The sequence below is a fragment of the Bacillus sp. SJ-10 genome, assembly GCF_002843505.1.
Classification (GTDB): domain Bacteria; phylum Bacillota; class Bacilli; order Bacillales; family Bacillaceae; genus Bacillus; species Bacillus velezensis.
This window is the reverse complement of record NZ_CP025258.1, coordinates 2,702,322-2,817,664: the sequence shown is the minus strand read 5'-3', so window position 1 is coordinate 2,817,664 and position 115,343 is coordinate 2,702,322. Positions and strand designations below refer to the sequence as shown.

The following is a 115,343-nucleotide window of genomic DNA, read 5'->3' as shown; positions in this document are numbered from 1 at the left end:
TGCTGCATCCCCCGTAACGGACAAAGAAACGGACGTGGTCGCCTGTTTCCAGATCGAGCTCTTCTTTGTACCAATCCAGCGCGCCTTTCGTTACTTTCATGTTCATCCGGAACACTCCCTTTTTGTTTCTCATATAAAGAAATTATCTCTATTATAAACGCATATGGCATTTTGATGTCAAAATTGAAGTTTCATCAAAACCATTTGATCTTCGGTTCTGTTTTGTTTATAATCCGTTTGATGTTTGCCCTGTGTCTGTAGATAACAAACGCGGTCAAGAGCGTCACTACGATTAATAAATAAGGGTCTTTTACAAACAGACAGTAAATAATCGTATAAATCCCTGTTAACATTGAAGACAGAGAAACAAATTTCGTAAGGAATAAAAATACGAAAAATACTGCAACCATCGTAACGAATAACAGCGGAGCATAAAACAGCAGGACGCCCCCTGATGTGGCTACGGCTTTGCCTCCCTTAAACTTTGCGAACACGGGGAATACATGGCCGATTACTGCTGCCACCCCTGCGAGAAGAGGATGAATGGGGACGTGCAGTAAATATGGGAGCGCCGCGGCCAAGGTGCCTTTTAAAATATCGGCTGCGATGACGACAGATCCCGCTTTAACGCCAAGCGTGCGAAAAGCATTTGTGGCGCCCAAATTGCCGCTTCCGTGTTCTCTAATATCGATCCCTTTCGCAAGTTTGCCTACGATTAAACCTGACGGGATGCTGCCTATTACATAGGCCAAAATAATCAATAAAGCAATCAACATCTACATTTCTCCTTTTCAATGTCCCTTCACTCTATTTTAACACGAGTTGTTACCGTCTGATGACAAGTTTTTTGAGAATTAAGCTGACAAAGCGCTTTTTTTGATTCCGGCGAAGCGGTCATGTACAATATATCAAAAGGAGATGGTAAAGATGCAAAATCCTTCAAAGTCAGAGATTAAAGAAATTCTGGACCGGAGCAAACGGATCGCAGTCGTCGGGCTGTCAGACCGTCCCGACCGGACTTCTTACATGGTTTCCAAAGCGATGCAGGATGAAGGGTATGAAATTATTCCCGTCAATCCAACGATTGATGAGGCGCTTGGCGTTAAAGCCGTCGCTTCATTAAAAGACGTGGAAGGACCAATTGATATCGTGAATGTGTTCAGACGCTCTGAGCAGCTTCCCGGCGTCGCTGAAGAATTTTTACAGACGGACGCTCCCGTTTTTTGGGCGCAGCAGGGTCTTGCAAATGAAGAAGCGTATCGCATGATTACAGACAAAGGACGGACGGCTGTTATGGATTTATGTATAAAAGTCGCCCGCGCTGTTATAAAATAGGAACAAAAAAGGCAAAAATCCTTGGCAAATCAGGGGTTTTTGCTTTTTTATTGAAAGAATACTCTTTGCGTATGATGATGAAACAGATACAATAAAGCATGAACAGCTTTTTTAGAAACCCCTTTATACAGGGGTTTACAGTCTGTTTGCGATGGCCGGCATAAAGCTATATAATAGAAAGCGAACTCATGTTCTTATCCGCCGAAAAGGGCACCAAAAAGATGAAAAGCCGTTCGAATGTATGTCTTGCGGCCTAAAAAACGAGCCATTCGCTTAAATATGTTGCGAAATCAAGCATATTGGTTATAATTGTGAGTCCGAGGAGAATTGGACCGAAGCTTGCGCATACTGAAAAACAAAGACATGAAAACATTTAAAAAAGAGAATGATTAAGAGCAGGTTTTTTGAAAGGGGTTTGTACGTTTGGCTAGAAAACAGCAATTTGATTACAACGAAGATGCCATACAGGTGCTTGAAGGCCTGGAAGCCGTCAGAAAACGACCGGGAATGTACATCGGTTCGACGGACGCACGCGGCCTGCACCATCTGGTATATGAGATCGTCGACAATTCCGTCGATGAAGTTCTTGCCGGCTACGGAGATCATATTATCGTAACGATACATAAGGACAACAGCATCTCCGTACAGGACAGAGGACGCGGAATGCCGACCGGGATGCATAAGCTCGGAAAGCCGACGCCGGAAGTTATTTTCACCGTGCTGCATGCCGGGGGGAAATTCGGACAGGGCGGCTATAAAACAAGCGGAGGTCTGCATGGTGTCGGCGCATCTGTCGTAAACGCGTTATCGGAGTGGCTGACAGTTACTATTGAGCGTGACGGATATGTTTATAAACAGCGGTTTGAAAACGGCGGCAAGCCCGTGACTTCACTTGAAAAAATCGGAACGACCAAAAAAACGGGAACGCTTACCCATTTTAAACCTGATCCGTCAATGTTCAGCGCAACGGTTTATAATTTTGACACGCTGTCAGAACGTCTGCGCGAATCAGCTTTCTTGTTAAAAGGTTTGAAAATAGAATTAATTGATGAACGGAACGGCGTAAAAGAAGTATTTTATTATGAGAACGGAATTGAAGCATTTGTCGCTTATTTAAACGAGGAAAAAGACGCTTTATGCGAAGTGGTTTCCTTTGAAGGCGAGCATCATGACATTGAAGTCGATTTCGCGTTTCAGTTTAATGACGGGTATTCAGAAAATATGCTGTCATTCGTTAATAACGTCAGAACAAAGGACGGCGGCACCCACGAATCAGGAGCCAAAACGGCAATGACAAGAGCGTTTAACGAGTATGCGCGAAAGGTTGCCCTTTTAAAAGAGAAAGACAAGAACCTTGAAGGCGCCGATATCAGGGAAGGTTTGTCCGCAATCATTTCCGTGCGTATCCCGGAGGAACTGCTGCAATTTGAAGGCCAGACGAAAGGGAAGCTTGGCACAAGTGAGGCGAGATCAGCCGCGGATGCCGTCATTTCCGAGAATCTTGCTTATTTCTTGGAAGAAAACCGCGATACGGCGACCCTGCTTGTCAAAAAAGCGATTAAAGCAAGCCAGGCCCGTGAATCGGCCCGTAAAGCGAGAGAAGAAGCGAGAAGCGGCAAAAAGCGAAAAAAATCAGAAGCGACGCTGAGCGGAAAACTCACACCCGCCGGTTCCAGAAATCCGGCGAAGAATGAATTGTATCTGGTGGAGGGAGACTCTGCGGGAGGTTCTGCAAAACAGGGAAGAGACCGGAAATTCCAAGCCGTGCTGCCCCTTCGCGGAAAGGTCATCAACACAGAGAAAGCAAAGCTTGCAGACATCTTCAAAAATGAAGAAATCAATACGATTATTCATGCGATCGGAGGCGGTGTCGGCGCAGATTTTGATATAGACGACATCAACTATGACAAGATCATCATCATGACGGACGCGGATACCGACGGCGCGCACATTCAAGTCTTGCTGTTAACGTTTTTCTACCGCTATATGAAACCTTTAATCGAGCACGGAAAAGTCTTCATCGCCCTTCCGCCTCTTTACAAAGTGAGCAAAGGGAGCGGTAAGAAAGAGATTATTGAATATGCCTGGTCCGACGAAGAAATGGACGGCGTTTTAAAGAAAGTCGGCAAAGGGTATACCATCCAGCGCTATAAAGGTCTGGGAGAAATGAACGCAGACCAGCTCTGGGAAACGACGATGAATCCCGAATCGCGAACTCTCGTCAGAGTCAAGATCGACGATGCGGCACGGGTAGAGCGCCGCGTAACGACATTAATGGGAGACAAAGTAGAACCGAGAAGAAAATGGATTGAAAAGAATGTTGCCTTCGGATTAGATGAGGAAAGCAATATTTTAGAAAATGAAAACTTGTCGGTCGCTGAGGAGGTTTAATAGTGGCACAGCCAGAATTATTTCATGATTTACCGTTAGAAGAAGTAATCGGCGACCGTTTCGGACGCTACAGTAAATACATTATTCAAGACAGGGCGCTGCCCGACGCTCGTGACGGTTTAAAGCCGGTGCAGCGGAGAATTTTATACGCCATGCACGCAGACGGAAATACATTCGATAAAAATTTCCGTAAAGCGGCGAAAACGGTCGGAAACGTTATCGGTAATTATCATCCGCACGGTGACAGCTCCGTTTATGAAGCGATGGTGCGGATGAGCCAGGATTGGAAAGTGCGGAATGTGCTGATTGAGATGCACGGCAACAATGGAAGCATTGACGGTGATCCGCCGGCTGCCATGCGTTATACGGAAGCGAGATTATCTTCTATCGCGTCAGAGCTTTTGCGTGATATTGATAAAAATACGGTTGAATTCGTTCCGAACTTTGATGACACTAGTAAAGAACCGGTTGTTTTGCCCGCCATGTTCCCTAACTTGCTTGTCAACGGATCAACCGGGATTTCAGCGGGCTATGCGACTGATATTCCCCCTCATCATCTGGGTGAGGTCATTGATGCCGTCATTAAACGGATTGAATCTCCGGATTGCACCGTCGATGACTTGATGCAGGTGATTAAAGGGCCTGACTTTCCGACAGGAGGCATTATTCAAGGAGTCGACGGCATTCGGAAGGCTTATGAAACCGGGAAAGGCAAAATTATTATCCGCGGCAAGGCTGAAGTGGAATCCGTAAGAGGCGGACGGGAGCAGATCGTCATTACAGAAATTCCGTTTGAAGTAAACAAAGCCAATCTCGTAAAGAAAATGGACGAATACCGCATAGACAAAAAAGTCGAAGGCATTTCTGAAGTCCGGGATGAAACTGACCGCACGGGGCTTCGGGTGGTCGTTGAGTTAAAGAAAGAAGCCGATGCAAAAGGCATCCTGAATTTCTTATATAAAAACACTGATCTGCAGACAACATATAACTTTAATATGGTCGCCATACATAACCGCCGGCCGATGCTGATGAGTCTTACAGCCATCATGGATGCGTATATTTCCCACCAGAAGGAAGTAGTGACAAACCGCTCCGTCTTTGAATTGCAAAAAGCAAAAGAGCGGCATCACATCGTTGAAGGACTGATGAAGGCACTGTCTGTGTTAGATGAGGTCATAGCGGTCATCCGGGCAAGCAGCGACAAGAAAGATGCGAAACAAAACTTAATGTCTAAATTCGCATTTACGGAGCCGCAGGCTGAAGCGATCGTATCCTTGCAGCTGTATCGTCTGACAAACACGGATATTACGGCGCTAAAAGAGGAAGCGGAAGAGCTCAGCAAGAAAATTCAGGAGCTCGAAGCCATTTTAAGTCATGATAAAAAGCTGTTAAAAGTCATTACAAGCAGCCTGAAAAAATTGAAAAAGACCTATGCTGACAGCAGACGGTCTGTCATTGAAGAAAAGATTGAGGAAATTAAAATCAATCTTGAAGTCATGGTAGCCTCTGAGGACGTATATGTGACAGTCACAAAAGACGGCTATGTAAAACGAACAAGCCAGCGGTCATTTGCCGCTTCTAACGGTCAGGATTTCGGTATGAAGGATACTGACAGGCTGATTCACCAATTTGAAATGAATACAACGGATGTTCTCCTGCTCTTTACCAATAAGGGAAGCTATGTTTATTGTCCGGTTCACCAGCTTCCTGATATCAGGTGGAAAGACATGGGGCAGCACGTAACGAACATCATCACGATTGACCGTGATGAAACCATCGTGAAAGCTATACCGGTAAAAGAGTTTGATCCATCTTCATATTTATTGTTTATGACGAAAAACGGCATGGTGAAAAGAACTGAAATGACGCATTACAAAGCGCAGCGTTACTCGAAAGCGCTTGTTGCCCTTAACCTTAAAGGGGACGACGAGCTGATTGATGTTCATGTCACAGACGGCGGCAGCCAGCTGTTTATCGCCACCCGCCTCGGGTACGGTTTATGGTTCGGTGAAGATGAAGTAAATGTAGTCGGTGCCCGTGCGGCCGGCGTAAAGGGTATAAATTTAAAAGACGGTGATACCGTCGTATCAGGACAAATCCTGCATGAGACAGATTCGCTTATCCTTGTCACACAGCGGGGAGCAATCAAGCGGATGAACCTATCTGAATTCGAAAAAACATCCAGAGCGAAGCGCGGCGTCATCATGCTGCGTGAGCTTAAAAAGAACCCGCATCGCACAGTCGGCGTATTCGCATGCGCTTTGGCCGACATGATCGCTGCGGAAACAGAAAAAGGCGAGAGAATCGAAATCGCCGTGAAGTCCTTGCGGGCGAATGACCGATACAGCAACGGTTCCTTCTTTACCGATGAAGCTGAGACAGGGCCGGTAACAGATGTATGGCGTATCCCCGCGTCTGATGTTTAAGTTTAAGAGTAAAAATAAAATAAAAAAAACCTCCGCTCATTGAGCGGAGGTTTTACTATTTAGCTTTCGTGGCTGCCGAATAAGTCAGTGATAGCGTGAATGACTTCGATTCCCTGCCATACAAATAAATTCAATGCAGTGAATGAAAACAACCCTAAAATCACCATTCGTAAGATAAACAACATGTTTAACAACCTCCTCATTTTATGTTACATAGATAGGCGATGTTGAACATGAAGCTCATCGAAATACGAGGACTGATAAAATTTAGCGATTAAAAAGCTTTTCTTTCGCTGTCTTCTCCGGGAAGCGGGGCGTCTCCTGTCTGATATCACGATCAGTGAGACAGAAGCGGCAAAAAGCGCCGTCAAGATATATGAGCCCGTCAGCGATTTTTTCTCATCATCAGCATTTTGGCCGGCCTTCATTTCGTGCATTTCCTGCTGGTCGGCTACCGCTTTAAAATGATGAGCAGTATCAAACGCATGGGGAATGGAGAGCAAATGAAAGCTTGCAATCGCTAAAAATAAAATAGAAGCTTTTAAAAACAAGATTTTTTTCAAATGTTCTCCCCCCCTTCATAAGTCTGAATATTTTTATTATAATACCCTAATTTAAATGTAAAGTAAACATATTTATTAAATTTAAAAAATTATTATCCTGGTTAAGTATATACCATTCCATCCATCTTTTCATCTCTTTTATCTTAAAGACCTATTTGTTATGATATGCACGCATTCCTTATGACGTGACAACATTTTTCGGGCTGTAAGATAAAAAACGGGGCATGACAGCAAAAGACGTGATGAAGAAACCGAAACATTTTCTTAAAAAAACTTCTCAACCACGGTCGTTGTGATATAATAATACTCGTTGTGTTAAAAGATCTAACATATGCAGCAAAAATGACAGTAAAAGATACGTAAAAGGGAGGTTAAACATGGAGGCTTTCATCAGTGAAATCATAAATGTTCCAAATGATTTTATTTGGAAGTATCTTGTTTATATTTTAGTCGGGATCGGTTTGTACTTTACGTTCCGTTTTCGCTTTATTCAATTCCAATACTTTATAGAAATGTTTAGAATCGTCGGGGAGAAGCCGCAAGGAAATAAAGGAGTGTCTTCAATGCAGGCATTCTTTATCTCAGCCGCTTCTCGTGTCGGAACCGGAAACTTGACCGGCGTCGCGCTGGCGATTGCAACAGGCGGTCCCGGCGCAGTATTTTGGATGTGGATCGTAGCGATTGTCGGTATGGCTTCCAGCTTTGTGGAAAGCACCTTGGCGCAGCTGTATAAAGTGCGTTCCGGTGACGAATTCCGCGGCGGTCCGGCATATTACATGGCAAAGGGACTGGGCGCCCGCTGGCTCGGTATTTTATTCGCCGTATTGATTACCGTTTCTTTCGGACTTATCTTTAACGCCGTGCAGTCAAATACGATTTCTGTCGCGTTTGACGAAGCATTCCATGTGAATAAAACAGTTATCGCAATCATTTTAGCTGTATTAACGGCTTTCATTATATTCGGCGGTCTGAAACGTGTTGTTTCCGTCTCGCAATTAATCGTTCCGGTCATGGCGGGTATGTATATTCTGATCGCGCTGTATGTCGTGATTGTAAATATTACAGCGGTACCTGAGCTGTTTGTTACGATTGTGAAAAATGCGTTCGGTCTTGAACAGATCGTCGGCGGAAGCTTAGGAAGCATCATTATTATCGGTGCGCAGCGCGGCCTGTTTTCAAACGAAGCGGGTATGGGAAGCGCGCCGAATGCCGCAGCGGCTGCACATGTGTCGCATCCGGCTAAGCAGGGATTAATTCAGACGCTCGGCGTATTTTTTGATACATTTATCGTTTGTACATCGACTGCCTTTATCATTTTATTGTACAGCTTTACGCCTAAAGGAGACGGCATTCAAGTGACGCAAGCCGCACTGCAGCACCACCTCGGCGGATGGGCGCCGACATTTATTGCGATTGCGATGTTTTTATTCGCATTCAGTTCTGTCGTCGGCAACTATTACTATGGTGAAACGAATATTGAATTTATTAAAACAAGCAAAACATGGCTTAATATTTACCGCGTATTCGTCGTAGTGATGGTGGTATACGGATGTTTGGCTGACTTCCAGATCGTCTGGGACATGGCAAACTTGTTTATGGGACTCTTGGCTCTCATTAACTTAGTGGCAATCTTATTGCTGAGTAATGTAGCCTACAAGATCTATAAGGATTATGCCGCTCAGCGCAAAAAAGGTCTTGATCCTGTATTCAAGGCCGAGAATACGCCGGAGCTCAAGCATATTGAAACATGGGCGGAAGAAGAAGGTACAAGCCCCGAACGTAAGACTGCTAACTAAGGAAACATGCATACAATTTTCAAAAAACCCCTTACATTTTGTTGTGAGGGGTTTTTTTATGTGAAAAACCAGGTTATTTTTGCCGAAAACAGATTTTTTTGAATTTGTTGTATTTTTCTCTTGTGTGTGTAAGGGCTTTCATATAAAGTTTAACTAAACCGGTTTACCAAACCGATTTAGTCTTAAAGGAAAGGAGTATTAATGTGGCTTCTGATTATGGCATTTTTACGATCGGTGATGCGATGATCACCTTAAATCCCGCAAGCACAGGGCCTTTGCGTTTTGTTACCCATTTTGAACGAAAAGCAGGAGGAGCTGAACTGAATTTTGCGATTGCATGCGCCAGATTGAATCTGCACTCAAAGTGGGTCAGCAGGCTGGGGAAGGATGAGTTCGGCAGAGTGATTTATCAGTTTGCCAAAGGAGAAGGAATTGATGTGACTGACGTCTCCTATGTTGAAGGCTTTCCTACATCTTTAAATGTCAAAGAGATCAGAAATGACGGTTCAGGCAAGACGTTTTATTACCGTTTCAATTCACCAATTCTGACTCTTGCACCGGAAGATATAACAGAGAATATGTTTGCCGGCATTCACATCGTTCATCTTACCGGCGTGTTCCTCGCGCTTGATAAGAAAAACCTTGAAATTGCTGAAAGGGTGCTTTCCATCGCCAAAGCAAGGGGGATTCCCGTATCTTTTGATCCGAATATCAGGCTGAAGCTGTGGACGATTGAGGAGGCGCGTGCGGCATTTCATCAAATCTTTCCGCATACTGATATTCTTCTGGCGGGCCGGGACGAAATGAAACAGCTGACAGGTCTAGGGGAAAATGAGGCATTAGCCCGGTTTGCAGAGACCTATTCAATCAGTCAGCTTGTCATAAAAGACGGTGAAGCAGGTTCTGCGCTGTATCATGATCATAAGTGGGTTCACAAAGAGGCTTTCCCGGTTGCGCCTGTTGACACGGTAGGAGCGGGTGACGGCTTTAATGCCGGTTACCTGTACAGTTATCTGCATGGTTTTGAACCGGAAAAACGTCTGGAGTTTGCCAATGCGGTCGGTGCGCTCGTCACCACAGTTTCCGGTGACAATGAAGGGCTTCCCTATCTAGAAGAGGTTCTGTCATTTGTAAACAAAGAGACTGTGATTGAACGTTAGCAAGCACAACTTAAAAAGCGGGTGAGAAAATGAAAGCGGTTCTAGTACGGAAAGCATTTGATCTGGTGGTGACGGAATGTGAGAAACCGTCTGTTGTCCACGCGGATGATGTTCTTGTCAAGGTGAAGCGGGTCGGAATTTGCGGATCAGATTTGCATATTTATCATGGGACAAATCCGTTAGCGTCCCTGCCGAGAGTAATCGGTCATGAAGTCACAGGGGAAGTCGCAAAGACCGGTTCTCTTGTCCGGCGTTTCAAGCCGGGTGACCGGGTAGTGATTGAACCGATATCTTATTGCGGAACATGCTATGCCTGCCGGAAAGGACGTCCGAACGTCTGCAAAGCGCTTTCGGTGTTCGGCGTTCATGAAGATGGCGGGATGCGGGAATATATCGTGCTTCCGGAAAAGCAGCTGCATGCCGTTTCGCCCGATCTGCCCTGGGAGGAAGCGGTCATGGCAGAACCATATACGATCGGCGCCCAGGCCGTTTGGAGAGGCGGAGTCGAGAAGGAAGATACCGTTTTGATTCAGGGGGCGGGGCCGATCGGAATCTGCATATTAAAAATGGCAAAGCTCAAAGGCGCTTCCGTCATGATAACCGACTTGAATGATGAACGCTTGGCATTCGCTGAAAAAAACGGTGCGGACGTTACCGTCAACGCGCAAAAAGAAGATCCCGTTTTGCGGGTGAACGAATGGACAAAAAATGAAGGCGCCAATGCCGTCATTGATGCCGTCTGTCTCCCCTCAACGTTTGAAACGTCTATTGACGCGGTGTCTCCGGCCGGTCATGTGGTTGTGCTTGGTTTTGATGAGAGGACTGCCGGCATTTCTCAGCTTCCGATCACAAAAAAGGAAGTCACGATAACCGGTTCAAGATTGCAGACGAATCAGTTTCCGTACATTACAGACTTACTGAATAAAGGCCTGTTAACGCACGGCGGTCTTATTACACATACATTTTCAGCAGATGACGTCCATCAAGCATTTCAGTTGATCGAACAGCACCCGGGCAAGGTGGGAAAAGCAATCATTACGTTTGATTAAAGGAGGAGCGAGAATGCTGCCTAAGTACGTTATTTACGAAAAACTTCTGCATGCACAAGTGGTGGCTGTCATAAGGGGACAAAACAGCCAAGAGGCGCTTGAAGTTTCAAGAGCGGCCATTTCAGGAGGTATCAGCGCCATTGAGCTTACATACACAACTCCTGAAGTGGAAGATGTCTTTAAGGAACTCCGGCATCAAGATATTCTTCTTGGAGCCGGCTCTGTAATGGATACAGAAACGGCGAGACACGCCATTTTATCAGGCGCCTCATTTATCGTCAGCTCTCATTTTGTAAAAGAGATAGCATCTCTATGCAACCAGTACAGCGTACCGTATCTTCCGGGATGCATGAGCGTGTCTGATATGGCTTTGGCGCTCGAAGCCGGATGTGATGTGGTAAAGCTGTTCCCCGCTAATTCGTTTGACCCTTCATTTATCAAGTCGGTCAACGGTCCTCTGCCGAATGTCCGCATTATGCCGACCGGGGGTATCTCATTAAACAGCATGAATGACTGGCTCTCTGCCGGAGCGGTCGCGGTGGGTGTGGGAAGCGACTTGACAAAAGCATATCAAAAGGGCGGCTATGAAGCTGCCGTATCCCTCAGCAAAGAATACGTCTGCCGAAAACACGAATATACGGGGGTGTAACATGAATATCACGTTTCGCTGGTATGGCCAAGGTAATGATACGGTGACTCTTGAACATGTCAGACAAATTCCCGGGGTCAAAGGCATCGTCTGGGCTCTTCACCAGAAGCCCGCGGGCGAAGTATGGGAAAAGGAGGACATTGAAGCGGAAGTCAGATTCATTCAATCCTATGGGTTTCATGCAGAGGTCGTGGAAAGCGTGAATGTTCATGAAGCCATTAAACTCGGTCATGAAGAACGCGGACAATATATTGAGCACTATAAACAGACCATTCGCAATCTGTCCGAATTCGGTGTGAAAGTCATCTGTTACAATTTCATGCCGATATTTGACTGGACGCGTACCGATATGTTCCGCGCGCTGGAGGATGGGTCAACCGCACTGTTTTTTGAAAAAGCGAAAGTGGAAAGTCTATCTCCGGAGGAACTGATCCGCACGGTTGAAGAATCTTCTGATTTGACGCTTCCCGGGTGGGAGCCGGAGAAAATGGCCCGGATCAAGGAACTGTTTGAGGCCTATCAAACGGTTGATGAAAAACAGCTTTGGGCCAATCTTGAGTTCTTTTTACATGAAATTCTTCCTGTAGCGGAGGAACACGGCATTCAAATGGCCATTCATCCGGATGATCCGCCCTGGTCAATTTTTGGCCTGCCCCGTATTATCACCGGTGAGAAAAGCTACGAAAAGCTGCGAGAGATTTCAGATTCACCCGCCAATTGTATTACGTTATGCACGGGTTCGATGGGAGCGGATCCCGCCAATGATATGGTGAAGATCGCCAAACACTATGCGGGAGCTGCGCCGTTTGCCCATATACGAAATGTGAAAATCTGCGATAACGGTGATTTTACGGAAACTTCGCATCTTACCAGTGATGGGTCCATTGATATTACCGGTGTGGTAAAAGAATTGCACGGCCAAGACTATAAAGGATATGTACGGCCTGATCACGGCCGTCATATCTGGGGCGAACAATGCGGCCGGGTTATGGTTTATATGATCGTGCCTTAGGAATTATGTACTTGAACGGACTGTGGGATGCGTTCTCGTCTCATGAGAAAGGGGTGAAGAGATGAGACCGATTCATGAACGTTTATCAGGAAGAACCGCTGTCATAACAGGCGGGAGCGGTGTTCTCTGTTCAGCAATGGCAAAGGAGCTTTCACGGCAGGGGATGAAAATTGCGATCGTCAGCCGGAATGCTGATAAAGCAGAGCGTGCGGCGGGCGAGATTGCTGACGCTGGAGGAACCGCGGTTTCTGTACCGGCTGATGTTTCAGCCCGTGATTCGCTCGAAAAGGCAAAAGACGAGATTATCAGCCGGTTCGGTTCTGTCAATCTTTTAATTAACGGAGCCGGGGGAAATCACCCTGATGCGATCACTGCCAGTGAGACGTATGAAGAGGATGAGCAGGGCACATCATTTTTTGATATGGACGAAACGGGGTTTTCCAGCGTTTTTTCAACCAACTTTACCGGTGCATTTCTGGCATCGCAAGTGTTTGGAAAAGACCTTTTGAAGGCGGAATGTCCCGCGATTATTAATATTTCTTCTATGAGTGCGTATACACCGATGACAAAGGTGCCTGCCTACAGCGCGGCCAAGGCGGCGATTCAGAATTTTACGATGTGGATGGCTGTTCATTTCGCAAAAAAAGGGATGCGGGTGAATGCCATCGCTCCGGGTTTCTTTTTGACAGCGCAAAACCGTGAGTTGTTATTACAGGAAGATGGAAGTCTGACAGACCGATCCAATAAGATTATGGCACATACACCGATGAAACGTTTCGGGAAACCGGAAGACCTTCTGGGAACGCTCCTGTGGCTTTCGGATGATTCATGCTCAGGCTTTGTCACAGGGGTCACCGTTCCCGTCGACGGAGGTTTTATGGCTTATTCCGGAGTGTGACAGAATCCATGTCCCTGTCAGATTGTAAACTATTTACTTCTGACTTATACTAGTGAAAAATGAAGACAGACGGGGATGAGTCTATGAAAACCATTACAATTTCTGATGTGGCGAAATATGCAAACGTATCTAAAAGCACCGTATCTCAATTTTTAAATCAGCGCTATGACTATATGAGCGAGAAAACGAAACAAAAAATAGAAGCGGCCATTCAAGAGCTGAACTATCAGCCGAATTTCGTCGCCCGCAGCTTAAAACAGAAATCAACATTTACAGTAGGTGTGGTGGTGGCTAATATTCTTCACACCTTTTCCACTCAGGTCATCAGGGCGGTGGAAGACTATTTTCATGAACAAGGATTTCATATTATTGTCTGCAATGCGGATGATGAACCGGAAAAAGAAAAGAAATATATTGAAATGCTGCGGGCCAAGCAGGTGGACGGAATTATTATTTTTCCGACGGGCGAAAATCTCTCTTTATATGAAAAGATGAAACGCGATACGTTTCCGGTCGTGTTTATGGACAGAACCATTGAAGAACTCGGGATTCCGACAGTGATGCTTGATAATCATCATGCAGCCGGTCTTGCCGTTGACCGGTTTATCGAAAGCGGCATAAAGAGAATCGCGATTATTACGACGTCCATTATTCGGGAAATCAGTCCGAGGGTAGAAAGGATTGAAGGGTATAAGAAGGCGCTTGACCGCCACGGAATGATAGTGCGGAACGAATATATCAAAACAGCCGATGCGGCTGATATTTCCAATGTTTTGTCAGAGCTGTTCTCACTTGAAGAGCCTCCGAAAGCGATATTGGCGGCAAACGATATCGTTCTTGTTGAGGTGCTGAAGTATATGAAGGAGCATGATATGACAATTCCGGATAAGGCAGCCGTCATCGGAATTGATGAAGTTCCTTTTGCGGGTTTTTTTACTCCTCCGATTACGACGATCGTTCAGCCTGCGGCAGAAATGGCGCGAAAAGCGGGAAGCCTTCTTCTTCGCCAGATACAAGAAAAAGATGGCGGTGAAAAACGGATTCACCGCTATAAACCGGCGCTGCTCGCAAGGCAATCCGGATAACCGGTTTCATTGCATAAACCGGTTTACTCCGGCAATTTTAATATCTGAATATTATGAAATAAGAGGGAGGGATTTTATGTTCTCAAAGGATAGATTCCCTATTATTCTTCTTTTATTTTCAGCCGGGGTGATTAACTATTTAGACCGCTCAGCGCTGTCTATTGCAGCGCCGTTCATACAGCAGGATCTCACATTGTCGGCAACCCAAATGGGGCTGATTTTCAGCAGTTTCTCTGTCGGATACGCTGTGTTTAACTTTCTCGGCGGTGTTGCATCTGACCGGTACGGGGCTAAATTGACATTGTGTACGGCGATGATCGTTTGGTCTCTTTTCAGCGGAGCGGTTGCGCTTGCTTTCGGATTTGTAAGTCTTTTGATTATCCGTGTTTTATTCGGTATGGGGGAGGGGCCGCTGTCGGCTGCCATAAGCAAAATGGTCAACAATTGGTTTCCTCCGTCTCAGCGCGCCACGGTCATCGGCCTGACAAACAGCGGAACGCCGCTCGGCGGAGCGATCTCCGGCCCGATTGTCGGGATGATTGCTGTGGCGTTCAGCTGGAAAGTTTCCTTTGTCCTGATCATGATCATCGGTTTAGTCTGGGCGCTCATCTGGTTTAAATTTGTCAAAGAACGGCCGGCGCCGACGGAAGACGCCCCGGCAATGAAAGCAGCGATTCAATCGCATGAGCAGCATATCCCGATGACCTTTTATTTGAAACAAAAAACGGTTCTCTTCACGGCTTTTGCCTTTTTCGCCTACAACTACATTTTATTTTTCTTCTTAACATGGTTTCCGAGCTATCTGGTGAAAGAACGCGGTTTAAGTGTTGAATTTATGAGCGTGGTGACTGTTATTCCCTGGATTCTTGGATTTATCGGTTTGGCGGCAGGCGGAATGATTTCTGATTATGTATTCAAAAAAACCGCCGGAAAAGGGGTTTTGTTCTCACGGAAAGTCATTCTTGTCACTTGTCTGTTCGCTTCCGCTGTACTGATCGGATTTGCCGGACTTGTTACCACTACCGTAAGTGCCGTTATTCTCGTTGCTTTATCAGTCTTCTTTTTATATATAACGGGCTCTATCTATTGGGCGGTCATTCATGATGTGGTTGATCAAAGGAATGTCGGGTCAGTCGGCGGCTTTATGCATTTTCTTGCAAACACGGCCGGTATTATCGGGCCTGCTTTAACCGGCTTTATCGCGGACAAAAGCGGATCATTCTCGGGGGCGTTTTTGCTTGCAGGCGGATTAGCCGTTTTGGCCTCGGCTGCGGTAATCCGTTTCGTGCGTCCGATTATCATTCAAACCGCTTCTGAAGATAAAAAAGACACGATACCTTATTCATAAGTCATCAAAGTCACTGAGGCTGTCCTGCCGATAACGGGATGGCCTTTTCGTTCTGCCGCTTGATCTGTTCCTATGATAATATAGGAATTGTTTACAAAAGAAGGGAAGAGGAGGGGGCATGAAACAGAAGCCGATATATGTCGAAATCTATATTGCATCTGATATAGAAACGCTTTGGGAATATACGCAAACCCCGCATCTTCATAAGGAATGGGATCTGCGTTTTTCTGACATTACATATCTTCATAGGCTGCCAGATGAACCGCAGAGATTTCTATATGAAACACGAATCGGTTTTGGGCTGAAGGTATGCGGCACGGGCGAATCAATAGGTGACATAAGGCCTCGCTCGTCAGAAAGAGTGTCTTCGCTCGCTTTTGCCTCTGATCATCCGCTGTCACTTATAAAAGAAGGCAGGGGCTACTGGAAGTATATAGAGCGGGATAACGGACAAACCGCATTTTTGACTCAATATCAATATGAAACGGCCCGCGGTCTGCCGGGAAGTTGGATAGACCGGTTTTTATTTCGTCCTCTGCTAAGCTGGGCTACCGCATGGAGCTTTGATGCGTTGCGGCTTTGGATAGAACAAAACAGACATCCGAAGATATCAGTCCGTTTCGGGTTTGTCTATGTCTGTATGTGTCTCGTATTCAGTATGTATTGGTTTTTTCAAGGCTTTCATGATGGCTGTGCCGATGCAGAGATCGTGAGGGGAGCGCTGGAGACAGGGTTAGGGGTATTATGGCTGCTTCCCATGCGGAGAAAGTGGCTGATTCACACCGGGCAGTCAGTCTTCTTTTGTGTAACGGCACTGCTATATTCCGGCGGCGGATTCGTGATCTCATTAGGAGTGCTTACGATAGCCGGCATGATTCTTAAGCTCAAGCTGCCGAGCGCCTGGCATACAAAGCGAAAGAGAGAAGTGAAATGACGGATTCAATGTATGAAAAAACGATTACTCATTATCAATCACTGCACCCGATGCTGCAGAAACGGTACAGATTTGACGGATCACGCACGTTTTGCGGAGAAGGCGTTATGTCAGAAATAAAGGGAGGTTCTTTTCTTGTCAGAATGCTTTTAAAGACAGGTGTTTTTTTCAGATGTTTTTTCTCAGAGAGGGGAAACGATATCCCTTTCACTATCGAAAACAAAAACAGGCAAAATGGCGTGGAATGGAATCGTACCTTTTTCTTTAAAGGCAAAACGCGTTTTTTTGATGCGGTCATGGAATATGATGAGCGGGAAAACAGAATTCTTGATTACTTCGGCAAACCCCGCATCCTACTGTCTGAACTGCATTTAGAAGCGTCTTCAGAAGGAGGGCTTGTTATTACATCCGGAAGGCAGTGGCTCCTGATAGGCGGAAAGAAAATCCCGCTTCCGGCATGGCTGTGCGGCAGTTCAACCGTTTATGAGGCTTATGATGAGGAAATGAATAGCTTCAGCATAAAGGTTCATGTGAAAAATCGGATACTCGGCACGCTTTTCTCTTACCGGGGGACTTTCCGGGAAACAGAGGGAGAAACATGCTGAAGCGTCATCTCATGGTAAGCGTGATTTGCTTTTTGGGATTTGCGGCGGCTGAAGCTCCGCATATATCAGCTGCTGAGACGTTTGTTTTATTTTCCGTACTTTTTTTCGTTCCTGCTGTATTCGATTTTGCTTTTCGGCCGTCAAAGACCTTAGAGAATGTGTTGTTACGGAGTTATCCTGTTGCCGCTTTATGTGCGGTGCTTGCGCTTGTCACAGACTTCAGTTTTTTTGCCGTTGTGTGGCTCATTTATACGTTTGGGCTGGCACTGTATGCTGTCCGGCGGCTGATGAAAACAAATATTCACAGAACAGAAGAGATGTCTGTTATGGCGGGTTTCATTTATTTGGCCGGGGGCGGATTCTGGTTCTTCGCATATGTCCTTGAGATTCCCGTCATGAATTTCGGCCCGCTTATCGTTCTGCTGACGGCGGTGCACTTTCACTATTCCGCTTTTCTCATTCCGATCTTTAACGGATTGCTCGGCAGGATCATACGGGAGAAACGCGAACTTTACCGGTGGAGCACGGTCATTATTTTGATTTCGCCGATCCTTATTGCCTTGGGGATTACATTTTCAAAGACACTTGATGTGATTGCTGTCGCTCTGTATCTGGCGGGTCTGTATGTAAATGCATATCTCGTCTTTAAGGCGCCGTTTGTTACGAAAACAGGCAGGATCTTGATCAGGAGTTCTTCGGCTGTGTTAATGATCACAATTGCTTTTTCTTTGATATATTCGTACGGTGTCTACCGCGAGGAGGCAACGCTCACGATCAGCCAGATGATTTGGATTCACGGGGCCGTCAATGCATTCGGCGTTATCCTGCCGGCTTTGGCGGGGTGGAGGTTGGAAAATCCGAGACCGTTTGATGAGGGCAGTGATAGAACGTTCAGCCGTATTTACGGGAAGAGAACGATAGGCAAAGAATTTTTGACTGATATTCATGCAGCAAATGACATCCATTATACCGGCCTTCTGAATCAGATGAGAGAACTGCATTCTGAAGACTTTTCAATTGAAAAACTGGCGCCGGCCGTTATTTCCTTTTATGAAGAGACAATTGATTATGACATCATGGCAAAAGTGACGTGGAGCAGATGGTTTCGTCCGTTCGCGCGCGTGTACGAGCCGTTCAGCAGAAGAGCGGGGCAGATTCACCTGTCCATGAATCCGGATTGGTATATTATGCACAGTGATATCATAGGCGTTGACTCTGACAAAGACGGCAGAAAAAATGTCCGTGCGTGGATCAGAACAAATGAAAAGCAGGAAACCGTTTTTACTGCGCTGTATTCAGCGTACAGGGCAAAAGGGGAAGGATACATGAATATATCTCTCCCGCTGCCGTACGGCCAAATGACGGGCATTTTAAAACCTTATGCGCGTAAGCAGAATCTTGTTTTGACAAGCAGACGGCGAAAAAGCGGAGCGGGTGATGAAGGGATTTATCTGCAGACGAAATGGGGGGCGTGTCATCTTCCGCTGGCAGAGACATTTCTTATTTCAGCCCAGAGCGAAACAAGCCTGAAGGCCGTTCATCATATGTGGCTGTTCGGACTGAAATTTTTAACTGTGCATTATCGGATCACTCATGCTTCCGCAGGTAACCGAAGCAAATAACAAGCTGCAGAGCCGTCTGTTCATCAGGCGGCTTTTTCTCATCTACATGGGTTATATTCACCATTTTATTTGCGAGCTTTTTTGCGGCAGATGACACGAAAGGAGTCATGCGCTGGATCTCATTTATTCTCGTGTTAGCTCAGCTGTCAGGGATGGGCATGAGCGGTTATGTTGTCAGTGAATGAGGATGGGACGCAGCCTCGGTCTTGCCAGTCTTTGCCTGTCTTTCATGATTCGCGAAATGAAAACGACCGCAAAGATACCTGTTACATTGAGCGGTATGGTGAAGGCAGCCGGGCATATGTCCTTGCTGAAAATCTCGTTTTTATCCATTTTAGCCCATGACATGATTTTTACGAAAATGTTTGGCTTCACAACGGCATATGCGCTGCGTATAGGTGTCAGTGAGAAAGAAATCAGCTTGTTGTATGTGGGGATCGGATAAAATTCATGACAATATATGTATTTTTAGTGAAAATAAGTATCCTATCTACAAAATATGACAAATTCCCTTTGTACAAGATGGTAAAATCAGATTACCTGCTAAGTGAGAAAGCAGCAGGCAATAAATCATAAGGGGGCAATATTAATGTTAAAAAGTAAAATTAAAAAAATAGCCGGTGCGGCTGTAATTGCTGGAGCATTATTAGTTTCTGTGTCGCCAGCAAAAGCAGAAACTCTTCCGGGATTGATCTGGGTCATGGACAAATATACTGACGCTTTTAAATTCGACATGTTTATTAAAAACGGAAATGAAAAATGGGTTTATGTTTACACAAGATTATCCGATGGCAAAGTTGATGTGGAAGAAGTAAAGTGTGAAACAATTTATAAAGATCGATGCTATGTAAAGCAGTAAGAAATAAATACAAATCGTAATACATCCTATTTTTTTAATTCTGTCTCACCAACTAAGTATACTTAAGATAACGAGACAGAATTTTCATTAAAGATTTAACTTCCTAGAATATATATTATGTAAACTAGATAAAATGAAATTCATATCCAATAATCTATCTTCATCATTTTAATACCAAAACCTCTACCTCCTCAATAAATTAAATTGGTCATAGAGGTTTTTGAATTAATGAGCTACCATGAGGACGAAACTGAAAATCTATTCTTTCTCTTTAAATTATATTCACCCATAATAGATTAACATGGATAAAAATAAACCGAACCTGCAGAAATCTTTGAATTAATCATAAAATCTTTGTTCTCTAAAGCTTTTTTAATTTGGTCTTTTTTATAAGGAATATGAATAGTTGGTACCTTTAGCATAGAGTCTTTAAAAACAGGGACTCGACTCCATAAATTCACCACTTCTGATCTGAAAACCTTTGTAGTGCAGTCGATGATGTCACTCTTTTCGGAAAGTTCAGGGTATACAACGATAACTGGTAGCCCCTTCACATTAATACCGTAATCAATTTCTTCTCGCAAAGCTTTGCTGTTTTCAGTATGCTTACTTAAAAAAAAGATTATATTTTTTGATTGATCTAATCTTTTTCTTAATCTTGGCTTTAATGTTTTCTCCCAATCACTACCGTCCCGTACATTGTATGTTTTATCGTGGGAGTCATTAAATGGGTAGTTATTATCTTTTCCTTTCCATGCTCTTAACATGTTATACGACACAAAATCCTTGGTTGCATTAGCCCCTAAACTACTTTCACTAAACGGTTCACTGACATAGAAAGCAGCATAATTTCCATTCCTATAACCCATTCTTCTCAAACTCCTTTAACTTATAAAAATTGATCTTCTTGTGATCATTTTTGTACAAAAGAATTGTAACTTTGGCTGGTTCTCTAAACTTTACTTTACTGATCTGAAATGTCCACAACATTATATGTAATAGTTCATTGACTCCAACATCAGAATCCACATGTCTTGTTATTCCAGAACCTAATAAGGGGATAAACACTTCTTTGCTTGCATGTAATGTATTGATTTCATTCCATACATTAAGCATGCAGCTTGCATATTCATTTAGTTTTAATTGGGCACGATTTTCCCTATCAAACTTCGAAAAAGCAACTAGAAAAAAATCCATATCTTTAAAGACTGATCCCAAGCTGTAACGTGTTGTTTTTCCTCCAAAAGGTCTTTCAACATTTTTTTCTTCAATTTTAAGTTTTACGTCATCTTTAATTTTCTGATCCAACTCAGTGATATCTTGATGTGAATAATAACGCTTTATATATTGACCATTTAATGTTTCGCGGGCGATTATTACGTCATCTACTTGAGTGTCAAAATACTCATTAAATGCAATGACTTTATAATTATTTCTTGGCACTTCAAAAATATCACCTTTTTTAATTTCAACTTCGGAACCATTGAGATTAAGAGTGATATTATTCATAAAAAGTAGTCTAATGAATTGAACAATTATTATGACTAGCGACAACCCTACTAATATAAGTAAAATAATTAATCTACAACGAGCATCCAAGTCTAGAAATGAAATGAATGTACTCACACTAGTTGGAATAGTCAGAATTATACTCAGAGCCCACCTTCTAAATGTCTTATCTCTTATTAATTCTTTAAACTTCCACATAAAACCTCCAATGTTAGTATTGCGATCACTACCTATTATATTCATATTTTCAATTTATTACAATGAAAATATGAATATAGAACCATGACATAAATCTTGTGTAATGATTATGTCTTATCTAATAATGAAGAGCGCCTTTGACTAGGCCCTCTTCATTATTAGATTTAAATTGAACATCTGTTCAGTGAATCATATCTACTCCTGGGCTTTCTTGAGATTGCTAACAACATTTGTACAGGCCCATATACTGTTTCAGAGTTTCATCCGCCACGTAAACCTCCTTGTATTGCTGTTAAGATGATAAAAGCGGACATCGTTGCTGATGTCCGCCTAAAGCTTAACTAATTGGGTTCTGTTCCCCAAATCAGTTTTCCTTGATGATATAATGTGATTTTTTTCGTTGTTTTAAACGTATTTGATTGGAAAAAGGAATAATCGCCGCTTTGTGCATAATTGCTCCAGTCATCATTGTGAAGACGAAGCTGAATATTCCCTGTGCTTGCTCCCGGTGACAGCGTTCCTGTTTTAAACCCCAGTTCCAGATAGGTATCTGCACCTTGCTTAGGTTTATGCAGCGTCACAAATTTGTGGGTCAGATTGCCGCATCCAATCTGCGCGTAGTCACAGTCAAAGTCAAAGTTTTGGCCTTTGTTTTTCACGTTATACCAGTAACGGGCAGTGACATCTTTTAAATCCACCGTCGCATCGCCGTTATTTTTTATGTGAAGCTGCGGGCGGATTTGATTGCTGTTCACACGCCCATCCCCTGCTTTGTATTGTACAGAAATACCTTTTTCCTGTGTGGGGTTATCTTGTGCTGGCGTTTCAGGGCGTTCTTTCGTTGAATCTTTGTAGCCGCGAATGTTTTCTCTAACGAATGTTCCTGAAGCAGTTAAATCTGTAAGCGGCCAGCCGCCTGTTTTAGATGCTCCCGGCTTTAAAGCCGAGGATGATTCCTGCTTATCAGAAAGATTCCAGTTCACCCAGCTGATGTTCTTGCTGTCGAGATAATTCAGCCATTCCCGCGACTGGCCAAGGAATACACCGCCATTTCCAGACGCATCGCTTGTTCCCCATTCCGTCACGAAAATAGGCGCTCCTTTGCTGAGTGCGTAGTTTGCTTTATCCCGTAAAGATTGGCCGTGTGTGCCGGCATAAAAATGAAGCGCGTACATGACGTTTGCATCTTTTAGCTGGTCATCGGCAGCATCATTCACATCCTGGCTCCATGTACCGGTTCCGACAATGATGATGTTGTCTGGATCATTTTTGCGGATAACGGAAATCACTTCTTCCGCATACGGTTTAATATCACGCTTCCAGTTCACGTCACCGTTTGGTTCGTTTGCAATTTCATAAATGACGTTTGGCGTGTTTCCGTAAAGACTTGACATCTCCTTGAAAAATTCTTTTGCCTTCTCTTTATTTTGGTTTGGGTTGCCGTCATTTAAGATATGCCAGTCAATGATGACATATATCCCAAGTTCTTTTGCCGCTTCAACCGCTTCTTTTACTTTATTTTTCACGGTCGGGTTGTCAATATAACCGCCATCTGCCGTATACATTGCCGCGCGGAAAACGGTGATGCCCCAATCGTCTCTCAGCCATTTTAAGCTGTCTTTATTGACGAAATCGCCATACCATTGCAATCCATGTGAACTGATCCCTTTCAGTTGTACCGCTTTGCCGTCTCGGTTTACGAGTTGTGTACCTTTTATGCTAAGCTGACCATTCTTGGCTACTGGCGTTTTTGTCCCTGCTGCAGATGCCGGCGAAGGCAGCAAGCCGCCCATTGTCAATACCGCAATCAATAAACACGTAATAAAAATAGAAATTGACCGTTTCATATCTAATCTTTTCCTCCCTCGCATCATTTTGGCTCTTCACTTCTTATGAGCTCGAACTCATTGTAAAAATCTTTCTCATGATTGTCTATCAACCTAATTTCTTGTTTTTGAGAGGTGTAAAAGCCTGTCAATTTGCTCTATCTCTATTAAATAAGACACACCTGACACATATAGAACAAAGAAAACCGGACTGAAACGGGACTTTACACGTCATTTTTCAATCGAATCCAACGTAGACACGCTGAATGTGATGAGTCTCAATATGGCATTGAATCTTATGATTGCTGTAAGAAGACGAGCCCTTGCCCGTCCTTGTTAATGTAAGGTTGATGTAAGGTTTGGATTAATACGGGTTAAGGTTGGAGTTGTACAATAAGATTGTACTTCAGTGAGGGATTCAGCCAGAAGAATTCCCCTTCAATAAATCATAGAGGTGAAAAGGTTTGAGAGAAAATAAAATTTTGTCTTCATTATGTTACTTCAGTATATTTTTTGCGCCGTTTCTGTTTCCGATTATCGTCTATTTCTTAGGCCAGGACGATGTGAAATATCATGCGAAAAAATCTTTGTGGACGCATCTGATTCCTTATTTGATTTTTGTAATTGGCATCATCGCTTCAGGTTTACTTGGTATGAATGACATCAGGCACGCCGGGCCTTTCCTGCTTGCGACGTATGCTGTTACATTCCTTGTGGCGATCTACTTTTTCATTTGGAACATTGTCAAAGGAATCAAAGTGTTTTCGGAACAATAGGAAAAAAAGGTTCTGTTATTGATCAACAGAACCTTTTTTTGTATAGCCATTATGATAATTGTATATCTATCGTTGTCCCTTCTCCCGTGGTGCTTTGAATGGTGATGTCCCCTCCGTGCTTTTGGATAATATCCTTTGCTATGGCCATTCCAAGACCAGAGCCTGCATGCGTCGTTCCTGTATTTGTGCCCCTGTAATAGCGATCAAACACTTTTTCCAGCTCCTCTTCTTCTATCCCTTTGCCGTTGTCCTTAATTGTCACATGAGTTCGTTCTTTTTGTTCAAGCTGTACAACGATCTTCACATCAGGATCATTGTGAACGAGGGCATTTAAAATGAGATTCGTGACCGCTCTCCGAATTAATATCGCATCAAGGTTCAGCATCAGCTTTTCCAGGTTCGTTTGAAGTTCAATGGATTTATCCGCATATCTAGAATCGTTTAACATATCAATTAACGTTTCCCGCAGCAGCGATACAAGGTTTACCCGCTCTGTATGTAACATCACATCGTTGTTTTTCAGCCTTGTCGTTAAATTTAAATCTTCCATCACATCTTTCATATAGAGGGATTTACTCTGAATGATCTGGGCGTACTCTCTGATCTGTTCGACTGTGAGATGGTAATTTGGATCTTGGATGATTTCTGCATAGCCTTGAATAGATGCTAATGGTGTTTTAATGTCATGAGAAATATGACTGATCCACTCTTCACGCATTTGCTCTAATTTATCTTTTTCTTTTTTGCTTGAAGATAGTTGTTCCGATAAATGATTGACATTATAGAAGACATCTTTATAAATGCCTTTGGATTTCATTTTGATCGTATAATCTCCATTAGCTAACCGCTGGATTCCTTGAATGACACGGCCGAGCGGTTTTGTGAGCTGCCGGCTGAATAGATAGCCGATGAGTAACGCGATCAATGCATCTATTGATAATAATATGATGGTCCCTGCATTGAACTTCGTCACAAATTCCTTGGTATCATATGAGAGGACATATTTTCCGAGAGAGGGATTTTTAAACCCTATAAAGTAACTGTACTCCTTGCCGTTTACTTTTTTTCCGCCGGCGTAAATGGTTGATAATAATTGTTCATCCTTATATTTATGTAAATTTACAATTTCAATAGGCGTATATTTTTCCTTCAGTCCTTTAGGTTCTCTATCATGATAAACATCCTGTCCGTTTTCATCTAATATTTGAATCCATGCATTCTGCTCTTTTAAAGCTTTTTGGCCCTCTTTGTTTACTGTGATACCATTGTTCGATAACGTGACATATTGTCGGAATGATCTTGTGAAAGTTTCCGGTGTACTTTCTTCGTTATGTTGGCTGTTCGCCTGGAAAACGAGCCAAAACATAAAAATAAATAAATTAATGAAGACTGTAATGATGGTCACGATAATGACAGAGACCATATATCTGCCTGTTAATCGCCAATTCATCCTTACGCATCCTTTACAACAAATTTGTAGCCTAACCCTTTCACAGTGACGAGAAAGTCTGGTTTTGATGGGATGTTTTCTATTTTCTCACGGAGCCTGCGTATATGAACCATCACCGTGTTGTCAGAACCGAAGAAATCTTCTCCCCATACAGCTTGATAGAGTGTTTCTTTACTGATCACCCGATTGGGATGCTGCAGAAAATAGGTCATAAGCATAAGTTCTTTAGGTGTTAACTCAATAGCCGCTTCATTTTTGGTGAGCTCAGCTTGTTGTTGGTTTAATTCAAATGGTCCTTTTTTTATTACGGTTCCGGTTTGAGAAGGCTGTAAGTAAGAGACCCGTCTCAGCTGCGCTTTGACCCGATATGCAACTTCCTTAGGGCTGAAGGGTTTTGTAATGTAGTCGTCTCCGCCGATGGCAAGTCCTACAATTTTATCCGTTTCCTCCCCCTTTGCAGACAAAAAGATAATAGGAACGTGTGAAATGTCTCTTATTTGCTTGCAGATATCATAGCCTTCACCGTCTGGCAGCATGATATCCAATATCACAAGATCGGGATTTTCTTGATGAAATTGAGCCAATCCGTCACGGGCAGTCGAAGCGGTCACTACGCGATCAATGCCTTCTCTTATTAATACGGTTTTGATCAGTTCCAAAATTTCTTTTTCATCGTCTATGATTAATACTTTGCTGTGAAGCCGTGACATATATTGATCACTCCTTGAAGTCATTGTCATTATTATACCCAATGTCCGTGTATCGTTAAAAAAATCAACACTTCTCTCCCACAGAAAATAAGCCAATTTTCTTTTTCGAGTAAGAAAATTGGCTTATTGCAATGCTGATGCCTTTAACGCTTTACAACAAATGTTGTCACGCTTTGAGACGGAAGATGGGCCCAAAAATGATTGTCCGTTACTTTGAGATCCGTTCCAGGTTGAAGATTGCTGCTGCTGCTCGTGATCCATCTGGATACTTGCGAAGCAGTTCCATTCTGCAGTACAAAGTTTTGGTTGACCCCTGTGTTATTTTTATTAATGGCAACAATCACGACTTTATTGTCTCCTTTATAGGCTGACACGTAAACATTCGGTTCAGGATTTTTCGTTGCATCAATCCTTACATAGCCAGGGCGCACAAATTTTGAGAAATGAGCCATATTGTATCCGCGTTTGCTGATCATCCCATCTTCTTTCATAGGGCCGTATGATCTGCGGATGTACCACCACACATAAGCTTGAAAATCTCCCTCTACCATTGAATGATGAATATGCTCTGAAACACCTAAAGCCTCAGGCCAGCGATCCGCTGAATTGTTGTCACTGTTCGGATAGTATACCTCCGTCATCCATAGCTCTTTCCCTCCTCCTTTTTGTTTGAAAAGAGGATAAGGGAATTGGCTGACCTGAGTGCCGTACAGGTGGGCTCCGAGGATATCCATATTCCTAAGCGCCTGCGGATCGTTCAAAATGGGGTCCGATATATTTTTCAGGTATTGAAATGATTCCGGCGCAATCACGCGGGCATTAATGGAACCGGCATTTTCTCTCATGAAACGCAGGATTTCTTGGGGCGTCCACCATGTCCATTCGTGAGCGTAATCAGGCTCGTTTTGCATAGAAATCGCATACAGATTCACACCATTACTCTTCATGAAATTAACGAAATCGTTAAGATGCTGCGCGTATGCGGCGTACTTATCGTATCTCAGCCGCTTAGCTGATGTGTCACCATTATGATTGAAAGTCTCAACCATATCGTTCGGCGGATTCCAAGGGGAAGCGAAAACGATTGCTCCATGTTTGATCGCACTCTTTGCAGTCTCCACTTCCTTGTACCAATTATTTCTATTTTCATCTACATGAATTCTTAAGACCGAAAAACCTAACTGATTCTGTCCATTGCCAAAAGCGGTCTCCCGTTGAGGCGCAGTCAAATCTCCAATCCAAGCCGGGTGGTTCATTCCTCCAAAACCGCGAATCACTTGTCTATCTGCAGATATATTAACTGTCGCATCACTTGCTGCTGAAACTTCAGTAACTCCCGGTCCTAAGAGCATGACGGACATCATTGTGAAACATACCAATAATACACAAATTGATTTTTTTACGCTCGACATCATTTTTTCCTCTCTTTCATATGTCTTTTATGGACTTAGAAAACGTACCTTTGCTTATCTTTGTGTAAACTGCCAGTAATCAACGTTAAACAAGTTTCCTGTACCAGTTCCCGTAAATACAAAGAATACGTTGTGAACACCGGATGCGCCGCTTACCGCAGTTTCTATTTCTCTCCAGGATTGCGTTCCGCCTGTCGAAGGGACATTCAAGGTTCCGACAAGCTTACCGTTTGCACTGTCTAGCCGTACTTCTATTTTTCCGCCTCTAGCGGACGCTACATTTGCTTTAAACGTCCTAGCGCCGCCTGACTCGAAGTCTGCATTTCCAACAGCAATCCAGTCTCCGTTATGAATGTTTGTGACATGTTGATTATTGACCGGCCCGCCGGGTGCTGAGGATGCCTCTGTCAAAATTCGTCCGTTCCAGGCAAACGTTTCCGCTTCTACCCGGTGATATGGATTCAAGTTGGATAGCTGTTTGACACCTGCAAAATTTGCCGCTACCTCTTGCAGGGAGCCATCTGGATTATGCACAAGCTTATTAATATGGGGAGAACGGTATCCTTTGCCGGCCCCGTAAAGAGCGGAGCTGACAGTTTGAGTATGATACACCACATACCACTCGTTTTTAAAATTGAAAACAGCATGGTGATTGTTCCCGCCGCCTCCGAAAAATGCTCCCGGATTTTTCAGAAAGTGCCCTCTATACGAAAAGAAACCCATGGGACTTGAGCTGGTCATATAGCCAATCTCACCTGGAGGTTTATCGGCCGGGTGCGCGCCCCCGAAATTGATACAATAGGAATAGTAATATTTCCCGTTATACTTATGCATCCCTGAGTCTTCAAACATAAATGGCGCATCAATGGTCGATGCACTTCCGGCAACACTGGTCATATCAGGACCTAATTTCATGACTCTTGCTGTTTTAGGATTGGCCCATTGTCCCTGTGCGGGATTTGAACCGCCCGGAACGCCTCCGCCGGCATATAGGTAACCGGTACCGTCATCATCTACGAATACTGCCGGATCAAAAAGCCATACAACACCGGACATTCCTGGCGTATTTGGCGTTACCAGCGCTTTTCCGATCGGATCTGTCCATGGACCGGTCGGGCTGTCTGCGGTGAGAACCCCGATACCTCCGCCGCCGTTTGCGAAATAAAGGAAAAATTTATCCTTACCATTGATCTTTTTCACCGCGGCTGACGGGGCCCATGATGCTCCTGCCCATTTGGCAATCCCCCGGCCGCCATTCGCCCCATTGGCACCCGCTGCGGGAATCGCTCCGTGATCTGTCCAGTTCACCATATCCGCTGAAGATATGACGGATATTTTATTCAAATTGGCAAATGAATTATCCTTAATCGTGCCGTCGCTATTATATTCATAGTCATCGCTTGACATATAGATGTAGACTCTTCCGTTATAGGTCAGCGCAAACGGATCTGCGCCCAGATGATGGTCGATAAGCGGATTTGAATTCCCGGCATGTTTTGCAATTGGAGTGCTTACCGCATTCGCATATTCCCCAGGTAAACAGCTCAATAATAAAGCAAGAATCAATAAACATACGCTGCACTTTTTCATCAGCTTAACATCCTCCTGTTTCCGCATATTAGGTTTTTAAAAAATATGATAACAACAGGTCATGAAGAATGCGTAAAATGAATGATTTTTAGAGTGAAAACGCTGCAAATATCTGACCCTCTTTTATGAAAAATGCCGCCGATTGCAGTCAGCGGCATTTTGCTCTGGATCATTTACATTTTGTCAAACTTTGCGTCCCCCGCAAACGATCCTATTGACAGTTGTTCTTCAAGAACAAGTCCGTGATGATGCCGTTCTTCAATCCTTTTGATAATAGATCGAATTGCATCCGTATTTTCTTCGATATTGTGAGGGTCAAAGATCGTCACATGGTCTCCTTTTAATTTGTACTCAAGGTAATGCTGTGCGGTTGATTGCGTCCATCCTCTATCGGTCAACTCGCCGCATTGAAAATGATGAATGTTGGCGTTCACCGCGCCGGAATTGATCAGTTTATTGTGATATGTGAGATAGCTTCTGATTTTATCCTTAATGGAAGGAATGGTTAATAATTCTCTATAATAATCCGGAATGATATCCAGATTCCGATGAATGATCTCTTCGGTTTCCTCTTCTGAAAAATAATTCACCGAAACGGCTCTTTTAGAATCAAGCATCATAATGTCCGATACGATGCGTCCGCGCTTCTCCAAGGCTTTGGCAACCTCAAAAGCCAAATTTGACCCCGAGGAGTAACCGAGTAAAACAAAGGGCCCTTGTTCCTGAATGCCTATCATGCTTTCTGCATACCGGTCAACGATCTCTTGCTCGTAAGACGGCTCTTCTAGGAAATCAGCGGCATAGACGGTGCAGCGGCCGTCAAGTCTTTTCGCCATTTCATTATAGACCAGCCCGTACCCGATTAAAGGCGGGAAACAGAACACAGGGATTGAACCGTTCTGATTCATCTTGACGAATACGTTATCCGTCTTGGACTCGAAAACTGCCGCTTGAATGGCGCGTGCCATTGTTTCGATGGTAGGAAAATCGTATACGGCTTGATAATGCATTTTGATTCCCATACGGTCGTTGATTTGATGAATAACTTGCAATACTTTGAGCGAATGGCCGCCAACGTCAAAGAAGTTATCTTTAATTCCCGGGTCACTGAGAGCTAAAATGTTCTTCCATATCTCGGCCAGCTGCTTTTCAATTAACGTTCCGGGCGCTTCGTATTCGGTTCCGGTGAGCCTATTTCCCTCAGGAGCCGGCAAAGCTTTTCGATCGATTTTTCCATTTGCGGTTATCGGCATCTTCTCCATTTGGACAAAGTAAGCCGGTATCATATAAGCGGGCAGTTTGTTCAGTAAATGACGCTTCAGCTGCGCCGTATTTAATGAATCGTCTCCTGACAAGTAGGCGCACAGCTGCTTTGAGCCCTCTTCTTCAATCGCGATGACGACCGCTTCTTTGACAGATTCCAGTTGCAATAAAGCCGCTTCGACCTCGCCAATTTCAATCCGGTAGCCCCGGATTTTCACCTGATGATCAATTCTTCCCAAATACTCGATATTGCCGTCAGGCAGCCACCGGGCGACATCTCCCGTTTTGTACATTTTTTCGCCTGCGGCAAACGGGTGTTCAACAAATTTCTCAGCCGTTAATTCCGGGCGGTTCAAATATCCTCTGGCCAGTCCCTCTCCTGCCACATAGAGCTCGCCCGGTATGCCCATTACCTGAATGCGCTGATATTCGTCCAAAATATACGCTTGCAGAGTAGGAATAGGTTGTCCGATGTTGCTTCTGCCCTCGTCGATTTCCCGTTCCGTGATTTCTTTATATGTGACATGAACGGTGGTTTCGGTAATGCCGTACATATTGATTAATTGGGTTAAAGGATATTTAAGCTTCCAGTCTTTCAAGAAGGATGGATTTAACGCCTCTCCGCCAAATATGATTTTTCGGATGTTTAAATTGGATTCGGGATCTTCTCTCTCCTCCTGCATCAGTTGATAGAAATAACTCGGCGTTTGATTTAAAATGGTCACAGCTTCCGATTTTAACAATTGCAAATACCTTTCCGGGTTTTTTGCTGTTTGTTTCGGAACAATCACTAATTTGCCCCCATACAGCAGCGCTCCGTACATTTCCCATACTGAAAAATCAAAGCAGAAGGAATGAAACAAAGTCCAAGTGTCCGATGCGTTAAAATCAAAAACATTTTTGTTGTTAAATAACAGACGAACCACGTTTTTATGTTCAATGAGCGTGCCTTTCGGATTCCCTGTTGTTCCTGATGTATAAATAACGTAGGCTAATTGATTTGGCATCACGTTCAGATTGAGATTAGATGATTCGGCGCCGTATGATGACGGATCGTCAAGGAAGACAGTATGACTTTGATAATCGGTATCTTCCAGAAGATGATGCTGCAATAATAAGATAGAGACGTTAGAATCCTCAAGCATATAATGGATGCGTTCTTTCGGATAATCCGGATCGACCGGTACGTAAACACCCCCGGCTTTCAAAATAGCAAGGATGCCTATCACCATCTCCGGTGAACGTTCCGCCATAATGCCGACAAGATCCTCGGCCTGAAGTCCTTTGGCAGCCAAGGTTCGGGCCAGCTGATTGGCGCGTTCATTTACTACCCGATACGTCAGCTTCTTATCTTCAAAAACAATCGCCACGTGCTCCGGCGTTCGCTCCGCTTGTTCTTCAAACAATTGATGAATCGTCTTTTCCTTTGGATACTCCGCCGCCGTATCGTTGAACTTATCTATCAGGAGCGAACGTTCATCCGCTGTTACGATATCAAGGTCTTGTACGCGAATTTCCTGATCGTCCGCCATTTGCTTCATGATTTGCATGAAATGCGTCTGCATCCGTTCGACACTTGCTTGATCAAAAACATCGCGATTGTATACAAAACGAATGTCAATTTCTCCATCCGGCATCACTATAAAAGTAAAATCGTAATGAGTATGTTCTTCCATATGAAAATCGAGAATGTCTAATGCGTTGTCATCCTGCTTCATATGTTCTATTTGTTTCTCAACCGGGTAATTCTCAAATACCATAATATGATTGATCAACTGCTGCTTTTGCTCAGTTTGAGCCTGAATGTCATACAGCGGAAATGTATCATATTTTTGAGAAGCCAGTGCCCGCTCCTGATTCATTTTCAATACTTGTGCAGCTGTCATTTCAGGCTGCGTATGAATACGTACGGGAATGGTATTGATAAATAAACCGACCATGGTTTCAATTCCCGGAATTTCTGCCGGTCTGCCGGATACGACCGTGCCGAAGACGACATCCTGACTCCCGTTGTATCTTTGCAGCAATAAGCCCCATGCGGTTTGTATCCATGTATTGACGGTGACTTGCTGGCGGCTTGCGGCCCGTTTGATTTCGTCTGTGAGCCGCTTTCCTAAACGAAACTCATGCTCACCTTTTTCGTATCCTTTCGCCCGGCCGGAAGATTGTTCTTGTAACAAAACAGTTTGCCCTTCATAACCTTCTAAATAGTTACGCCAATAGGCTGACGCCTGCTTGTGGTCTTGTTGATCCAGCCATTCGATATATCGGCTGTATGGAGTGACGGCTCCCCGCTTCGGCTGCCTTTGCTCGAGTATCGCATAATAGGTTTCAAACACTTCTTTCGTAACAAGAGGCAAACACCAGCCGTCCATTAAAATATGATGAAAGCTCCATATCAATCGCGCTTGGTCTTCCTCTGTCCGCAGGATCGATACGCGCATTAAAGCATCCCGGGTGAGATTGAATCCCCGCGCCTTATCTCTTCTTGCAAAATCGGCAATAAACTCGCTGCGCTGGTGACTGTTCATGCTGCGAATATCTTCAACGGCCGTTTCAATCGGCTTTTGCCGGAATACAATCTGCAAAGGCTGATCTTTCCATTCTGTATAAAAAAGAGTCCGAAGAATGTCATATTTTTCGGCCAGATGCGCCAAACTCATCCTGAATGCATCGATATCCAAGAATCCTTTCAGATCAAAAGCGGCTTGTTCAAAGTAAGCTTCGGAAGCCGAATCGATCAAGCTGTGGAACAACATTCCTTTCTGCATCGGGGTTAATGGGTATATATTTTCAATGTCACCGAGATGACTCGTTTGCTGCACAAATTGATCCAATTCACCGATCGTTATACCTTTTAACGAAATGTCGCTTGGCGTCAGGTGAATTTGATCTTGAGCATCACAATGTGCGATGACTTGCTGCAGGCTGTTTTTTAAGAGATCGGCACAGGCTTCCATTGTTTCTCTCTGATATTGTTTACCGCAATAGCTGATGGCCAGCGACAATCGGCCGTCTGAAATCATGCCGTTGATATCAAGTGTATAGGTCAAGGGACGATTGTCACTGGCTGTTTTCCCGCTTGAGTAAGGGGATACCTCCATCTTGCCGTTCCGGACATCTTGATCAAATTGACCCAAATAATTGAAACGTATTTCCGGATGTCCGGTCCATTCATGTGCCTTCGGGTGATCGGACAAATATTTGATCAGGCCGTAACCTATTCCTTTTTGGGGGATCTGACGCAAATTTTCTTTCACTGTTTTAATCCGCTGCGGGATATCCTGATCAGCTTTGATTTGAAGCGAAACCGGATATAGGCTTGTGAACCATCCCACCGTACGCGAAATATCGAGATCCGGAATGATAGACTCTCTGCCGTGTCCTTCAAGATCAATGAGAATGTCTTCATATCCGGTCCAACGATGAATAGCAATTCCCAGACCGGTCAGTAATAAATCGTTCATATCGGTCGAATAAGCCCGGTGAGCGTTTTTTAATAAACGTTCGGTTTCCTCAACGGTCCATTGAACGATGACCGTTTCCCGGTCTTTGGCCAGACCGGTCTCCTGTTCATTGTCCTTTGGCAATGTATGCTGCGGATTATGTTTCTGTCTGAACCAGTATTGATTTTCCGCTTCGAATTCCTGACTTTCTGCATAACGATTCAACTGTTCAGCCCATAACAGGTAAGAGTCCGTTTTCTTCGGAAGCCGGATCGCTTCGCCGTTTTGGAGCTGCTCATAAGCTGCCGCTATATCCTCAAGTAAAATCCTCCACGATACGCCGTCGATGACCAGATGATGAACCGCAATCAGCAAATGATCTCCCTCTTGACACCGGAACAATCCCAGTTTCATGAGCGGTCCTTCGGCTAAATGAATGGATTGCTGAATCTCATTGGAAATGGTTTCTATCGTCTGGGACACATTTTTTTCTTCGCGTAATGAGATCACTTCAAGGCTGAACAGATCACCTTCTTCGATCCCCCGATTTCGGGCTTCATATCCATCTTCTGTCGGAACATAGACCATGCGCAAAGCATCGTGATGCTCTGTGATCTTCTTCATGACGTCCCGAAGCTTTGATTCATCCAGTCCCTCTTTCCAATAAAGCATAACCGCTTGATTATAATGGTGTAATTCCGGGTATTTCTGGTCAAAAAACCAATGCTGAATCGGTGTCAGCAGCGCCCGGCCTTTAATTTCTCCTTGTTCTGCGATTCGGGTTACCGGCTCTACGTATGGAACAAGCTCGGAGATCGTTGGGTATTTAAACAAGTGTTTGATTTCAAACTTATACCCGGCTTGGTATAATCTTGAGGACACTTGAATCGACTTAATGGAATCGCCCCCCAATTCGAAGAAATGATCTGAGATTCCGACCCGTTCTAAGCCTAAGACCGACTCCCACACCGCGGCCATTATTTTTTCCAGTTCTGTTCGGGGAGCTTCATAGTTCATGCCTGTAAGATTCTCTCTTGGAGAAGGAAGGGATTTACGGTCTATTTTCCCGTTGAAAGTAAGCGGCATCTCTTCCAGCTGAACGAAATACGCAGGTATCATATAGGATGGAAGCTGCCGGGACAGCTCTTCACGGAGCTGGCCTGCAGTTAAAGCATGTTGTGCGGTATAATAGGCGCACAAGGATGTTTCCCCATCGATTTCCCGGGCGATAACGATGGCTTCTTTGATCGCCGGCAGCTGAAAAAAAGCGCCTTCGACTTCGCCGATTTCAATGCGGTAACCGCGGATTTTCACCTGGTGATCAATCCGGCCCAAATACTCGATATTGCCGTCCGGCAGCCATCTTGCCAAGTCTCCCGTCCGGTATATCCGTTCTCCTGCTGCAATCGGATGGTTTACAAACTTCTCGGCCGTCAGTTCGGGACGATTCAAGTAGCCCCTTGCAAGCCCATCGCCCGCTATGCACAGTTCTCCCGCTACACCGGTCGGCTGCATATGTTCCAAATCAGCATGTAATATATACAATTGAATGTTGGAAATCGGTTTGCCTATCGGAATCGATGCATACGTTTCTTCCGTCTGGCAATCAAAGTATGATACATCAATTGTTGCCTCAGTCGGTCCGTACAAGTTGATGATTTGAGCCTGGCTCACCGACGTGATGATGCGTTTGAAGCCTGCGACATGTACAGGCTTCAAAGCCTCCCCGCTTGCAAACACATGTCTTAATGACGCTAATTTTTGTTTCAACATCCCGCTTGGCTTCTGATCCATGGATTCCAGGAAGGCATGCAGCATCGCCGGTACAAAATGCATTGTGCTGACACCTTTTTGTGCAATTGTATCTAAAATCAGCTCGGGATTCTTTTCTCCTCCGCTTGGCAGCAGCACCAGTTTAGAACCTGCCATCGTCCACCAGAACAGTTCCCACACTGATACATCAAAGGTGATCGCAGTTTTTTGCAGAATCGCATCCCGCTCATCGAGAGGGTATTTTTCCTGCATCCACACCAGCCGATTGATGACCGACCGGTGCTCAACCATAACCCCTTTCGGCTTGCCCGTTGAACCCGATGTATAAATAACATAGGCCAGATGATCCGGACCAGCAGCCGGCTCTACATTCGACCCGTCTTCACAAAAGTTTTGCGGATCTTTCATATCCAGCACTTTTCCCGTAAAAGGTACTCTCTCTTGCGATTGATTCTGCACGAGTAACAACTTCGTATCCGAATCCTCCAATATGTATCGAACCCGTTCCTCGGGATAGCCCGGGTCAATCGGTACATACGCCCCGCCGGCTTTCAAGATCCCGAAGATCCCTACAATCATATCCAGGGAGCGTTCGGCCATAATCCCGACCGGCTGATCCGGCTGCACGCCTTCAGATTGCAGTGTCCGAGCGAGTTGATTCGCCCTTTCATTCAATTCACGGTACGTCAGACGGCTATCCTCGTAGACAACAGCCGTTTGATCAGGGGTACGTCCCGCTTGTTCCTCCAAAAATTGATGAATCGTTTTTTCTCTTGGATACTCTGCAGCCGTTTGATTATAGGCGATGAGTTGATTTGTCTCTGAGTCTGACAGAATATTAAGCTGGCGGATCATAAGGTCGGGTTGGAATAACAAAATCGAAAAAATCCGGTTTACATGTTCGATCACTTGCATCATATACTGGCGATCATAAGCTTGTTCATTATAAGTTAACTTTAAATGAATCGAATCATTTTCTATGGAAAACTGAAATAACGTATCAGCAGCGGCCGTTTCTATAAAACGAATGGGGTGAAGCTGATCTAGTGATACGATCGTGTGGATCATTGGCAAATGATTTGAATCGTAGTTCAGATTTAATGGACCGGCCATTTTATCGAAAGGAACGTGCTGATGTAAGATGGCTCCGTTCAGCGTATGCTTGAATTCATTAAATATGGATTTAAATGTGCCGTCCGCATTTATGTTTTGTTTGATTAACATGACTTGATCTAAACGAAGGTCTTCATCGGTTTCGTCTTCAAAGGTCGGAACACCTACAATAACGCCCTCTTCCCCCGTATATTTGTATAAAAGACACTCGATTCCGACCAGGAGAACCATATAAACGGCCATTGGCGATTTATTCGTCATCTTCATGATGCGCAGGGATACATCGGAGCTCAATGAACTGTGAATACGGTTGGGTGCACTCGGCGCATCGTGCTCTATTGTTGAGTCCGACATTTGAAACGAAGGGATTGCACTGGGACGATCTTCCGCATTGAACATGCTGCTCCAGAACAACTCCTGTTGCTTAAATTCTGACATTAATATCCCTCCAGTAAGTTTTAGCCGGCTGATGGCTGTCCCCGTAAAAACACCATGCCGGGGACAGCCGGTACCGGCCGTTTTTAGAAATTCAATTCGATTTCGCTTGCAAAGTGTTCACTTTTGTTTACTTTCTCACTTAATTGAATTTCTTTTAAAGGAATCGATGGGTCTTTTATGATTGCCGACAGAATCATGGCGTAATCCTTGCTCAGCGTAGCGATGGTTTTCTGTTTGAACAGCTTCGTGCAGTACTCAAAGCTTCCTTGTATCTCGTGCGGATTCATCACGAAGGTCAGCTGCAAATCAAATTTGGCCGCCGTATTTGTTTGTTCATATGGTCTGACCGCGAGAGAGTCCAATTCGATATCCGTTTGTTCCGTATTTTGCAGAACAAACATCGTATCGAATAACGGATTACGGCTTAAGTCCCGTTTCACTCCCAATTTCTCAACTAATTCTTCAAAAGGATATTCTTGATTTTCATAAGCTTTCAGCATCGTTTCTTTTGTTTCCGTTACATAGTCCATAAAGGTCTTTTCTCCAGCCGGGGCCGTACGGATGGCCAGCGTATTCACAAACATCCCGATAATATGCTGTAAATCTTCATGCATTCTTCCCGCAATAGGCGTACCGACGACGATATCTTCCTGACCGCTGTATTTGGCCAGCAGTATGTTATAGGCTGACAGCAAGATCATGTAAGCGGTCGATCCGGTCAATTCTTCCATCTGTTTTATCCCCTGGACCACGGTCTCATCGAGAGCGAAATTGTATCGCTTGCCTTCAAAGCTTCGAATTCGCGGTCTGGCAAAATCTTTCGGCAGCTCAAATGGCGGGAGTTCCTCATGAAATACGTTCAGCCAATAGTTCTCCTGCCTCTTGATGCGTTCCCTCTGCTCCGCCTGCTGCTGCCATACAGTGTAATCTTTGTATTGAATCCGGAGCGGGGTTAATTCTTTGCCGTCATACAATTGAATCAGTTCTTCAACAAAAATATTCATAGAAGCGCCGTCTGAAATGATATGATGCATGTCAAACATGAAAACATGTCTGTCCTGTTCTAATTCGATGAGTCCGGCCCGAAGCAACGGAGCCTGACTGAGATCGAAAGGCCGCACGAAATTGCGGAACAGCTCCTCGACCTGCTCATCAGCTGCTTTGTACCTTTCTATAGAGAAATCCGCCTGCGGCTTGATCACCTGCACCAGCTCTCCGCGGACCATTTCAAATCCGGTTCGTAGCGATTCATGGCGCTGGATCAGACTTTGGAACGCAGATTGTAAACGATTCATGTCCATCCTGCCTTCCAATGTCAAAATCCCCGGCATGTTGTAACTTAGTTCTCCGCCTTCAATTTGTGTAGACAGGTAAACCATCTTTTGCACAGAAGATACAGGATAAACATCTTTGGCTTCTGCAACAGGGATTTCATCCGGTCCGCTGGTTTCCGCGCCTGCAATGACCCTCGCTATTTCTTCAATCGTCGGGTATTGAAACACTTCTCTCAATGAAATGCTTTTGTCGAATTGCTTATGGATCTTGGTAACGAGCGTCATCCCCCGTAACGAATGCCCGCCGAGATCGAAAAAGTTATCTTTGACGCCGACTTGTTCTACCTTCAATACTTCTTTCCAGATGTGAACCAGCTGCTCTTCCGGCTTTGTCCTTGGAGCAACATAGTCAATCCCGGTCTGCAAGCCTGCTTCAGGCAGCGGTAACGCGCTGCGATTCACTTTTCCATTGGAGGTTAACGGCATTTGCTCCAGTTGCATCAAGTATGAAGGAACCATGTAGCCTGGTATTTGATCGGAGAGTTTTTCTTTAAGCTGATTGATCGGCAGTGACTTCTCCCCTGTAAAATAGGCATACAAATCGCTTTGCCCCTCTGCATTTTCTCTGGCCAGGATCACCGCTTCTTGTACATGCTCGATGTTGAGAAGAGCGGCTTCCACCTCGCCAAGTTCGATCCGGTAACCGCGAATTTTAACCTGATGATCCTTTCTTCCGGCATATTCAATGTTTCCATCCGGCAGGTAACGGGCAAGATCGCCTGTTTTATACATCCGCTCTCCGATTACAAACGGATCGGCCACAAACTTTTCACCCGTTAATTCAGGCAAGTTCAGATACCCTCGTCCTACTCCGTCTCCGGCGATGCACAGCTCACCCTTTACACCTATAGGCAGCATCCGATCATGGGAATCAACAATATACACACGGTTGTTGCCCAGCGGTTTGCCGATCGGCACGTAACCGCCGTCGTCAGCGGATGCCAATGTCCCCGGTACGATATGAAAGACCGATGCATCCACACAGGTTTCCGTCGGACCGTATACATTGGTTATGAGCGGCATTGATGACCCGTTCGAAGCAAACAATTCAAGCAATTGCGCCGCCGTCGCCTGCGGGAGCGCCTCTCCTCCAATAAGCATGTGGCGGATCGTTACCCCATGAAGGCTGTCTGCAGCGATAAGCAATTGCAAATGTGACGGTGTTCCGTCTGTTACGTCAATGCGGTGGGTGCGATAATAGTTTGACAAGGCATAACCGTCTGATACTGATGCTTTAGGGACGATATACAGTGCATGTCCCCCTAACAGTGCCGCGAAAATTTGCTTGACCGATGCGTCGAAATAGTACGGTGCCAACAGAGACACACGCAATCCCGAATCATAAGCACCGTACACTTGTCCGCGGAGCCCCTCCATCAAATGAAGGACCTGGCGATGCTCAATCAGCGTGCCTTTTGGCTTGCCGGTTGTGCCTGATGTGTAGATCACATACGCCAAGTGATCCGGTCCGGCTGCCGTCACCAGATTCGAGCCGTCCCCGCTGTTCATTCGTTCGTCATTCAGCAGTAAAATCTCTCCGGCAAAGGATACACGATCTTGTAAATGGGGCTGTGCCAGCAGAACCTTTGCTCCTGAATCCTCCAGAATATAGCGGATGCGTTCCTGCGGGCTGTCCGGATCCATCGGCACATACGCGCCCCCGGCTTTCAGGATCGCCATAATCCCCACGATCATTTCCAGAGAACGTTCTGCCAGAATACCCACAGGCTGGTCAGGCTGCACGCCTTCGCTTCTTAAAATCCGCGCCAGGCGGTTGGCCCGCTCATTCAGCTCACGGTATGTGAATCGGCTTTTCTCGTAAACTGCGGCCGTATGTTCCGGCGTGCGCTCCGCCTGCTCCTCGAACAATTGGTGAATTGTTTTGTCCCTTGGGCAGTCTATCGCCGGTTGACCCCATCTCTCCACAATCTGCTCTTTCTCCTTCGCGGTGATCATCTCCAGCGATGAAAGCGGCGCCTGCGGATCATTCGCAATCGCTTCGATCAATTGGATAAAGTGCTTTGCCATGCGTTCCGCAGTTTCCTGCTTGTACAGCGCTGCCGCGTAACTGATCATACCTGTAATTCCGTCTTCATTTTCTGCCGCTTGGAACGTCAGGTCGAACTTCGCCATCGCATGGTTGTCCGGATAAGGGGTAAAACGCACATCATCGAGGCTCAATTCTCCCCGTTCTGTGTTTTGCCATATGAACATCGTGTCAAACAGCGGATGGCGGCTGAAATCCCGGGACACATTCAGCTTGTCCACCAGTTCGTCGAATGGATACTCCTGGTTTTCGTACGCTTTTAATGTATGCTCTTTGACTTCCTGCACGTACTCCCGGAATGTTTTTTCCCCGACCGGATTCGTTCGTATCGCCAGTGTGCCCACGAACATGCCGATTAAGCTTTCCAAATCCGAATGGGTTCTTCCGGCAATCGGGCTGCCTACTACGATGTCTTCTTGCCCGCTGTATTTGGCAAGCATGGTCGTATAAGCAGCCAGCAGCACCATGTACAGCGTGCTTTCGCTCTTCACCGCCAAGCCTTTCAGCTGTTCCGTCAACTCCGGTCCGATGACAAACTCGATTTGTCCTCCTTCAAAGCTCCGCGCAGCCGGTCTTCCGTAGTCGGTTGGCATATCCAGCACCGGAACCTCTCCGCTGAACACATCCAGCCAGTACGCTTCCTGTTTCTTCATCCGTTCGCTTTGCATATCCGACAGCTGCCACGCCGCATAATCTTTATACTGAACCCTTAATGGCGGCAATTCTTTTCCTTCATATAATGAAACGAACTCTTCAATCAAATTCTTGATAGATACGCCATCGGAAATGATATGATGCATGTCAAACAGCAGCAAATGGCGGTCTTTTGCAAGCTCGATCAGTCCTACCCGCAGCAGCGGCGCTTTCTCCAAGTCAAATGCCCGCACAAACCCATGAACGAGGGCTTCCGCCTGTTCTTCTTTCGCCTGAGTGAATTCCACTGCAAATGGGACGTCGTCATAAATCCGCTGCACCGGTTCTCCATCTATCAGTTTAAAGCCGGTACGCAGCGTTTCATGGCGCTGAATCAGCTTGCGGATCGCCTTCTCGACAAGTTCCCGATCCAGAGCTCCATCGGCTCTCATGACACTCGGCATGTTGTAGCTCAGTTCTCCGCCTTTCAGCTGATTCAAAATGTACAGCCGTTTTTGCGCCGAGGAGACGGCATAGTATTCTTTTGCGTCAACGGTCGGGATAGATGTATATGCTGTGTGTTTCATTCCGGTAATCGTTTCTGCCATTTCTTCAATTGTTGGCGATCGGAACACTTCCCGCAGCGGCAGGCTGACCCCCATCTCTTTGTGCAGCTTCGCCGTCAGCGTCGTTGCCCGCAGCGAGTGACCGCCGATGTCGAAGAAGTTGTCTTTCACGCCGATACGCGGAAGTCCAAGCACCTCTTTCCAGATATGCGCCAGCTGCGCTTCCGCCGCTGTACGGGGAGCAACGTATTCGCCCCCCGTTTGCACGCCTCCTTCTGGTTCTGGCAATGCTTTGCGGTCGACTTTTCCGTTTGCCGTGAGCGGAATCGATTCAACAAAAGCCCATTTCACTGGAATCATATAGTCAGGAAGGTTTTTGGCCAGATCTTCCCGTAATGCTGAAGGATCAGTCGCTTTTGAGACGCTGCAGTACGCGCACAATTCATTTTCACCCAAAGCGTTTTTTTGAATAAGGACCGCTGCTTCTCTCACCGCCGGGTGATTGGCCAATATGACCTCAACTTCTTTCGGTTCGATCCGGTAGCCCCTTATTTTCGCCTGATCATCAATGCGGCCGAGGTATTCGATTTGCCCGTCCTCACGCAGCCTTGCCAAATCTCCGGTGCGGTACATAACGGCTCCCTCTCTGAACGGATCAGGCAAAAATTTCTCTCCCGTTAAAGCCGGGTTATTCACATAGCCTCTCCCGGTATTTGCTCCGGAAATATACAGTTCTCCCGCAATGCCCAAGGGCTGAAGCTGTTTGTTCTTGTTGATGACATACATATTGTTATGGCATATCGGTTTGCCGATCGGCGGATATTCAGGAATATCATCTCCCGGTTGAATGGTATACGTCGACACTACATGAGTTTCTGACGGACCGTAATGATTGTGCAAATGCAAGCCGTGTGTGCGGAGCACTTGCTGAAATAAACGGGATACTGTTAATTGTTCTCCTGCTGTAATCAAATGCTTCACACAGCGTGGAAATGAATATGCATAGCTCTCTTCGTTAAAAAGCATTTTGGCAAAAGCAGTCGGGAAAAAGACGATGTCCGTCTGATGTTTATTAATAAACGAAAACAGCTGAGCCGCGTCCCGCTTTATTGATTCAGGCACGATGTGGAGTGTGCCGCCGCTGAGCAGGGCTGAAAACAGCTCTTGATAGCAGACGTCAAATGCCGGAGATGCGTATTGAAGCACATTGGTTTTGAAATCGATGCCTGAGTTTGTAAATTGGTCATACAGCAAATTGGCCATATTTCTATGTTCAAGCAGCACACCCTTCGGTTTCCCCGTCGTTCCTGATGTATAAATAACGTAAAGCAGATCCTCCGCCGTGTTTATCGTCTGCACATTGCTCCCGTCCGGTTCTGTCTCCGCTTCTTCTATGAATGTGACAATCTGCGTTGCTGCCTCGGGGACTGACCGGTCTTTCTCTGTCACAACATGAGTGCAGCTGCTGTTTTCAATGATATAGCGGATTCGTTCGGCAGGATGGCTCGGATCAATCGGAACAATGGCACCGCCCGCTTTTAAAATGCCTAAAACAGCAATCGCTAATGATGGTGAACGCCCGGCGATCACAGCCACCGGCTCCTGATGCTTCACACCTCGCTTACGGAGAATCCGCGCCAGTTTATTGGCCGTTTCGTTCAGCTCTTTGTAAGAAATCTCCGCCCCTTCGTATTGAATTGCGATTTCTTGCGGCGTTTGTGCCGCCTGGCGTTCAAACATAGTATGAATCGTTTCGTATTCAGGCTTCTCTGTTCCCCCGGAAAGCGGAGTGAGCAGCTGTTCTTTTTCTTGCTGCGTCAGTAGTTCCATTTCTTCTATTTTGACAGACGGCTGCTGCAAAATTTGGTGAATGAGCTGTTCAAAATGTCCGCGAATCCGCTCTGCCTCTGATTGTCCATATTCATTTTGGTTGAAATCAAAATGAATGGTGAGTTGTTCGCCAGGAATGACAACTACATTAAAATCGTAATGAGTATGTTCTTCTATATGGAAATTCACGATATTTAAATCCGCAGCATCATGACCCTCTTCGACTTGCTGCCCTATCGGATAATTTTCAAAGATCATGATATGATCAATTAAGTTTTGCTTTTGTTCCGTTTGGGCCTGAATTTCGTATAAAGGATAGGTATCGTACGATTGGGAAGCCAGCGCGTTTTGTTGAACCATTTGCATCGTATCAGCAAAAGTGCTGTCTTCATCGCAGCGGATGCGAACCGGAATGGTATTGATGAACAGGCCGATCATCTGTTCCACATCAGGAATTTCCGCCGGCCTTCCCGACACAACACTGCCGAAGACAACGTCTGCGGACCCGCTGTATTTCTGTAATAAAACTCCCCATAACGTTTGGATCAACGTATTTAATGTAACCTGATGCTGATTTGCGATCTGCTGTAATTGTTTTGTCTGTTCGTGATTAAATCGGCAGATCACATTGGCATAGGCGTATTCTTTTTGTTCATGCTGCTCTATTTTATGAAGAAGCGTGGTTTCACCTTTATATCCTTCAAGATACCCGCTCCAGTACCGCTTTGCCGCTCCCTGATCTTGGCGGTCAAGCCACTCGATATAGTCGCTGTAAGGAGCTGCCGATGACGGTTCTGGTTCCCTGCCTTCCTGTAAGGCGCTATAATGATCAAACACTTCCTTCGTGATAAGAGACAGGCACCAGCCATCCATCACAATATGATGGAAGCTCCAAATCAAATGATATTTGCGGTCTTCCATACGGAAAATCGCTATGCGCATCAGCCGATCCCGAGCCAAGTCAAATCCTTTTGCTTTATCTTCTCTTTGATAGGCTGCGATTGCATCCTCGCGCAGGTGCTCCTCTCTATCACGCAAATCTGCAAAATGAATTTGCGGTGTTTGCGTTTTATAGACAATTTGTAAAGGAGTATCGTTCCAGCCGCTGTAAAAACGGGTTCTGAGCACGGCGTATGTTTCAAATAATCGTTCAAGGCTTGCTTTAAACCAATCAATCTTTAACTCTCCCTGCAAATCGAACGATGCTTGTTCAAAATAAGAACTTGAGGCCTCGTCCAGCAGGCTGTGGAAGAGCATTCCTTTCTGCATCGGAGTGAGCGGATACACGTTTTCAACCTCACCTGCATGCGGCAGTTGAATGAGGAGCTGATCCAATTCGTCAATGGACATGCCTTTTAACAAAATATCGCTTGGCGTCAGTTCCGATTGTTCTTTATGAACGCAATGCGTAATGATGGTCCGCAGGCGGCTTTGAATCGTTTCCGATAACCGCATGATCGTTTCTTTTGCGTACTGTTTGCTGCTGTAGCTGATCGTAAGCTTCAGCCGGCCCTCGGTGATCATTCCGTTTATATTCAAGACATACGGTCTTTCTTGATTTCCGCTTGAGTCTGAACCGCAAGAATAAGAAGATAATTGAACCCCATGCTGCTGTAAATCTTGGTCAAACTGTCCCAGGTAGTTAAAGCTGATCTCAGGATTGAGTTTCGATGGCATTCCGCCGCTTAAGTACCTTGTTATTCCATATCCGATCCCTTTATGCGGAATTTGGCGCAATCCTTCTTTGGTCGTCTTGATATAATCAGAGATTTCTTTGCCCGGCTGCGCGTGCAGTACAACCGGATACAGACTTGTAAACCACCCGACCGTGCGGGAGATATCTATATCCTGTATAATCTGTTCTCGGCCGTGTCCCTCTAAATGAATCGGAATTTGTTCCAGTCCTGACCAATGCGATATGGAAAGACCCAGAGAAGTTAAGAGCAAATCGTTTATTTCCGTGTTATAAGCGCGATTCGCTTGTTTTAATAAGAGCTCCGTTTCCTCTTTCGTCCATTCCACAGCTGCTGTTTCACTGTCTTTTGCAGTTGTATGGGTTTCATGAAAATCTTTAGGCAGCGGTTTGACTTCGGTTTGTTCGATCTTTGTCCAATATTCCTGTTCTTGTTTTATGGTTTCACTTTGCGCATATTCTGAAAGTCTCTTAGCCCATAATTGGAAAGAGTCTGTTTTTTGCGGCAGTTGAATTACTCGCCCGTTCTCGGCTTGCTTGTAGCCGCTAACGATATCTTCCAGTAAAATGCGCCATGAAATCCCGTCTATAATCAAATGATGGATGGCAATGAGCAAATGATCTCCATTTGCGCATTGAAACAACCCGGCTTTCATTAACGGCCCATCACTTAAACGCATACTGCTTTGTATCTCATCAGCTTTGGCCTCAATTGTCCGTCCCGGATCGGAATCTTCTTTCAGATTCAGGACGTCTAAGCGGTACAGTCCGCTTTGGGCGATTTCTTCATTCTGTGCCTCACAGCCATTTTCCGTAGTCCGGAACGTCATGCGGAGCGCATCGTGATGTTCAGCAAGCTTTTGCAGGGTTTGACGAAGCTGCGTTTCCTGAAAACCTTCCGGCGCATGCAGCATGACGGCTTGATTGTAATAATGCTGATCTGTCGTTATGTGATCAAAGAACCAATGCTGAATAGGAGTCAGGCTGACTTTTCCTTTGACCTCACCTTGATCGGCTATACGCAGATTCTGCTTGATATGCGGACTCAATTCTGCAATTGTTGCATATTGAAACAAGTCTTTGATTTCCATTTTGTATCCTTGCTGATTTAATCTGGAGGATACTTGAATGGATTTAATGGAATCTCCGCCAAGGTCAAAGAAATTATCAAGAATACTGACGTTTTCAGCGCCTAATACCGATTCCCAGGCAGAAACTAATACTTCTTCCGCTTTTGTTCGGGGAGCTTTATACTCTGCTCTGTCCTGCAGCTCGAAATCCGGAGCAGGCAGCCCTTTTTTGTTTATTTTTCCGTTAGAAGTTAAAGGCATTTCATCAAGCTCGATAAAATAAGCCGGAACCATATAACTTGCAAGGGTTTGAGACAATTGTTTCCGGAGCCGGGCTGCCGTTGTTTGTCCGCCGCTTACGTAATATGCACACAATTGTTTAAACCCGTGGACATCCTCTCTGGCTGTAACGACAGCTTCCTTGATCGCTTCTTCTTGAAGCAGTGCCGCCTCGATCTCGCCTAATTCGATACGATAGCCTCTGATTTTCACTTGTTCATCTATTCTGCCCGCATATTCAATGTTTCCGTCCGCCAGCCACTTCGCCAAATCTCCGGTCTTATACATCTTGGCTCCGGGCTCAAACGGGTCATCGACAAATTTCTCTGCCGTTAATTCGGGACGGTTCAAATATCCTCTTGCCACACCGGCGCCGCTGATATAGATTTCTCCCGGGACACCGATCGGTGCGGGTTTCATATTTTCATCAAGAACGTAAATGCTCGTGTTTGCCGCAGCGGTTCCGATCGGTACCGATTCCCGCCTGTCCTTTGCGGCATCGTAACGGTAAATCATGCAGCCGACAACGGTTTCCGTCGGTCCGTACTCATTGCATATTTCAATCCGGCCTTCGAACTGTTCATGAATGCTGCGGGCTAACCGGGTGCTTAAGTTTTCCCCGCCCACAATCATTCTTCGGACAGCCGTTTGATCGGCAATGTTCATTTCTTTCAAAACCTGCAAATGGGCCGGGGTCAATTTAATGATATCCACCCTCGGGTCCCGCACAATCGATTCAAGCAGAGCTGTTTTATCCTCTCCGTCATAGACGATGATTGCATTGCCTGTGACAAGCGGCGTGAAAATAGAAGTCACCGTCAGATCAAAAGAAATTGACGAATACAATGGGAAGTTGGCTTTCTCGCCTTTTACATAAAGTTCTTTCGCCCACCAAATATAATTGGTCAAGCCTCGGTGCTCGATTAGTACGCCTTTTGGCCGGCCTGTGGAACCTGACGTATAAATGACATATGCCAAATGGCTCGCATCATTTATCGGAGCAAGGTCAGAGCCATCTTGGTGATAAGAACTTTCATCATCAAGTAAAACCGTGGCGCCTTCATAGGCAAGCTGTTTCCTGACGTCCCGCTGCATTAAAACGATTCCGGCTTGGGAGTCATCCAGCATATACCGGATGCGGTCTTGCGGATATTCCGGATCTATAGGGACATAGGCTCCGCCTGATTTTAAAACGGCAAGGATTCCGACCACCGATTCGATGCTGTTTGTTGTGATGATGGCTACAGGCTGATCCGTCTGCACTCCTTTCGCTCTTAACGTTCGCGCCAGGCGGTTGGCCCGCTTATTGAGCTCTCCGTACGTGAGCTGCCTGTCCTTATCAATGACGGCTGCTTGATCGGGCGTACGCTGCGATTGCTCTTCAAATAATTGATGAACCGGCGTCTGCGGAAACGGCGCGGCCGTGTCGTTAAGCGTCTGCAGAAGGGTTTTTCTTTCGCCTTCCGTTAACAATTCCGCTTGATCCACCCGGATATCCGCATCTGTTACGACTTGATGCAGGATTTGCATGAAATGTTCCCGAACCCGCTCTATGCTTGCCCGCTCATACACATTTGCATTGTATTCAAAAGAGATGTTCATCTCGTCGCCCGGTATAACGGTCAAATTAAAATCGTAGTTGGTCTGTTCTTCCATTTGTACGTTGGAAATCGTGATGGATGTTCCGTTTTGGCGGCCTATACTTTCCATATACTGATCAACCGGATAATTTTCGAATATCATTAAATGTGTAATTAAATCTTGCTTTTGCGTTGTACGCGCTTGAATATCGTACAGCGGGTGTGTCTCAAATTGTTGAGACGCTACAGCCCTTTCCTGCGCCTCTTTCATAAGCCCGGCAAACGTTGTCCCGGCTTCACATCGGAACCGGACGGGAATGGTGTTAATGAATAAGCCGATCATGGTTTCCACGTTTGGAATTCCAGCAGGTCTTCCGGATACAACACTTCCAAACACAACGTCCCGGCTTCGGTTATATTTCTGCAGCAAAACCGCCCATGCCGTCTGCAGCAGCGTGTTCAGCGTGACATGATGCTTGCCTGCCGTCCGCTTCATTTTCGAAGTGAGATCGGAGCTTATGTCACACGTCACTTTTTCAGGAACGTATCTTCCGTCTTCCGCTGCATGGTGATCCTTAGGAAGGCCGGTTTGCTCCTCATATCCCTCCAAGTACTGATCCCAATAAGCCGTGGCCTCTTTCGCATCTTGCCGGCCGAGCCATTCAATATATTGACTGTACGGAGTAATTGATGATTGTTCAGGCTGCTTTTGCTGAAGCAAGGCAAAGTAATTCTCGAATATTTCTTTTGTAATCAGCGGCAGGCACCAGCCGTCCATCAAAATATGGTGGAAACTCCAGATAAAACGGTATGTTTTTTCATCCGTACGAAGGATGAATAACCGCATTAACGCGCCTTTTTCTAAGTCGAACCCCCGCATCTTATCTTCTCTGGCATACTGCTGAATCATCGCTTCTTTTTGTGATTCCTTCATCTCTCGTAAGTCATTGAATTGAAAACCGATTTTTTTCGTTTTGAATATGATTTGGAGCGGCTGATCCTTCCAGCCTCTGTAAAAATTTGTGCGGAAAATGTCATATTTTTGCGATAAGCCTTCCAAGCTTTTTGAAAATGAATCAATCTCCAGATCTCCATGCAGATCAAACATCGTTTGCTGAAAATAAGCACCTGAATTCGGATCAAATAAGCTGTGAAACAGCATGCCCTTCTGCATCGGCGTTAATGGATAAATATTTTCCGCTTCGCCTAATTCACGCGTCTGCTCCAAAAGCTGTTCCAGTTCGTCGATTGAGATGTCTTTTAACAGGATGTCACTTGGTGTGAGAGAAGTCTGCTGCCGGCTTACGCAATGCGCAATGACTTCTTGCAGACTTTCTTTCAACCCCCGGGCAAATTGCGCCATAGTAGATCTTTCGTATTGTTTGCTGCTGTAGCTCAGTGTCAGTGATAATGTCCCTTCGGCAATCATGCCGTTCAAATCAAGCACGGCCGTTCTCTCTTGGTTTTCGTTCATTGATAACCCTGTGGAAAAAGGCGAGATGCGTAAAGCCTGATGCTTCAGGTCTTGGTCAAATTGTCCCAAATAGTTAAACGATATCTCCGGATTCAGCTGCAGGCTGTCGGCTTCCGGATGCCCGGATAAATATTTGATGATGCTGTAATTCATTCCTTTGTCAGGGATGCGGCGCAGTCCTTCTTTTACGATCTTGATCCGCTGCGACAGGTTTTTTCCGGCTTCCATCCTCAGGACGACAGGGTACTGGCTTGTGAACCATCCTATCGTGCGGGAAATGTCAGCATCCGGAATAATCGGTTCTCTCCCGTGGCCTTCCAAATTCACGACAATGTCTTCCGTGCCTGTCCACTTGTGAACAGCCAGCCCTAACGAAGTCAGCAGCAGATCGTTGATATCCGTGTTGTAGGCGCGGTTCGCATGTTTTAATAATTGCTCCGTTTCCTCTTTTGTCCATTGAATCGTCACTTCTTCGCTGTCTCTTAATAACGATCCTTCGCTGATAGTGTCCTTAGGCAATGGCTGAGGCTTTATACTTGAAAGCTCAGTCCAATACGCAATCTCCTCTTCCATATCGGTTTTTGCCGCATATTTGGACAATTGATCGGCCCAAAATGGAAACGAGTCTGTTTTTTGCGGGAGCTGGAACGTTTGTCCGCGTTCTGCCTGCTCATAACCGCTTGCAAAATCTTCGAGTAAAATACGCCAGGATACTCCGTCAATCAGCAAATGATGAATTGCAATCAGCAAATGATCTCCGTCCGGACATTGGAACAAACCGAGCTTCATCAATGGCCCTTTGTCTAATACCATGCTGCTTTGAATCTCATTCGCTTTATCGGCAATCGCTCGAGCCGGATCGTTTTCCCCTTTATAATTCATCATTTCCAGATGGTATAGTTCACTTTCATCTGTTCCTGTAATTCGCGGAGCGTATCCATCCGGCGTTTTTTCAAAAATCATCCTCAACGCATCGTGATGCGACGCGATCCGTTCCATCGTCCGGCGAAGCGGAGCCTCTTGAAAGCCTTCCGCCGAATATAACATGACGGCCTGATTGTAATGGTGTGCATGCGGCATTTTTTGTTCAAAAAACCAATGCTGTATCGGGGTCAGCTTGGTTCCGCCATTCACTTCTCCTTGATCAGCCACCCTGCTGACCGGCGCTACAAACTGACTAAGTTCAGCAATCGAGGGGTGTTTAAACAAATGCTTCATATCAACCTTGTATCCGGCTTGATACAATCTGGATGACACCTGAATTGATTTAATCGAATCTCCGCCAAAATCAAAGAAATTATCCAGAATTCCTATACGTTCTGCCCCTAATACTTCTTGCCAGATGGACGCCAGCAGTTCTTCTATTGTGTTCCGCGGGGGTATGTATTCGTTTTCCGTCCGCGTATTTTCGTCAGCAGCAGGCAAAGCTTTCAGATCAATCTTTCCATTGGAAGTGAGCGGAATGCGTTCCAAAGGGATAAAACGGGAGGGAATCATATAATTCGGCAGTTCCCGGGATAAGTCTTCTCTGAACTGCGCAGCGGTCAAAGAAGCCTCGCCGACATAATAGGCATACAATTGTTTGTCCCCGTCTGCGTCTTCCCGCGCGACGACTGCGGCTTCACGAACGTTTTCCAGGTTGAACATGGCTGCCTCTACCTCGCCGATCTCAATCCGGTAGCCGCGAATTTTCACTTGATGATCAATCCGCCCTAAATATTCAATCCGTCCATCTGGCATCCATCTGGCGAGATCCCCCGTTTTATACATCTTTTGACCAGGGACATGCAGATGCTCCACAAATTTTTCCTCCGTCAATTCAGGCCGATTGAGGTAGCCGCGGGCCACTCCCGCTCCTCCGACATACAGCTCTCCCGGTACGCCGATCGGCTGGATTTGATGGTGCGCTCCTAAAATATAAGCTTGATGGTTGGCCACCGGGCTGCCGATTGTGATCTGTTCATCAGCGGACTGAACAGGGTGAAATGTAGATACCACGCTGTTTTCTGTCGGTCCGTATTCATTATTGATCCGAATGCGAGGCTGCAGAGAATGCAGCTTCTCAACTGTATCTGTTTCCAGCTGCTCACCGCCTACAACAACATGCTGAACATGGATGAAATCCTCTCTGTTCATCTGTTCGATCATCGTTTTCAGAAGACGGGGAGAAGTTGAGAAATGAGTAATTCTCTCTTGTTTTATGGCATTTTGAATGGCGAAAGTTTCTTTATTCTCTTCATTAGGCAAAAGGTGCAAAGTTGCTCCCGAGATGAGCGGGCCGAAGAAATTTAAAATGAACGCATCAAAAACATACGGGTACAAGACAAGCACGCGATCCGCCGGAGAATGCTTAAAAAACGCCTTCTTCCATTGGAGCGAGTTTACAATGCCGCCGTGTTCAACCATGACCCCTTTCGGCTTTCCTGTAGTACCTGACGTATAAATGACATAGGCTAAATGGCTGTGTTCCGCTACTGGTGATAACAATGAGCAATCGGCATGGTATGATGTTTCATCATTCAAATCGATCACCGGTCCGTCAAAGGCGAGACTGTTTTTTAAATGATGCTGAACAAGGAGAACGTCTGCATCCGCATCATGAAGCAAATATTGAAGCCGCTCTTTTGGATAGTCAGGATCCAGGGGCACATAAGCGCCCCCTGCCTTCCAAACGGCTATAATGGATACGATCATCTCTAATGAACGATCAGCGAGAATGGCGACTAACGTATCGGGTTGAACCCCGCAATTACGCAATGTTCTTGCCAAACGGTTCGCCTTCTCATTCAGTTCCCTGTACGTCAAATGGTCGTTTTTAAACTTGACGGCCGTATGCTCAGGCGTTCTTTCTGCCTGCTCTTCAAATAATTGATAGACTGTTCTGCTCCCGGAGAAATCTCTGACGGTGTCGTTAAAATCAAACAATAGCTTCTGTTTTTCCGCTTCCGGTAAGATCTCTGCCGTATGGATCGCGGCTTGAGGCTGAAACAGGATCACAGACAGCAGCTGATCCAAATGGGATACAATTTGATTGATATAGTGCTCATCGTACAGATTGCCGTTATAAAAAAGCTTCAAATGAATCCCGTTGTTCTCCAAATCAAAGTGAAACAGCGTATCGGCTGCAGTATCTTCTTTAAATTGCAAGGAATGAATTTCGTTAAGCGAAACGACGGTATGAATCAAAGGCAAATGCTCGTCATTGTATTGCACGCTCAGATGCCGGACCATTTTTCTAAACGGCAGGTTTTGATTTTTCAGAGAATCATTAACGGCTTCTTTCAGCTGCCCGAATACGGTTTTAAATGTGCTCTCGTTTGAAAGCGTATTTTTTAAGAGGACAATGTTGTTAACGGCTGACTGGCCGGCTTTTTGCTTCGATACCGTTGGAATGCCAAGAATCAGGCTCGTTTGATCCGTATATTTATATAACAAGCATTCAATACCCGCCAATAAAATCAGATAGGCCGCCATATCGGAATGATTCGCCATTGTGATGATTCTTTGAGATACTTCCGGAGATAAGGAACGGCAGATGCATTTTTCCTGGTAGCCGGTACGGGCCAACGATGCTTTATCCGCTGCTTTAAAGTAAGGGAATGCGCTTAGGCCGTCTTCTTCATCAAACAGGTTTTCCCAGTACGTTTCTTGAGTTTTAAATACCGACATTGGAGCACCTCATTTTATATATTTTAAAGAAATAATGCTTTTCCCTAAAAGTTCAATTGAATAGAATCAAGCGCGTTCTCTTCTTCCTCATTGCTGCCGCTCAATCCGATATGTTCGATTAGAATGCTTGGCTGTTCCAAAATCGCCGATAGGATGTGTAAGTAGTCGTTTGATAAAACCTCGATTCTGCTTTTCTTAAACAGTTTTTTCGAATATTCAAACAGTCCTTGATAGTTGTCGCGGTCTGCCTGAATCGACAAGGTCAAATCGAATTTGGCAACCGGATGATGAAATGGATACGGCTTGAGTTGAAGGGAATCGAAAGTCAATTCAGCATGATCAAGATTTTGCAGCACAAACATCGTATCGAATAAAGGATTACGGCTTGAATCTTTTGGAAGATGCAGATGCTGAATTAATTCTTCCAACGGATAGTCTTGATTTTTATAGGCGTTCAGCATGTTTTCTTTTACTTCGTTTAAGTAGGCATCAAATGTTTTACGGCCCGCCGGGTGATTGCGAATGACTAACGTATTGACGAACATTCCCACGACCGGCTCTACATCCAAATGAGTCCGCCCGGCAGATGGCGTTCCTACGATAATATCTTCTTGTCCGCTGTATTTGGATAAAAGAATCGTATAGGCTGCCAATAAAATCATATACAGTGTTGCTCCTGTGTCTTCTTCCATTTGGCTTAAACGCTGTTTCAAGTGTTCGGGTATAAGAAATTCAAATGATTCGCCTTCGTAATCGCGTATGGCAGGCCGCTCATAATCCGCAGGCATATCCAGTACAGGAATATCACCGTGAAACTGATCCAGCCAATACACTTTCTGGCTCTTGATGTTCCGTTTCTGAATGTCCGATTGCTGCCAAACTGCAAAGTCTTTATATTGAATAGAGAGCGGGTCCGGTTCGTTCCCCTCGTAGATTCGGCTTAAATCTTTCATCAGAATATTGACGGACACGCCGTCAGAAATGATATGATGCATATCAACCACAAGCACGTGCCGCGCAGGTTCAATTTCAATCAGTCCGGCCCGCATCAGCGGCGGTTTGGCTAAGTCAAACGCTTTGATGAAATCAAGCACACGGTCTTCCGCTTCTTCTTCGCTTGCTTGAATTCGTTCTATCGTAAAGTCGACGTTCTGATGAATACGCTGTGCCGGCTCGCCTTCATATAAATCAAAGCTGGTCCGCAACGCTTCATGACGCGCGATTAATTTTCGGAAAGCGGCGTTTAACCGTTCGGGATCGATCGTCCCTTCCACATTCATGGCACCCGTCATATTGTAAGTCAGCTCGCCGCCTTCTGTGTGACTTAACAAATACATCCGCCTCTGAGCTGAAGAAACCGGATAATATGGCATTTCCTTTGCAGCCGGAATCGGTACATATCGATTTTTGTCCATGTGTAACGCCTTGTCAGCCAATTGTTCAATGGTAGGAAACTTGAATATGTCTTTGAGAGACAGATTCACATCCAGCTCTTTGTGAATTCTGGCGGCTAAGGCAGCCGCTCGGATGGAGTTGCCTCCGAGATCAAAGAAATTATGTTTGATCCCCGCATGGCTTATTCCGAGCACTTCCTTCCATAAATCTGTCAGTTTGGACTCCGTCTCATTACCCGGCGGTACATATTCAGCTGTCTGCTGCAGACTCGCTTCTGGTGCAGGCAGTGCCTTACGGTTTATTTTCCCGTTGGATGTTAACGGCATATGCTCCAGATGGACAAAATAGGACGGAACCATGTAGTCCGGAAGCTGCGATGACAATTGTTCCCTAAGCTGCGCAGCCGCTATAGGCTTGTCGCTTACGTAATACGCGCATAATTGTTTTAAGCCGTCTTCTTCTTCTTTCACTGTAACCGCGGCTTTTTGCACCGCTTCCGCGTTATGCATTGCTGCTTCAATTTCACCAAGCTCGATTCGGTGTCCCCTGATTTTGACTTGTTCATCAACGCGCCCAATATATACAAGATTTCCGTCCTTCAATCGCTTAGCCAAATCCCCTGATTTGTACATCTTCGCTCCCGGGACATACGGGTTTTCAACAAATTTCTCTGCCGTTAAATCCGGGCGGTTCCAATACCCTCTGGCAACACCCGGTCCGCTGATATATATTTCGCCGATTACCCCGAACGGAACCAGGTTTCTGCTTGCATCGGCCACATAAATATCCGTGTTGGCAGCCGGAGTGCCGATCGGTACAAATTCCCGCTTGTCCCGTTCTGCGTCGAAGTGATAAATCATACATCCGACGACTGCTTCCGTCGGTCCGTATTCATTGAAAATGTCCAGCCGGCCTTTAAACTGCTCGCTGACACTTTTGGCCAGACGGGTGCTTAAATTTTCTCCGCCGACAATCATTTTCCGTATTGCGGTGCCGCCAGCGATATTCATCTCTTTGATGACGTGCAGGTGTGCCGGGGTCAATTTGATCATGTCTATTCTTGAGTCCCGCATAATCTCAGAAAGCACAGCGCTTTTGTCTTCGCCGTCAAAGACAATGATGGTATTTCCCGTAACCAGCGGTGTAAATATCGAGGTCACAGTCAGATCGAAAGAGATGGAAGAGTATAATGGGAAGTTGGTTTTCTCACCTCTTACATAAACCTCTTTCGCCCACCAAATATAATCAGCCAGTCCCTGATGCTCAATGAGTACACCTTTTGGATTTCCCGTGGAACCTGACGTATAGATCATGTAGGCCAAATCATGCGCATCGCTGTCCGGTTCAAGATTCGAGTGATCCCCATGGTATGAGTTTTCCTCATCCAAAAGCACAATGTCACCATCATACGGTAATTGATCCAGCAGGCTGCGCTGTGTCAACACAACCTCCGCCCTTGAATCTCTCAGCATATATTGAATCCGATCTTCCGGATATTCAGGATCAATGGGCACGTATGCGCCGCCGGCTTTCAGAACAGCCAAAATTCCGACAATCAGCTCGATCCGATGCGGGCAGATGATGGCAACGAATTGATCCGCTTGTACGCCTTTTGTCCGTAACGTCCGCGCCAATCGGTTCGCCCGTTCATTGAGCTGTCTGTACGTATACCGCTCATTGCCAAAAATAACGGCTTCATGATCGGGACTCTGTTCCGCCTGCATTTCAAACCACCGATATACCGTTTCCTTATGCGGATACGGCGTCTTTGTGCCATTACACTCCGTCAGCAGTTGATGCCGTTCGGTTTCAGACAGCATAGGAACGGAAGACAATGTCATCTCCGGCTGCTCAGCAAGGCTGTTTAAAATGCCGGTATAGTGTCTGGTGATCTGTTCAATGGTGTCTTTTGTGAATCGTCCCGGTTTATAATCAAAATGCATCTCTATCTGTTGACCGGCATCTTCGATCGTAAGCATCAAATCATATAAAGAGACCCCTGGATTTCGTTCTTTCACTTTAAATGTACATTCATTGTGCCGGATTTCATGAAATTCAATGTTTTGAAACACAAACATCGTGTTAAACAGAGACTTTCCGGTTGTTTCCCGCTGCACATTTAATTTTTCCACAAGCCGGTCGAATGGATAGTCTTGGTTTTCGAAAGCGTCAAGCGTCTGCCGCTTTACTTCTTCCAGATAATCCGTAAACGTTCTATTGGCGTGCGGCTTCGTCCGGATTCCGATGGTTTGTATGAAAATACCGATGATTTTTTCGATATCCGGATGATTTCTTCCTGAAGCAGGCGTGCCAACGACAATGTCTTCTTGTCCCGTATATTTATGAAGCAGCACATTATAGGCGGCCAGAAGCACCGTATAGAGAGTCGTTTCCGCCTTTTGTGCTAAATCTTGAAGCGAACGGATGACATCCGGCTGTAAGGAGCATGTCACACGCTGTCCCTTAGAAGACCGTTCTGCCGCTTTGGAACCGTCTGTCGGCAGGTCAAGGATGGGAATTTCGTCTTGAAATTGTTCCAGCCAATATGTCTCCTGCCGCTTCATGGCATCGTCATTCAGCCGTTGGTTTTGCCATTCTGCGAAATCTTTATATTCAAATTCAATGTCCGGTAATGGTTTCTGATGATATAAAGCCAGCAATTCATTTGTCAGGATGTTGACGGAATAACCGTCCGAAATGATATGATGCATATCGATGAGCAGTTCGGCCTGCTCGTTTTCAATCTTGATCAGCTCCGCACGAACTAACGGAGCTTGGTCCAGGCGGAACGGTTTTACAAACCGGTCTGAATAGGCATCAAATTCATCCCGGCTCATTGTCCGGACATGAACGTTAAAATCAACTTCGTTTTTAAGTTTCTGAACGATATCGCCATCTATAATGTCGAAATACGTGCGAAACGCTTCGTGCCGCTGCATCACTTGTTGAAGAGATGAGATCAGGGCTTGCTCATCGTACTTCCCTGTTATTGAGATGTGGCCGAACATATTTTGCGCCAGCTGATCCGGTTCCAGTTGGTGCAGGAAATATACTCTTTGCTGCGCCGGCGATGTCGGGTAATACGCTTTTTTCTCGGCAGCCTTCATCGGGAGGTGCACGACTTTCGTTTCGTTCTGAATGAAACGTGCTAATTCCTTAACAGTCTGGTGATTGAAAAATTGTCCGATGGAAACCTTTTGATGAAATGTCTTCTGAACTTTGGAAAGCATAAGCGTCGCCTGGAGTGAGTTTCCTCCCAGAGCCAGGAAGCGATCTGATCTGCCAACCCGTTCAAGGCCGAAAAGTTCCTCCCAAATCCGCGCCAGCTGCCGCTCCGTTTCATTTACCGGCGCCTCATAGGCTTCAGTAAAATTTGCCGTATTGCTTCCTATTGAAGAGACCCGCTTCTGGTGTTCGGCGTAAAGTGCTTGTAAATCATGCTGTTCTTCATCGGAAAACATCATCATGGCGTCAAGAGGGATTGAATCTCCCTCAACCATTTTTTGCAGCAATTTTGTAAAACCCGCTCCCCACTTTTTCATGATTTCCGGACTGATGACGTTCGTATTAAAGTCGAAATCAAGAACATATTCTTGATGCGCATCTGTTATGTTAAGAAATAAATCGTACAGGGTGCATTTTACCGGGTATGCAACGGGCTCCGCTTCCGCTTTTCCGAAATGCAGCTTTCGAAAAGGCCTGTCTAAATTAAAGATAATACGCATATCCGGCACTTGATCGTGCGGAAGCTCTCTGGCCACCAGTGTCATCGGGACGGCTTGGTGCCGCATTGCAAGATTCACGCTTTCTTTCATACTGCCAAGATAACCGGATAAAGTGCTTTCTGAAGAAGACGTGTTCTTCACCGGAATCATATTGACGCAATTTCCAATCAGATCATGCTGTTTCATATGCGATTGACCTGCTGCGGGGACCCCGATCACAAGGCCTGACTGTTTGGTAAGCCGGTGCAGAAAAAGATGAAATGCGCCCAGCATCGTCACAAATACGCTATTTTTCATCTGAATGCTTAATGACCTTAAAGCCTCGCTCAATGGCCGTCCAAGCCTGACGGTACACCGGTCTCCCTCATACCCGTTCGGATAACGGACAGAAGCTGTGCTTGGCAGAATTGGCTGCTGTATCGGTTCAGAGAAATGACGCCGCCAATAACGGACCCCTTCTTCATAATGGCCGCTGTCAATCTGTTCCTGCTGCCAGTCTAAGTATTGGCGAAACGAAACATCTGCCTCTTTCGGCGAAATCGGTTTTCCTTGTACTATTGCCGCGTAGTTGCTCTCCAGTTCTTGAACAAAAACGGCGATTGACCATCCATCGGCAATGATATGATGGAACGTGAGCACAATCAGATGTTCATTGTGAGCCGATGTAAGCACATGGATTCTAAACAAAGGCTTTTGTTCATGGAAATGAAACGGCTGCTTGGCATCTTCTGTCAGCCATTTTTGGATTTCCGGCCCCCGATGTTCATGCGGGAGGCCGGTAAAATCAATGACAGGTATATCTATATTCATCCGTTCCTGCACTTGCTGTACCTCGTCATCGGGATGAATCACCGTACGTAAAGCTTCATGACGGTCAAAGATATGCCGGACGGCTTGTTTTAATGATGTATACTGCAGTTCGCCCTTCACTTTCAGCATAATGGACTGGTTTAAAGCGGCGGAAGCTTCATTCCCGTAATGGGATGCCATAACCAACTGCTTTTGTTCAGGTGAAAGCTCGCGCGTCCCGGACTTTTTACGGCCTCCGCCATCAGGGGAATCCGGACCTTCCGGGATAAATCCGCCTCGGCGAAGATCCTCCACCGTGTCTTTCACCGCTTGAATAATATTTTCGATATCATCCGCGGTATGCGCGGCAGACAAGAAGCAGTTGCGTCCTTCCCACACATAGACCCCTTTATAGTTGAGGTGGTAAAAGAACAAGTCATTATCAAGCGATGAGACAAACCGGAATAAAGAACCGAATCGAACCATGCGGATAGGCACTTGCGCTTGTTCGAAGCAGCGATTCAGCTCATCGACCAGGTAGGCTGTTTTTTGATTAAGCTGCTCATACAGATGTTCTCCCTCGGTTTGCAAATGGCGAAGGACGGCTAATGACATCCTCATGGTAAGCGGGTGAGTATTGAAGGTGCCGGCCACAAACGTGCGCTTCGCCTCGTCTTGCGGGTAGGAATCGTCCCCATACTGCCAGGTACCCCCGTCGATCGCATTCATGAACTCAGCTTTTCCGGCAACTACCCCTAACGGCTGTCCGCCGCCGATGATTTTTCCGTAGGTCACTAAATCAGCCTGAATGCCGAACCATTCCTGTGCGCCGCCGAGACCGATCCGAAATCCGGTAATAATTTCATCCATAATCAGAGCTGTTCCGGATTGCTGCGTGATCGCCCGCAATTCTTTCAAAAATGCCTGCGGCTGCAAAGCCGGTCTGCGGCTTTGTACCGGTTCCACCAGTACGGCTGCCAATTCATCACCAAGACTGCGGATCACATCCAGCGAATCGGGATTGTTGTAATGTAAAATAATCAAATCATCCATAAAGCTCTGCAGTATACCCGGAGCCAGCGGATTCGCAGACGCAGCCCCGCCTTTTGTGCCGGCAACCCCTAATACGCCGTCAAACGTGCCGTGATAAGATCCTGAGAACGCCACGACTTTCTTTCTTCCTGTCGCCGCCCGCGCCAAACGCAGGGCAACCATGACGGCCTCTGTTCCGGAATTATAGAAAGCGACCCTTTCCACTCCGGTACATGTGCGGATCCGGTCGGCAACTTCACCGGCGACATCTGACATCGGGCCGAGCGGAGGCAATGATGAACGGGTTGAATCATCGATAACCTGTGTAATAAAGGAAGGATGATGCCCGAAAAGGTTAACCCCGAATCCCATGGTGATATCGATATATTCATTTCCGTCAATATCCCACATTTTAGAACCGTCAGAACGTTCGGCGATAATCGGGTATACGATTTCCTTCCAATACGAACGGAAGCTGGACAAATTGCGGTTGTTTGCATGAGCAAATCGGGTATTGTCCGTATATTGTTTGGAACCTTTCGTTTTATCTGCGTATTTCTTGATGAAATCTTCTAAGTATTGTTTTTGCCGTGCGGTATAGTGTCCCTGATCATTCAGGTTCTGAGGCTGGAAAGGAACATAGGGTTTCGCTTCTTGAGCCGCTTTCTGTTCTGCAATGACGGTCGGAGGCCCCTGCTTGACAGAAGGAATTGATTTCTCTTGCGCTTTAGCGTATTCTTTCTCATCGGAATGATGTCCGCTGTTTCTCAACAAATTAAAGCTATTTAATTGAGCTTGCAAGGCATCCTGAATTAATTGATTTTGAGATGCGATTATTTTTTCGAGCGTATGCTCTTGATTACCATCTCTGCGATCCGATTCAGGCTGCGCTTCTGAAATGACCTGTTTTTCCTGCGCCGGAACATTCTCTTGAGGCGGAGCGGATGCAAAGGACGATGGAACGGTATCAGCCAAGTAATCTATGACACTTTGAAGGTTGGTCAACGTATCAAAAAAACGATCCATCGGGATATCTACCCCAAATTCGTCCGCGATGGCTTTTTTGACCTGTGACAGCATGATAGAATCCATTCCGAGCCCGATAAAATGAGCATTCAGATCGAGTTCCTCTCCCCTGATCCCTGAAGCATTGCTGATTACAGTTTTCAGGAAGGATTCAATATGCGCCTTCGATTGATTGATATTCAATGCCGCTTCTCCTCTCTTTTCGCCCTCGTTTAAGCGCAATTGGTCAGCTTCAGCCCAGCATCGGCTCCGTTCAAACGGATACAGGGGCAATGGCGTCTTTTGTACAGTTTCACCGGAATACAGCGCGCGCCAATCGATAACGGCTCCTTGCACAAATAATTCGGCTGCGCGATGCAGCCATGTGATCCGTTCATCTTGCGTACGTAAACGCTGCTTAATCAGAGCGGCTGCTTGTTGATTCAGCTCTTCTTTATGAGCAGGCAGCATTTCCTTCATATTCTTGTAACCGATGTATACACCGGGAAGGTTTCTTTCTCCCTGAATCAGGCGGGTCAGCTTATCCGATAGTTCTTGTTTACCGGATACAATCATGGCAATGCCATGATCCAAATGAGCCCTGCCCGTACTGGCTGTATAACAAATGGACTTTAATGAAGCTTGGCTGTCATCCGATACATATTGTCGGTACTGCTGTGCGAGTTCATAGAGTGATTTTTCAGTATGAGCGGATAAAACAAATAGGTGCGGCCCATGTTCATCCTCGGGCGCATACTCACTTTGAGAAATATATTCTTCCAGTACCACATGAGCGTTCGTTCCGCTAAAGCCAAATGAGCTGACTCCGCCTCGCAGCGGCTCATCACCCGATGTGAACTCCGAAACTTCCTGATTCACATAAAATGGTGATGAGTGAAAATGAATGAGCGGATTAGGTTCATTAAAGTGCGCTAACGGCGGATTTTTCTTGTGATTCAGCATGAGGACAGATTTGATCAGCCCGACGATGCCTGCCGCTTCAAACAAATGACCGATGTTCGATTTAACAGAACCAATCGCACAAAATTGTTTTTTTGCCGTATACTTTTCAAACGCTTTACAAAGCCCGTTAAATTCAACCGGATCGCCGAGCTTCGTTCCGGTGCCATGCGCTTCGATGAAAGATAGTGTTTCAGGAGCAATGCCCGCGTCTTTCCAAGCCGTCTCAATGACCTCAGTCTGAGCTGCCGGATTCGGTGCTGTAATCCCGGCGGTTGTTCCGTCTTGATTCATCGCGCTTCCCTTGATTACGCCGTAAATATGGTCTCCGTCGCGAACAGCCTCCTGCAAAGGTTTTAGCAGGACTGCGGCGGCGCCTTCACCTGTGCCCGTGCCGTCTGAATCTTTGCTGAACGTTTTCGTGTACCCGTCCGAAGATTCCATATCAAGTCCGATACAGATCGGCAAGAGCGATGTCCGGATACCGCCGGCAAGAGCCATTTCACAATCGCCGGACATTAAAGATTTACATGCCATATGAACGGCGGCAAGCGATGAGGAGCATGCCGTATCCACTGTGACCGCCGGCCCTTTTAAATTTAAGAAATAAGCGATTCGGCTGGCTAGCACGGAAGGGAGATTGCCCACGATATATTGATGAAGTTCCTCCGGGTAATTCGCAGAAAGGAGACGTTCATAATCGTAGCCCACCTTTGAGTACCCTGCATATACCCCGACACGGCTCCCGTTCATGCTGCCGCCGGCATAGCCCGCATCTTCAATCGCATGCCATGCAGACTGCAAAAACAGTCTTTGGTTAGGGTCCATAAACTGAGCCGCTTTAGGAGCTAAACCGAAGAACGAATAGTCAAAGCGGTCGATTTCATCTAAATAGCCGCCCTTCACAAACTGATTCTCATTGAACTCGCTTTGGATGGACTTTAAATAATCCGCCGCATCTTTCAGCCGGGATTCGGGGTATTCTCGAATGCTGTGCTCACCTTTTTCAAGCAGATTCCAAAAATCACTTTTCGTTGACGCTCCCGGGACATTGAGCGACATCCCGATAATGGCGATATCTTTCGGTGTCACATGGCTTGGTTTCGCTGCCGCGTCCTGCTTGATTTCAGCCCGGCTTTCAGACAGATATACCGCTAAATCAGTGATAGAAGGATACGTAAAGAGATCTGAAACGGAAAGCTCGCGTCCGAATTTCTGTTCTATGCGCTCGGCAATCTGCGATAACTGTAATGAATTTGCTCCCATATCAAAATAACTGTCAGCGAGGTGAACCTTTTTTCCATCGAGCACTTCGGAAAAGATAGACAGCAATTCCGTTTCTATCTCATGAATGGGTGTCTGTCCGGATGTTTCCGTGCTGCTCTCCAAACATTCATTGATGGCGGCGGACTCTGTTGAAAAATTCCCTGCCTCATACTGTCTGGCAAGTTCGTAGCGTTTAACCTTTCCGCTGGTTGTTTTAGGGAGTTTTCGGATCGGAAGGACTTCTTTTATGCTCCAGCCGCCCCGCTTGTACAAATGTTTTTTTATCTCTTTGACAAGCGGTGCAAATTTTTCAGGTGATTTTTTGTAAACAACAAAGAGCACGATTTCTCCGCTTTGTGTCTTTTGATCATATACACCGCAGGCGGCAACCCTTCCTAAGTCAACCTCTTCCATTTCAATCGCGACCCGTTCAATATCGTGCGGGTAGATATTTTTTCCGTTCACGAAAATAATGTCCTTTTCTCTTCCGGTTACGACTAAGTTACCACTTTCACTAATGAATCCGAGGTCTCCCGTTTTTACCCAGCCGTCAGAAGTCAGCGCTTTTTCCGTACTCTCGGGGTTGTTGTAATACCCTTGCGTCACATTGTCTCCTTTGATTTGGATATGGCCGATGATTCCGTCTTCTACTCTTTCATTTGTTTCATCGGAGATCCGAAGCTGACAATAGTCAATAGGTTGTCCCACCTCGACGAATGAAGCGCAATTTTGGTCCTCTTTGCTGACTTTTACAGCTCTTTCACCAAGATTTAAATAGTCACGATGCAAATAAACGGGAACGAATTCTTTACCTATTTTAGAGAACGCTGCGCCAACCGAAGCTTCCGCTAAACCGTAAACATTCAAAATGGCGGATCTTTTCAGATTGAATGCTGCGCATCTTTTCAAAAATTCGTCACACAGCTCCGGCAATATCGGTTCTGCACCGTTTGCGATGACCTTGATGTGGGATAAATCCCAGTCTGGTTCGTTTTTCAGAAATTTAAGGAAGTAGTTGTACCCGAAATTAGGAGATGATAGAATACTGGCTTTATGTTCATGAGCTTTTTTCATCCAAAGAATAGGTCTGCGAATAAATAACTCTGTAGGCATTAGATTTTGATTGATTCCGGTTATGAAGGGAACAAGGTGGCAGGCGATGAGCCCCATATCATGCGTTAAAGGCATCCATGATAAGAAAGAGTCTTTCGAATGAACGTGTAGGGCATTCCCAATGGCGCACGTGTTATGTATTAAGTTGTGATGCGTTAACATGACTCCTTTTGGATCTCCTGTCGATCCGGAAGAAAATTGGATAAAGGCGAGTTCATCCGCATCAGGTTCATAAAACGAAGCGGGGTAATCGTAGGTTTGATCTTGAATGACGTCAGATTTTTCGTTTAATTGATAATGGAAATCCTGTAAATCGTGTTCTGCAGCGTATTTCTTTATTTTGTCCAATACTTTTTCAGAGGCAATCAGAAACGGATGATTTAATATATTCCAAATGCGCCAGACCTTCAGCTTATGGTCATCATCTTCTCCGATACTGACCGGCACCGGGATCATTCCTCCTAATATACAGGCCCAAAAAGCAACGACAAATGATTTGTTTTCTTGGATTTGAAATACAATTTCCTGCTTCGGCTGAATGCCGAGATGCTGTAGATAGCCAAGATACCCTTGCGCCTCTTCAAACAATTGGCGATAAGAGACAACCGTCTCGTTTTTATCGGATTCGATAAAACGGATCCCGCGATCAGAGATATTGCTTCTTTCCCGAATGACATCTACTAAGGTTTGGAATTGACTGGTATACATAGGTCCCCTCCTGGGCGCTTTATTTTAAAATCCGCAATTCTTCCCAAGCCGGAAGCTGTTTAGCTTCACAAATTAATTTGCATAAATGGATCGAATGTTCGAGTTCTTGTTCTGAAAGCACGTCTTCATGCCTTTTCATTCTCTCTTTCAGCTCTTGGATTTGCGTAAATAATGGCGTCGTTATATTGGAATAAGCCGCTGAATCCTTGTTGTAATTTCGCGCAATGACGGATTGAATCATCAATTTATTCAGTTGTTTTTTGCGTAAATGGACAATATGTTTCTTTCTTTCCGCTGAATTGGAAAGCGGGGGAACATCGGATGTCTGTCCTAAGGGATAAGGTACAATGTGATTCGTTGTTTTTCTCAGCAGACCGGCTAAGACATTGTTCGGACCCATTTCGATGACTTCCGTGACTCCGTGTAAAAGCAAATAATGCATCGATTCTGTCCATCTTACCGGCATCATCATGTGCTGCTTGAGGTGTTCGCTGATCGAATTTCCGCTGCTGTAAGGGCGCGCGGTGACATTTGAAATGATCGGCCATGCGGCATCCCGGAAGGAATACCGGTGTAATACAGTCTGGAATTGTTCGGAGGCTGATCGTATCATCGAACTGTGAAAAGGCGCACTGACATTCAAATAAGTGTATGCCGCACCCTTTTCCTCCGCCATCTTGATGACACGTTCCACAGCTTGCCGGTGTCCGGAAATCACATGCTGCTGTTCTGAATTCATGCAGGCTACTCCTGCCGGAAAGTCTTCCGTCGACACTTTCGAACATATTTCCTGTAACGTTTGAAGAGAGAGGTGAGTCACGGCGGCCATCGCCCCCTGCTGCTTGGGATCCGCATTTTGCATAAGAATTCCCCGCTCCCTTACAAGTGTAACGGCATCCTGAAAAGAAAGGGCGCCGGCACAGACAAGCGCTGAATATTCGCCTAAGCTATGGCCTGCCAGGAAGCGGGGCTTCACCCCTATTTCCTGCATATACACTTGAAAAGCAATCACACTGACCGTTAAAATAGCGGGCTGCGCGTTCATTGTCTTTGTCAATTCATTCATATCTCCGTTAAAACACAGTTTTTTTACATCCAAGGAGATCGCGTCGCTCGCTTCTTCAAACAATCTCTTTGCGAGCATAAAATCATTCCAAAATTGTTTGCCCATTCCTACAAATTGAGACCCTTGTCCAGGAAATAAAAAGGCAAGATTGTTCATGAGATTCCTCCGATCATATTGAACAAGGAATACAATATCCTACAAAATATCCCTTTATCTAACATCCTAGCATGATTATAACAAATGTGTATAGAATACTTTCGGAGGAGTTATTGTTCGATTTTACAAACGAATTAGATATATTTATTCATAAAATAAAACATGGAGGTTTCACCGAAAATCAGTCTTAAAGAGAGATGATGAAAGCCGGCGTGGAGCCTGTTACCGGCTCTTCTTCACTTAGAACGCGCTCTTTATGTTTCATATGTTTTAGGGCTATCGGCATAATTGTGTCAGAAATTACATATTTTCTGTTTATTGTAAAAAATCATTTGTATATCTGTGAAGGATTGTAAACTGATTGCGCTTGATTATAAATGTGGCGCAAGAGATGGATCTGAATGAGGAAAATCTGCAAGGGCGAAATACGCCGGAGAACATGTGAATGACCCAGCCCGGATAGCGATTGACGCAGTAAATCGGCCTATTGAGTGAACAAGGTTTTCAGGCATAAAAAAACAGCCGTTCAGAGCGGCTGTTTTTTTAAAAAGTATAAGAACTATTGAGCGGTATACCCGCCGTCCATGACTACGGCCTGACCTGTGACCCCTTTTGCTTTGTCGCTGGCCAAAAATACGGCGTAATCAGCGATTTCCTTCACTGACAGCAGCCGTTTTTGGGGAACGAGCGGAAAGATGACGTCCTCAAGCACCCGTTCGTACGGTACATTCCTTGTTGCGGAAATGTCCTTTAACTGATTGCGGACAAGCTGAGTGTCCACATATCCCGGACAAAGCGCATTGACGGTAATGCCGTCAGCCGCGCCTTCAAGTGCGCCGACTTTCGTTAAACCGATGACGCCGTGCTTGGCGCTGTTATATGCCGCTTTCCCGTGAAAACCGATCAATCCGTTGACAGACGCCATATTAATGATTCGACCGAATTGCTGTTTTTTCATAATGGGGAATGCATGCTTCATTGCGATAAATGGCGCGGTCAGCATGAGACGAATGAGCCGTTCAAACTGTTCGGTGGGAAATTCCTCGATGGGCGCGACATGCTGAATGCCCGCATTGTTCACAAGGATATCGAGACGTCCGAATTGTTTCTCGACCGTCTGCAGCATGTCGGCCACTTGCTTTTCATTTGTTACATCGCATGTGATGCTGACTGCTTCACAGCCTTCATCTTTCAGTCTTGCCGCCGCTTCTTTCCCCGCTTGTTCGTTTACATCAGAGATGATGACGGCTGCTCCTTCACGGGCGAATTCTTTTGCGATTTCAAGCCCGATTCCTCCGGCTGCTCCTGTTACAACGGCTGTTTTTTCAATAAGCAATGAATGCATGACGGCACCTCCTCATTTAGGTCTGACCCCGTTTTTTAACGACTGGCTGACAGTAAAATGACCTTCTGTTTTCTCAAAGACCTCCTCCATTGTTACACCTTCCTGCAGTTCGGTGAGCGTCATACGGCCATCATGAAAATCGAATACAGCCAAATCTGTGATCAGCCGATCGACCACCTGCCTGCCGGTTAAAGGAAGCGTACATTCCGTTCTCACTTTAGATTCCCCATATTTATTAACGTGCTCCATGATGACAATAATCCGTTTTGCTCCGTGGACCAAGTCCATGGCTCCGCCCATTCCTTTGATCATTTTTCCGGGGATCATCCAGTTCGCCAAATCTCCCCGTTCGGAAACTTCCATCCCGCCGAGGATCGCTACATCAATGTGGCCGCCGCGAATCATGGCAAAGGATTCGGCACTGTCAAAATACGAGGCTCCCTTTACCTCAGTAATGGTTTCTTTTCCCGCATTGATCAGATCGGGGTCCTCCGTTCCTTCCGCCGGATAAGGCCCGATCCCGAGCAAGCCGTTTTCAGACTGAAGCAGGACGTTATAATCATTCGGTATCTCATTGGCTACAAGCGTCGGCATCCCTATCCCCAAGTTCACATTCATTCCGTCCTTTATTTCCTTTACAGCCCGTTTGATCATTCGTTTTCTGCTATCTCTCATTCTGTCAGCCTCCTTTATCATGCTTGCCGGACGGTGCGGCGTTCAATCCGTTTTTCATGAATCCCGCCGGGCAGCACGTGCTGCACAAAAATACCCGGCGTATGAATTTGATCCGGATCAAGCTCTCCGGCATCGACGATTTCTTCAGCCTCTGCAATCGTCACTTTGCCTGCCATTGCAGCGAGCGGATTGAAATTTCTCGCCGTCTTTCTGAACATCAGGTTGCCCAGAGGATCGGCTTTCCAGGCCTTTACGATGGCGGCGTTCCCTGTAATCCCTTTCTCCAGAAGATAGGTGCGTCCGTCAAATGTCTTATGTTCTTTTCCCTCGGCTACTGATGTTCCGACGCCTGCAGGTGTATAAAACGCCGGAATGCCCGCCCCTCCCGCGCGAATTCTTTCTGCGAGCGTTCCTTGGGGCACCAATTCGACTTCCAGCTCTCCGCTTAAAAACTGCCGTTCAAAGGTTTTGTTTTCTCCCACATAGGATGCGACCATTTTTTTGATCTGCCGGTTTGCAAGCAAGAGGCCTAACCCCCAATCATCAACACCGCAGTTATTACTGACAACGGTCAAGTTTTTTACGCCGCTGTCCCTGATCGCGAGAATTAATTGTTCCGGAATGCCGCACAGGCCGAAGCCTCCTGCGATGAGGGTGTCTCCGTCCTTGATCAGTGCAGCAGCATCTTGATAAGAGTCCATCACTTTTCCTTTTCCCATATTCGTTTCCCCTTTCTGTTTTGGCTACACAAGGCCCGTCAGACTGAAAATGGCGATGATGACAAACACAGCGGCTGTTTTAATGACGGTAATGGCAAAGATATCCCTGTAAGATTGGCGGTGGGTCAACCCGGTGACCGCGAGCAGCGTAATGACGGCGCCATTATGCGGAAGAGTGTCCATCCCGCCGGAGGCCATCGAAATTACCCGGTGCATGACCTCCGGCGGGATGTGGAATGTATTGATTGCTTCTGTATACGCTGCTGACATCGTGCTTAAAGCGATGCCCATTCCTCCTGATGCCGATCCTGTAATCCCGGCAAGCGCAGTGGTCGTCACCGCTCCGTTGACGAGCGGATCAGTAAACGTCTGCGATATGCCGCTGCTGACCATTTTAAAGCCGGGAAGCGCCGCAATGATGCCGCCAAATCCGTATTCGGCTCCTGTATTCATCGACGCCAGCAAGGCGCCCCCGATGCCCTCATTCAGTCCTTCTTTCAAATTGAAGAGGACTTTTTTCCAATCGAACAAAATCGTTGTCATGATCCCGATGAACAGTGCGAGTTCTACTGACCAGATCGCAGTGACGGAGGAAAGGTCAATCTTCCCGAACGCTTCTAAACCGAGCGGCGCAAAATCAAATCCGTCAGGGTACCAATGCGGGAGCCACATCGTGAAGCATTTGTTCATGACTCCCACAAGGATAAGCGGAACAAAGGCGAGCACTTGCCGCGCGGGGCTGGGTTCTGCCTCCCGAGGTAAAACAGGCGTATGTTTTTCATTAGCCAGACCTGAGGATTCCTCTGCAGCGGAAACTTCAGATTGAAATCCAGCATAGCCTTCTCCGGCATTGGCCGCTTTTTTGCGCCGGGATTCTAAATAAATCATTCCGGCCGTAAGCACAAATGCTGCACCAATCAGTCCGAGCCAGGGAGCGGCATAAATGTTTGTTTTAAAAAATGCTGTCGGAATGACATTTTGAATTTGCGGTGTGCCGGGAAGCGCATCCATTGTAAATGTAAAGGCGCCCAATGCAATCGTACCGGGTATCAGACGCTTGGGAATATCAGCTTTAATAAATAGGTTTTTAGCAAACGGATAAATGGCAAACACCGCTACGAAGAGACTGACGCCGCTGTACGTTAAAATCGCACCCATTAAGACGATGGCGAGAATGGCTCTTTTTGCTCCTACAAGCTTGACGATTGTTTTTGCAATCGACTCAGCGAGCCCTGATATTTCAACAACCTTGCCAAAAACGGCTCCTAAAAGAAATACGGGAAAATACAGCTTAATAAATCCTACCATCTTCTCCATAAATATATTCGAGAAGAAAGGAAGTACGAAGCTTGGATCTGTCAGGAGCACAGCAAACAGCGCGCAAATCGGGGCGAATAAAATGACTGAAAAGCCCCGGTAAGCCGCAAACATCAGCATGCCTAATGCCAATAAAATAATAACAATGTCCACAAATCCCCCTCTTTTCTGCTCATATTAGTAAGCGCTTACAAAAAATCGAGAAAATAAAGCAATAAACATGCCGGTTTTGCACAGTTTCTGAGGCTGAAAAAATGTGCATCATGGTGAATTCTCCGTTAGGGCAAAAGAAAAGGAGACCCTTGCTGCATTATATTGATTGGCTGAGCAGTGAGTTTTTTTAGGGATAGTGAGATGGATCAGAGAGGATTTTTGCTTTATAAATATGTATTCTTTTTTCTTTCATTTATTTCCTGCAAGAGGAACCGATAAAATCCGGCCCTCCTGCATGGTCATTCAGCCAATGACAACCGGAAGCTCTTTGAGCGACCTAAAACCAATGAGCTTGCGGTATTCAAGGCGGTGTGCGGCCAGCCGAAGCTTAGGCATCCGCTCAAACAGTGTGAGAATTGCAATTTGTGCTTCGATACGCGCTAATGAGGAGCCTATACAAAAATGGGCGTTCTTTCCGAATGCAAGATGCGGATTCGGCTTTCTTTGGATATCCATTTTGTGAGGTTGATCGAATATGCTTGGATCGCGATTGGCTGCTCCTAAAAGGATATATACCTGCTCTCCTTTTTTTATGGTCTTCCCATTTATTTCACAGTCTTCTGAAGCGGTGCGTGCCGTCAGCTGCGCGGGGCTGTCGTAGCGCATACATTCCTCAACTGCAGTTTCAATAAGCGAGGGGTTTTCCCTCAGTGCGCTAAGCTGTTCAGGGTGTTTCAATAAAGTAAACACACCGTTGCACATGAGGTTTACCGTCGTCTCGTGTCCGGCTATGACAAGTAAGATACATGTCCCGAGCACTTCCTCTTTTGAAAGCTGTTCCTCCATAATAAACCTGCTGATCAAGTCTTGCTGAGGGTGAGCTTTCCGCTTGTGAATCAAATCTCTGAAGTATGACGTCAGCCTGCCTGCGGTGTCGCTGGCTCTGACTAACGTCTTTCTTGATCGGGTAAGATCAATGGCCTGAATGACGTCTGCCGTCCATTGTCTGAATTGATATCTCTCCTCTTTCGGCACTCCGAGTATCTCCGCAATGATAAGGCTTGCCAATGGAAAGGCAAACTCTGAAACAAGGTCAGCGTTTTTTTTGATTTGGACTTGATCCAACAAGTCATGAACCGTTTCTTTTATACAAGGGCGAAGTGATTCCGCCGTCTTTACGGTAAATTCTTTACCGATAAGCATCCGCATCCGCTTATGGTCTGATTGATTTTTAAATAACAGCATATCGTGCTGGATATGCGATAGATTTTGATATTTCGTTGAAGCTTCCGGAAGAGGAATGCGGTTTTTAAATCGGGTGTCTTTCAGAATCGCTGCCGCCTCTTTGTACCCGGTGACATACCAGCCCGGATATTTTAATACGGTTCCTTTATAAATAGGATCAATGGATCGCAGTTTGTCATAAAACGGGTAAGGGTCATTCCAAAAATCCGAATCCGCATGAAGAGACGGATGTGCAATCGATAGGCCCGCCGTCATCTTATACCTCCGTATTGCAGGCGGATTGCAGGCCGGCTTTCATTTCTTCAACGGATTCGACTTCAAAACCTAAATCATGGAGCATTTGATGATCCTCTGTTTCATGCTGCCCTGCTGTCGTTAAGTAATCTCCGACGAAAATCGAATTTGCGGCGTAAAGTCCCAGCGGCTGCAGCGAACGAAGGTTGACTTCCCGGCCTCCTGAGATACGGATTTCTTTTGACGGATTGATAAAACGGAACAAGGCGAGCACTTTCAGGCAATACACCGGATGTAATTCGCTTACCCCTTCTAACGGAGTTCCGTCAATCGCATGCAGAAAATTAACCGGGATGCTGTCGGCGTCAAGCGCTTTTAAGCTGTTCGCCATATCAATGACGTCCTGTTTCGTCTCTTTCATGCCGACGATGACACCAGAACAAGGTGACATCCCTGATTGTTTCGCCGTTTCCACTGTGTTGACCCTGTCGTCATACGTGTGGGAGGTCGTAATGTTTGAGTGATTCCTTTGTGATGTATTGATGTTATGATTGTACCGGTCTACTCCTGCTTGTTTCAGCCGCTCTGCCTGTTCGGGCTTCAGCAGACCGAGGCATGCGCAGATTTTCAAACCGTACGTTTCTTTAATTTCTTTGACAGCATCAACAACTTGATCTACTTCTCTGTTCGACGGTCCCCGCCCGCTGGCGACGATGCAGTATGTCCCTATATTCAGGTCGTGGGCGCGTTTTGCCCCCTTCAGCAATATATGCTTATCCACCATCCGATAAGACTCGATCGGCGCTTTTGATATTGAAGATTGTGAACAGTACCCGCAATTTTCCGGACACAGGCCTGATTTTGCATTCATAATCATATTCAGCTTTACTTTTTTTCCGTAAAATCGTTTTCTGATATGAAAAGCGGCATGCATCAACAATAAAAGATCCTCATCAGGACAATTTAAAATGGCCAGCGCTTCTTGATTCGTTACTTCCGCCCCGTCCAGCACTCTCTCTGCAAGATCCATCCATTGATTCATGTTTATCTCCCCATTTGTGTCAGATTCATGAAAGAGGAAACATCTATATGTTTCTCAATCATGTGTTGAATGTTTTCCGGTGAAACGTGTTCCAGCTTCGGTGTGATTCCCAAAATCGGAACTTTGCATAATGTTTCAATCATGCTCGGGTTTGTCTTTTCGTCCAGCCCCGGCCTGCTCCTTACGCCGTTGATAATAATGCCGAGAACCTCTATCCCCATGTTTTTCGCATATTCAACGGTTAAATATGTGTGGTTGATGGTTCCGAGATCAGGCCTGGTGACAATCACTGCCGGCAATTCCAAGGCTTTTATCAGATCACTGACTAAGTAATTTTCACCAAGCGGGACGGAAATGCCGCCTGCCCCCTCGACGATGAAACACTCATGACGATTTTTGATCTTACTCCAGTGGGCCATGACTTCATCCATGCTCACGGATTTCCCCTCAAGCATGGCGGCCGTGTACGGCGCAAGCGGCTCTTTCCATTCAAATGGCGTAATTTCTTCATGAGACAGTGCGGTTTGTGACATGTCTTTCAACAGCGAGGTGTCACTTTCCGGATGAGTCCGCGGCACGCCGCTTAAAAACGGCTTAAACACTCCGATATCCGCCTGTTTCTGCCGGAATGCCGCGGCAAGTCCGCAAGAAACGATGGTTTTTCCGACGCCGGTATCTGTTCCTGTAACAAAAAAACTTCTCATTTGTTTATATTCAGCTCTTTTCTAATGGAATCAAATGCTTCTGTCAGCTCGTCTATGTCCTGTAAGCTGCGATCCGCCGTAACGGTCAGCCTGATTCTGCTTTCGCCTTCCGGAACGGCGGGCGGGCGGATGGCCGGGGCGCAGATTCCCTTTTTCTCCAGCAGCGCAGCGGCTGAAACCGCTGTTTTTGCATCACCGATGATGACGGGGATAATCGGTGTATCTCCGCCTCTTACGGTAAAGCCCATATCGGCCAGACGCGTTTTTATCGTTTTGACAGACGTCTGCAGCTCACGGCGCGTATCGTGCATATCTGATATGATGTCAAATGCCGTATGCGAAGCCGCACAAATTGACGGCGGGAGGGCCGTCTGAAAAATAAACGTCCGCGCCTGATTCAGCAAAAAATCAATGAAAATGTTTGATCCCGCGGCAAAACCGCCTTCCGTTCCGACCGCTTTGCTTAATGTGCCGATGACAACATCAGGACAAACACCGAAATAGTCACTGGTTCCCCCGCCGTTTTCCCCGAGTACACCGGTTGCATGCGCGTCATCTGCTATCACAAATGCCTGGTACTGCTTTGCAAGCGCCATTATGCGGTCAAGAGGCGCGATGGTGCCGTCCATGCTGAAGACGCCGTCTGTGACGATAAAGCGGCGGTTCCGAGCCTGGACGGAGGCAAGTTTTTTCTCAAGATCAGCCATATCAATATGGCGGTACACGATGGTTTCCGCTTTTGATAAACGGCAGCCGTCAACAATGCTCGCATGGTTCAGTTGATCGCTTAAAATGACATCGCCTTTTTGAGGCAGTGAGGCAAGCACGCCGATATTCGCCAAGTAACCGCTTGAAAACAATAAAGCCGCTTCCGTCTGTTTAAAGTCCGCGATTGTTTGTTCAAGTTTTTCGTGCCACACAGTATTTCCTGTCGTTAACCGTGAGCCGCCGCTTCCCGCTCCGAACCGGCTCAGCGCCGTTTGCGCAGCTGTGATCAGCCGCTCATCTTTTGACAGGCCTAAATAGTCATTGGACGCCCAGGTCTGCCGCTTTTGCCCCTTGGTTTTGAGAGCGGTTTCCTGTGTTCGCAGCGTCCGATACAGCCCGTCTCTTTTCACCGCATCGAGCCTTTTGAGGAGCCATCCGTCAAAATCCACGGCCGGTCACCTCGGCTATCGCTTCTTTCATAATGGAGATCATGGCTTGTAACTGATCGGTTGTGCTGGCAAGCGGCGGCAGAAAGGCGATGACGTCTCCGAGCGGCCGTGTCAGCATACCAAGCTCTCTCATTTTCAAGGACACCTTGTATCCCATCCGCTTTTCAGGCGGATAAGGCTGTTTTGTCCCCTTATCCTGCACAAGCTCTATGCCGCACATGAAACCGAGCTGGCGGACATCGCCGACATGGGGAAGCTGCTTCAGATCATGAAGAAATTCCGCTGCCGTTTTTGATTTTTCGGCGACTCGTTCAACGATGCGTTGTGATTCGAATAATCGCAGATTTTCAATTGCTGCGGCACAGCCAAGCTGATTTCCTGTATAGGAATGGCCGTGGAAAAATGTTTTCATTTTGTCGTAGTCATCGTAGAAGGCTTCATAAATGGCTTCTGTGGCAAACGTCACAGCGATCGGCAAATAGCCTCCCGTAATGCCTTTCCCTGCCGCCATCAAGTCCGGCTGGACATTTTCATGCTCACAGGCAAACATTTTTCCGGTGCGGCCGAACCCCGTCGCCACTTCGTCAACGATCATTAACACATCATATGCCGTACACAGCTTTCGTACGCCTGCCAGAAAGCCTTCAGGCATGACGATCATCCCGGATGCGCCTTGCACCATCGATTCAATCGTAAGTGCGGCAATCTCTTCGTGGTGCTTTGCAAGCAGCTGTTCGAGCGCGTGAAGGCATTCATCCCGGCACTGTACGGGGGCGCCGCTTTCAGATCTGTATACATACGGAATCGGGGCTTTGTAGCTTTCAAACATCAGCGGGCCGTACACATGGTGGAAGAGTTCAATGGAGCCGACGCTGACGGCTCCGATCGTATCGCCGTGATAGCCGTTCTGCATAGAAATAAACGTCTGTTTCTCGGGTCTCCCTATGTTTTTCCAGTATTGAAAGGCCATTTTCAGAGCGATTTCCATTGCTTCCGCTCCGCTGTCGGAGTAAAAAACGCGTGTCAGCTTTTCCGGTGTGATGCCTGTCAGCATCTCGGCAAGTTCTGTTGCGGGAACGTTCGTCATACCCAGCAAAGTCGAATGAGCGATTTTTTCAAGCTGTTTTTGAATCGCTTCATCCATTTCTTTTTTGCGGTGGCCGTGTACATTGAGCCATACTGAAGAAAAGCCGTCATAATATTCTTTGCCGCTGATGTCTTTCAGCATGATCCCGTTTCCGCTTTCAATGATTAACGGATCTTCATCGTAATCTTTCATTTGTGTGAAAGGCAGCCAAAGATGCTGTTTGCTTTTTTCAATCATTGATTGTTTCATCATTTCTCCTCCCGCTGAATGAATACAGGCTGCTTCTCCAAAAAATGGATACAGCTCTCTGTATCTATGGAGCCATCTGTAAAGAAAATCCGGCAGCCGCTTTCATCTCCGGCATTTTTCATCTTGGCAATCCGCTGATATCCCAGCTTCTTTGCGGCAACGTAGCCTGTTATGTAATCAGGATCATCCGACCAGCACAATTCAGCAATAATCCCCGGATATGCGCAAACTTTTGCCGCGATGGCATGTGCTTCTTTTATTCGTGAATTTTCCGGCATGTTGTGAGTAAAAGCCCATTTTTGAAAATCATGTGACGGCCAATCCACTCGAGATACCCGCACACCTCTATTTCCTCTGCCGTCAATGCGTTTTCCTGCCCGGATATCAAACAGGACCGCTCCTCTTGCGTCTGCATATTCCGCAATGTTTTCGTACGCTTTCTCTATCATGTGCGGGGGAATTCCCGCCTTTTGCAGAAGCTTGCGGGCGATCGCTTGTCCTTTTTCCGGCGTGTCTGTTTGATGGAAAGCAACCGGCAAAGGGCGGATCGTTTCGATCGGTTCATTAACGCTTTCAAGCTGAATTTGCATAAAATCAGGTATCCCTCTTGAGTGCGAGAAGCCTTTATGTAATAAGCCATCTACCGCTTCCTGTAAACCGCCGTAAGTGATGAGCCGTTCTCCGCCGGAAATGTGTTTTCCGCCCTGCTCATGGGGGGCGTTTCGGGAAGCTCTCATTCTGACGCTGTAATAGGTTTCTTCCCGCATATATTCCCCTCCTTTCTCTTACTTTGAAAATTAATGTTAACCAAAATAATTAAAGGTTAACACTTATACAGAATATTAGTGCCCCTCACGGAATATGTCAACCTAAACTATCAAACTGTTAACTTAATGAGTTTTGCAAAGCCTCATTACGTTTTCATGTTTTGTTCATATTTTAGTAATTGTTTATTCAACACTGTCCGTTAAAGTAATCCATATCAACAAATAGGACAGCGATCCGCATCTTACTTATGAAGGGAGGTCAAAGCCGGATGCCGTTATGCTGAAAGAAAAAGTAAAGACAGCAGGCCGTTTTTGCACTGTAGGCGTCGGAAATACGCTGATTGATTTTGGTGTCTTCTTTCTTCTCGCCGCTTGTCATGTCCCCTATCTTCCGGCGCAGATCTGCTCCTATTCGGCAGGGATCATCAACAGCTATGTATGGAACCGGAAGTGGACGTTTCGTGTAAAACGCAAGGCTGACGGGAAAGAGATCATTCGATTTCTCATGATTAATCTTGCCGCGTCGGGAATCACCTTTTTGCTGCTTTACGCGTTTCAAAAAGGCGGCTGTTCGCTATTGGTGAGTAAGTTAGCCGCCACTATCGGCGGAATGATGATGAATTTTATCGGAAACCGAATCTGGGTATTTGGAGATTCGCTGAAAAACATACAGGATCAGGAGTGAAGATGAATGAGAAAAAAAGTGAGAAAAGCGGTCATTCCCGCAGCAGGTTTAGGAACGAGATTTCTGCCGGCGACAAAGGCGCAGCCGAAAGAAATGCTGCCGATTGTCGACAAACCGGCCATCCAATATATTGTCGAAGAGGCCGCAGCGTCAGGAATTGAAGATATACTGATTATTACAGGGAGAAACAAACGCTCGATTGAAGATCATTTTGACCGGTCGGCGGAATTGGAATTCAATCTGCGGGAAAAAGGCAAGACGGAGACGCTGAAGGAGATGCAGCAGATCGCCGATTTGGCCAATATTCATTACATCCGTCAGAAAGAACCGCTCGGATTAGGACATGCGGTGCTGTGTGCGGAGCATTTTATCGGAGATGAGCCTTTTGCCGTTCTCTTAGGTGATGATATTATGGTATCTGACACTCCCGCTCTTTCACAGCTCATAGACGTCTATAACCAACACGGCACAGAAACGATCGGCGTACAGCCCGTCGATCCTGCTGATGTCAGCAAATATGGTATTATACAGACGGGGCGGCAGAGCGGTCATGTATACCAGGTTGAGGATCTGATTGAGAAACCGGCTGTTGAAAAGGCGCCCTCTCATATTGCCGTGATGGGCCGCTACATATTAACCCCTGCTATTTTTAAAACGCTGAAGACGATCGGAAGAGGCGCGGGCAACGAAATCCAATTGACAGACGCGCTGCGCGAAGTGTGCCGCACCCGAAGCATTTATGCGCGGGAGCTTGAAGGAAGCCGGTTTGATATAGGAGATAAGTTCGGCTGTTTTAAGGCCGGCACGGAGATCGGGCTTCTGCGGGAAGAAATGAGACCGAAACTTTTAGCTTATTTAGAAGAGGTGTTAAAAAGAGAATCTGAAGAAATCGTGCGTTAAAAAATAATTTGTAACCATTTTGCTTGTCAATCAGTCATATAATTGGGTAAAAAGATAAAGAGGTTGTGAACAGTGTGGGCAATTTTATTAGTGAAATATTATCCTGGCTGACAAGTATGGGCTATTTAGGGATTGCGCTCGGATTAATGATCGAAATCATTCCGAGTGAAATCGTTCTGGCTTACGGAGGCTATATGGTGTCAGAAGGCACGATCAGCTTTATCGGCGCCATTGTCGCCGGTGTGATCGGGGGAACGATCGCGCAGTGCTTTATTTACTGGATCGCCCGTTATGGGGGACGGCCGTTTTTGGACAAGTACGGCAAGTACTTACTTCTGAAAAAGCATCATGTTGATGTTGCGGAAAACTGGTTTCGCCGTTACGGCGCCGGCGTGGTGTTCTCGGCGCGGTTTATCCCGGTCGTCAGACATGCGATTTCCATCCCGGCCGGCCTTGCGAAAATGCCTCTTTCCAAGTTTGTCATATTGACGACGCTTGCCATTATTCCGTGGTCTGTCATTTTCGTTTATCTCGGGTATCAGCTCGGGGGACAGTGGAAAGACGTAGACAGCTATGCCGGAATGTATACAACTCCGATCATTATCTTGGCTCTCGTATTTATTGTTGTTTATTTTGTTGTGAAGAAAATGAGATCAAGACTGTGAAAAAAGACTGCATAAGAACGGCTGTGAGCCGGATCTATGCAGTCTTTTTTTTATTTATACCGGGTATACGGGGTGTTTCCGGTGTGTGAATGTCAGTTGTTTGGACATGTAAGCAGTGAGGCGTTTATTGAGTTCATCCCGCAAGGAATCAGCAGGAACAATGCCGTCAATCACCATTTCAGAGGCAAGCCGGTAAAGGTTAATGTCTTCCTTATATTCATCACGCTTTTCTTGAATAAAAGCCGGCCTTTCTTCAGGGGCTAGCTCGCTGATTTTCTTTGCGTAGACCGCATTCACCGCTGCTTCAGGACCCATTACGGCAATTTGCGCAGTCGGAAGCGCTAAACAGCAGTCCGGTTCAAAAGCAGGCCCCGCCATCGCGTATAATCCGGCACCGTAGGCTTTTCTGACGATAACGGAAAGCTTCGGAACAGTCGCTTCCGCCATTGCGGAGATCATTTTTGCGCCATGCCTGATGATGCCCGCCTGCTCAACCTTCGTTCCGATCATGAATCCGGGAATGTCTGCTAAAAACAGAAGCGGAATATGGAATGCGTCGCACAAAGCGATAAATTTTGCGGCTTTATCCGCCGAATCGAGAAATAAAACCCCGCCTTTGACACGCGGCTGATTGGCGATAATGCCGACCGGCTGTCCGTGAATCCGCGCAAGCCCCGTTATTAATTCCTGCGCAAATAACGGTTTAATCTCAAAAAATGAGTCTTCATCAATGACACGTTCAATTAAATCCATCATGTTGAACGGTGCGTTTTGATGTGCCGGGATGACATCTGAGAGCGGTTTTTCAAAAGCTTTCGGGTTCTTAGATTTGTTGACGGGCGCTTTTTCAGTATAATTTGCCGGAAAGTAGCTGAGATATGTCTGCGCCATCATGATTGCTTCCTGTTCCGTCGGGGCGAGGAGATCACCGCAGCCTGATACGGAACAATGCATACGGGCGCCGCCCATTTCTTCAAGCGATACTTTCTCGCCAATCACCATTTCCGCCATACGCGGGGAGCCTAAGTACATGGATGCATTGCCTTCGACCATAATGACAATGTCGCAAAAGGCCGGAATGTAAGCGCCGCCCGCAGCGGAAGGGCCGAACAATAAACAGATTTGCGGAATGCGGCCCGACAGCTTTACTTGATTATAAAAGATGCGGCCGGCTCCCCTTCTGCCCGGGAACATGTCGACCTGATCCGTAATTCTCGCACCTGCGGAATCGACTAAGTACAAGAGCGGACACTGAAGCTTTTCCGCCGTCTCCTGAATACGGATGATCTTTTCCACCGTTTTCGCGCCCCACGACCCCGCCTTTACGGTTGAGTCGTTTGCCATCACACAAACGGTTCTGCCGCCGATGGTTCCGATCCCGGTAACGACCCCGTCAGCCGGCAGTCCGTCTGACATGCACTCGGCGAAAAAAGCGTCTTCAACGGATATGCCGTCATCGAATAAAAGCTTCAGCCTGTCTCTTACAAAAAGTTTTCCCTTCTTTTCGTTGCTTGCGTGATATTTCGCGGCTCCTCCCTTTTCAATCGTTTTGCTGCGTGTCTGCCGTTCTTTTTCGTAATCCATCCGAGTCCCTCCATGTTTTATTTTCCTTTGTATTCAGGGGGTCTTTTTTCTTTAAAAGCGCGCAGGCCCTCTTCTCTGTCAAGTGTGGGGATGACTTGTTCATATGCTTTTCGTTCGATTTCGAGCCCTGTATTGAGATCTGTCTCCAGACCCTTGTTTATCGCGGATTTTGCTTGTCTGACGGCGATCGGCCCATTAGCGGCGATGCGGCCGGCCAGTGCTTTTGCTTTTTCCATAAGTTCATCGGCTTCACAAACATGCTCGATCAGCTTCATGTCTTTTCCCTCTTCGGCAGAAAGCCTTCGGCCGGTATAGATCAATTCTTTTGCCGCGCCGGGGCCGATAAGCCGGGGAAGTCTCTGCGTTCCGCCCGCTCCGGGAATGATCGCAAGCCCTGTTTCAGGAAGGCCGAGGCCCGCCCGGCTGACGGCGATTCTGATATCGCAGGCGAGAGCGAGTTCAAGGCCTCCTCCGACAGCGGTTCCGTTCAGCGCTGCAATGACCGGCTGCGGGAGAGCTTCAATGGATGCGGCCGTTTCACCGATACGCCTGACGCTTTGTTTGACTTGTTCATGGTTCATCCCCGCTCTTTCTTTTAAATCAGCACCGGCGCAAAATGTGTTCCCGGTGCCGGTGAGAATGACACAACGAATGGACGGCGAGTTTTTGATGTCTTCAATCACACGCTGTAAATGATCAATCATTTCTGAAGACAGCGAGTTGGCCGCATGCGGGCGGTTCAGCGTGATCAGACCGATCGTTTCTTGACAGACGGAATACAAGACGCAATCTTCCATGGCTTCTCCTTTCTCATTTCGTTCTGAATGCCTGCAGGTTTCTGCTTGGCAGGTCTTTGCCTATTTTATCCGCGATCCAGCCGGCGGCATAAAGAAGTTTATTCATGTCCGTCCCGGTATCAATCCCCATTTGTTCGAGCATATAAATGACGTCTTCTGTGGCAGCGTTGCCTGCTGATCCAGGAGCGTACGGGCAGCCGCCAAGCCCGCCTGAGGAAGTATCAAAGGATGTGATGCCCATATCAAGAGCGGGAATGATATTCGCTAGAGCCGTTCCTCTTGTATCATGGAAATGGAGTGCGATTTTTGAGGCGGGAATTCTCGGCAAAAGGGCTTCAAGCACGGCTATGACCTGCAAGGGGTTTGCCGCGCCGATCGTGTCGCCGAGCGATATTTCATCAACACCCATTTCGAGCAGGGTGTCTGACAGGCGGATGACTTGTTCGACCGGCACGTTCTGTTCGTACGGACAGCCGAACACAGTGGACAGATAAGCTCTCGTCGCCATTTTTTCAGCTTTTGCTTCAGTAATAACCCGCCTGAGCTCTTGAACGGTCCGGTCAATCGGTTTGTTTACGTTTTTTTGGTTATGGGTTTCGCTTGCAGATAAAAATACACATGCCTGATCGATTCCGCCTTCTGCCGCATGCTCCAGCCCGATGAGGTTCGGAACGAGAGCCGCGTAGACCGTATGTTCAGATCTGGCAATGCCTTTTGCGACGTCCAGGCTGTCACGAAGAGCCGGAATCCATCTCGGATGCACGAATGATGTCACTTCGATATAGGGAAGGCCTGTTTTTGAAAGCATATTGATCCACTCAATCTTTTCTTCTGTATCCACCCACGCCGATTCATTCTGCAAGCCGTCACGCGGTCCTACTTCATTGATGCGGACATGTTTCGGACAGTTCATGCTGCACCTCCCGTTTTATTGAAGTTCAATCAGGACCTCTCCTTCATCAGTGAAATCACCTTCTGATTTTTTCACTTCTTTCACCGTACCCGCTGCATCAGCGATAATCGGAATTTCCATTTTCATAGATTCCAAGATGGCCACTTCCTGTCCTTCTTCAATGACATCACCCGGCTTCACATGAATTTTCCACAGGTTTCCCGCCATCTGAATTTTTATGACGCTCATTTTGACGCCCCCTCGTTCATTGTTTGTAAAAAGCCGGTTGTCGCCTCACCCTTTTCAAACACTTCTGAATGGGCAATTTTTGTCAGCAGCGGAATGTTGGTTTTAATCCCTTCTACATGATATTCGCCAAGGGCGGTTTTCAGTTGTTCAATGGCTTGTTTTCTCGTATTCGCCGTGACGATCATTTTGGCAATCATCGGATCGTAAAACGGAGAAATGACGCTTCCCTTTTCGACGGCGCATTCGTGTCGCACTGACGGGTGTCTTAAAACGGAAAAAGACGAGATGGTACCGGGTGACGGGTAAAAGGTGACCGGATCTTCCGCATAGATCCGCACTTCTATTGCATGACCGCGGTGGTTGATATCTTTCTGCGAGAAAGTCAGCGCCTGCCCAGCGGCAATTTTCAGCTGTTCTTCCACAAGATCCAGTCCTGTAATTTCTTCTGTCACCGGATGCTCCACCTGCAGTCTTGTGTTCATCTCTAAAAAATAGATTTGTTTCTTTTGGTCGACGAGAAATTCTATTGTGCCTGCATTTTGGTAGCCGATCGATTTTGCGGCTTTAACGGCGGTTTCACCGAGTCTTTGTCTTAATTCATCGTCAACAAACGGTGACGGCGCTTCTTCTATCACTTTTTGGTGGCGCCTTTGGACTGAACAGTCACGTTCAAACAGATGAACGGTGTTGCCGAAAGAATCTGCGAGTATCTGAATTTCAATATGACGGGCATTTTCAATGACCTTTTCCATGTACATTGCGCCGTCTCCAAAAAAGGAGGCGGCCCGCTTTTGATTGCCTTCGAACGCTTTGGCCAGCTCTTCTTCTGAATGTACGATCTGCATGCCGATTCCGCCGCCGCCTGCGGACGCTTTCAGCATGACCGGAAAACCGATGGCACGGGCTTCGGCTAAGGCGGAGTGAACATCGGGCAATGGCTCTGGAACACCGGGAACGATCGGGACCTTTGCTTTTTGCATCGTTTTTCGGGCTTCTATCTTGCTGCCCATCTTGGCGATGATATCACCGGGCGGACCGATAAATGTGATTTGTTCCTTCCGGCAGCGTTCGGCGAACAGGCTGTTTTCTGACAGCAGCCCGTAGCCCGGATGAATGGCGTCCGCTCCGGCGGATTTAGCGGCTTCTATGATTCTGTCGATATGTAAATAGCTTTCATTTACTCTCGATTTACCGATCGGATAGGCCTCATCAGCCGCTTTTACATGCAGCGCGTCCCGGTCGGCTTCTGAATACACAGCTGCCGAGGGGATGCCGAGACGTTTGCAGGTGCGGATAATTCTTAAGGCGATTTCTCCTCTGTTGGCAATCAGGACTTTTTTAAACAAATGTGAAGCACTCCTTTTTCATTAAGTTAACTTGAGCTCTTCAATCGTTTTTTTCCGCAGCTTGAATTTCTGAATTTTTCCGGAGGCTGTCATTGGATATTCATCTGTAAACAAAACATACCTGGGGACTTTATAGCGGGCGATATGTTCTTTGCAAAAGGCTCTGATGTCTTCTGCGGAAGCGGTTTGTCCGTCTTTGAGCCTGATCCACGCCGCGGCCTCTTCTCCGTATTTCGGATCAGGCACGCCGACGACCTGAACGTCTGCTACCGCGGGATGCCGATATAACATTTCCTCAATCTCGCGCGGATAGATATTTTCGCCGCCCCTGATCAGCATGTCTTTCAGACGGCCCGTGATTTTGCAGTATCCGTCCTCGTCCATGACCGCTAAATCACCGGTATGCAGCCAGCCGTCTTTGTCTATCGCTGCTTCGGTCGCTTCTTGATTTTTATAATAGCCTTTCATGACATGATATCCGCGGGTGCAGAGCTCTCCTTGTTCGCCCCGGGCGGCTTCTTGGGATGTTCCGGGCCGAACGATTCTGACTTCGATATGGGGAAGCGCGCGCCCCGCTGTTTCCACTCTTCTTTCAAATGAATCATCCGTTCTTGTCTGCGTAATAACAGGTGATGCTTCGGTCTGTCCGTAGGCAATGGTAATGTCGGTCATCCCCATTTTGCCGATCACTTCTCTCATGACTTCCGCCGGGCATGGCGAGCCTGCCATAATCCCGGTTCGGACGTGGGAAAGATCATATTCAGAAAAACGGCTGTCATTTAGGAGGGCGATAAACATCGTCGGTACACCGTGCAGAGCCGTGCAGGCTTCTTTCTCCACCGTTTTCAGAACGGCCGGCGGAGAAAACTGTTCGATCGGAATCATCGCCGCACCCGCGGAAACACATGCCAGCACGCCGAGCACACACCCAAAGCAGTGGAAAAACGGCACGGGAATACATAAACGGTCACATGAAGTAAGCTTCATGCATTCTGCGATATTGGCCGCGTTATTTACGATATTAAAATGTGAGAGCATGACGCCTTTCGGAAATCCGGTCGTACCTGATGTATATTGCATATGAATGCAATCATCCTTTTTCAGGCTGTCCATCCTTCCGTCAAGCTCTGCATCCGTTACAGACTCGGCATCCTTCAGCAAAGAATCCCAACGGTGCATCCCGGGCGGGCTTTTATCACCGATATATAACACCGTCCGTAAAAATGGATAACGTTTCGAACGCAGCCTGCCGCGCTCACAAGTTTTCAGTTCGGGAATCAGCTTATTCACCATCTCAACATAAGATGTCTGCCGGTAGGAATCCATGATTATCAAGGCCGAGACGTCTGAATGTGCCAGCAGGTAATCGAGCTCTGCGATTTGAAAATTGGTATTAATGGTGACCAGAACGGCGCCGATTTTCGCCGTTGCAAATTGCGCCGCGAGCCATTCCGGAATGTTGGATGCCCATATGGCCACATGATCTCCTTTTTCAACTCCCAGCTTCATCAGCCCTTTTGCGGTTTGCCGGCATAACCGGTCAAACTCGGCATACGTATAACGAAGGCTGCGCTCAGGGTAAACAACCGCTTCATGATCCGGAAAAAGCTTCGCGGTCCGCTCAAGCAGCTTTCCGGCTGTTAAATGGATAAGTTCAGCCATATGACCTGCCCCCTTCCATCCCTGTCTTGGTAAACGTTTTCATTTCACTTCAAAAGCTGTCTTGCGATGACCATTCTTTGAATTTCTGACGTTCCTTCGCCAATCTCCATCAGCTTTGCGTCACGAAGCATACGTTCGACACCGCATTCCTTCATATAACCGGAACCGCCATGAATTTGGATGGCCTGAAGGCACGTTCTGACGGCCATTTCTGAAGCATAAAGCTTGGCGAATGCCGCTGCTTTCGTAAATGGCAGGTTTTGATCCTTCAGCCATGCCGCTTTAAGCACCATCTGTCTGGCAAGGTCAATTTCCATCGCCATATCGGCCAGCTTAAATTGAATGGCTTGAAATGACGATATCGGACTGCCGAACTGCTTGCGTTCCTTCGCATATGACAGCGACGCCTCCAGCGCGCCTTGAGCGATACCGACAGCCAGTGCCGCAATCGAGATCCGCCCGCCGTCTAATGTATATAAAAATTGTTTAAAACCTTTTTCAGGATCACCGAGCAGGTTATCGGCAGGCACCCTGACATCCTCCAGCACAAGCTCGGCCGTATCCGATCCTCTCACACCCATCTTGTCGTACGGATTTGTGATCGTAAATCCCGGTGTGTCTGTGGGGACGATGAGAGCTGAAATGATCGGTTTTCCGGCGGAGTTCTTTCCCGTAACGGCGGTGACAATGACCGTGCGGGCGTAATTTGCGTTTGTGATCCAGCATTTCTCTCCGTTTATCACATAGTCATCGCCCTTTTTCTCGGCTTTTGTCTGGGTACCGCCGGCATCTGAACCGGCATTCGGCTCTGTCAGCCCGAATGATCCGAGCGCTTTTCCCGAAGCAAGCGGAATAAGATGTTCTTGCTTTTGCTGTTCAGTACCGAAATAGTATAATGGGCTTGCGCCGAGTGACACGGCTGCCGCGTAGCTCAGCCCCGTGCTGCCGCAGGCTTTTCCGATTTCTTCGACCGCTGCTGCATATGAAATGGTATCACCGCCCGCCCCGCCGTATTCTTCCGGAAACGGAATTCCGAGCAGCCCGAGTTCGCCTATTTTTTTAAATGTGTCTATCGGGAAGACGGCTGATTGATCAACCTCATGGGCTTTCGGGGCAATTTCATTTTTGGCGAAATCTCTGACCATTTCGCGCACCATCTGCTGTTCTTTTGTCAGTTGAAAATTCATTAACCTTCCTCCTTCTGCTGCTTTCTACATTTTATTAATGGGGGTCTTTATTCATTCCATCCAAATGAAGTCTGAACATTCGGACTCATCCGCCGCAAAAAAACTGACAGCGCCGCAACTGTCAGTTTATTAATAATGGCTATTTAACCGTCCGTTTTGCGGAGGGACGGCTCTCATGGTGTAGCCTGTCAACGGAAGTAACGATATAGGTACAGGCTTCTTCCGCCCGAATATCAGTATCTGAAAATGTTTGCGTCCGTGACGATGTTTTTCTGACTGTATCCACTAAATAAGGCTGCTTTCCCTTTTCTGCGCGGTAAATGGCGTAATAAGCCGTTTTTTCACCGTTGGATTTCGCATCTTCAATATAGAGTGTATGGCCTGAAGCATTCTTCTCCGCCCGTTTGACAGCCGGTTTTTTTAAAGCGGAATGTCCGAGCCAAGGCATCTCGGGAATTAATGCGGGCCGGCTGTACATGTCTTTGATCAAACGGTTTTTCACATCGAGCGGATTACGGTTTAAATCCTTTAAACTGAAATGCATGCTTCCTTTAATCCAAGCTGATCCCCTGTTAAGAGCAATCTGTCTTCCGTATTCCCCCGGGTCGGCCCAGGCCGGATCAGCATTGTTGTTGATTTTATAAGCTGCCTGCCCGATATATAAATGCACCGGCCGATTGTTCACTTCTTTTCCCCACCAATCCGCTAAGACGTCATATGCCGCCGCTTTAAATCCGATGCTCCAGTAAATTTGCGGTGCGATGTAATCAATGTATCCTTTTTGGATCCATTCTCTCGTATCAGCATATAAATCATCGTAGTTCCGCACCCCGGCGGCCGTTTCGGAGCCTGTCGGGTCATCTGCGACATTTCTCCATACGCCGAACGGGCTGATTCCGAATTTGACATAAGGTTTTTCTCGTTTGATGGTTTGGTTGATTTCTTTTACAAGCCGGTTGACATTATCCCTGCGCCAGTCATCAACTGATGCAAAGTGAGCTTTTCCGTACCGTTCGTATTCCGCCTGATCGGGGAATTCCTGTCCGGCAATTTTATAAGGATAAAAATAATCATCCATATGAACCGCATCAATGTCATAACGGCTGACCACCTCTTTGATTCCATCCGTTATAAATTGTCTTACTTCCGGAATGCCCGGATTATAGTACAGCTGTTTTCCGTATGCAGCGACCCAGTCCGGATGGGAACGCGCGGGATGATCATCTGAAAGCGCATTCAAATTTGTATGATTCATCGTGATCCGGTAAGGATTGAACCAAGCGTGAAATTCAAGATTCCGTTTATGTGTCTCTTCAACTAAAAAAGCAAGCGGATCGTAGCCGGGATTTTTGCCTTGTGTTCCTGTCAGATACTCTGACCAAGGCCCGTAATCTGATGGATAAAAAGCATCAGCCGCAGGCTTAATTTGGACGATAACGGCGTTCATTCCCATCTCCTGAACGTCATCCAGCAGCTTGCTGTATTCTCTTTTTTGCTCTTCCGGTGACAGCCCTTTTTTAGAGGGCCAGTCGATATTGGTGACAGACGCGATCCATACGGCTCTCATTTCTCTCTCCGGCTGAGTGCCGCTTGCTTGTGCGGATGCTGAGAATGTAAAGATGCCGGCTGTCAGTACAACGGCCAAAAACCATATCATGCTAAAACGGCAGCTTTTCATGTTTTTCCCCCTCTCTGCTTTACGGTATTCCGAAGCATTCCGGGCGGTGAATCAGAAAGCCTGCTTTGCTCCTCTTAGCCTAAAAGGGAAAGAAAAAAGTCCTAAAGCGAATAAACGCTTCAGGACTTTTTATGTTTCATGGCGGCGAGCACGTCAATGATCTTCGTTCCGACGCCGACACAAGTTTCAAGAATGGCCTGCGCTCCGGCGATGGACAAAATGAAAATAACCGGATGTGCATAGCGGGGCCAGACCAAGTAGCAGATGCCGATCAATATGGCGCACCAGACGCCCGCACACCAATAACATTGCAGCATATAACCGAATGCGGAGGAAGGGACTTTTTTTTGGACGGCGCGCCCGTTTTGATCGACGGTTTTTTCTTGCTTTATAAAGGGTTTTCTTATGAATTCCGTAATCTTATCAAATACGATCAAATGGGTCAGCCGGTAGCTGGCAAGAATAATCATTACATACGTAAGCCAAGATAGGTTCGTCATGTCAAAGCCTCCAAAAAAACTGAGTTTGATTCCCCTATCTTGCCCTTTGTCTTCTTCAGCCATTCTGCCGGATGTTACAGATTCCGCGCCAAGAGTCTTCCGCTGTTTGCAATGATGTCCAGTATGACCTCAGCATTTTGCTGTGCAAAGGCGGGTTCAAACATATCTTTATGGGCGCCCTCGCCTTGATATTCCTGATAGAGTCCCGTTGTGGCGCCTTCCCATTTCATCGGCTCGGTCTTATCACTGTGTTCTTCCTTTATGCCGGCCTCGATAAAATGGAGGTTGGCCGCGATTTGGCCGTCATTTATCAGTTCCGCCCAGTACGTTTGATAGCGCTCTGTCTTTTTGATGACTGCTTCTCTGACGGCTTCCGGGACGTTGTCGGCTGTTGCGTTTGTTGGCTGCGGCGGCAGTGCGTCAAGCTTTCTGTACGCGTCTGCGATAATGACGTCACTGATTTCTAAGCCGCGCTTTTCCATCGCTTTTGCCGCCTCGAATGCCGTATTGCCGCCTGCCGAATATCCGAAGAGGATATAAGGGCCTTCCGGCTGGATTTCCAGCATTTTATCAATGTATTGTTCCATTCTGCTGTCTTCTTCAATAAAGTTAAAACCGTACACAGCAGCCCGTCCATTTAATGCCGCCGCAAGATCTTTAAAGAAAATGCCGAAACCTGAGATAGGCGGAAAACAGAAAAGATTGCGGCCTTTCGGCTGGTTCAGTCTGCTGATATGCTGCTCTGCAGCTTCTGACAGTGTGCTGGAATATAGCTTTTCAGCCAATTGTTCAATTGTCGGATATTCAAATATCATTTCAATCGGCACATCCATCTGCTGCCTGGTCTTCAGCTGATGAATCACTTGCAATGCTTTCAAAGAATGGCCGCCCAGCTCAAAGAAGTCATCCTGTATGCCCAGCTCCCCGCAGCCGAGGATCGGCGTCCAAATGTCGATCAGCTCACGCTCCACCCAGTTTCGTGGCGGAACGGCTTTTGATGACGTTTTTTTCCGTTCTGGCGCAGGCAGCCCGCGGCGGTCCACTTTGCCGTTTGCGGTAAGCGGCATACGGTCAAGCTTAATCACATACTGAGGAATCATATAGTCGGGAAGCGACCTGGCCAATAGAGATCGAATGGTTTTTTCTTCAACATGCGCGCCCGTATAATACGCACAAAGGATTGCTTCTTGTCCTTCTTTTGCTACGATGACTGCCGATTCCCTGATTCCATCTATTTCAGTCAAGCGTGCTTCAATTTCGGCCGGCTCAATCCGCTTCCCGCGAATCTTGAATTGACGGTCAATACGGCTGATGTATCCGATGCTTCCATCAGGCAGCCAGTGTGCCAAGTCGCCTGTTTTGTAGATCTTTTCTTCAGGATGAATCGGGTGGCTGACAAATGCTTCACTTGTTAAGTCAGGCCTGTTTAAATAGCCTTTGGCAACCCCGTCACCGCCGACACAAAGCTCACCGGGCACGCCGATCGGCGCAAGTCCGCCATTTTTATCAATGATATATGCGGTTGAATTGCTGATCGGTTTTCCGATTGGGATCGGCTGAGAAAAATCGTGCCTGATTTCGTAAAAGGTGGAAAACGTCGTATTTTCCGTCGGTCCGTATATGTTATAAAGGCTGAGATTCGGACAGCGGTGTCTGACCTTATTGATGAGCGCCGGGGACAATGCTTCTCCGCCGACATATAAGGTGTGCAATCCGGAAAACATCTCCGGATCTGCCTGGGCAAACTGGTTAAAGAGCGCCGTCGTCAAAAACAAAATCGTAATCCGGTTGGATGAAAGATAATTGCCGAACCTCTCAGGGGCAAGCATTGTCGAGCGGTCAACCATATGAAGACAGGCCCCGTTCAAAAGCGCTCCGAAGATTTCAAACGTCACTGCGTCGAAACCGATGGACCCTGTCAGAATGAGACGGTCCGTCATGCCGGCCGACGTGTAATTGCTGTTTGACACGAGCGATACGACGTTTCGGTTGGAAATCATCACGCCCTTCGGTTTTCCTGTTGAACCGGATGTATACATAATATAGGCAAGGTCATCAGGTGCTGTATCGGTATTCAGTTTTCCCGCATCAGCGGTTTGTTTCTCTGCGGCAGCCGGGATAGAGATGATGTGAGAAAAGTCAAAGTCAGTCTCAATCCCTTTTTGCACCGTTAACAGCTGTGCTCCGCTCTCAGTGAGCATATCGGCGATCCTGTCGGTTGGCAGTTCTGCATCAAGAGGAAGGTACGTCCCTCCCGCTTTCAATACAGCGAGAACAGCGATGATAAATTCCGGTGAGCGTTCGGCCAGAATCCCGACAATTCCCTTTGGCGCCAAACCGTTTTCCAGCAGGGTGCGGGCGAATGCAGTTGACCGTTCATCGAGCTCCCGGTACGTCATCGTCAGCCCGCCGGCGTGAAGCGCCTGATGGTCCGGGGTTTTCTTCACCTGTCGGCTGAACAGGCTGATGATGCTTTCGTCTCTTTCATAAGTTGTTTTCGTGTCATTAAATTCGCCGATTATTCTTGATTTTTCCTTTTGTCCGAGCATCGGTAGCCGATCAGCGGGAACATCGGGATTGAAGGCGGCGCCGCGCAGAGCTTCTTCCAAGTGTCCTTTTACGCTCTCTATCCATACTTCGTCATAAACGTTCGCATTGTAGCTGAATTTGATGAGCAGCTCATCGCCGGGCGCTATGATGAGGTTAAAATCGTAGCCCGATTGTTCCGACACGTTGACATTCCCGATCCGGAACGGTGCATCCGATTCCTTTTCCGCGTCTTTCATCTGCTGCTGAATCGGATAATTTTCAAACACGATGATATGGTCGATTAAATCCTGTTTCAGCTCAGTCTGAGATTGGATGTCAGCAAGCGGATGGTAGCTGAACGCCTCTGAATCAAGCATTTCTTTCTGGCAGCGGCCCAGCAGTTCTCTAAAGCTTTCATCACCCGTTTTAATGCGTACCGGCACGGTATTGATAAACAGCCCGATCATGCTTTCCACGCCGTCAATGACGGAAGGCCGCCCTGATACGACGGCGCCGAATACGGCATCGTCCGTCCGGTTGTAGCGCTGCAGCATCAGGCCCCATACAGTCTGCATAAGAACCGCGAGCGTAGCGCCCTCTTCTTTGGCGATGGTTTTCAGCCTGTCTGTCAGATTTTGATCTAAAGAAAACAGCAGCTCTTTCTTACGGTAGCCTTTTTCCTGAGGACGGGCCGATATTTTCGGGAGTCCTGAGGGTGTCTCGCAGCCTGCTAAATATCCTTTCCAATACTCAGAAGCCGCGTCTTTGTCCTGATCAGTCAGCCATGTAATATAAGTGCTGTAAGGCTTTGCGGGCGCCAGTGTGACGGGTGAGCCTGATTCAATCGCCCGGTACATATGCATGAATTCCTGAAGGACGATGCCGAGGCACCAGCCGTCCATAAGGATGTGATGGTGGCTCCAGACGCATACATATTCCTCGTCTGCCGTTTTAAACAAAGAAACACGCATCAGCATATCCTTTTGCAAGTCAAAGCCTTTTAAGCGGTCACGTTCCTTAAATCGCTGTAAATAGGCGCTCTGTCCCGCTTCGTCCAAATGTGTAAGATCTTCGCGGTGCAGCCGGAATTCCCGCTTACGCAGCACAACTTGGCGGGGGCCGTTCAGCTGAGCGACATGAGGTAAAAAAACCGTTCTGAAAATATCGTGGCGGCTGATGACAGACTGTACGCTTTGCTCAAACAATTCCGGACGAAGCCGGCCTTTTATGGTGAAGACGGATTGCTCGATATATGCAGCCCCCTCCTTTTGCAGAAAGGAATGAAAAAGCATTCCTTCCTGCATTCGGCTGAGGGGATAAATGTTTTGGATATTTTTCGTTTTGTCCATGTGTTCCTCCCGCTCGGTTTAGTGGAAGCTGAGTAAGTCGGCAATATCCTGCAAGGCTTCCTCAGTCAGCTCCCGATCATCAAAGTCACTGACGGTCTTCTCCGTATCGGTTTTGCTGAGGCAGTGTTCCGACAGTTTCAGGAGATAATACCGGCAGCTTTCGGACAGCCGTTCGATCGTATCTTGCCGGAAGCGCTCCGTTTCATAGGAAATGCTGACGGTCATCCGGCCTTTTGCCGCAATCGCGCTGATTTCAAGTGACTGCTCCCGTTTCCATGTATCTGTCACATCATCTCCGCCTCCCAAAGGAGAAAACTGAAACGCGTCAGGCTGTTCCGTTTCTGCCGGATTCCCGCCGGGCGCATCGAATTGTCCGAGATAATTAAAGCTGATCTCCGGTGCTTTCCCGAAAGTCATCCCGGCAAGCTTCGGCGGTGTTAAATATTTGAGGACGCCGTATCCGTTCCCTTTATCCGGAATGCGCCGCAATGTGTCTTTGACGGTTTTCAATGTGCGAATTTCATATTCTTCATGAGGTTCATAAACTCCGCTCCGGAAAAGCACCGGGTAAATGGAAGTGAACCACCCCACCGTCCTGCTGATGTCCGCACCTGCCTGCTCCGATTGGCGTCCGTGTCCTTCAAGGGCGATTTTCAAAGCGTGCCGCGGCGACCACTTTTGAACGGCAAGCACGGCGGAAGCCAAAAGCACATCTTGCGTATCCGTATTGTAGGCGCTGTGCACATCTTTCAACAGGGCGTCCGTTTCACTTTCTGTCAGAGTGAAGGATACCGTGTTCCGTTTTTTTGCAGGAGTTTGAGATAAATCTGCCTGCTCGTAAGGAAGACTTTCTGTTTCATAGTGTTCAATCTCCCGCCAATACTCCGCCTGCTGAAGAAGCTGTCTGCTTTCGGCATAATCGGCCAGCTGCTCCGTATATGTTTTGAATGACATGGTTTTCGGAGGGAGTTTGATTTCCTGTCCAGAGACGGCCTGCTCATAAGCAGAAGCCAAGTCTTCCAATAAAATCCGCCATGATATCCCGTCGACAGCGAGATGATGGACCGTCAGAAACAAGTAATCTTCTGCTTCGGAGCGGAACAGCCCCGCCTGTACAAGCGGCCCGTTCTCCAAATCCATGTTTCTCTGAAGCTCTGCGACGCGGCGTTTTACAAAACGTTCCTTCTCATGCTCATCGCCTTCCGTTTCTAAAATGGTCAGGCTGTAAAGCTGCTCATCTGCGAGGTCAGCCGGTCTGTTGAAGAGGAGAAGACCTTTCTCTTCGTCTTTTTTGCAGACAAGGCGCAAGGAATCATGATGAACGGTAATGGCTTTTAACGTTTTCCTCAGGGCCTCTTCATTTATTGAATTTGTTCTCGTCAGCATGACGGACTGGTTAAAATGGTTTGCTTCCTTCATGTCTTGTGTGAAGAACCATTTGTGGACCGGCGACCACTTCACTTCTCCTTCTGCAGGAGCTTGGCTGACCGGCTGCCGCTCTGTACGGACATAAGGCGCCAGCTCTCTAATTGTCGGCCGGCTGAAAATATCTTTTACGGCGATTTGTTTTCCTGCCTGATGTAATCGGGCTGATACTTGCAGGGCTTTGATGGAATCGCCGCCCAGTTCAAAAAATGATTGATCCGCGGCAATGTTTTCAGTCCCGAGCACTTCGCTCCAAATCGCGGAAAGCTCTTTTTCCATGTCGCTTTCAGGCTCGGTAAATGCCCGTCCGGTGTGCGCTTTTTTCCGCGGCTCAGGAAGCGCGCGGCGGTCAAGCTTCCCGTTCGGTGTGACAGGCAGGGCTTCAAGTGTTTCAAAGAACGCCGGCACCATATAAGCGGGCATTTCATTTCTGAGCGCCTGCTGCACGGTTTCACTTTCCGTTCCTTCTTCTGTCACGATATAAGCGCATAGTTCCGTTTGGCCTGCTGATGCGGGCAGAGCGGTGACGGCTGCTTCTTTGACACCTTTTATGCCTGTTAAGGCGGATTCAATTTCTTTCAGTTCCACCCGGTAGCCTCTGATTTTGACTTGCTCGTCCATTCGGCCGATATATTGCAGCGTGCCGTCCGGCAGCCATTTTGCCAGGTCGCCCGTGCGGTACATGCGCCGGTTCTTCCGGAACGGGTCTTGGACAAAGGCTTGAGCCGTTTGCTTAGGAAGATTGCGGTACCCTCTTGCAAGGGCGGAACCCGAGATGCAAAGTTCTCCCGTTACGCCGATCGGCTGCGGGTGATCTCCGTTTAAAATATAAACGTGTGAATGCTCAATCGGACGGCCGATCGTGATGTTCTCACTTTGTTCTATATGTCTTGCCGCTGTAGTGGCGACGCTGTTTTCCGTCGGGCCGTACTCATTGGCAAGCTCAGTGTGTGGACAAACTGATAAACTGCGGCTGATAACGTTTTGGTCGACGGCTTCTCCCGCTAATGTGACAATCCGGAGAGACTCGGCATCACCCGGCTCCAGTACGTCAAGCAGTGTGCGATACAGCACGGGTACAATGATCATGTGAGTGATGCGGTAAGATGCAAGATAGTGTTTAATAGCAAGAATATCTCTTGCTTCATCTTCGGCTAAAACGGCCGCTTTCGCACCGGAAATCAGCGGTGTGAACATACTTGTTACAAAACCGTCAAATGAAAATGAAAAGAGCTGAAGAATCGTATCTTTCTCATTCAGATCATAAAATCCGCTCCGCCATTGAAGGGTTTGGCTGACGGAACGATGTTCGACCATAACCCCTTTCGGCCTGCCTGTCGTCCCGGACGTGTAAATGATGTAAGCCAAATCTTCCGGTGCTGATAATGACTGAACCGGTGATGCGTCTTGTTCTTGGATATCCTCCAGTGCGAGCACTTCACCTTTAAAATGATCAGGCACTTGATCTATTGCGCCGTGTACGGTAAGGAGAAGCGCTGTGCCGCTGTCTGAGATGATATATTGCTTGCGTTCCTCCGGATATTCAGGATCTATCGGGACGTAGGCGCCCCCGGCTTTCCAAACCCCGAAGACTGCCGCGACTTGTTCCGGTGATCTTGGTATCACAATGCCGACGGCGGCATCCGGTCCGATCTGCCGTTTTTGCAGAGCTCTGGCGATTTTATTCGACCATTCATCTAATTCTTTATATGTGATTAAAGTTTCCCCGCTGATAAGGGCTGCCGCATCCGGTGTTTTTCGCGCCTGGGTGATGAACAGTTCATGAACTGTTTTTTCAGGCAGCTGTTGATCCGCCATGCCGTTAAAGTCCGAAAGAATCCGGTTCCGTTCCGGAGCAGTCAGCATGCTGATCGCTTGTATAGAAGTTTCCGGTTCACGGACAATGTGTTCAAGCATCGTCATAAAGTGGGAAGCCCAGCGCTGCATCGTTTCTTTCCGGAATAATGACGCCGCATATTCAAACAGAAAATGAATCTGTCCCCCGCCTTCAGAAGCCTGCAAAGTGACATCAAATTTGGAAACCGGACGGGACACGTCCGCATTCTGAATATGCAAACCGTCCAACAGCAGTTCCTCATGCTCCATATTCTGAACGACAAGCATGGCGTCAAACAGCGGATTGCGGCTTGTGTCCCGCTGCACGCCGAGCCGTTCCACAAGCTCTTCAAACGGGTAGTCCTGATGCTCATACGCTTCAAGCGCCGCCTGGCGGACTTCCGCCAAGTAATCGGTGAACCGTTTGTCTCCTTTCGGCTCCGTTCTGATGGCCAGCGTGTTGACGAACATGCCGAGAATCGGTTCAAGGTCTTTGTGCGGACGCCCGGCAATCGGCGAGCCGACGATGATGTCTTCCTGCCCGCTCAGGCGCGCGAGTAACGTATTGTACGCGGCGAGAAGCACCATATACAAAGTGGAGCCGTGATCCCGGGCGATGCGGTGAAGGCCGGATGCCGTTTCGGCGTCAAGCGTGCACGATACACTGCCGCCCGCAAAGCTTCTGACAGCCGGTCGGGGCTTGTCAGCTGGGAGCTCAAGCACCGGAAGCTCGCCTTCAAGCCGCTTCAGCCAATAGGCTTCCTTCTCCTGATATCCTTCCTTCTCCTGAAACGACCGCTGCCAGACGGCATAGTCTTTATATTGAAGGCGCATCGGCGCAAGCGAACGGCCTGCGTACAGCTCGCCGAATTCTTTTATCAAGGTGTTGACGGACACACCGTCAGAAATAATATGATGCATATCCGTTAATAAAAGATGACGTTCATCCGATTCTTTCACGAGGGCCGCACGGAAGAGCGGCGCTTCCTCCAGACAAAACGGCCGGACGAATGCGTCAGCTGACTCGGCCTCATCCAGCTGAAACGGTACGCTGTCATGGATGCGCTGCACCGGTTCGCCGTCAGGCCCCGTTTCAAAGGACGTTCTGAGCGACTCATGCCGCTCAACAAGCTGCCGGAACGTCTCCTCCAGCCGGCCGCGGTCAAGCGGGCCCGTCAGTTCCAGCACAGCCGGCATATTGTAGCCGACACCGCCGTCTTCAAGCTGTTGGAGCACATACATCCGTTTCTGCGCCGAAGACACCGGGTAGGTGTCCTGTTTTTGCGCAGGCTGAATCGCTTCATACGGGCTCTCTTCCAAGTCCTGAATAACCGAAGCGAGCTCTTCCACCGTCGGCCGGGCGAAGATGTCCTGTAACGGCACCTGAACACCGAACTCTTTGGCGATGCGGGAGACGAGAGCCGTCGCTTTTAACGAATGGCCGCCCCGCTCAAAAAAGTGATCCCGGATGCCGACGGGGCCGTTTTTCAGCACCTCTTCCCAGAGGGCGCAAAGCTTCATTTCCGTGACGTTCCGCGGGGCGGTGTACGCCCGTCTGTCTGCCGCTCCGCCGGGAGCCGGCAGTGCGCGGCGGTCAAGCTTTCCGCTCGGCGTGACCGGCCATTCGCTCATCTCTATAAACTGAGCCGGCATCATGTAGGCCGGAAGGCGTGTCGCAAGCTCCGCCCGCACGTCATCGCTTTCCCGTCCTTCGATATAGGCGTAAAGCGCGGTTTCGCCGTGTTCGGTCCGGGCGGTGACCGCCGCCTCACGAATGCCGTCGATGCGCCGGATCGCCGCTTCAATCTCCCCCGGTTCGATCCGGTAGCCGCGGACTTTCACCTGTCCGTCTGAACGGCCGAGCCATTCAACAAGGCCGTCTTCTGTCCAGCGTGCGATATCGCCTGTCTGATACATGCGTTCTCCCGGATAAAACGGATCATCGAGAAAACGCTCCTCCGTCAGCTCAGGCCGGTTCAGATAGCCCCGGGCCACCCCTGTCCCCGCGATGTACAGCTCTCCGATACAGCCCGGCGGCAGAAGCTGTTTCTTTTGATTTAAAATATACAGCCGCATGTTATGTCCGGAAATGCCGATCGGAACATTGTGAAATTCTTTTCCTTGCGGCAAATCAAAGTACGCCGCTTCTACTGTCGCTTCCGTCGGACCGTAGGAATTTGTCAATTCCGTTCCCGGCAGAAGGTCATAAAAACGGGAAGCCAGGTGCGGGCCCAATTGTTCGCCGCCGGCAAAAACCCTTTTTAAGCAGGTCTTTTTAATCGGCTGTTTTCTGGAATTTATATATTCCAAGAAAGCATGAAGCATGGATGGCACAAAATGGGCCGCTGTTATGCGGTTATTCTCCAATGCGTTCAGTATCATTTCAGGGTCCTTTTCGCCTCCTTGCGGAAGGAGGAAAACAGAAGCTCCCGCGATCGGCCACCAAAACAGCTCCCAAATCGAAGCGTCGAAAGAGTATGATGTTTTATGCAAAATGATGTCAGAATCACTTAATCCATAACGCGTTTGCAGTGAGTATAAAAAGTTTACGGCTGACTGATGTTCAACCTGCACGCCTTTTGGGCGTCCCGTAGAACCGGATGTATAGATGATATAAGCCAATGAATCAGGTTTTACCGGAACATTGGGGTTGGCCGCAGCTTCAGGGTTTCCTGTTTGTCCGCTTTTCAGAGAGATCATTTCTCCCTCAAAAAGATCTGCAGCCAAAAGTTCTGGTTCTGCCAGTAAGAATTTCACGCCGCTGTCTTTCAGTAAAAAGCGAATCCGCTCTTTCGGGTAATCCGGATCAATCGGCAGATATGCACCGCCTGCTTTTAAGACAGCGTAAATGCCGATCAGCATATCAGGAGAACGCCGGCCCATAATGGCAGTTTTATCCTCCAGCCTTATCCCCCGCTTAATCAGCCGGTGCGCAAGCTCATTCGCTCTTTCGTTCAGCTCTTGATACGTAATCGAAATGTCATCAGTTAAAATCGCCGGACGGTCCGGCGTTTTTTCCGCCTGCTGTTCCAGCAGATCATGAAGAGACTGATGAAGCGGAAACGCTGTTTTCTGCAAGGGGCTGAAATCTTGAAGCAGAGACGCTTCTTCTATTTCTGTCAAAACAGAAATATCGTCTAATTCCAAGCCCGGATCAGCCGCGGCGTTTTCGGCAAGTGTCGTAAAAAATTCGGCCCATTTTTGAATCGTTTTTCTCTTAAACAAATCGGTGCTGTATTCAAACTGGCAGTACAATTCACCGGCGTTTTCAGAGATGTACAGCGATAAGTCAAATTTAGAAATCGGCAGGCTGACGTCTGCCGGCTGCAGTTCAAGTCCGGCTGCCCTAAGCTTCTGCTGTTCCATATTTTGCAGCGCAAATGTTGTGTCAAACAGCGGATTTCGGGACATGTCCCGCGGCACACCGAGCTTATCGACGAGCTCTTCTAACGGGTAATCCTGATGTTCGTAAGCCTCAAGCGCTGTTTGGCGAACTTCCTTTAAATATTCTTTGAATGTCATGCTTCCGTCGGGACGCGTCCTGAAAGCAAGCGTATTGACAAACATGCCCAGAACGACGTCAAGGTCGGCATGAGGCCTTCCGGCAATCGGAGACCCGACAATCATATCTTCCTGTCCGCTTAAACGGGCTAACAGAACCGTGTACACACCGAGCAGCGTCATATACAGTGTGCATTTGTTTTCTTTCGCCAGCTTTTTCAACTGTGCTGTATGTTTTTCGCTGATGACAAATGACACCCGGTCACCGGAAAAGCTCCGCACCGGGGGACGCGGCTTATCAGCCGGCAATTCAAGCACGGGAATCTCCCCGGCAAGCCGGTTCAGCCAGTACTCCTCTTGTTTCCGATATGCGGCGCCCGCCATAAATGATTGCTGCCAGACGGCATAATCTTTGTATTGAATCCGTAACGGCGGCAGACTTCTCTCAGCATACAGCTCACTGAATTCACGTATCAAAAGATTGACGGATACGCCGTCTGAAATAATATGATGCATGTCAGCTAAAAGCAGATGCCGGTCTTTTTCTATTTGGACAAATCCCGCCCGGAAAAGGGGCGCTTTGCCGAGATCGAACGGCCGGATAAACGCTTCGGCTGATTGTTCTTTTGTAAATGCAAACGGCACTTCGTCATGAATTCTCTGCACGGACAGGCCGTTTTTTTCTTCAAAGGACGTTCTGAGCGGTTCATGCCGCCGGATCAATTCCTTGAACACGGCTTCCATCCTGTCTCGGTCAAATGGCCCCTTCACCTCTAAAACGGCTGGAATGTTATAGCTGACACCGCCATTTTCAAGCTGGTGAAGGACATACATCCGTTTTTGGGCGGATGAGACAGGATATGTTTCTTTCGTTTCTGTCTTTTCTATGGATGCGAACGGGTTCTCTTCTGCTTCACTGATGATTTTGGCGAGTTCTTCTACAGTCGGATGGCTGAAGACATCGCTCAGCGGGATTTGCACACTGCACTCTTTAGCTATTTTTGCAACGAGTGCCGTCGCCTTTAATGAATGGCCGCCAAGCTCGAAAAAGTGATCGTGAACGCCGATCGGACCGGTTTGAAGCACTTCTTCCCATATGCGGGTAAGCTTCAGCTCGGTCACATTCCGGGGAGCTGTATATCGACGGCCCGTTGCGTACGCCGAAGCTTCCGGAAGGGCCCGCTGATCGACTTTTCCGTTCGCAGTAAGCGGAATCGCGTCAACAAAAGCCCATTTGACCGGAATCATATAATCAGGCAGCTCTTTAGCCAAATCTCTTCGCAGCTGAGAAGGATCAGTCGCTTGTGAGACGCTGCAGTAAGCGCATAATTCATTTTCGCCCGACTCATTCGTTTGAATCAGAACGGCAGCTTCTTTCACGGCATGATGATTTGCCAGGACGGTTTCAATTTCCTTCGGTTCAATCCGGTACCCTCTGATCTTCACTTGATCATCTGTCCGGCCGATGTATTCAATTTGGCCGTCCGCACGCAGTCTTGCCAAATCTCCGGTCCGGTACATGACGGCGTCCGTTCTGAACGGATCGGGCAAAAATTTCTCTTCGGTCAGCGCCGGATTGTTCACATAGCCTCTTCCTGTATTCGCTCCGGAAATATACAATTCTCCCGCAATTCCGAGAGGCTGAAGCTGCCTGTTTTTGCTGAGAATATACATCTTGTTATGATGGATCGGTTTCCCGATCGGCGGATGTTCAGGTATGTCATCTCCTGCAGAAATCGTATACGTTGAAACCACATGAGTTTCTGACGGGCCGTAATGATTATGCAGATGCATACCGTGTAAACGGAGCGTCTGCCTGAACAAACGCGAAACGGTCAGCTGCTCCCCGGCCGTAATGACATGCTTCACACAGCGGGGAAAAGACTGTGCATAACCTTCTTCATTGAAAAGCATCTTGACAAACGCAGTCGGGAAAAACACCACTTCCGTGTTGTGCTGATCAATAAACGAAAACAGCTGAGAAACATCCCGTTTGATTGATTCCGGCACGATACAGAGGGTGCCGCCGCTCAAGAGTACTGAAAATAACTCCTGATAGCAGACGTCAAACGCCAAAGATGCGTACTGCAGCACATTTGTGCAAAAATCAATGTCTGTGTTCGTCAATTGGTGAGAAAGCAGGTTGGCCATATTTTTATGTTCGAGCAGCACGCCCTTCGGTTTCCCTGTCGTACCGGATGTATAAATCATATAAAGGAGGTCGTCCGCCGTATTAATGGATTGCACATTGCTTCCGTCCGCTTCCGTCCCGGCCTCTTCTATGTATGTAACTTGCAGCGTTTGTTCCGCGGGGACTGACTGATGCCGCTCTGTTACAACATGGACGCAGCCGCTGTTTTCAATGACATATCGGATACGCTCCTTTGGACTGCCCGGATCTATCGGGACAAAGGCGCCGCCCGCTTTTAAAATACCGAGAACAGCCGCCGCTAAAGAAGGGGAACGGCCGAGCATGACGCCTACCGGCTCCTCCCGCTTTAAACCGCGTTTTTTCAGCAGGCGTGCCAGCTTATTAGCCGATTCGTTCAGCTCTTTGTACGTCACTGACTCACCTTCATACCGAATCGCGATTTGATCCGGCGTTTTTGCGGCCTGCCGTTCAAACATTGCATGAACCGTGTCATATTCAGGCTTTTCGGTCTCTTCAGAAATCGGCGCAAGCAGCTGCACTTTTTCCCCTGGAGTGATGATTTCAAGCTTGTCCGGCGTGATGTCCGGTTTGTCGAGAACTTGGGAGACGATGTGTGCCAAATGGCCTTTGATATTTTCAATAAATTGGCGGTCATACACGCTTGAATCGTATCTCATTTTCAAGTGAATCTCGTCACCCGGCGCCACCATCAGGTAAAAACTGTAGTTGGTTTCGTCTTCCATGCTGAAATCATGGATGTGAAAAAGGTCTTTCGTGTCCCCCTTGCTGTTCAGCACATCAAGCTCCTGTTCAACCGGATAATTCTCAAAGACAAGAATGTGGTCAATTAAGCCTTGTTTTACCTGTGAATTCGCCTGTATGTCATAAAGCGGATGATAGCTGTATGCCTGTCCTTTCAAAGCATCCTTTTGCACATTTTTGATCAGCTTTTGAAACGGGATGTTTGCCCCGCTGATCCGGACAGGCACGGTATTAATAAACAGGCCGATCATTCGCTCGATGCCTTCGATTTCAGACGGCCTTCCGGAAATGACAGAACCAAAAACCGCATCTTCTGTCTGGTTATACGCCTGAAGCAAAATGCCCCAGAGCGTGTGGAAAATGGTGCTCAGCGTGACCTCTTCTTTTACGGCCAGCTCTTTCAGCTTAGCCGTGTCCTCTTTTGAAAAGGAAAACGTCACTTCCTCTTGTCTGCTTTCGCCGGATTTTTTCTGCTTCGGCAGAACAGTCTGCTGCTCAAAGCCTTCAAGGTACCGCTCCCAGTACGAAGCGGCTTTTTCTTTATCTTGCTCCATCAGCCACTTGATGTAGGTCCCGTACGGCACAGCGGGCTCAAGCGTTAACGGTGTCCGGCGGAGCCGCGAGGCGTATATCTGGAAGAACTCTTTCAGCACGATTCCGAGACACCAGCCATCCATAATGATGTGATGGAAACTCCATATGCACGTATATTCACATTCACCGGTTTGAAGCAGCGTCACCCGCATCAGCATGTCTTTTTGCAGATGAAACCCTTTCTTACGGTCTCTTCGTTTGGCTTCTTCAATATGCTTGATTTGATCAGCCTTGTTTAAATTGGTGAGATTTTCCTCAATGATGCTGACGTTCCGCTCTTTTAATACGACCTGCTGCGGCACTGACACGTTCTGGCTGATAAAGATCGTTCTGAAAATATCATGTCTTTCGAAAAGGGCATGAACGCTCTCTTCAAACACGCGGGTGTCAACCTTCCCCGTTATTGAAAAGGAGGCCTGCTCGGCGTAAGCCTGTGATTCCTTTTGCAGGAGGGAATGAAAAAGCATTCCTTCCTGCATATAAGACAGCGGATAAATATCCTGAATTGCATTCTTTTTTGTCATGTTATAATCTCCCCGTCGCCTTTTTCTACAGTTCCTCGACAAAACTCGCTATGCTGTCCAAATCATCAGATGTTAACGTTTTGCTGCTAAAATCACTAACGGTTTTTTCTGCTTCCTCTTTGCCGGTGCAGTGCGCCATAATATCACGCAAATATTGCTGTAAAGTTTGCAGCAGCTGTTCCATCGTTTCTTTGCGGAAGCGGCTCGGCGGATAGCTCAAACTGAAGTGAAGTTTGTTTTGTGCGGCCATCGCGCTCATTTCCACCGCTTGTTCCCGCTGCCATGTCGGCGTGATGTCGTGCCCGCTTGCAAGACCGGACAGACTGAACGTGTGCTGATCTTCTGTATCATTGAATTGCCCTAAATAGTTAAAGCTGATTTCAGGCGCTTGTCTGAAGCGGATTGTTTTTTGTTCAGGCGGTGTCATGTATTTTAAAATGCCGTAGCCTATTCCTTTATCCGGTATTCTTCCGAGTGTGTCTTTGACCGTTTTTACCGCCGTTCCAAGCTCAGCGCCTGCTGTGTTCAAGTCAATGAGCACCGGATACATGGAGGTAAACCAGCCTACGGTGCGGCTGATGTCGAGCTCCGGCATGATGTGCTCTCTCCCGTGCCCTTCCATCGCGATGCGCAGTCTGCCGCCCCCTGTCCAGTCCCGTAAAGCCAAAGCTGCGGCAGTCAGAAGAATATCTTGCGTATCGGTATGGTAGGCCCGGTTGACCTGCTGAAGCAAAACGGACGTTTCTTCTTCTGTAAGCGTAAAGCTTACCGTTTGCCGAATGCTGTCGGCTCCCGTCTGATGCTGCGGTTTTTCATAAGGAAGTTCGGCGGCTGTTTCTTCTTCAATAAAACGCCAATATTCCTCTTCACGCATCAGCTTGCTGCTTTTTGCGTATTCTGAAAGCCTTTCAGCGTATTGCTTAAACGAATCGGTCTTTGGCGGAAGCTGGACCGGCTGACCTTTTACAGCTTGAGTGTAAGCGGCAGATAAATCCTCCAGCAAAATACGCCATGACACTCCGTCAACCGCCAGGTGATGTACGGTGATGAATAAATAATCTCCGGACCGGGTTTTGAACCAGCCGGCTTTTAATAACGGGCCTTTTTCAATATCCATCCGCTGTTGGAGCGCAGCCACTTCAGTTTCTATTTCTCTTTCCCAAGTATCTGTCCCAGACATATCCCAAATGTCCAAGGTGTACAGTTCGTCTTTTTGAATACCGTGATTGATTTGTCTGAAACTTTCGTTTTCTGCACTGACGGTGATCCGGAGTGCATCATGATGAATGACAAGATGCTCCAAGGCTTCTTTGAGCGGCTGTTTATGCAATGCGTCAGAGCTGAACATCATGACGGACTGATTGAAATGATTTCTGTTTTCCATCCGCTGTGATAAAAACCAGTGCTGAACGGGTGTCCAAGGTATGTCTCCTTCCACCGGCCGCTGATCGATGACTCTTTCCGCTTTCCGGATAAGTGGCGCGAGCTCCTTAATGGACGGATGCCGGAATAAGTCGCTTGCCGTCATTTTCCGCCCATAGCGTCCGAGCCGTGCGGAAACTTGCAGCGCTTTGATTGAATCGCCGCCCAACTCAAAAAATGAGTCCTCAATCCCGACTTGTTTTGTGCCGAGCACTTCCTGCCAGATCACGGAAAGCTGTTCTTCAAGCTCATTGCGGGGAGCTGTGTACGCGGTTTGAAGCGCGAGCTCCGGTTCGGGCAGATTTTTCCGATCCAATTTACCGTTCGGCGTAAGCGGCAGCTTCTCAAGTTCCATCATATAGGCCGGAACCATGTAATTCGGCAGTTGCTTAGACAGTGAAGAACGCACTTTTTCTGTATCCATGTCCGCCTGCAGACTCATATATGCGATCAGTTCTTTATTGCCGGACTGCCCGGTTCTGACTGACACGGCAGCTTCTTTCACACCGTCCAGGCTCCTCAGTGCGGCTTCAATCTCTCCCAGCTCGACCCGATAACCGCGGATTTTCACTTGATCATCCATCCGTCCGGCATATTCGATCGTTCCGTCCGGCAGCCAGCGGGCTAAATCTCCGGTGCGGTACATCCGTTCTCCGGGAACAAAAGGATTGGGGACAAATTTTTCTTCCGTCAGCTCAGGGCGGCCGAAATATCCTCTTGCCACACCGTCTCCGCCAGTGCATAATTCGCCGATGACGCCGATCGGCTGCGGTGTTCCCCTGCCGTTTATGATATATGCGGTTGAATTTCCGACAGGGCGCCCGATCGGGATTGAATGATCGTATGATTGTTCAATCAAAAAGCAAGTCGAGAACGTCGTGTTTTCAGTCGGTCCGTATCCATTCCATACTGAGAGATGCGGCAGCGCATTCCGAACCCGGTTTACATGGCTCGGGGACAGTGCTTCCCCGCCGATAATCAATCGGGATAATCCGGAAAACACGTCTTTATTTTGTTCTGATAAATGGTTGAACAGAGACGATGTCAGCCACAGTGTCGTAATGCCGTTTTGCTGTATAAATGTTTCCAGAACATCAGAGTCGAGATAGGTTTCCTGGTCACTTACATATAAAGAAGCGCCGTTTAAAAGCGGACCGAATATTTCAAATGTCGTAACGTCAAATCCTAATGATGAAGTAAACAACAGTCTGTCTTTCGGCGTAAAATCAATATAATTGCTGTTTTTCACAAGGCGGATCACGCTTCGCTGTTCAATCATGACGCCTTTTGGCGCACCTGTTGACCCGGACGTATAAATCATGTAGGCCAATGATTCAGGTCCGCCGAGCGGTTCGGGATTTTCCGAACTCAAGCCGGCCTTTGTTTGAATATCCTCTATGAATAAACGTTTTCCTGAAAGCGGCAGACCGTCAAGTTTATCAGATTGGAGAAGAATATCAGCTTTACAGTCTTTAAGCATCCATTCAGCCCGTTCCCGCGGCACATCGTCACCGATAGGCAAGTAGGCGCCTCCCGCTTTTAATATTCCGAGGATTCCGGAAGCAAGCTCTGTTGTGCGGCCGGTTAATAAGGCGACAACGCTTTCCGGACCGACGCCATTTGATCGGAGAGCCGCCGCTATTCTGTTAGCCCGTTCGTTCAGCTCACGGTATGTCAAGATTTGTCCATCATATACAACTGCCCGGGCATCGGGGGTTTCTTTTGCCTGCCGCTCAAATAAACGGCTGATGGTTTCGTGTCTTGGGTAATCGCTTTTCGTCTGATTAAACTGATAAATGACGCGATTTGTTTCAGCATCATCCAGTACGTGAATGTCACCAAGCGGTATCGCTTGGTTTTCAATTACTTTTGTAAGAATACGGGTAAAATAAGAAAGCCATTTTTCAATTGTCTGTTTTTGATAGATATCTGTATTGAATTCAAAATCAAAGCTGATGGAACCGTCAGACCCTTCTGACGCGTAAAGCGTGGCATCAAACTTTGCGGTTTTATGACTTGTATCCGCAGCTTGAGCCAAATGCAGCTTATTTAACCCCAGGGATTCACGCTCCATATTTTGGAGCACAAACATAACGTCAAACAGCGGATTGCGGCTCATGTCCCGCTGCACGCCGAGCCGCTCCACAAGCTCCTCAAACGGGTAGTCCTGATGCTCATACGCCTCAAGCGCCGCCTGGCGGACTTCCGCCAAGTAATCGGTAAACCGTTTGTCTCCTTTCGGCTCCGTTCTGATGGCCAGCGTGTTGACGAACATGCCGAGAATCGGTTCAAGGTCTTTGTGCGGACGCCCGGCAATCGGCGAGCCGACGATGATGTCTTCCTGCCCGCTCAATCGCGCGAGTAACGTATTGTACGCGGCGAGAAGCACCATATACAAAGTGGAGCCGTGATCCCGGGCGATGCGGTGAAGGCCGGATGCGGTTTCAGCGTCAAGCGTGCATGATACGCTGCCGCCCGCAAAGCTTCTGACAGCCGGACGGGGCTTGTCAGCCGGAAGCTCAAGCACCGGAAGCTCGCCTTCAAGCCGCTTCAGCCAGTAGGCTTCCTGCTTCTGAAATCCTTCCTTCTCCTGAAACGACCGCTGCCAGACGGCATAGTCTTTATATTGAAGGCGCATCGGCGCAAGCGAACGGCCTGCGTACAGCTCGCCGAATTCTTTAATCAAGGTGTTGACGGACACACCGTCAGAAATAATATGATGCATATCCGTTAATAAAAGATGACGTTCATCCGATTCTTTCACGAGGGCCGCACGGAAGAGCGGCGCTTCCTCCAGACAAAACGGCCGGACGAATGCGTCAGCTGACTCGGCCTCATCCAGCTGAAACGGCACGCTGTCATGGATGCGCTGCACCGGTTCGCCGTCAGGCCCCGTTTCAAAGGACGTTCTGAGCGACTCATGCCGCTCCACAAGCTGCCGGAACGTCTCCTCCAGCCGGCCGCGGTCAAGCGGGCCCGTCAGTTCCAGCACAGCCGGCATATTGTAGCCGACACCGCCGTCTTCAAGCTGTTGGAGCACATACATCCGTTTCTGCGCCGAAGACACCGGGTAGGTGTCCTGTTTTTGCGCAGGCTGAATCGCTTCATACGGGCTCTCTTCCAAGTCCTGAATAACCGAAGCGAGCTCTTCCACCGTCGGCCGGGCGAAGATGTCCTGTAACGGCACCTGAACACCGAATTCTTTGGCGATGCGGGAGACGAGAGCCGTCGCTTTTAACGAATGGCCGCCCCGCTCAAAAAAGTGATCCCGGATGCCGACGGGGCCGTTTTTCAGCACCTCTTCCCAGAGGGCGCAAAGCTTCATTTCCGTGACGTTCCGCGGGGCGGTGTACGCCCGTCTGTCTGCCGCTCCGCCGGGAGCCGGCAGTGCGCGGCGGTCAAGCTTTCCGCTCGGCGTGACCGGCCATTCGCTCATCTCTATGAACTGAGCCGGCATCATGTAGGCCGGAAGGCGTGTCGCAAGCTCCGCCCGCACGTCATCGCTTTCCCGTCCTTCGATATAAGCGTAAAGCGCGGTTTCGCCGTGTTCGGTCCGGGCGGTGACTGCCGCCTCACGAATGCCGTCGATGCGCCGGATCGCCGCTTCGATTTCCCCCGGTTCAATCCGGTAGCCTCGGACTTTCACTTGTCCGTCTGAACGGCCGAGCCATTCGACAAGGCCATCTTCTGTCCAGCGTGCGATATCGCCCGTCTGATACATGCGCTCGCCCGGATAAAACGGATCATCGAGAAAACGCTCCTCCGTCAGCTCAGGCCGGTTCAGATAGCCCCGGGCCACCCCTGTCCCTGCGATGTAAAGCTCTCCTGCCACACCCGCAGGCTGGATGGTTCCTCCGCTATCTAATACATACAGACGGGCACCAGGAACGGGTTTTCCGATCGGAAGCCTTGTCCGTCCGCTGTCCCGTTTTCGGTCACAGACGTAAAACGCCGCATCAACCGTCGCTTCTGTCGGTCCGTAGCCGTGAATAAGCATGGTCTCCGGCAACAGATCGGCAAACCGGGCAGCCGTAAGCGGGGAAAGAGCTTCCCCTCCGGCAAACACGCGTGTCAGTGTTCTGCCGAGGCGTGTTCTTGTTTCCTCAGGCTCTGTTTCCAGCGCGTCTAAAAAGCTGTTGACCATCGCCGGAATAAAATGCGCGGTCGTCACCTTTTCTGAGGCAAACGCTTCAATCATCCGCACAGGATCTTTCTCCCATCCGGCAGGAAGCAGATACACGGAGGCGCCGGACATCGTCCACCAAAACAATTGCCAGATGGAGGCGTCGAATGAAAAGGATGATTTCAGCACGATGATGTCCTCTTCCGTTAACGGGAACTGCCCTTGCATCCCTGATAAAAAGGCGGCGGCCTGACAGTGTTCAACAGCCACTCCCTTCGGTGTTCCCGTCGAACCGGACGTATAAATGATATAAGCGAGCGAATCAGCATCCGCTTCTTCAGAGACAGCCCCTGTCTCCGTCTCACTTGTCAAAGAAGAAAGAGACACTTCTAGCGTTTCTCCGGAAAAACCGGAAAGGGATAACCCCGGCTGTGCAAGCAGGAGGCAGGCGCCGCAGTCATCAAGCATATAGCGCAGCCTGTCCTCAGGATAGTCCGGGTCAAGCGGCACATAGGCGCCGCCCGCTTTTAACACGGCAAGCACTGAAACCACCATCTCCGGCGAGCGTTCAGCGAGTACGCCGACCATGCTTTCTTTGCGGACGCCTTTTTGGCGGAGCCAAACGGCGAGCCTGTCTGTGTACTGGTCAAGCTCGGCGTACGTCAGCATACCGCCCGGAAAACGGAGCGCAGGACGATGCGGCGAAAGCGCGGCGCGGCGGGTGAACAGCCCGTGAAGCGTCGGAGCCGGCGGTTCAACCGCTTCTGTACGGTTAAACGCATCCAGCATATTTCTGGCTTCACACGCATCCAGCAATGCGATCTCGGAGGCGCTCATTTCAGGGGCGGAAATGACTGACTTCATCATATGCCGTAAAAATGTTTCAATATTCTTCATAAAAACACGATCGTATATACCGGTATCAAAGTTTAAGCGGATATAAAGAGAACTTCCCGGAATCACCTTTATGCTGCATCCGTAGTTTGTGACTTCCTCCATCGTGAAATCTTCTACCGCAAAATCAAATGAACCGGCCTGACTCACATTTTCAATTTCACGCTGGGCCGGCACATTTTCAAACACGATAATGTGGTCAAACAGCGCTTGCTTCAAAGGGCTTTGCGCCTGAATGTCATACAGCGGATAATAGCTGTACGCTTCTGCTTGCAGCGTCTCCTGCTGCAAATGCCTGACGAGCTCCAGAAAAGATAATGAACCGCTTTTCACCCGCACGGGAATCGTATTGATAAACAGTCCCACCATTTTTTCCACGCCTGCGAGATCCGACGGCCGGCCGGAAACGACAGAACCGAAAACGGCGTCATCACAGCGGCTGACACGCTGCAGCAACATGCCCCACAGTGCCTGGAACACTGTATTCAGCGTTGCTCCCGCCCTTGCCGCAATGTTTTTCAGCTCATTTGTCTGCTCTTCCGAAATGGTGAAAACCGCCTGCTCAAGTTCGCCATTTGGTTCTGCAGATTTTTTCGGAAGAGACGCCGATTGCTCAAGATCGGCAAGTCTCGTTTTCCAAAAAATCTCGGCTTCTTTACGATCCTGCTTCATGAGCCATTTAATATACTTTCCATATGGCTGAACAGGCTCGAGAGACGGGAGCCGTCCGTCTCCGAGAGATTGATAGATCATCAGAAATTCCTTCATGACAATTCCGAAGCACCAGCCGTCCATGACGATATGATGATGGCTCCATATACAAACATAGCGTTCAGGCGCTTTTTTCAAAATGGAGACTCTCATGAGAGGGTCTGATTGCAAATCAAAGCCTTTATCTTTATCTTCTTTTCTGAACCGGTCGGCATATTTGTCTTGTGCCTTCTCGTCCAAATGAGAAATATCATGGAACTGAACGCGGCTCGGCCTGTTTTTCAACACGACTTGGCGGGGCTTCGCCACATTCTTATGAATAAATGTCGTACGGAAAATATCGTATCGTTCAAAAACAGCATCTATACTTTTTTGGAATCGTTCCCGGTCAAGCTGTCCGTTGATCGTAAACACCGCTTGTTCGAAGTAGGCTCTTGAGTCATGATCCAACAGAGAATGAAAAAGCATGCCCTCCTGCATAAAAGATAAAGGATATATATCTTGTATTTCCGGTTGCTGCCCCATTGCGCCACTCCTTTTCTATAGTTTGTTGACGGCTCCCATAATGTCACTCAGATCTTCCAGCGTTAACTCCTCGTCACTGAAATCAGCGGCGCTCCATTCACGCTCCTCTTTGCCTGTGCAATGCGAGATGATCTGCTTGAGAAAGGCATGAAAATATCCCGTCAAAACTTCAATCGTTTCTTTTTGATACTGAAAACGGTTGTACACGACATGCATGCTGAGACATTCCGACGATACGGAGCCGCTGATATCAAGTGTGTACGGGCGTTCCCAGTCCGGGCTGACTTCATTTCCCGCTTTTACGGGAGAAACACCGAAGCCGCTGGAACGGATTTCCCGGTCAAACTGTCCCAGATAGTTAAAACTGATTTCAGGAGAATCAGATTCAGTTTCTTCCCAGAGTTTGCTTATATACTTCAGCACCCCGTATCCCGCTCCTTTATGCGGAATGCGGCGCATCATGTCTTTTGTCCGCTTAATGTGATAACCGAGACGCTCGCCGTCATCAGTCTGATCTTGAAAACTTGCGTCAACCAATACCGGATAAATTGACGTAAACCAGCCGATGGTTCTGCTGATATCAAGATGCTCCAAGTGCTCTTCCCTTCCATGGCCTTCCATGCTGATTTTGAATGTCTCGTTTCCAGTCCATCTGTTCAGCGCAAGGCTTAACGCGGCAAGCAATAATTCACCCGTCTCTGTTGTGTATGCTCTGTTCGCTTCCGTTAACAGCTGCTCAGTCTCCTGTTTTGTCAATGTAACGGTCATCACATCTGTATCTTTCAGAAGATTGGAAGAGATGCGGGCATCTTTCGGAAGCGGTTCGACCGCCGCTTTTTCTCTTTCGGACCAGTAGTCTGCTTCCTGTAACAGCCGGCGGCTTTTTGCATAATCAGAGATTTGCTTCGCGTAAGTCTGATAGGAATCGGTTTTTGCCGGAAGCGCGGTTTCTTTTCCTTCGAGCGCCTGCCTGTAGCATGCGGTGAGATCTTCAAATAAAATCCGCCATGACACCCCGTCAATGACAAGGTGATGAATGGAAAGCAGCAGATGATCGCCATCATTAGCGTGAAATAATCCGACAGCTACGAGCGGACCCGTCTCCAGCCGAATGGAAGTTTGAATAAGGGCGGCCGCCTGTTCAATTGCGGCGTGCTCCTCTTGTAATGACCCTTTCCCTCTCACGTCATGCGTTTCAAACGTAAAGAGTTCTTCTTCAGAAAGGTTTTCCGCTCTGTTGTATTGAGTCACCGATCCGTTTTGCGTGCCGCATACGATCCGTAATGCGTCATGATGAACCGCGAGCTGTGCCAGCGCTTTTCTCATAGCAGATTCATTGATTCTGTCCGCACTGCGGAGCATAACCGACTGATTAAAATGATCATGCGGCAATGATTGCGACAAGAACCAGTGCTGGATCGGCGTCAGCGGCACGTCTCCCGTGACGGGAGCCTGATCAATCACGCGGCGGACTTTCCGGAGCCGCATCGATACTTCTCCCAGTGTCTGATGCTCGAACAGCTCGCGGACGGTCGTTTCATAGCCCTGCTGTTTCAGCCTCGCACATACTTGCAGCGCTTTAATCGAATCCCCGCCGAGATGGAAGAAGTGAGCATGGGGGCCGAGTCCTTCAACACCTAAGAGTTCTTCCCAGATGTCAGCCATCATTTCTTCAGTTTCATTTCTCAGGCTGATATCATCTCCAAGGCTATCATTTAATTCAGGCTGCGGGAGCGCCTTCTCGTCCAGCTTCCCATTCGCCGTCAAAGGCAGTTCATCAAGCTCTATCAAGCGGGCGGGAATCATATATTCCGGCAGAAAAGCTCTGAGAGAGGCCTGAATCTCTGCTTCTTTTATCTTTTCGTTTCCGTGTAAGACCGCGTATGCGTAAATGGAGTGCTGACCATGCTGATCAGCACGTGTGATCACGGCTGCCTCTTTCACGGAGGAAAGCTCTTGCAGCGCTGATTTAATTTCTCCCAGCTCAATTCTGTGGCCTCTGACTTTTACTTGCGCATCTTTTCGCCCGACATATTCCAGCTCGCCATTTGTGAGCCTTTTTGCGATATCACCCGTCCGGTAGAGCCGCATGCCGGAAACATGCGGATTCGTGATGAAACGGGAGGCGGTTAAATCATCCCTGTTTACATATCCCCTCGCGACGCCTTCTCCGCCGATATAAAGCTCACCGGGAATTCCGATCGGCTGCGGATTCATATAGGCATCCACGACAAAAGCATGGAGGGTTTCCAGCGGTCTGCCGATATTGCTTTTGTTTCTCTCAATATCATCCATATTCAGTTTTTTGCATGTGACGTGAACCGTGGTTTCCGTAATACCGTACATATTAACAAGCTCCGTCTCCGGGTACTTCTCTTTCCAGCTTTTCAGCATGCCGGGCTGAAGCGCCTCTCCGCCGAAAATGACATATCGAAGCTTTAGCCTGTCCGTATGCCCGGCCTCTTCATGAATGAGTCCGGAAAAAGCCGTCGGCGTTTGGTTCAGCACCGTTACGCCTTCACTTTGCAGCAGCTGCCGGTACAAATGCGGATCACGGGCAGTTTCTTTCGGCACGATAACCACCTTTCCGCCGTATAAGAGCGCGCCGAATATTTCCCATACAGAAAAATCAAAGCAATAGGAGTGGAACAGCGTCCAGACGTCTTCAGAGCCGAAATCAAACGGCAGTCCTTTATGTGTGATAAGGCTGATGACATTGCGGTGTTCCGTCATAACGCCTTTCGGTTTTCCTGTTGTGCCCGATGTGTAAATCACGTAAGCCGGCTGTTCAGGCGTTATCATTTCTTTCGTTCTGTCTGCTGAAACGGATTCAGGCTTATCGATGTATAAAACCGGCAAACCATCTATACCGGATATCCCAAGACCCGATTGCGTCAACAGAACACGCGCGCCGCTGTCAGTCAGCATAAATGAAATCCGCTCGTCCGGATAGTCAGGATCAATCGGCAGATAAGCTCCTCCCGCTTTTAAAATACCGAGAATCCCAATCAGCATATCCGGAGATCGTTCGGTCATAATTCCGACAATCTGTCCGGAGCGGATGCCGTTTTCCGACAGCATATCGGCGATTCGATCCGCCTTTTCATTGAGCTCGCGGTAGGTGAGACGCTCATCAGACATGACGGCTGCAATTTGATCCGGCATTTTTTCCGCCTGTGCTTCAAATAAACTGACGATCGTTTCATGCCTCGGATACTCCGCCGTTTGATTTTCCGCTTGAAGAAGCATCTGCCGCTCGTTTATGCCCAGCAAATAAATGTCAGACAGCTTCCGCTCATCATCCGATGCGATTTGTCCTAAAAGCTCTTTAAAATGACCGGCCCACCGTTCGATCGTATCCTTTTCAAACAAGGCGGTACTGTATTCAAAATGAAAATCCAGTGAGCCATCCGGCCGTTCCTCGGCATGAAGCGTCAAGTCGAATTTTGAAATGTCATGCTTCACTGCATGTGAAGAAACAACTAAGCCCGGAAGGTTTACTTCGAAATCATCACTGTTTTGCAAAACGAG

At 47.4% G+C, this 115,343-nt stretch carries 57 protein-coding genes and 1 pseudogene (2 of these 58 cut by a window edge); 20 read left to right on the top strand and 38 right to left on the bottom strand.

Features of this window, described 5'->3' with window-relative positions:
- Together CXL14_RS14085 and plsY are read right to left on the bottom strand one after the other, a co-directional pair.
- Window positions 1-106 carry the 5' end (the start) of a HesB/YadR/YfhF family protein gene (locus tag CXL14_RS14085; protein WP_007410318.1) on the bottom strand. 182 nt of this gene lie to the left of the window's left edge, so the window shows 106 of its 288 coding nt (coding positions 1-106); its start codon is at window positions 104-106; the stop codon falls past the left edge of the window.
- Between the two features lie 88 nt (window positions 107-194).
- Window positions 195-776 (bottom strand): glycerol-3-phosphate 1-O-acyltransferase PlsY, encoded by a 582-nt coding sequence (gene plsY / locus CXL14_RS14080; protein ID WP_014418024.1) that lies wholly within the window; start codon window positions 774-776, stop codon window positions 195-197.
- A gap of 151 nt (window positions 777-927) precedes the next feature.
- Between plsY and CXL14_RS14075 the strand changes: the two genes are divergently transcribed.
- From CXL14_RS14075 to parC, 3 genes are all read left to right on the top strand, one after another.
- A complete protein-coding gene (locus CXL14_RS14075) occupies window positions 928-1,335 on the top strand; it encodes a CoA-binding protein (protein ID WP_007410316.1) in 408 nt (135 codons plus the stop codon).
- Window positions 1,336-1,758: 423 nt separating this feature from the next.
- The gene (gene parE, locus CXL14_RS14070) at window positions 1,759-3,726 is read left to right on the top strand and encodes a DNA topoisomerase IV subunit B (RefSeq protein WP_101287850.1); all 1,968 of its coding nucleotides are present in this window, start codon (window positions 1,759-1,761) and stop codon (window positions 3,724-3,726) included.
- 2 nt (window positions 3,727-3,728) lie between these two features.
- Window positions 3,729-6,152 carry a DNA topoisomerase IV subunit A gene (gene parC / locus CXL14_RS14065; protein WP_101287848.1) on the top strand — a complete coding sequence of 808 codons (2,424 nt, stop codon included), beginning with the start codon at window positions 3,729-3,731 and terminating at the stop codon, window positions 6,150-6,152.
- A gap of 59 nt (window positions 6,153-6,211) precedes the next feature.
- Here parC and CXL14_RS20545 read toward each other — a convergent pair whose 3' ends face one another.
- Complete coding sequence (locus CXL14_RS20545) at window positions 6,212-6,337, bottom strand: hypothetical protein (protein ID WP_003153957.1); 126 nt, start codon at window positions 6,335-6,337, stop codon at window positions 6,212-6,214.
- A gap of 24 nt (window positions 6,338-6,361) precedes the next feature.
- Window positions 6,362-6,715, bottom strand: coding sequence for a hypothetical protein (locus CXL14_RS14060; protein WP_003153956.1), 354 nt, complete (start codon window positions 6,713-6,715; stop codon window positions 6,362-6,364).
- Window positions 6,716-7,092: 377 nt separating this feature from the next.
- Here CXL14_RS14060 and CXL14_RS14055 point away from each other — a divergent pair, with 377 nt between their 5' ends.
- From CXL14_RS14055 to CXL14_RS14000, 13 genes and pseudogenes are all read left to right on the top strand, one after another.
- Window positions 7,093-8,511, top strand: coding sequence for an alanine/glycine:cation symporter family protein (locus CXL14_RS14055; RefSeq protein ID WP_007410311.1), 1,419 nt, complete (start codon window positions 7,093-7,095; stop codon window positions 8,509-8,511).
- Between the two features lie 203 nt (window positions 8,512-8,714).
- Window positions 8,715-9,671, top strand: a complete 957-nt coding sequence (locus tag CXL14_RS14050; protein WP_029973851.1) for a sugar kinase — start codon at window positions 8,715-8,717, stop codon at window positions 9,669-9,671.
- A gap of 29 nt (window positions 9,672-9,700) precedes the next feature.
- The gene (locus CXL14_RS14045) at window positions 9,701-10,720 is read left to right on the top strand and encodes a zinc-binding alcohol dehydrogenase family protein (protein WP_053285105.1); all 1,020 of its coding nucleotides are present in this window, start codon (window positions 9,701-9,703) and stop codon (window positions 10,718-10,720) included.
- Between the two features lie 13 nt (window positions 10,721-10,733).
- A complete protein-coding gene (locus tag CXL14_RS14040) occupies window positions 10,734-11,369 on the top strand; it encodes a bifunctional 2-keto-4-hydroxyglutarate aldolase/2-keto-3-deoxy-6-phosphogluconate aldolase (RefSeq protein ID WP_053285106.1) in 636 nt (211 codons plus the stop codon).
- Window position 11,370: 1 nt separating this feature from the next.
- Window positions 11,371-12,446: pseudogene (gene uxuA / locus CXL14_RS14035) on the top strand (mannonate dehydratase).
- Window positions 12,443-13,279, top strand: coding sequence for an SDR family oxidoreductase (locus CXL14_RS14030; RefSeq protein WP_053285107.1), 837 nt, complete (start codon window positions 12,443-12,445; stop codon window positions 13,277-13,279). Before uxuA ends, CXL14_RS14030 begins: the two are co-directional and overlap by 4 nt.
- An 83-nt stretch (window positions 13,280-13,362) precedes the next feature.
- Window positions 13,363-14,364 carry a substrate-binding domain-containing protein gene (locus tag CXL14_RS14025; protein WP_025650135.1) on the top strand — a complete coding sequence of 334 codons (1,002 nt, stop codon included), beginning with the start codon at window positions 13,363-13,365 and terminating at the stop codon, window positions 14,362-14,364.
- Window positions 14,365-14,440: 76 nt separating this feature from the next.
- Entirely contained in the window at window positions 14,441-15,712 is a 1,272-nt protein-coding gene (locus CXL14_RS14020; protein ID WP_053285108.1) for an MFS transporter, read from the top strand.
- A gap of 118 nt (window positions 15,713-15,830) precedes the next feature.
- Complete coding sequence (locus CXL14_RS14015; RefSeq protein WP_022553278.1) at window positions 15,831-16,646, top strand: hypothetical protein; 816 nt, start codon at window positions 15,831-15,833, stop codon at window positions 16,644-16,646.
- Window positions 16,643-17,251 carry a DUF4166 domain-containing protein gene (locus CXL14_RS14010; protein WP_038461489.1) on the top strand — a complete coding sequence of 203 codons (609 nt, stop codon included), beginning with the start codon at window positions 16,643-16,645 and terminating at the stop codon, window positions 17,249-17,251. Before CXL14_RS14015 ends, CXL14_RS14010 begins: the two co-directional genes overlap by 4 nt.
- Window positions 17,245-18,873: a YndJ family protein gene (locus tag CXL14_RS14005; protein ID WP_053285109.1), complete on the top strand. Its 1,629-nt coding sequence runs from the start codon at window positions 17,245-17,247 to the stop codon at window positions 18,871-18,873. Before CXL14_RS14010 ends, CXL14_RS14005 begins: the two co-directional genes overlap by 7 nt.
- A gap of 181 nt (window positions 18,874-19,054) precedes the next feature.
- Window positions 19,055-19,318, top strand: a complete 264-nt coding sequence (locus tag CXL14_RS20210) for an MFS transporter (RefSeq protein WP_014418036.1) — start codon at window positions 19,055-19,057, stop codon at window positions 19,316-19,318.
- Between the two features lie 144 nt (window positions 19,319-19,462).
- Window positions 19,463-19,732, top strand: coding sequence for a hypothetical protein (locus tag CXL14_RS14000; RefSeq protein WP_014418037.1), 270 nt, complete (start codon window positions 19,463-19,465; stop codon window positions 19,730-19,732).
- Between the two features lie 296 nt (window positions 19,733-20,028).
- On the opposite strand, the gene thsB is transcribed toward CXL14_RS14000, so the two are convergent.
- From thsB to CXL14_RS13985, 3 genes are all read right to left on the bottom strand, one after another.
- Entirely contained in the window at window positions 20,029-20,601 is a 573-nt protein-coding gene (gene thsB / locus CXL14_RS13995) for a Thoeris anti-phage system ThsA activator ThsB (protein ID WP_014418038.1), read from the bottom strand.
- Entirely contained in the window at window positions 20,591-21,484 is an 894-nt protein-coding gene (gene thsA, locus CXL14_RS13990; protein ID WP_014418039.1) for a Thoeris anti-phage system NAD(+) hydrolase ThsA, read from the bottom strand. The genes thsB and thsA overlap by 11 nt, the downstream gene beginning before the upstream one ends.
- Before the next feature lie 296 nt (window positions 21,485-21,780).
- Window positions 21,781-23,286: a cellulase family glycosylhydrolase gene (locus CXL14_RS13985; protein ID WP_014418040.1), complete on the bottom strand. Its 1,506-nt coding sequence runs from the start codon at window positions 23,284-23,286 to the stop codon at window positions 21,781-21,783.
- A gap of 443 nt (window positions 23,287-23,729) precedes the next feature.
- Between CXL14_RS13985 and CXL14_RS13980 the strand changes: the two genes are divergently transcribed.
- Window positions 23,730-24,041, top strand: a complete 312-nt coding sequence (locus tag CXL14_RS13980) for a magnetosome magnetite crystal formation protein family (protein ID WP_014418041.1) — start codon at window positions 23,730-23,732, stop codon at window positions 24,039-24,041.
- A 49-nt stretch (window positions 24,042-24,090) separates the two neighbouring features.
- Here CXL14_RS13980 and CXL14_RS13975 read toward each other — a convergent pair whose 3' ends face one another.
- The 18 genes from CXL14_RS13975 to CXL14_RS13885 form a co-directional block, all read right to left on the bottom strand.
- Window positions 24,091-25,491, bottom strand: coding sequence for a sensor histidine kinase (locus CXL14_RS13975; RefSeq protein ID WP_032863999.1), 1,401 nt, complete (start codon window positions 25,489-25,491; stop codon window positions 24,091-24,093).
- Between the two features lie 2 nt (window positions 25,492-25,493).
- Entirely contained in the window at window positions 25,494-26,201 is a 708-nt protein-coding gene (locus CXL14_RS13970; RefSeq protein ID WP_014418043.1) for a response regulator transcription factor, read from the bottom strand.
- Window positions 26,202-26,344: 143 nt separating this feature from the next.
- Complete coding sequence (locus tag CXL14_RS13965; protein WP_053285110.1) at window positions 26,345-27,616, bottom strand: glucuronoarabinoxylan endo-1,4-beta-xylanase XynC; 1,272 nt, start codon at window positions 27,614-27,616, stop codon at window positions 26,345-26,347.
- A gap of 51 nt (window positions 27,617-27,667) precedes the next feature.
- Window positions 27,668-29,206: a glycoside hydrolase family 43 protein gene (locus tag CXL14_RS13960; RefSeq protein ID WP_032864008.1), complete on the bottom strand. Its 1,539-nt coding sequence runs from the start codon at window positions 29,204-29,206 to the stop codon at window positions 27,668-27,670.
- A gap of 170 nt (window positions 29,207-29,376) precedes the next feature.
- Window positions 29,377-37,236, bottom strand: a complete 7,860-nt coding sequence (gene bamC, locus CXL14_RS13955; RefSeq protein WP_053285111.1) for a bacillomycin D non-ribosomal peptide synthetase BamC — start codon at window positions 37,234-37,236, stop codon at window positions 29,377-29,379.
- A gap of 83 nt (window positions 37,237-37,319) precedes the next feature.
- The gene (bamB, locus tag CXL14_RS13950) at window positions 37,320-53,411 is read right to left on the bottom strand and encodes a bacillomycin D non-ribosomal peptide synthetase BamB (RefSeq protein ID WP_088056484.1); all 16,092 of its coding nucleotides are present in this window, start codon (window positions 53,409-53,411) and stop codon (window positions 37,320-37,322) included.
- 44 nt (window positions 53,412-53,455) lie between these two features.
- Window positions 53,456-65,404, bottom strand: a complete 11,949-nt coding sequence (bamA, locus tag CXL14_RS13945; RefSeq protein ID WP_101287846.1) for a bacillomycin D hybrid PKS/NRPS BamA — start codon at window positions 65,402-65,404, stop codon at window positions 53,456-53,458.
- A 19-nt stretch (window positions 65,405-65,423) separates the two neighbouring features.
- The gene (bamD, locus tag CXL14_RS13940; protein ID WP_053285114.1) at window positions 65,424-66,626 is read right to left on the bottom strand and encodes a bacillomycin D biosynthesis malonyl-CoA transacylase BamD; all 1,203 of its coding nucleotides are present in this window, start codon (window positions 66,624-66,626) and stop codon (window positions 65,424-65,426) included.
- Between the two features lie 559 nt (window positions 66,627-67,185).
- Entirely contained in the window at window positions 67,186-67,971 is a 786-nt protein-coding gene (locus CXL14_RS13930) for a 3-hydroxybutyrate dehydrogenase (RefSeq protein WP_014418050.1), read from the bottom strand.
- 12 nt (window positions 67,972-67,983) lie between these two features.
- The gene (locus tag CXL14_RS13925) at window positions 67,984-68,646 is read right to left on the bottom strand and encodes a CoA transferase subunit B (RefSeq protein ID WP_007410136.1); all 663 of its coding nucleotides are present in this window, start codon (window positions 68,644-68,646) and stop codon (window positions 67,984-67,986) included.
- Between the two features lie 17 nt (window positions 68,647-68,663).
- Window positions 68,664-69,365: a CoA transferase subunit A gene (locus CXL14_RS13920; protein ID WP_014418052.1), complete on the bottom strand. Its 702-nt coding sequence runs from the start codon at window positions 69,363-69,365 to the stop codon at window positions 68,664-68,666.
- Window positions 69,366-69,389: 24 nt separating this feature from the next.
- Window positions 69,390-70,835: a GntP family permease gene (locus tag CXL14_RS13915; RefSeq protein ID WP_053285115.1), complete on the bottom strand. Its 1,446-nt coding sequence runs from the start codon at window positions 70,833-70,835 to the stop codon at window positions 69,390-69,392.
- A 303-nt stretch (window positions 70,836-71,138) separates the two neighbouring features.
- On the bottom strand, window positions 71,139-72,335 hold the full coding sequence (locus CXL14_RS13910; RefSeq protein WP_053285116.1) for a cytochrome P450: 1,197 nt from the start codon (window positions 72,333-72,335) through the stop codon (window positions 71,139-71,141).
- 1 nt (window position 72,336) lies between these two features.
- A complete protein-coding gene (gene bioB / locus CXL14_RS13905) occupies window positions 72,337-73,356 on the bottom strand; it encodes a biotin synthase BioB (protein WP_003153914.1) in 1,020 nt (339 codons plus the stop codon).
- A 2-nt stretch (window positions 73,357-73,358) separates the two neighbouring features.
- The gene (bioD, locus tag CXL14_RS13900) at window positions 73,359-74,060 is read right to left on the bottom strand and encodes a dethiobiotin synthase (protein WP_017417909.1); all 702 of its coding nucleotides are present in this window, start codon (window positions 74,058-74,060) and stop codon (window positions 73,359-73,361) included.
- Window positions 74,057-75,217 carry an 8-amino-7-oxononanoate synthase gene (gene bioF, locus CXL14_RS13895; RefSeq protein ID WP_014418057.1) on the bottom strand — a complete coding sequence of 387 codons (1,161 nt, stop codon included), beginning with the start codon at window positions 75,215-75,217 and terminating at the stop codon, window positions 74,057-74,059. The genes bioD and bioF overlap by 4 nt, the downstream gene beginning before the upstream one ends.
- Complete coding sequence (gene bioA, locus CXL14_RS13890) at window positions 75,207-76,553, bottom strand: adenosylmethionine--8-amino-7-oxononanoate transaminase (protein WP_032863993.1); 1,347 nt, start codon at window positions 76,551-76,553, stop codon at window positions 75,207-75,209. Before bioA ends, bioF begins: the two co-directional genes overlap by 11 nt.
- Window positions 76,553-77,320, bottom strand: coding sequence for a 6-carboxyhexanoate--CoA ligase (locus CXL14_RS13885; protein ID WP_014418059.1), 768 nt, complete (start codon window positions 77,318-77,320; stop codon window positions 76,553-76,555). Before CXL14_RS13885 ends, bioA begins: the two co-directional genes overlap by 1 nt.
- Window positions 77,321-77,597: 277 nt before the next feature.
- On the opposite strand from CXL14_RS13885, the gene CXL14_RS13880 reads away from it, so the two are divergent.
- From CXL14_RS13880 to CXL14_RS13870, 3 genes are all read left to right on the top strand, one after another.
- Window positions 77,598-78,005 (top strand): GtrA family protein, encoded by a 408-nt coding sequence (locus CXL14_RS13880; RefSeq protein ID WP_053285117.1) that lies wholly within the window; start codon window positions 77,598-77,600, stop codon window positions 78,003-78,005.
- Window positions 78,006-78,011: 6 nt separating this feature from the next.
- The gene (gene galU, locus CXL14_RS13875; RefSeq protein WP_053285118.1) at window positions 78,012-78,905 is read left to right on the top strand and encodes a UTP--glucose-1-phosphate uridylyltransferase GalU; all 894 of its coding nucleotides are present in this window, start codon (window positions 78,012-78,014) and stop codon (window positions 78,903-78,905) included.
- A 74-nt stretch (window positions 78,906-78,979) separates the two neighbouring features.
- Window positions 78,980-79,570, top strand: a complete 591-nt coding sequence (locus CXL14_RS13870) for an undecaprenyl phosphate transporter UptA (RefSeq protein ID WP_007410125.1) — start codon at window positions 78,980-78,982, stop codon at window positions 79,568-79,570.
- Window positions 79,571-79,624: 54 nt separating this feature from the next.
- Here CXL14_RS13870 and CXL14_RS13865 read toward each other — a convergent pair whose 3' ends face one another.
- From CXL14_RS13865 to CXL14_RS13805, 13 genes are all read right to left on the bottom strand, one after another.
- Window positions 79,625-81,154, bottom strand: coding sequence for an acyl-CoA carboxylase subunit beta (locus CXL14_RS13865; protein WP_014418062.1), 1,530 nt, complete (start codon window positions 81,152-81,154; stop codon window positions 79,625-79,627).
- Between the two features lie 17 nt (window positions 81,155-81,171).
- Window positions 81,172-81,951: an enoyl-CoA hydratase gene (locus CXL14_RS13860; protein WP_014418063.1), complete on the bottom strand. Its 780-nt coding sequence runs from the start codon at window positions 81,949-81,951 to the stop codon at window positions 81,172-81,174.
- A 13-nt stretch (window positions 81,952-81,964) separates the two neighbouring features.
- Complete coding sequence (locus tag CXL14_RS13855; protein WP_014418064.1) at window positions 81,965-82,864, bottom strand: hydroxymethylglutaryl-CoA lyase; 900 nt, start codon at window positions 82,862-82,864, stop codon at window positions 81,965-81,967.
- Window positions 82,865-82,879: 15 nt separating this feature from the next.
- Window positions 82,880-83,092, bottom strand: coding sequence for an acetyl-CoA carboxylase biotin carboxyl carrier protein subunit (locus tag CXL14_RS13850; RefSeq protein WP_007410121.1), 213 nt, complete (start codon window positions 83,090-83,092; stop codon window positions 82,880-82,882).
- Window positions 83,089-84,438, bottom strand: a complete 1,350-nt coding sequence (locus CXL14_RS13845) for an acetyl-CoA carboxylase biotin carboxylase subunit (RefSeq protein ID WP_014418065.1) — start codon at window positions 84,436-84,438, stop codon at window positions 83,089-83,091. The genes CXL14_RS13850 and CXL14_RS13845 overlap by 4 nt, the downstream gene beginning before the upstream one ends.
- Before the next feature lie 21 nt (window positions 84,439-84,459).
- A complete protein-coding gene (locus tag CXL14_RS13840) occupies window positions 84,460-86,100 on the bottom strand; it encodes an AMP-binding protein (protein ID WP_014418066.1) in 1,641 nt (546 codons plus the stop codon).
- Window positions 86,101-86,144: 44 nt separating this feature from the next.
- The gene (locus CXL14_RS13835) at window positions 86,145-87,287 is read right to left on the bottom strand and encodes an acyl-CoA dehydrogenase family protein (protein ID WP_014418067.1); all 1,143 of its coding nucleotides are present in this window, start codon (window positions 87,285-87,287) and stop codon (window positions 86,145-86,147) included.
- Window positions 87,288-87,426: 139 nt separating this feature from the next.
- Window positions 87,427-88,965: a glycoside hydrolase family 10-like protein gene (locus CXL14_RS13830; RefSeq protein ID WP_014418068.1), complete on the bottom strand. Its 1,539-nt coding sequence runs from the start codon at window positions 88,963-88,965 to the stop codon at window positions 87,427-87,429.
- 119 nt (window positions 88,966-89,084) lie between these two features.
- The gene (locus CXL14_RS13825; RefSeq protein WP_014418069.1) at window positions 89,085-89,465 is read right to left on the bottom strand and encodes a DUF1360 domain-containing protein; all 381 of its coding nucleotides are present in this window, start codon (window positions 89,463-89,465) and stop codon (window positions 89,085-89,087) included.
- Window positions 89,466-89,539: 74 nt separating this feature from the next.
- Window positions 89,540-93,343 (bottom strand): non-ribosomal peptide synthetase, encoded by a 3,804-nt coding sequence (locus CXL14_RS13820; RefSeq protein ID WP_014418070.1) that lies wholly within the window; start codon window positions 93,341-93,343, stop codon window positions 89,540-89,542.
- Window positions 93,344-93,361: 18 nt separating this feature from the next.
- Window positions 93,362-104,137, bottom strand: a complete 10,776-nt coding sequence (locus CXL14_RS13815) for a non-ribosomal peptide synthetase (RefSeq protein WP_014418071.1) — start codon at window positions 104,135-104,137, stop codon at window positions 93,362-93,364.
- A gap of 25 nt (window positions 104,138-104,162) precedes the next feature.
- The gene (locus tag CXL14_RS13810; protein ID WP_040221733.1) at window positions 104,163-111,812 is read right to left on the bottom strand and encodes a non-ribosomal peptide synthetase; all 7,650 of its coding nucleotides are present in this window, start codon (window positions 111,810-111,812) and stop codon (window positions 104,163-104,165) included.
- A gap of 15 nt (window positions 111,813-111,827) precedes the next feature.
- A protein-coding gene (locus tag CXL14_RS13805) for a non-ribosomal peptide synthetase (RefSeq protein WP_032864058.1) crosses the window boundary here: on the bottom strand, window positions 111,828-115,343 show its end. The gene runs 4,182 nt beyond the window's last position; 3,516 of the gene's 7,698 nt are visible here — the last part of the coding sequence; the start codon falls outside the window, past its right edge — the gene reads right to left on this strand; its stop codon occupies window positions 111,828-111,830.

Excerpts from the sequence above, each read along its gene's own strand:
- CXL14_RS14045 (WP_053285105.1), top strand. The coding sequence starts at position 9,701 with ATGAAAGCGGTTCTAGTACGGAAAGCATTTGATCTGGTGGTGACGGAA.
- CXL14_RS13985 (WP_014418040.1), bottom strand. The coding sequence starts at position 23,286 with ATGAAACGGTCAATTTCTATTTTTATTACGTGTTTATTGATTGCGGTA.
- thsB (WP_014418038.1), bottom strand. The coding sequence starts at position 20,601 with ATGGGTTATAGGAATGGAAATTATGCTGCTTTCTATGTCAGTGAACCG.
- CXL14_RS13840 (WP_014418066.1), bottom strand. The coding sequence starts at position 86,100 with ATGGCTGAACTTATCCATTTAACAGCCGGAAAGCTGCTTGAGCGGACC.
- bamD (WP_053285114.1), bottom strand. The coding sequence starts at position 66,626 with ATGAACAATCTTGCCTTTTTATTTCCTGGACAAGGGTCTCAATTTGTA.
- CXL14_RS13965 (WP_053285110.1), bottom strand. The coding sequence starts at position 27,616 with ATGATGTCGAGCGTAAAAAAATCAATTTGTGTATTATTGGTATGTTTC.
- CXL14_RS13855 (WP_014418064.1), bottom strand. The coding sequence starts at position 82,864 with ATGAACTGTCCGAAACATGTCCGCATCAATGAAGTAGGACCGCGTGAC.
- CXL14_RS13830 (WP_014418068.1), bottom strand. The coding sequence starts at position 88,965 with ATGAAAAGCTGCCGTTTTAGCATGATATGGTTTTTGGCCGTTGTACTG.
- CXL14_RS20210 (WP_014418036.1), top strand. The coding sequence starts at position 19,055 with ATGAGGATGGGACGCAGCCTCGGTCTTGCCAGTCTTTGCCTGTCTTTC.
- CXL14_RS13815 (WP_014418071.1), bottom strand. The coding sequence starts at position 104,137 with ATGACAAAAAAGAATGCAATTCAGGATATTTATCCGCTGTCTTATATG.
- CXL14_RS14015 (WP_022553278.1), top strand. The coding sequence starts at position 15,831 with ATGAAACAGAAGCCGATATATGTCGAAATCTATATTGCATCTGATATA.
- CXL14_RS13850 (WP_007410121.1), bottom strand. The coding sequence starts at position 83,092 with ATGAGCGTCATAAAAATTCAGATGGCGGGAAACCTGTGGAAAATTCAT.
- CXL14_RS13925 (WP_007410136.1), bottom strand. The coding sequence starts at position 68,646 with ATGAGAGATAGCAGAAAACGAATGATCAAACGGGCTGTAAAGGAAATA.
- CXL14_RS13860 (WP_014418063.1), bottom strand. The coding sequence starts at position 81,951 with ATGGAAGATTGCGTCTTGTATTCCGTCTGTCAAGAAACGATCGGTCTG.
- CXL14_RS13880 (WP_053285117.1), top strand. The coding sequence starts at position 77,598 with ATGCTGAAAGAAAAAGTAAAGACAGCAGGCCGTTTTTGCACTGTAGGC.
- bioB (WP_003153914.1), bottom strand. The coding sequence starts at position 73,356 with ATGAATCAATGGATGGATCTTGCAGAGAGAGTGCTGGACGGGGCGGAA.
- CXL14_RS14020 (WP_053285108.1), top strand. The coding sequence starts at position 14,441 with ATGTTCTCAAAGGATAGATTCCCTATTATTCTTCTTTTATTTTCAGCC.
- bamA (WP_101287846.1), bottom strand. The coding sequence starts at position 65,404 with ATGTATACCAGTCAATTCCAAACCTTAGTAGATGTCATTCGGGAAAGA.
- bioD (WP_017417909.1), bottom strand. The coding sequence starts at position 74,060 with ATGAGAAGTTTTTTTGTTACAGGAACAGATACCGGCGTCGGAAAAACC.
- CXL14_RS14005 (WP_053285109.1), top strand. The coding sequence starts at position 17,245 with ATGCTGAAGCGTCATCTCATGGTAAGCGTGATTTGCTTTTTGGGATTT.
- CXL14_RS14055 (WP_007410311.1), top strand. The coding sequence starts at position 7,093 with ATGGAGGCTTTCATCAGTGAAATCATAAATGTTCCAAATGATTTTATT.
- CXL14_RS13820 (WP_014418070.1), bottom strand. The coding sequence starts at position 93,343 with ATGGACAAAACGAAAAATATCCAAAACATTTATCCCCTCAGCCGAATG.
- CXL14_RS14025 (WP_025650135.1), top strand. The coding sequence starts at position 13,363 with ATGAAAACCATTACAATTTCTGATGTGGCGAAATATGCAAACGTATCT.
- CXL14_RS14075 (WP_007410316.1), top strand. The coding sequence starts at position 928 with ATGCAAAATCCTTCAAAGTCAGAGATTAAAGAAATTCTGGACCGGAGC.
- CXL14_RS14000 (WP_014418037.1), top strand. The coding sequence starts at position 19,463 with ATGTTAAAAAGTAAAATTAAAAAAATAGCCGGTGCGGCTGTAATTGCT.
- thsA (WP_014418039.1), bottom strand. The coding sequence starts at position 21,484 with ATGAATATAATAGGTAGTGATCGCAATACTAACATTGGAGGTTTTATG.
- CXL14_RS13970 (WP_014418043.1), bottom strand. The coding sequence starts at position 26,201 with ATGTCACGGCTTCACAGCAAAGTATTAATCATAGACGATGAAAAAGAA.
- CXL14_RS20545 (WP_003153957.1), bottom strand. The coding sequence starts at position 6,337 with ATGTTGTTTATCTTACGAATGGTGATTTTAGGGTTGTTTTCATTCACT.
- CXL14_RS13910 (WP_053285116.1), bottom strand. The coding sequence starts at position 72,335 with ATGACGGCGGGCCTATCGATTGCACATCCGTCTCTTCATGCGGATTCG.
- CXL14_RS13885 (WP_014418059.1), bottom strand. The coding sequence starts at position 77,320 with ATGCGGGAAGAAACCTATTACAGCGTCAGAATGAGAGCTTCCCGAAAC.
- bamB (WP_088056484.1), bottom strand. The coding sequence starts at position 53,411 with ATGTCGGTATTTAAAACTCAAGAAACGTACTGGGAAAACCTGTTTGAT.
- CXL14_RS13930 (WP_014418050.1), bottom strand. The coding sequence starts at position 67,971 with ATGCATTCATTGCTTATTGAAAAAACAGCCGTTGTAACAGGAGCAGCC.
- CXL14_RS13865 (WP_014418062.1), bottom strand. The coding sequence starts at position 81,154 with ATGGATTACGAAAAAGAACGGCAGACACGCAGCAAAACGATTGAAAAG.
- CXL14_RS13975 (WP_032863999.1), bottom strand. The coding sequence starts at position 25,491 with ATGAATTGGCGATTAACAGGCAGATATATGGTCTCTGTCATTATCGTG.
- CXL14_RS13835 (WP_014418067.1), bottom strand. The coding sequence starts at position 87,287 with ATGAATTTTCAACTGACAAAAGAACAGCAGATGGTGCGCGAAATGGTC.
- CXL14_RS14030 (WP_053285107.1), top strand. The coding sequence starts at position 12,443 with ATGAGACCGATTCATGAACGTTTATCAGGAAGAACCGCTGTCATAACA.
- bamC (WP_053285111.1), bottom strand. The coding sequence starts at position 37,236 with ATGTCAGAATTTAAGCAACAGGAGTTGTTCTGGAGCAGCATGTTCAAT.
- bioA (WP_032863993.1), bottom strand. The coding sequence starts at position 76,553 with ATGAAACAATCAATGATTGAAAAAAGCAAACAGCATCTTTGGCTGCCT.
- plsY (WP_014418024.1), bottom strand. The coding sequence starts at position 776 with ATGTTGATTGCTTTATTGATTATTTTGGCCTATGTAATAGGCAGCATC.
- CXL14_RS13825 (WP_014418069.1), bottom strand. The coding sequence starts at position 89,465 with ATGACGAACCTATCTTGGCTTACGTATGTAATGATTATTCTTGCCAGC.
- CXL14_RS14010 (WP_038461489.1), top strand. The coding sequence starts at position 16,643 with ATGACGGATTCAATGTATGAAAAAACGATTACTCATTATCAATCACTG.
- CXL14_RS13920 (WP_014418052.1), bottom strand. The coding sequence starts at position 69,365 with ATGGGAAAAGGAAAAGTGATGGACTCTTATCAAGATGCTGCTGCACTG.
- galU (WP_053285118.1), top strand. The coding sequence starts at position 78,012 with ATGAGAAAAAAAGTGAGAAAAGCGGTCATTCCCGCAGCAGGTTTAGGA.
- CXL14_RS13810 (WP_040221733.1), bottom strand. The coding sequence starts at position 111,812 with ATGGGGCAGCAACCGGAAATACAAGATATATATCCTTTATCTTTTATG.
- CXL14_RS14040 (WP_053285106.1), top strand. The coding sequence starts at position 10,734 with ATGCTGCCTAAGTACGTTATTTACGAAAAACTTCTGCATGCACAAGTG.